Genomic DNA, 111,345 nt, shown 5'->3' on the forward strand with positions numbered 1-111,345 from the left:
CCATCCGCTGAACGCCAGCGCCGCGGTGCCGCGCAGTTCCGCCGAACCGGACCTGGCCCAGTCCCGGGCTATGGCGAGGGCGGCGGTGTCGAGGCCCAGGCCGCTGTGGCACATGTCCCACAGCACGTAGACGGCCATGGCCTGGCCCCGCCGGCCGGCCTGGCCCGTGGCCCACGGCACCAGGTAGTTGCGCACGACCTCCTCGAAGTCGGTGACGGCCAGCATGGCGAGCCCGGCGGCCATCGAGACCTCGAACTCGTCGCCGGAGACCGTGCCGGACGGACACGGCGCGTCCGGGTCGCTCAGTACGGTGGTCAGCCACTGCTGCACCGCGTCCCAGAACTCCATGCCGAAGCGCGCGCACAGCTCGGTGAAGACCCAGCGCCGGTGCGAAGGCGTACCGAAGACCACGACCTCGCGGGTGACGGAGCCCATCGGGATCCGCTTGGTGGTCAGCAGGTCGATGTCGAGCATGGCCCGCCGGTGGTCGAACAGGGACGCCTCCACGCCACCGGTTCGTTTCCCCGGGACGTTCTTGTCCTTGCTCGCCGTGACGGGAACGGCGGCCGACGCGGTGAGGGAGGAGGAGAGGGCGTTGCCCCTGCCCGGTGTGTTGGTTCCGCCCGCGTACGCGCGGCTCACATGGTGGTCGAGCGAGGCGAACAACTGCTCGCAGGACCTGATGCCGTTGCCGGCGGCGAAGGCCACGGTGGTCACCTGGAGGATCTCCCGCATGGTGCGGCCGGGGGCGTTGAACCAGCGCTGGACGGTCTCGTAGGTGTTGGTGTCGTACTCCTTCCAGACCTGCTCCGGCTCGCGTCCCTCACAGATGCTGTCGGCGATCTCGACCGCCTTGCTCACGGGGCAGTTGGGCCGGATCAGCTCGATCGCCTGGTGGATCGTGTCGTCGGAGCAGCCGCCCAGCTTGAGCCTCAGGCGCAGCAGATTCTCGGTGGCGGGGGCCTCCCAGCAGAAGTGGCGGACCGCGGTGGGGAGCGTGCGTTCCATGCGCGGGCGCGTGGTGACGACGAGGTGGGCCCTGCACTTGTGGACCCGTTCCTGCACGCGTCGCCAGGCGAAGTCCGCCTGCTCGATCCCGGTGACACCGTCGTCGACCCGGTCGAGGACGACGTAGCCGTTGCCGCTGTCGAAGACCCGCTCCGCGAGCTGTTCCAGGGTGATGTCCGGGGACAGCACGATCATGCGGCCCTCGCCGCGTATCGCGTTCTTGAGCAGGGCGACGGCTCCCGACCGCTTGCCCGTCCCGGGTTCGCCGATCAGGGTCACCACCTTGTCGGCCCGCAGCGCTTCGAGGGCCTGGGCGAACGCGTCGGGTTCCGCGTAGCGCCGCACCAAGAGGTCGATCTCCTCCTCCCGCACGGGGCCGGTCGCCGCGCCCTGGGGGAGAGGGGCGGCCCCGGCGACACCCGTGACTCCGCCCGGGCCCACGGGGCCGTACAGGTTCTGGTGGACCGTCGTGTACGTGGTGTGGACGGCGGACACCTGCTCGCTGGCCTCGGCGGCGCCGGGCTTCGTGTTCGCGCGGGGGGACGGATCCCTCGTGTCGGGCGGGGCTGTTTCCCCGTCGGGTGCATTTCCGCTCGCGGGTTGCGATGCCTTTCCCTTTTCCGGCTCGGGATCTCCCGGCTTCTCAGGTTCGGGTGTTTTCCGGTGCGGTTTCACCTCACCGGTCTCATGCGTCCCGGGAATTGCGTCCGCCGATTGTTGGTCCAGACCCGACTGCACCGGTTCCTGGTTTCCTTCCCCTGGGACGAGTGGGCCCGGAGGGTTTTGTGTGTTCTCGGGTGCCACCGCGTGCTGTGGGTTCTCGGGGTGTGACTTCTCGCCGTTCATAGGCGGTTGTTGTTCACGAATCCGATGACGGATCCGTGCACCGGGGCCTCGAACACCTGGAGGGAGTGCTGACCGGGCAGGCCGGCCGCCGCGGGGGCGGAGGGTGCGGGACCGGCCGGCGCGGGGCCGGAGGGCGGCGCCGGGGAGTCCTCGGGCGGCGGGGTGTCTCCCCCCAGGTCGCCCAGTCCGTGGATGTCGCCGCCCAGCACCCTGATCCAGACCGCGTCGTCGAACTCCTTCTCCCGGACCCGTATCTCACGGAACTCGCTGGTGCGCAGCGTCGTGTAGTCGCGGACCACGACGGTGTTGAACACCTCGCGGGACACCGCCACCGCCAGCCGCGCCCCTGCGCTGAGACGCAGGGCCTCCTTCAACTGCGTGCAGTTGAGGATCCTCGACACCTCCACCGGCCCGCTGTCGGAGAAGCCGCTGGCCGCGGGAACGGCCGGTCCGTGGTGCACCGCGGCGCGCAGCTTCAGCCAGGCGTCGGGCTCCCGGCCGTCGTTCACGGCCTGCAGCGCGTTGTCCAGATGGCGCATGAAGTCGTCCACGAGCAGGGGCTCCGACTCCTCGACGGGGAGTACGGACAGCGCGGAGTCCCCGGCGACCTGCGTCTGCCAGGCGCCTCTCACGAAGCCCACTTCTTCGGCCGCCTCGTCGAGGACGTGGGGCACCGACTGCTGGATCCAGTGCTGACGGCGTGGGCTGCTCCGCCCGTATCCCTGAGCGTCCACTGCCAGGAGCGGACGGCGGGAAAAACCTTTCATTCGATTCACGTTCTATTCCTTCGAAATCGTGGCCGAATCCCTGGTGTTGTGCACGGTGATCGAGGAGGGAAAAGCAGCATCACAGGCGGGAGGACCGCCGTGTGCCGCTGTTGCGAAAATGAGACAGGAAGGCCTCGGGCTCTTGACTTTCACACAGCGCGGGGGACTGTCGTATCAGACCCCGGCCGAGCGGAAACCCATGGAAATACGGGATTCACGCCTTTCCGGGAAACCGTAGAAGTAGGTGGTCGTCCGGCACCGGCGGAGCGTTACTGGGTGACATCCGGCCCGAGGGGCCGTCCCAGGTGGTGAAGGAGTCGGTATGGCACACGAGCCGGACGGCGGCGGATCTCCGCGGCCCGACCAGTCAGGTGACCCGGCCGCGATGCTGGCCTCGCTGCAAACGACCCATCAACTCGCCGACGGCAAGGCGGGTGTCCTCGCCGGCGTCCAGGCGGCGCTGGTCGTCTCCTTCGGGTCCTGGGTGCGTTCCGCGCGGGACACCTGGGCGCACGCGGCGTTCGGTGTGGTGCTGCTGGACACGCTGGTCGTCCTGTTCGCCGTGGCGTTCCTGTCGGGGGTGACCTGCCTGGCTCTGGTGCTCCGGCCGCGGCTGTGGCGTCCGGTGTCCTTCAACAGGTACAGCGTCCACGTGCTGTCCAGCGCCGCGAGTGCCGTCCCGCAGGGTGCGCCGGGCGAGGACCCCGCGGCGCGCGCACGGGCGGAGATGTGGGAGGCGTGCCGGTTCCTGGCCGCCGTCACGGTGACCAAGTGCCGCTACGCGACGGTCGCCGTCGTCTGCACCGCCGTGATGGCCGCGGCGGCGGGCCTGTGCCTGCTGCTGAGGGCGTTCCCCGGGTGAGGCCTCACCAGGTGTCCGGTGCGGGGAGCCGCGCCTCGACGCGCAGCCGGTCGAGGTCCCGGATCGTCGTGGTCCGGTATCCGGTGCCGATCAGCTTCGCGTCACGCAAGTCCTTGAGCGCCTTGTGCACGGTCGGCTCGGCGGCGCCCGTCAGGGCCGCCATCTCCGGCTGGGTCAGGCTGAATCCGAGCTCCACGCCCTCGCGCCCCTGCACGCCGTGGATCGACGCGAGGTCGACCAGGATCCTCGCGAGCCGCTCCTTGACGTTGTAGCCGCGGAACTCGAGCCGACGGTTGTTGGCCCAGCGCAGCCGCTCGGAGAGGATGCCCGTCATCACCACCGCCGCGTCCGGGCAGCGCAGCAGGAACGCGCGCAACGCCTCGTGGGACACGGCCCGGGTCCGCACCCTGCCGCACGCGGTGACGGTCGCCGTACGCGGCATGTCCGCGATCGCTGCCATCTCGCCGACGATGTCCCCGCCGAGCCGGATGGCCAGCAGGGACTCCCGGCCGTTCTCCACGGTGGCCGTGACCTTGGTGAAGCCGGACAGCAGCAGGAGCGCGTGGCGGTCGACGTCTCCTTGGCGGACCAGGACCTCCTTCGCCTCGAAGACCCGGGGGCGTCCCAGCGCCAACAGGTCCTGGAGCGCCGCGTCGGCCAGCCTGCCGAGGAAACTCCCTCTCGGCCACCCACCCCCACGTCCGGCGTTCCGCCGTGGTGCGTCCATCACGTTCCGACGATAGAGGCTCCGGACGGCGGCCCGCGCGGATTCCGGGTACGGCTCTTCGTCGTGAACCCGCGTGCTGTGCGCCGTCGTCATCGCCGTGGCCCCGCCGACGTCAGGAGCGTCAGGCGGAAGCCACCACCTCGCCGTTCATGACCTCGGGAGGGTTGGGAAGCAGTGGCGTGAGGTGGTCCCGCACGAAGTCCGCCGCCCTCAGGATCGATTCATCGGCACCGGCCTGGTCCTGGAAGACGCTGGTCGAGACCATCACTCCGTCCCCGGCGTCGATCCAGAAGTAGGCCACGAATCCGGAGACCTGGCGCATGAGCGGCACGAACCCCTCGTTCACGAGACGTGCCGCCTCGGCCGTATCGGTCACCCCTTCGTACCGCCGGACTGCTGCGTACATCCCCACGCTCCTCACGGCGTTCTGGGTCGTCGTCTGCTCGGACGTCTGCTTGGACGTCTGCTGAGACATCTGCTTGGTCTTGGACGTCTGCTGAGACGTCGTACCCCCGCGGCGGCTGTGTGGCTCACGGTGCGTCCGGCAATCACCTGAAGGGCCGCCCCGGGTGATCCGAACGGCAGTCGCCGCCGACCGGCTGCCCGACCGCCTTCCCGCCCGTCGGTCCGCGTGGCGTCAGCGGGGATCGATCGCCGCCTCCGCTGCCGCCTTGATGCGGGCGCCGAAGCCGGCGGCGTCCTTGCGGGCGGCGGCGAGTGCCAGGCCGACGAGGAGCTTGCCGAGCCCGTGGCCCTCCAGCACGTTGAAGATACGGACCCGGCTACGTCCGTCGGGCAGCGGCTCCACGTCGTAGCCGCCTTCGCGTGCCGTCACGCTGTTCTTCGACACCTCGGCCCAGCGGATCTTCGTCGGCGCTTCGAGGGTGGTGATCCGGAACTCCCTGGCGGTCTTCATCCCGGCGTCCTTGACCGTGCTCCGGAAGACCGTGCCCTCGGTGGTCGGGGCGTCGGGGACCCGCTCGATCCTGAGCACCCGGGGGCTGAACTGCGGATCGTTGCGTCCGTCGGCGAGGTAGGCGAACACCTCCTCGACGGGCCGGTCGACCTCGACCGTCGCTTCGAACTGTCCTGACATGGGCCCTCCTGAGGGTGCGAGCCACGACGCGCCCGCGCGCCACCCTCCGCGGGCGTCCGCCGGATCGCGAGGGGGAACCGCCTCGCGCCCGAGTGCGGGACGCCCGGGCCACGCCGCGTCGCCCGTCCTGCCGTAGTGACACCGCGACCCTACGTGACCATGGTGCTTGGCGCGCGGTGAACGTCGGGGGGGGGAGGGAGGGAGCGGCCTGGGCGGGTGCCCGCTGTCATACCATCCAGCCGTGAACGGGAGTGCGAAGGCGGACGAGATACCGGCGGGGCGGGCGGAGTCCCGCTCCACGACGTCGGACCGGGCCGTGGAATGGGCCATGCGTCCCGCGGAGTCGGCGGACCTCGAGGCGCTCGTGGAGATCCGGGCCGTCGTGATGCGTGCGGACCTGGAGCGGTTGGGCCGGTTCGACGAGCATCGGGTCCGGCAGCGCCTGCGGGACGCCTTCTCCCCGGAGCACACGTCGGTCGTCCTGGCGGGCGGCACGCCGGCCGGCTGCGTCGCGTTGCGGCCGGCCGAGGACGGGCACTGGCTGGAGCACTTCATGCTCGCCCCGCACGTCCAGGGCCGAGGGCTCGGCTCGGCCGTCCTGCGAACCCTGCTGGACCGGACCGACGCCGACGGCCTGACCGTCCGCCTGAACGTCCTCCAGGGCAGCGCCGCCCGGCGGCTGTACGAGCGCCACGGGTTCACCGTGGAAGCCCAGGACCCGGTCGACGTCTACATGGTGCGAGTGCCGGGCGCGGGCGCGGGCACGGCCACGCGCTGACCGCCCGTGACACTCCCCGCGTATAACGCTCCCCGCGCGTGGCACGTGATGCAGGAGCCCCGGACGCTCAGCCCTGGGACGGCACGGCGACGCCGGCGTCCGACTCGTCGGTCCCCGGATCCTGTGCGGGTTCGCTGAGTTGCTCGCGCACGTAGTTCCAGACCACCGCGATCAGCGCGGCGACCGGTACCGCGAGCAGGCTGCCCACGATGCCGGCCAGATTGCCGCCCAGCGTCACCGCCAGCAGGACCACCGCCGCGTGGAGACCGAGCCCACGGCTCTGGATCATGGGCTGGAACACGTTGCCCTCGAGCTGCTGCACCACGACGATGACGGCCAGCACGATCAGCGCGTCCGTCAGCCCGTTGGAGACCAGCGCGATGAGAACCGCGACGAAACCGGCGAACAGCGCACCGACGATCGGCACGAACGCGGAGACGAAGGTCAGCACCGCCAGCGGGAGCACCAGCGGTACCCCCACGATCCACAGACCCAGGCCGATCAGGACGGCGTCGAGCAGGCCGACCGCTGCCTGCGAGCGGACGAACGCTCCCAGGGTGTCCCAGCCGCGTGCCGCCACGGTCGGGACGTCGGTGGCGAGCCGCCCGGGCAGCTGACGGGCGAGCCACGGCAGGAACCGCGGGCCGTCCTTGAGGAAGAAGAACATCAGGAACAGGGCCAGAACGCCGGTGACCAGGCCGTTCACCACGGTGGTCACTCCCGTGACGACAGTGCCGACCATGCTGCCGAGACCGTCCTGCGCGCGGGAGACCGCCGTGTCGAAGGCCTTGTCGATCTGGGCGTCACCGATGTTCAACGGTGGCCCGGCCGCCCACTCGCGCACCCTCTGGATCCCTTCGGCCACGCCGTCGGTCAGCTGGCCGGACTGGGAGGCCACGGGTACCGCGATCAGTGCCACGACGCCCACGGTGACCAGGAGGAACAGCACCGTCACGACCGACGCGGCGAGAGCGGGTCTCCACCCGCGCCGACGCAGGAAACGGGTCGGTGGCCAGGTCAGGGTGGTCAGCAGCAGGCCGACCACCAGTGGCCAGACGACCGACCACATCCGTCCCAGGACCCACAAGGTCACCGCGAGCATCAGGATTATGAGCAGCGACTCGACGGAGACCCGCGCCGACGTACGGAGCGCGGCGCGGGCTCGCGTGGAACTCAAAGTGGCAGTCACGGATGCACCCTATGGGTACGCACATCACACCGGCACCGCTGCTCCCAGCTGCCCTGTCCCCCACGGGCCGGGGCGCTGTGGCAGCCCGGTCATCCGCGTAGGTGGGCGAGCAGCTCGTCTCCCGCCGGATAGGGGCGTTCCTCGGGCAGCAGTCGGGCGGCGGAGTCCAGGTCCCCCTTGCTGACGAGGGCGTGGATCTCGTGGGCGAGCGGGGTCACGTCGCGGATGGCGACCGTCCACTCGTCCGCGTACCGTCGTGGGGCCTCACCGGAGAGGCCGAGTTGCAGGGACCGGTACGGCAGGGGGCTCAGGCGCAGGTCCCGCTCCGGGTCCCACTGCACACGGGTGGGCGTGCGCTTCAACTGACGCTGCCAGGTGGCCCGGTCGGGGTGCACCCCGTGGACGTAGCTCGACAGACAGGCGTGGCGCAGCGCCCACTCGAAGCCGTCGCGGGTGATGTCGACCGCGAGAACGGTCTCCTGCCCCACCTTGGTGCCCCAGCCGCAGCGGTACATCATCCACAGGAACGACGGCTTGATCCATGTCATCCGGTCGCGCTTCCAGGCGGCGGGGAAACGGCCGTCGCGGACGGCGGGCAGGCCGATGTCCGGGGTGTACGCCTGGTAGACGGTGATCGTGGATTCCGAGTGCGCCGCACGGACCCTGCGTTGCGGTTCTTCCATGACGTACAGCGTGGGGTCGGCCGGTTCTGGCGGCCACTGATTTTCGAGGCTCCGCGGGTGGGGCCGCCGGCGCGGGTTGGGTGGGCGCGGAATCGCGTGGAGCCCTCGCGCGTTGAGGACAGTGGGCGTGGGATGCCGGTGGTGTGCGAGCCGAGCAGCCCGAATGACCGAGCTGACAGACATTGGAGGGTCGTGATGGCGGCGCAGACACAGAGGGCCGTGCTGGCCGGCGGATGCTTCTGGGGGATGGAGGAGCTGATCCGCCGACTCCCGGGCGTGACGGGGACCCGGGTCGGATACACCGGGGGTGACGTGCCGAACGCGACGTACCGGAACCACGGCACGCACGCGGAGGCCATCGAGATCCTTTTCGACCCCGCGCAGACAGATTTCCGTGCGCTTCTGGAGTTCTTCTTCCAGATCCACGACCCGAGCACCAAGAACCGCCAGGGCAACGACATCGGCCTCAGCTACCGCTCGGCGATCTACTACGTGGATGACGAGCAGAAGCGCGTCGCCGAGGACACCATCGCGGACGTGGACGCTTCCGGACTGTGGCCCGGCAAGGTCGTCACCGAGGTGGAGCCGGTCGGCCCCTTCTGGGAGGCCGAGCCCGAGCACCAGGACTACCTGCAGCGCTACCCGGACGGCTACACCTGCCACTTCCCCCGCCCGGGATGGCGGCTGCCCGCCCGCGCGGAGGGCTGACCACGCGGAGGGGCTGACCGCTTCGACCGCGCGGGTCTCGGCCGAGGGCGCCCTACCCGGCTCGGCGACAAGCTGAGCCGGGGACGGAACGTGCTGGGCCGGCCCCTCAGTGGGGCAGTGTCGCCGGGCTGCCGCCGTTCGCCTCGTAGCCCGCGACCGCCAGCGCCCGGTAGACCGCGAACTCCGCGGCCGGGTCGGCGGACAGGGTCCAGGGGAGGGCGCCGACGTGGCCGTCGATGTGTATGAGCTGGCTCATCGCCTCGGCCCAGCGTTCGGAGCGGACCAGGAAGAAGACCAGGAGATGGCGGACGTGCGCCAGCATCGGGTCGTCCGGGCGGGACGAGTGCACGGCGTGCAGCGCTCCGTGGACCGCCTTCGTGACGACCTCGCTCTGGTAGAAGCCGCTGACCAGGTTCACCTCGGGCAGGTGCTCGAAGACCGCGAAGAGCGGCATGGCGGCCAGCAGTGAGCCCCGGGGAGCACGGGCGGCCGCCGCTTCGGCGAAGCCGTACGCCTGCTCGCGCGAGCCGTGCCACTTCTCGCACCAGTAGTGCAGGGCCGCGAGATGCGCCCCCATGTGGTTCGGCGCGCGGTCCAGGATCTTCAGCCACAGCTGCTCGAACTCCGCCTGGGAATAGGCCAGTCCGCGCGCCACGGACAGTTCGATGATGTACGGGATCGGGTCACCGGGGGCGAGCAGCGCCGCGTCTCCGCACGCGGCCCTGGCCTCCTCCATGATGATCCGGAACTCGTCCGTGCCGGGTGTCGACGTCCGCCACGCCTGCTGCACCAGGAACTCCGCGTGCACCGCCGCGCCGCCCGGGTCCTTGGGTGCCTGCGTCCGCCACACCCGCAGCCACTGCCCGCCCGGCGTCTCACTGACCCCGCCGGGCCGCTGCCGCAGCTCCAGGGACGCGGCGCCCGCGAAGGCCTGCACACGCTGCCAGCGCAGTTCGCCCTCGGTCTCGGTGCCGGCCAGGAGCTGGGCGGCCGCGGGGTGGTCCTGGCTGCGCTGCACCACCTCCAGGACGTCCACCAGGTCCTGGTCGGGGCCGGGCATCCGGATGTCGAGCTCCTCCTGCTGCGCGAACCCGTAGTTCGCGGGGTCCGCGGCGTCGGGGTGACCCGGGTGGACCTGCTCGATCGCGCCGCCGCGCCTGCGCCGCAGGAAGGGAAGCAGCACGAAGCCGAACATGACCAGTGCCATCAGGACCCAGAGAATTTCCATGCCTCAAGGGTTCCAGACGCCTCGGACAATTGGCCACCGCGGTCGGCGGCCTGTGGAAAACCTCCGTCGGCCGACCGTGGCGGGGTCCTCCGCCGTCCCGCGGTCGGTCATCGGCTCCGCGGCGCATTACCCTCGGTGCCCATGAGCGACAGCCACACCAGTCAGCACTTCGAGACCCTCGCGATCCACGCGGGCAACACCGCGGATCCCCTCACCGGCGCGGTCGTCCCGCCGATCTACCAGGTCTCGACCTACAAGCAGGACGGCGTCGGCGGTCTGCGCGGCGGCTACGAGTACAGCCGCAGCGCCAACCCGACGCGCACCGCCCTGGAGGAGAACCTCGCCGCCCTGGAGGGCGGGCGCCGAGGCCTCGCGTTCGCGTCCGGGCTGGCGGCCGAGGACTGCCTGCTGCGTACGCTCCTCGAGCCCGGCGATCACGTGGTCATCCCCAACGACGCGTACGGCGGCACGTTCCGCCTGTTCGCGAAGGTCGTCTCCCGGTGGGGCGTGGAGTGGTCCGTCGCCGACTCCGCCGATCCGGCCTCCGTACGGGCCGCGATCACCCCGAAGACGAAGGCCGTGTGGGTGGAGACCCCCTCCAACCCGCTGCTCGGCATCACCGACATCGCCGCCGTCGCGCAGGTCGCGCACGACGCCGGCGCCCGGCTGGTCGTCGACAACACCTTCGCCACGCCGTACCTTCAGCAGCCGCTGTCGCTCGGCGCGGACGTCGTCGTGCACTCCCTGACCAAGTACATGGGCGGCCACTCGGACGTCGTCGGCGGCGCCCTGATCGTCAGTGACCCGGAACTGGGGGAGGAACTGGCGTACCACCAGAACGCGATGGGCGCGGTCGCCGGGCCCTTCGACTCCTGGCTGGTGCTGCGCGGCACGAAGACGCTGTCGGTACGGATGGACCGGCACAGCGAGAACGCCACGAAGGTCGCCGACATGCTGACCCGGCACCCGCGCGTGTCGAAGGTTCTCTACCCGGGCCTTCCGGAGCACCCCGGCCACGAGGTCGCCGCCAAGCAGATGCGTGCGTTCGGCGGCATGGTCTCCTTCCAGGTCGAGGGCGGCGAGGAGGCGGCCGTCCAGGTCTGCAACCGCGCCAAGGTGTTCACGCTCGGCGAGTCCCTGGGTGGCGTCGAGTCGCTGATCGAGCACCCCGGACGCATGACGCACGCCTCCGTGGTCGGCTCGGCCCTTGAGGTGCCCGCCGATCTCGTACGCCTGTCCGTCGGCATCGAGAACGTCGAGGACCTCCTGGAGGACCTGCGTCAGGCGCTCGGCTAGAAAGTCGCGTGCCGTGAGCCGTGTGCCGTGCGCCGCGTGCGGTGCGTCGCGGTTGCTCACCAGCCCGTGAGGGGTGGGGTCGTCTCGGAGGGCGGCTCCACCCAGGGCTGGACCGTGAGCGCCCACACGACGAACGCCACGGTCCCGGCGAGCAGCAGCAGCCACAGCAGACGGCGGATGGCCCGCCTGCGGCGCAGCATCCGCCCGCCGCGCCGCAGGACGTCCGCGTACAGCTCCGGTGACACCTGCGCCGTCGGCGCTTCCAGCATCTGCCGCACGGCCGACTCCCGCCCCCGCTGGTTCATGACGGGACCACCTTCGCGCCGACCGTCCTGGCGGCCGGGACCCGGGGCGGGTGGAGGAGGGTCGTGATCGCGCGGTCGCAGATCGCGCGGACGCGTTCTGGGGAGAGCCCGAGCAGCGCCGCCACCTGTTCCTCGGCGACCCCCTCGTACAGGCGCAGGACCAGGATCAGGCGTTCCTGCGGGCTGAGCCGGGCCAGTGCGCCGGGGCGGCGCGGGCGGGACCGGCGGAGGGCGCCGTGGTGGTGCCATGCCCCGTGGGCGAACCGGGCGGCCAGGTACTGGCGTGCGTGGTCGTAGGGGTCGTCGCCGCGTGTGTTGTCCCAGCACGCGTACGTGTGGGCGAGGGCCGATGTCAGAAGGCGCCGAGCGTGCGGGTTGTCGCGCGGGTCTTCTGCCGTGAGGAGCGTGGCGGCGTGCAGCAGCCGCCCGGCCGCGCCCGCGACGAACGCTTCGAACTCCCGGGCCCGGCGGGCGTCCTGAGCCGCATGCCGTTCTCGCACCGCACCTCCCGCGCCTGGGGGGAGAATCCTGTCGAGGTCCGGGACTCGGTCGCGTACGGACATCGCGTGGGCACATGTGTGCGGACCACGCGACCGCGTACGACTGAGGTCCCCGTCTCATCTGAGGGCAGACCCGGCCATCCGGTCAAGAGCCGCGCACCGCCCAGCACGCCCGAGGCCCGGGAACGGAGCTGGGGAACGGAGCCCGGAACCGAGTCGGTACCGAACCCCGCGAACGCCCGTCAGGCGTCCGTGAGGGTCGTTCAGGAGGCCGACGGCGGCTCCGCGCCCGGTACGCCCGGTACCCCCTGGGCGGCCATCCGGGAGGACAGCGCGCTGTTGAAGCGCGTCAGGAGCGTGCAGAACGCCTCGCGCTCCTCCGGCGCCCAGTCGTGTGTCAGCTCGGCCATCAACTGACGCCTCGACGAGCGCACTTCGTCCAGACGCGATTGGCCGCGCGGCGACAACTGGAGCACCACCGCACGCCCGTCCTCGGGGTGCGAGGTTCGCTTGACGAGGCCCGTGTCGACGAGCGGCGCCACCTGCCGGGTGACCGTCGACGAGTCGATCCCCATGCTCGCGGCGAGCGCCTTGACGCCCATCGGGCCTTCCTTGTCGAGCCGGTTGAGCAGCAGGTACGCGGCCCGGTCCATGGAGTTGCGGACCTGCCCCACCCCGCCGAGCCGGGTCTGTTCGGCACGGCGGGCGAACACCGCCACCTCGTGCTGCAGCGTGTCGAGGAGACCGGTGTCACCGAGTGTCGTCATGTCCATCGACATTTCAGGTGTTGTGGGCATGGCCGGAGGCTCACTTCATGAAAGGGGTGCTGGGTTGGGGGACAGGGTACGCGGCCGGAAGGCGGGCCGTACCGACGGTGTGGAAACCGGTCTCGGAGGTTGGTCACAGCGGCTGCTTCCAAGTGTGAACTGCGAGACTGGGGTCTATGAACTACCGCGAGACCCAGTCCGTGTCGCCGGTCACGCTCGATGACGTGCGCGGAGCCCGGAAGATGCTCTCGGGCGTGTCGCGGGTGACCGCGATGGAGGGCAGCCGGCACCTGACCCAGCTGGTGGGGGCGCCGGTCCTCTTCAAGTGCGAGAACCTCCAGCGGACGGGCTCCTTCAAGCTGCGCGGCGCCTACGTCCGGATCGCCGGTCTGCTGCCCGAGGAGCGGGCGGCCGGTGTGGTCGCGGCCAGCGCCGGCAACCACGCGCAGGGCGTGGCCCTCGCGTCCTCGCTGCTCGGCGTGGGTTCCACGGTGTTCATGCCGAAGGGCGCCCCGCTGCCGAAGATCAGCGCCACGAAGGAGTACGGCGCTGAGGTGCGGCTGCACGGCCAGGTGGTCGACGAGACGCTGGCCGCCGCGCGGGAGTACGCGCACGAGACGGGCGCCGTGTTCATCCACCCCTTCGACCATCCCGACATCATCGCCGGTCAGGGCACGGTCGGCCTGGAGATCCTGGAGCAGTGCCCGGAGGTGCGCACGATCGTCGTCGGCATCGGCGGCGGCGGTCTCGCGGCCGGTGTGGCGATCGCGGTGAAGGCACTGAGGCCGGACGTGCGGATCGTGGGCGTGCAGGCGGCGGGCGCGGCCGCGTACCCGCCCTCGCTGGCGGCCGGGCGCCCGGTCTCCATCGAGAACCCCGCGACGATGGCCGACGGCATGAAGGTCGGGCGGCCGGGCGACGTGCCGTTCGGCATCATCGGCGAGCTGGTCGACGAGGTCCGCACGGTGACGGAGGACGAGCTGTCCGCCGCTGTGCTGCTGTGCCTGGAGCGGGCCAAGCTGGTGGTCGAGCCGGCCGGCGCGAGCCCGGTCGCGGCGCTGCTGAGCGACCCCGGTTCCTTCGAGGGACCGGTGGTGGCGCTGCTGTCCGGCGGCAACGTCGACCCGCTGCTGCTCCAGCGCATCCTGCGGCACGGCATGTCCGCGCAGGGCCGCTACCTGGCCGTACGTCTCAGGCTGACGGACCGGCCCGGCGCCCTCGCGACACTTCTGGGTGTGTTGTCAGTGGTGGACGCTAATGTCCTCGATGTGAGCCACGTACGGACCGACCCACGGCTCGGGCTCACGGAGGCGGAGGTCGAGCTGCACCTGGAGACGAAGGGGCCGGCGCACTGCGTGGAAGTCGGCAGGGCCCTCCGCGACGCGGGCTACACGGTCATCGACTGAGGCCTCTCGCGCCGCAGAACCCCAGCTCAGGACCCTTTGTCACCCGAACGGGCAAATTCCCTGGAGAGACGCGATACATCGCGTTATGGTGTGTGTCGTGGTACCGCTCACTCGCCCATGGGGCGGAAGAAACAGGCATGAATCACAGCTTTCCCAAGAATTCCCGAAGACGTGGAGACTCATATGCCAGGCGCCATCTATGCCGAAGGTCTGGTCAAGACCTTCGGTGACGTAAAGGCTCTGGACGGCGTCGACCTCGATGTCCCCGAGGGCACGGTCCTCGGCCTGCTCGGACCGAACGGCGCGGGCAAGACGACCGCGGTCCGCTGCCTGACGACCCTGCTGCGCCCCGACAGCGGAAGGGCCGTCGTCGCCGGCCTCGACGTGCTCAAGCAACCGAACGAGGTACGGCGCTCGATCGGCCTGTCCGGCCAGTTCGCCGCCGTCGACGAATACCTGACCGGCCGCGAGAACCTCCAGATGGTCGGCCAGCTGTACCAGATGAAGGCCAGGGCCGCGAAGGTCCGGGCCGGTGAGCTGCTCGACCAGTTCCACCTCGCGGACGCCGCCGACCGGCCCGCGAAGACCTACTCCGGCGGTATGCGCCGCCGGCTCGACCTGGCCGCCGCCCTGGTCGTCTCACCGCCCGTGATGTTCATGGACGAACCGACGACCGGTCTCGACCCGCGCAACCGGCAGCAGCTGTGGGAGGTCATCAAACAGCTGGTCTCCGGCGGTACGACGCTGCTGCTGACCACCCAGTACCTGGAGGAGGCCGATCACCTCGCGCACGACATCGCCGTGGTCGACCAAGGCCACGTCATCGCGCGCGGCACCTCCGACCAGCTCAAGGCCCGCACCGGCGGCGAGCGGGTCGAGCTGGTGGTGCACGAACGCGAGCACATCGCGATCGCCCGGGAGGTGCTGGTCGGCTTCGGCAAGGGCGAGGCCACCGTCGAGGACCACATGCGCAGGATCACCGTGCCGGTCTCCGGCGGTGCGAAGCTCCTCGCCGAGGTCATCCGGGAACTCGACGTCCGAGGCATCGAGATAGACGACATCGGCCTGCGCCGCCCCACCCTGGACGACGTCTTCCTGTCCCTGACCGGCCATGTGGCCGAGGCCGGGGCCGAGGACAGCGGCGCGACGGCGGACGCCAAGCAGCAGAAGGAGGCCTCCGAGTGAGTGCCGTGACCGATGCCGCACGGACCGCGGCACCCACCAACCCCTTCGGCCAGTCGGTGCGCGACTCCCTGGTCGTGGCCAAGCGCAACCTGATCCGGATGTCCCGGATCCCGGAGATGGTGATCTTCGGACTCATCCAGCCGATCATGTTCGTGGTGCTGTTCAGCTACGTGTTCGGCGGCTCCATGCAGGTCGGCGGCAGCACCAGCCCAGCCGACTACAAGAACTTCCTGATGGCGGGCATCTTCGCGCAGACCGTCACCTTCGCCACCGCGGGCGCGGGCGCCGGGATCGCCGACGACATGCACAAGGGCCTCATCGACCGCTTCCGCTCGCTGCCCATGGCGCGCGGCGCGGTTCTGACCGGGCGCACCCTCGCGGACCTGGTGCAGACGGCGCTCACACTGCTGGTCCTCGCCGTGGTCGCCCTCCTGGTCGGCTGGCGGGTGGGATCGTTCGGCGACACCAACGCCGGCAAGGTCCTCGGCGCCTTCGGACTGCTGCTCCTGCTCGGCTATGCCTTCACCTGGATCGGGGCCCTGATCGGCCTGTCCGTGCGGACACCCGAGGCGGCCACGTCCGGCGGGCTGATCTGGCTCTTCCCGGTGACGTTCATCTCGAGCGCGTTCGTGGACACGTCCAACATGACGCCCTGGCTGCGTCACATCGCCGAGTGGAACCCCTTCAGCGCCACGGTCCAGGCCTGCCGTGTCCTGTTCGCCAACCCGGGGCAGTCGCAGTCCGACGCCTGGCCCATGCAGCACCCGGTCTGGGCCTCGTTGATCTACTCGGTCCTGATCATCCTGGTGTTCAGGACCCTGGCGGTCCGCAAGTACAGATCCGCGACCGCGTGACAATGCCCCCGGCGTCAGCGAGACGCCGGGGGTGGGTCCACACCGGGGCGGTCGTGCTCAGCCGTTGTACGGCTCGGCCTTCAGGATCTTCACCGAGGCCTTCTTGCCGTTGGGCAGTTCGTAGTTCGCGTCCTCGCCGACCTTGTGGCCGATCACGCCGGAGCCCAGCGGGGACTGCGGCGAGTAGGTCTCGATGTCGGAACTGGCGTACTCACGCGAGGCGAGCAGGAAGGTGAGCGTGTCGTCCTCGTCGCCGTCGAACGCGATCGTCACCACCATGCCGGGCGCCACCGCGCCGTCGGTGGACGTAGGTGCCTCGCCGACCTTGGCGTTCTCCAGGAGCTGGGTCAGCTGGCGCACACGGAGCTCCTGCTTGCCCTGCTCCTCCTTGGCAGCGTGGTACCCGCCGTTCTCGCGCAGGTCGCCCTCCTCGCGCGCGGCGGCGATCTTGGCGGCGATCTCCGTGCGCGCGGGACCAGACAGGTGCTCCAGCTCGGCCCTGAGCTGGTTGTACGCCTCCTGGGTAAGCCAGGTGACGTTCTCGCTGGTCTGGGTCACAGGTGCTCCTCGTAGGTACTGGGAATACAAAGCATCGCCCTACCCAGAAGAATGTTCCTTCATGGAAGGGCGAAACCACGAGCCTAACAATTCAAGGGCGCCAGGGGGAGGACATAAGCCATCAGAATCACATCGGGGCAGGTCATCGCCCACGTATTGGCGGGGCCGTCAGTCGGCCTGACAGCCCAGGAGCTCGGCCGTGGTGCCCGGAGACGTCGTGCGCAGCGTGACCACCTTGTCGATGCGGGTGGCGTCCCCGGTGAAGCGGAAGTCGGCGCGGCCCACCACGGCACCGTCCGCCGCCTGGGAACGCACGGTGCAGTAGCCGCTCGCGCCGGCGTCCTTGCGGACCTCCAGATGGACCTGGACGGCGTTCTTGCCGGGCTCGAACGTGATCACCTCGGCGCTGATCTTGTTCTGGGCGACGTAGTGGTACGCGAAGTAGCCGATGACGGCGAGCAGCAGGGTCGCGAGGACGGCTGCGGCGATCTTGAGTTTGTGGTCGGCGCGCTCGTCCGAGGAGTGGCCGTAGCGGCCCTCGGGCAGTCGCGTGCTCGCCGTACTCATGATCATCCTCTCGGCAAGGCCGGGCCCCGGAATTATTGGTCCCCGGATTCGGTCACTATAGAAGCCTCCCGCCCGCCGCCCGACTGCACCCCTCAACGACGTTCCTGCGGGACGGCACCTATCGAATTGCACCCGTTCACACCGGGCGCCGACTTACGAGGATTGAGTCTTGACTGATCAGTTGCGACTGATGGCCGTACACGCCCACCCCGACGACGAGTCGAGCAAGGGCGCGGCCACCATGGCGAAGTACGTGTCCGAGGGGGTGGACGTGCTGGTCGTGACCTGCACGGGCGGGGAGCGCGGGTCCATCCTCAACCCGAAGCTGCAGGGTGACGCGTACATCGAGGAGCACATCCACGAGGTACGCAAGAAGGAGATGGACGAGGCCCGCGAGATCCTGGGCGTCAAGCAGGAGTGGCTCGGCTTCGTCGACTCCGGCCTGCCCGAGGGCGACCCGCTGCCGCCCCTGCCGGAGGGCTGCTTCGCCCTGGAGGACGTCGACGTCGCGGCCGGGGAGCTGGTGCGGAAGATCCGCTCGTTCCGCCCGCAGGTGATCACCACCTACGACGAGAACGGCGGCTACCCGCACCCCGACCACATCATGACCCACAAGATCTCGATGGTGGCGTTCGAGGGCGCGGCGGACACCGAGAAGTACCCGGAGGCGGAGTTCGGACCGGCGTACCAGCCGCGGAAGCTCTACTACAACCAGGGCTTCAACCGCCCCCGTACCGAGGCGCTGCACAAGGCGCTGCTCGACCGCGGGCTGGAGTCGCCGTACGGGGAATGGCTGGAGCGCTGGAAGGAGATCCAGCGTGCCGAGCGCACGCTCACCACGCATGTCCCGTGCGCCGACTTCTTCGAGATCCGCGACAAGGCGCTGATCGCGCACGCCACCCAGATCGATCCCGACGGCGGCTGGTTCCGCGTCCCGATGGAGATCCAGAAGGAGGTCTGGCCGACCGAGGAGTACGAGCTGGCGAAGTCCCTCGTCGACAGCTCCCTCCCCGAGGACGACCTCTTTGCGGGCATCCGCGACAATGCTTGACATGAGCGCAAGCGCAAGCCTGGCAATGACGCACCTCGCCACCCTCGCCAAGGAGGTGGACGAGGACAAGGTGACCCCCGGCGTCCTCGGCTTCATCGTCTTCGCGGTGATGGCCCTGGCGGTGTGGGGCCTGATGAGGTCGATGAGCCGCCACATGAACAAGGTCGACTTCAAGGAGTCCCCGGACGCGGAGGCACAGCCCGAGGACGCCCCGGCGGGACCGAGGGCCAAGCAGGGCTGACCCGCTGCCCCTCTCCGTGAACCGCCCGTCGCGGCTTCGTCATCGCCCGGATCGGCGAGGGGAAGCGGCGGGGGGCGGTGCGGAGCGCGGGTGAGCGGGGTGAGCGCGGGTGTGGACGCGGGCAGCGGCACCCGGCCGCCCGCGGAGACCGGCGGCGGCGTGGTACCTACCGCGCCGCGGCCACCGTCACCCCCATGACCTCCCGCGCGTGCCGTCCCGGCACCATGCCGAGCTGCCAGGCCTGCCAGCCTGCCTCCAGGTTGATGCCACGCTCCAGGAGCAGCTGGTACGCCTGGACGTAGTCGTCCAGTTTCTCGTCGCGGGCCGGGTGGGAGGCCCGGGACAGCTGGGTGAGTTCCTCCTGCGCGACCGCCGTGCCGATCTCCACGCCGCCCGGGGCGGCGTACGGGAGCAGGGTGCAGCGCAGGAAGCGGGCCCAGTCCTCGCCGCGGCGGTCGCCGTAGGAGGTGAACAGGCCCACGGCCTCGTCGCACAGGGCCAGGGCCTGCTGGGTGCGTGCGTTGCCCGCGTCCACCACCACCAGTTCCAGGCACGTCCACGCCTCGCCGTGCGCGACGCCGATCCGCTGGAAGTCGGCCCGGGCGTCGACCAGCAGTTGGCGGGCGAAGCCCGAGTTGCGCAGCGACCCCGTCTGCGCGGCGCGCTGGTCGCGGGTGGCCCGGGCCGAGTGGTGGCGGGCGCAGGCCAGGCCGTAGACGTCGCGCATACGGGAGAACATCGTGCGGGAGCGTTCCAGTTCGCGGACCGCCTGGTCGAGGTCGCCCGTCTCCTCCAGGGCCTGGCCCAGGTAGTACACCGTCCAGGCCTCGCCCCGCGCGTCCTCGTTGTCGCGGTGCCGGGCGGCGGCCTGGCGCAGGGCGTCCAGCGCGGTCGTGGAATCGCCGTCGACCAGCCGGGCCCGCGCCAGCTGGGTCAGGGCCCACGCCTCGCCACGGGCGTCGCGGGTGCGGCCGTACAGATCGAGGGCGGTGCGCAGTTCCCGTTCCGCGCGCGGCACGTCGCCCATCCTGAGGCCCAGCTGGCCGAGCTGGAAGTGGGCCCAGGCCTCGCCGTGCACGGACTCGCCGGCCCGGTGCAGGACCAGGGACTCGGTGAGCAGGTCCAGGGCCTCCGCGAGCCGAGCCCGGTCCCGTTCGACCGCCGCCAGCGCGTGCATCGTCCAGGCGCGGTCGGTGGCCAGTTCGGGGGCGGCCTGGAGGTCCATGGCCTCACGCAGCCGCGCCGCTGCCTCGGTCAGGTTGCCCTGGTGGTGGAGTGTGATGCCGAGCGAGCACAGGGCCCGGGCGGCGCCCGCGTCGTGGTTGGCCTCCATGTACAGGTCCACCACCGACGTCAGGGTGGTGCGCGCCTTGTCCAGCTCGCCGAGCTGCCGCGCCGCGATACCCGTGCGCCACTGCACCGAGCGGACCAGCAGCCCCTGGTCCACCGCCTGCGCCAGCTCGCTGATCTCACCCAGGCGGTAGAGGTCGCCGCGCAGCAGGCAGTAGTCGCACAGGGCGCCCAGGAGATTGAGCACGGCCGCCTGGTTCACGCCCTCCGCGTGCCGCAGCGCCGCCGTGATGAAGCTCGACTCGTCGTCCAGCCAGCGCAGCGCCTCGTCCAGGGAGTGGAAACCGTGCGGGCTGAAGCGGTCCGAGCGGGTCGACATGTTGCCGTCGACCAGGCGCAGCACCGAGTCCGCGAGGTCGGCGTAGTTCACGATCAGCCGTTCCTGCGCCGCCGTACGTTCGGCGGGTTCCTCCTCGTCGAGGAGGCGGGCCTGCGCGAAGGTCCGTACCACGTCGTGCAGGCGGTAGCGGCTGCCGCGGACATGGTCGATCAGGCCTGCCCGGGCCAGTGCCTCCAGATGCCTGTTCGCCTCCGTCTCGTCCGTGGCCAGCAGCGAGGCGGCCGCGGCGGCGCCGAGCGAGGCGCGGCCCGCCAGGGCGAGCCGGCGCAGCAGCCGGCGTGCCGTGTCGGACTGGTCGGTGTAGCGCAGCCACAGCACCCGCTCGGCGGGTTCGACCGGGCCGTACGCGCCGAGGTCGGCGGCGAGTTGGCGGGGTGAGCGCGGCCCCAGTGACGAGCCCGCGACGCGCAGCGCCAACGGCAGACCACCGCAGAGTTCTCTGATCCGGTCGGCGGACTCGGCGTCGTAGGGCCCGGTGTCGTCCTGGGCGGCCGCAGTCAGCAGCTCCTCCGCGCCGGGCCCGTCCAGGGTCTGGACGGGCAGCCGGTGCACCCGGGCGGCGAGGTCGGCGGGCAGATCGAGGGGTTCGCGGGCGGTGACCAGGACCAGGCTGTCGGAGCGCTCGGGCACCAGCGTGCGGACCTGCTCGGGGTCACAGGCGTCGTCCAGGACGATGGTGACCGGCAGCCCGCTCAGATGCTGGTGGTACAGCTCACTCAGCCGTCTGACCTGCTGGTCGGCGGAGGAACGCTCTCTGAACAGCAGCTGCTCGCGAGGTGCGCCGAGCCGGTTCAGCAGGTGCAGCAGCGCGTCCCGGGTGGACAGCGGCTGCTCCTGCGGGCTGCCGCCGCGCAGGTCCACCACGCAGGCGCCGCGGAAGTAGTCCTTCAGGTCGTGGGCGGCGCGCACCGCGAGCGTCGTACGGCCGCTGCCGGGAGTCCCGTGCAGCACCACCACCGTCGGCAGCGTCTCGGTGCTCGCCCGGGAGGCCTGCACCCACTGCCGGATCCGTGCCATCTCCTGACGCCGTCCCGCGAACGGGCCGGCCGGCTCCGGGAGCTGACCGAACGACTGCTGCAGCACGCTGCGCCCGCGGGCCGCCGCGCTCTTGTCCGTGCCCTTCAGCCGCGGGCCCACCTTCTTCGGCCCGGTGGACGCGCTCAGCACCCGCTGCTGGTCCAGGAACGGGCGGATGCCGCGTACCTCCAACGCCGTCAGCCACTGCAACCTCAGCTGTTCGGGGCCGCCGGGCTGCCCCATGGCGCCCGCGCGGTGATGCGCCGCGGGCAGATGGGACCCGGCCACCTTCACCACCGTCGTCGCCGCGCCCAGCACCCCCACCGTGGCCCCGACACCCAGCGCCGTGCCCGCGCCGGTCCCCAGGGCCAGGTCGGCGACGGTGGCCGTGACCGCCGCGACGCCCGCGACCAGCAACGGAGTTGTGCCGCCCTCGCGTGCGTAGCGCTGTCCGAAGGTGAGCTGACCGGCCTCCGACTCCTCCAGGGCGCGGGTGTAGGCCTCGTACTCCTCGGCGGCCGTCTGGGCCATGGCGTCCAGCGAGCCACGCGCCCGTGACAGCAGTACGCCGCCGTCGGTACGTCCGCCGGAGCGCCGCACCTCCTCCTCCACGGCCCGCGCCAACAGCCGTTCGGCCTCAGCGCGATGACTGTCCCGCATGTCACGTCCCCCTCCGGCGGCAACGCTTTCCGGTCGTTTCTTGGTCAAGTGTGCTGCGGACGGCGCGTCGTTGCGAGGGGGCGGTCGACCTCCGACCGCCTTGCGGCACACCGGCGTTGGTGCAAGGGGATGTCCTGCCCAACCCCCTGATCACGGAAACGGAAGGGGACGCGGCGGTTGCGTCGACGCACGCCCCTCCAAGACTCCGGCCCCGTCCGGGACACGCCTGCCGACTGACGGGCGGGGTCCTGCGGCAGGATGGACCCATGCCGAACCGACTGGCCCATGAGACGTCCCCCTACCTCCTCCAGCACGCCGACAACCCCGTCGACTGGTGGCCCTGGTCGGACGGCGCCTTCGAGGAGGCCCGGAACCGGAACGTTCCGGTCCTGCTGAGCGTCGGCTACAGCAGCTGTCACTGGTGTCACGTCATGGCCCACGAGTCCTTCGAGGACCAGGAGACCGCCGACTACCTCAACGCGCACTTCGTCAGCGTCAAGGTCGACCGCGAGGAGCGTCCCGACGTCGACGCCGTCTACATGGAGGCCGTGCAGGCGGCCACCGGCCAGGGCGGCTGGCCCATGACCGTATTCCTCACCCCGGACGCCGAGCCCTTCTACTTCGGCACCTACTTCCCGCCCGCCCCGCGCCAGGGCATGCCCTCCTTCCGCCAGGTCCTCCAGGGGGTCCAGCAGGCCTGGTCCGAGCGCCGGGACGAGGTCACCGAGGTGGCCGGGAAGATCGTGCGGGACCTGGCCGGACGGGAGATCTCCTACGGCGACAGCCAGGCACCCGGCGAGGAGGAGCTCGCCCAGGCACTGCTCGGGCTGACCCGGGACTACGACCCGCAGCGCGGCGGATTCGGCGGGGCGCCCAAGTTCCCGCCGTCCATGGTCATCGAGTTCCTGCTGCGCCACCACGCCCGGACCGGGGCCGAGGGCGCGCTCCAGATGGCCCGGGACACCTGTGAGCGGATGGCCCGCGGCGGGATCTACGACCAGCTCGGCGGCGGCTTCGCCCGCTACTCCGTCGACCGCGACTGGACCGTGCCGCACTTCGAGAAGATGCTCTACGACAACGCCCTGCTGTGCCGGGCCTACGCCCACCTGTGGCGGTCCACCGCCCACGACCAGGCCGCCGACGAACACCGCGAGCTCGCCCGCCGGGTCGCCCTGGAGACCGCCGACTTCATGGTGCGGGAACTGCGCACCGCCGAGGGCGGGTTCGCGTCGGCGCTCGACGCCGACAGTGACGACGGGACCGGCAAGCACGTCGAGGGCGCCTACTACGTGTGGACGCCCGAGCAGCTCGACGAGGTGCTGGGCGCGGACGCCGAGCTAGCCGCGCACTACTTCGGCGTCACCGCGGAGGGCACCTTCGAGGCGGGGGCGTCCGTCCTCCAACTCCCGCGACAGGACGTCGAGTTCGACGCCGAACGCGTCGACTCCGTGAAGCGGAGGCTGCTGGAAGCCCGGTCCCGGCGGCCCGCTCCCGGCCGTGACGACAAGGTCGTCGCCGCCTGGAACGGCCTCGCGATCGCCGCGCTCGCCGAGACGGGCGCCTACTTCGACCGTCCCGACCTGGTCGAGGCCGCGATCGGCGCCGCCGACCTCCTGGTCCGGCTGCACCTCGACGACCACGCCCGCCTCGCCCGCACCAGCAAGGACGGCCAGGTCGGCGCCAACGCGGGGGTGCTGGAGGACTACGCGGACGTGGCCGAGGGCTTCCTCGCGCTCGCGTCCGTGACCGGCGAGGGGGTCTGGCTGGAGTTCGCCGGTTTCCTCCTGGACCACGTCCTGGACCAGTTCACCGACGCGTCCGGCAGCCTCTACGACACCGCCGCCGACGCCGAGAAGCTGATCCGCCGACCGCAGGACCCCACCGACAACGCCACCCCGTCCGGCTGGAGCGCCGCGGCGGGCGCCCTGCTGAGTTACGCCGCCCACACCGGCTCGGAGCCGCACCGCACCGCCGCCGAGAAGGCGCTCGGCGTCGTCAAGGCCCTCGGCCCGCGCGTCCCCCGCTTCGTGGGCTGGGGGCTCGCCGTCGGTGAGGCTCTGCTGGACGGGCCGCGCGAGGTCGCGGTCGTCGGTCCGGATCTCGACGACGACGCCACAAAGGCCTTGCACCACACGGCACTTCTGGGTACCGCGCCGGGTGCGGTCGTCGCGCTCGGTAGCGAGGGAAGTGGCGAGTTCCCGTTGCTCGCGGACCGGCCGCTGCGCGACGGTGAGCCGACGGCGTACGTCTGCCGCAACTTCACCTGTGACGCCCCGACAACCGATCCGGACCGTCTGAGCACGCAACTGAGCGGCTGACGGCCGCGCGGGACGGTGTTCTGAGCGGAGAACATCCGGAACGGAGGAGTTCGTTCAGGCTACCCAAATGGGCCAGGTATGCGTATACCTCCCAGTAGCCGATACTCCGTTCGGATACACACTCTTTATCGGAACACCTCCCGCACGTCATGGTTCCCCCCTAATCTCGGCACAGTGACGCGCGGCTGTGGCACATCGAGGTGACCGGCCGTAGCGGCAGGGGGATTTGGGGATCTGGGGGGATCTTTTGCTTACGTCTGTCCTTATCGCTGCCGTTTCGCTTGCCTTATTCTGGATGGCGGCCTTCACCCTGTGGTGGCAGATGCACGCGTGGCGTACGCCCGAAGTGCTCGCCTCCACCCGCTTCAACAGTCCGGACGGGGGTGAACACCTGTCCTTCTCGCTGCTGCTTCCGGCCCGCCACGAGCAGGCCGTGCTGGACCACACCATCCAGCGGCTGCTGGAGTCGAGCCACGCCGACTTCGAGATCATCGTGATCGTCGGGCACGACGACCCGGAGACCACGGCGGTCGCCTGCGACGCCGCGGAGCGCGACCGGCGGGTGCGGGTCGTCGTCGACACGCACCCGAAGAAGAACAAGCCGAAGGCCATGAACACGGCGCTGCCGCACTGCCGCGGTGATGTCGTCGGAGTCTTCGACGCGGAGGACCAGGTCCATCCGGAGCTTCTCGCCCACGTCGACCACGCCTTCCGCTCCACCGGCGCCGACGTCGTCCAGGGCGGGGTGCAGCTCATCAACTTCCACTCCAGCTGGTACAGCCTGCGCAACTGCCTGGAGTACTTCTTCTGGTTCCGGTCCCGACTGCATCTGCACGCGCAGAAAGGGTTCATCCCGCTCGGCGGCAACACCGTCTTCGTTCGCACGGACGTCCTGCGGGAAGCCGGCGGCTGGGACCCCGAGTGCCTCGCCGAGGACTGTGACCTGGGCGTGCGGCTGTCCAGCGTCGGCAGGAAGGTCGTCGTCGCCTACGACTCCGACATGGTGACCAAGGAGGAGACCCCCGGTTCGCTGATGTCGCTGCTGAAGCAGCGCACCCGCTGGAACCAGGGCTTCCTCCAGGTGTACCGGAAGAAGGACTGGCAGCAACTGCCGGGACTCGGACAGCGGTTGCTCGCCCGCTACACCCTCATGACGCCGTTCATGCAGGCCTTCACCGGTGTCGTCATCCCGCTGAACGTGGCGATCGCGCTCTTCCTCGACGTGCCCGTGGGCATCGCCTTCGTCACCTTCCTGCCGCTCGTCACCGCCATGGTGACCTTCGTCTTCGAGCTCGTCGGGCTGCACGACTTCGGCAGGCAGTACGGCCTTCGGGTCCGCCTCGGCCACTACCTCAAGCTCGTCGTGGGCGGCCCCTTCTACCAGGTGCTCCTCGCCGGCGCCGCCATCCGCGCCGTGTGGCGTGAGCAACGCGGCCGCACCGACTGGGAGTTGACCTCACACGTAGGCGCGCACCTCACACCCTCCGAAGTGATCCGAGAGGACGTCCCCGCGTGACTTCCACTCTTCCCGCGGCGACCACCACGGTCCCCGCGCAGGGCACACCGCTGCCCGCGTCCGCCGAGGCCGGCCCGACCGCCCCGCCGAGCCGACTGCGTTCCTCCCGCTCCGACCTGCTGTTATGCGGCCTGCTGCTGGTGGCGATCCTGGTCGTACAGGGCTGGAACATCGCCGACTACCCGACGCTCAGCGACGACGAGGGCACCTACCTCGCCCAGGCCTGGGCGGTCCAGGAGGGCAAGGGCCTCGCCCACTACACCTACTGGTACGACCACCCGCCGTTCGGCTGGATCCAGATCGCCCTGCTGACCTGGATCCCCTCGATGATCAGCCCCGACTCGATGACCGTCGGCTCGATGCGGGTGATGATGCTGGTCGTCAGCGCCATCAGCGCGATCCTGGTCTACGTCCTGGGCCGTCGCCTCTCCCTGCCCCGCTGGGCCGCCGGGTTCGGCATGCTCCTGTTCGGGCTCTCGCCGCTGTCCGTGGTCCTCCAGCGGGAGATCTTCCTCGACAACCTCGCGGTGATGTGGATGCTGCTCGCGTTCACCCTCGCGGCCTCCCCGAGCCGCCACCTGTGGCACCACTTCGGGGCGGGTATCGCCGCCGCCACCGCCGTCCTGACCAAGGAGACGATCCTCATCGTCCTGCCCGCGGTCCTGGTGACGATGTGGCGGCACAGCCACCGCGACACCCGGAAGTTCGCGGTCACCGGCGCAGTCACGGCCTGCCTGCTGATCGGCATGTCGTACCCGCTGTTCGCCCTTCTGAAGGGCGAGTTGCTGCCCGGCGGCGGCCATGTGTCCCTTTGGGACGGCGTCAAGTACCAGATGACCAGGCCCGGTTCGGGATTCATCCTCGACGCGGGCTCCGGTTCCCACGGCGTCCTCGAGTCCTGGCTGTACTACGACCGGATCCTGCCGCTCGGCGGCCTCGCGGGCGCGCTGCTGCTGCTGGTCACCTGGCGCTGGTCGGTCACCGCCCGCGCCCTGGCCGGACCGGCGTTGACGGTGGCGGTCCTCGCCGCCCTGGCCCTGCGGCCCGGCGGCTACCTGCCCGCGATGTACGTCATCCAGGCGCTGCCGTACCTCGCCCTGGTGCTCGCCGGAGGCACCGCCTCGGTGGTGCACGGCGTGCTGCGCAGATGGCGGAGCGAAGGGGAGAAACGGTTGCTCACCGGCGGGCGTTACGCCCTCGCGGCCGTCCTCGCCGTCGCCGCCGGCGCCTATGTCGTACCGCGCTGGTACGAGGGTGACCGCACCGCCGTCACCCTCGACGCCAACGCCCCCTACAAGGCCGCCTCCAAGTGGCTGAGCAGCGAGGTGGAGGAGCCACGTTCCACCCGGGTGCTCGTCGACGACGCGCTCTGGCTGGATCTGGTGCACGCCGGATACCGGCCGGGACTCGGCGTGATCTGGTTCTACAAGGCCGACCTCGACCCCGCGGTGACGAAGACGATGCCGCGCGGCTGGAAGGACATCGACTACGTGGTCGCCTCACCGACGGTGCGGCGGGACGCGGTCGACCTGCCCAACGTCAAGGCGGCCATCCAGCACTCGACCCCGGTCGCCACCTTCGGCACCGGTGCGGACCGGATCGAGATCCGGCAGGTCCAGACAACCGGCACTGCCGCGGGAGGCGCCCGATGAGCCAGGAATCCATAGTCCCCTCGGAACTCGGCGACCCCGCCGTACAGGCGGCGGAGGTGGCCGAGCCCGGTGCCGTCACCATCGTCGTCCCGACCTTCAACGAGTCCGCCAACGTCCGCGAGCTGCTGCACCTGATCACCGAATCGGTGCCCGCCCGGCTGCCCTGCGAGGTGGTCTTCGTGGACGACTCCACCGACGACACCCCCGAGGTCATCCACGAGGCGGCCCAGGACTGCCCCTTCCCGGTGACCGTCCTGCACCGGGACGAGCCCGTGGGCGGACTCGGCGGCGCGGTCGTCGAGGGCATCCGGGCGGCGTCCTCCGACTGGATCGTCGTGATGGACGGCGACTGCCAGCACCCGCCGTCCCTGGTACCGGAGTTGGTGGCCACCGGGGAGCGGGCCAACGCCGGTCTGGTCGTGGCCTCCCGCTACATCAAGGGCGGCAGCCGGGCCGGACTCGCGGGCAGCTACCGGGTCGCCGTCTCGCGCGGCGCGACCTGGCTGACCAAGTCGCTCTTCCCGCGCAAGCTGCGCGGCATCAGCGACCCGATGAGCGGCTTCTTCGCGATCCGCCGCAGCGCGGTCACCGCCGACGTGCTCCAGCCCCTCGGCTACAAGATTCTGCTGGAGCTCGCCGTACGCAACCGCCCCCGGCAGGTCACCGAGGTCCCGTTCGTCTTCCAGGACCGGTTCGCGGGCGAGTCCAAGTCCAGCGCGCAGGAGGGCTTACGGTTCCTGCGCCACCTGGCGGGTCTGCGTGCCGCGTCACCGGTGGCCCGCATGGTCGGCTTCGGCCTGATCGGCGCGACCGGCTTCGTGCCGAACCTGCTCGGGCTGTGGGCGCTGACCCTGGCCGGCATGCACTACGTCCCGGCCGAGATCCTCGCCAACCAGTTCGGCGTGGCCTGGAACTTCGTCCTCATCGAGCATCTGCTGTTCCGCGACCGGCGGCGGCACCGGCGCTGGTGGGACCGCGCCGGACGGTTCGCGCTGCTCGCCAACGCCGACCTGGTGCTGCGCATCCCGCTGATCGCGCTGTTCGTCCACCGGTTCGGGATGGGAGCGCTGTCCGCGACCGCGCTCGCCCTGGTGACGACCTTCGTCCTGCGCTTCGCGGGGACCGAGGCGTTGGTGTATCTGCCGCGCAGGGGCCGCGGGGGTCCCGAGGGCGGCCGTACCGCGAGGAGTGCCCATGAGAAGACGCCGTAGGAGTTCCGCGCTGCTGGCCGTGGCCGGCCTCACCGGGGGCCTGCTGCTGGCCTCACCTCAGCCCGCGTCCGCCGCCAACCTCGTCAGGAACCCCGGCTTCGAGACCGCCGGCACCGGTGACATGCCGTCCTGCTGGGAGAAGTCCGGCTGGGGCGACAACGACTTCACCTTCTCGACCGTGAACGACGCGCACAGCGGTGCCAAGGCCATGAAGGTGTCGCTCACCCGCCGGGTCGACGGTGATCGCAAGGCGCTGATCACCGAGTCCACCGCCTGCGCGCCGGTCGTGACCGTGGGCAGGCAGTACGACCTCGGTCTCTGGTACAAGTCGACCACCCCGGACACCTCGCTCACCCTCTTCCGGCACGACGCCACCGCGGGGTGGCAGTACTGGACCGACCTGAAGACGCTGGAGATGTCCGCGGCGTGGTCCCGGGCGACTGTCCGCACCCCCGCGGTCCCGGCCGGCACCGACCGCATCACCTGGGGCGTCTCGGTGTACGGCACGGGCTCGGCGACCACCGACGACTACTCCATGGAACAGGTCGCCGACCCGGTGCCCGACCCGGTGTGCACGGGGACCGCCGAGCAGTGCGCCAACGGCAGATGGGACGTGCTGCCCACGCAGAACCCGGTGCGTTCCATGCACTCCGTCGTCCTCAACAACGGCAAGGTGCTGCTCATCGCGGGGTCCGGGAACAGCGAGGAGCAGTTCGAGGCGGGCACCTTCACCTCCGCGGTGTACGACCCGGTGAAGGGCACCTACAAGGTCATCCCCACACCGAAGGACATGTTCTGCTCCGGGCACGTCCAGCTCCAGGACGGCCGGGTGCTGGTGATGAGCGGCAACAAGGCGTACCCGGTGGCGGGCGGACACGGCTACGAGGGGTACAAGGACTCGTACGTCTTCGACCCGAGGACCGAGACGTACAGCAAGACCAACGACATGAACGACGGCCACTGGTACCCGTCGGCGACCGCCCTCGGCAACGGTGACGTGATCTCCTTCGGCGGCCTGCGCGAGGACTCCACCGGGTCGGTGACCACCGAGTACTGGTCGGACGCCGAGCAGCAGTGGCAGCCGCTGTGGAAGGTCAACCAGACCTGGTCGTACTGGGGTCTGTACCCGTCGATGATCCTGATGCAGGACGGCCGCCTCTTCTACTCGGGCAGCCATGTCTTCGGCAACAACATCCCCGGCACCGGATCGGCGATCTACGACTACGACGCCAACACGGTCACGCAGATCCCGGGCCTGCGGAAGAAGGACGAGCGCGACCAGTCGGCGAGCGTGCTGCTGCCCCCGGCGCAGGACCAGCGGGTCCTCACCCTCGGCGGCGGCAACATCGACTCCAACCCGGACGCGGGCCGGCTGACCGACGTCATCGACCTCAAGGCCGCGAACCCGGGGTACGTCGCCGGTCCGCCGCTGCCGCAGGGCACGGTCGACCTCGGCAACGGCAAGGTGCCCGAGACCGGCGACCAGGGCAAGATGTACGTCTCCGCCGTACTGCTGCCCGACGGCAAGGTGCTGGAGACCGGCGGCGCGCTGCACAACCGGGCCGACCCGGTCTTCGAGTCGTCGGTCTACGATCCGGCGTCGAACACCTTCGACCCGGTGGCCGCCGACCCGCAGGCACGCGGCTACCACTCGTCGTCGTTCCTGCTGCCCGACGGCCGGGTGATGTCGACCGGCGACAACCCGGGCAACGGCTCGTGGAACCACAACGTGTCGATCTACACCCCGCCGTATCTGCTCAAGGGCCCGCGCCCGTCGATCACTTCGGTGATCGACACCGAGTGGACCTACGGCGACACCCAGCGGATCACCGTCGACCGGCCCATCGCCAAGGCCGAGCTGATCCGACCGGCCGCCGTCACCCACTCATCGGACCCGAACCAGCGGTTCGTGGACCTGCCGCTGTCGGTGGACGGCGGCAACGTCGACCTGAACGTGACCAGCAACCCCAACCTGGCCCCGCCCGGCTGGTACATGCTCTTCGCGGTCGACGCGAACGGGGTGCCGTCGGTGGCCACGTGGGTCCATCTGCAGGGCCCGTCGGCGCTGAGCGCCACCGACGCGTCGGCGCACGTCCACTCCTTCGCCGACTCGCTGGAGGGCACGGTCAGCAGGCCCGCGAAGAAGAAGACCTTGCAGAAGGTGAGCCCTACGGTGTCCGGCTGCGACCGGCACTACGGCTCGATCAACGTCTGCGTGCCGACCGTTTTCCCCGACGAGGTGAACAGGACGACGGCCGCCCGCTGCACCTGGCTGAAGGCGCACGACTACGGCCGCCTGAAGACCAACGGCAAGGACGACCCGCTGGGGCTCGACCGGAACAAGGACGGCACCGCCTGCGGGAAGGGTGACGTCGCACGCCGCTGAGGATCATGGCGCCCGGCGTGAGCTGGGCGCCATGAGCGCGGCAGGGACTACGCGTGCTGGTACGCGACCAGCGAGATCCCGACGTAGTGCGTGATGAACGCCGCCAGCGTGAGGGAGTGGAACACCTCGTGGAAGCCGAACCAGCGTGGTGACGGGTTCGGGCGCTTTATGCCGTAGATCACTCCGCCCGCGCTGTAGAGCACGCCGCCCACGATCACCAGTACCAGCACGGCGATGCCGCCGGTGCGCATGAAGTCGGGCAGGAAGAAGACGGCCGCCCAGCCCATCGCGATGTAGCAGGGCGTGTAGAGCCAGCGTGGGGCGCCGACCCAGAAGACGCGGAAGGCGATGCCCGCCGCGGCCGCCGCCCAGATGCTCCACAGCAGCCACTGCCCCTTGGAGCCCGGCAGGAGCAGCAGGGTCAGCGGGGTGTAGGTGCCGGCGATGATCAGGAAGATGTTGGCGTGATCCAGCCGTCGCAGGATCCCGTCCATGCGGGGGCTCCAGTCGCCCCGGTGGTAGAGCGCGCTGACGCCGAACAGCAGGCAGGCGGTCAGGGCGAAGATTCCGCAGGCCAGACGGGCTCTGGCGGTGTCGGCGAGGGCGGTGAGCACCAGGCCCGCGATGAGTACGACCGGAAACATTCCGAGATGCAACCAGCCGCGGAGTTTGGGCTTGACCGGATGCGGCAGGGAGAGCGCGACGGGACCGCGGCCGGCGGCGGCCGGGTCGTCCGTGGGCGCGTCGGGGACGGACGCAGTCATACGCGGCATCGTACCGACGGAACCGTAAGTAACGGATCGGTGTGACCCGTTGGGCGACGAAGAGTGGCCAGCGTCTCACCGGGCCGCGCGGGGTCCTTCGGGCGTCTCGCCAAGGAACCTCCATCTGAACCCCATGTGGACGCAAAGCGGGCGTTCTACACGTGGCGATCCTCACTCTGCTCACCTGGGCGCTCCTATGGACAGATGGGCGCACTCGTCGGATGATCAAATGAGTGCGGTCGGCACCGGATGAGCGCCAGAGGGAATCGACGTTGCGAAGCATCCGGGTCGAGGCCCCCACGGGGCAGCAAGGACAAAATCCCTCATTTTAGGAGCGATCGTGGCGCGTGACATCGCGGCTCTCCCCGTCATCCCCACCACCCACAAAGAACTGATCTCGTGGGTGAACGAGATCGCAGAACTGACGCAGCCGGACAGCGTGGTCTGGTGTGACGGATCAGAGGCCGAGTACGAGCGACTGTGCGAGGAGCTCGTGGCCAAGGGCACATTCAAACGGCTCGATCCGATCAAGCGCCCCAACTCCTACTACGCGGCCTCCGACCCGACCGACGTCGCCCGGGTCGAGGACCGCACCTTCATCTGTGCGGAGAAGGAAGAGGACGCGGGCCCGACCAACCACTGGAAGGCTCCCGCGGAGATGCGCGAGATCTTCCAGGGCGAGAACGGCGAGGGCGGTGTCTTCCGCGGCTCGATGAAGGGCCGGACGATGTACGTCGTCCCGTTCTGCATGGGCCCGCTCGGCTCCGACCTCTCCGCGATCGGCGTCGAGATCACCGACTCCGCCTACGTCGCCGTGTCCATGCGCACCATGACCCGCATGGGGCAGCCCGTCCTGGACGAGCTCGGCTCCGACGGCTTCTTCGTGAAGGCCGTCCACACCCTCGGCGCCCCGCTCGCGGAGGGCGAGGACGACGTTCCGTGGCCGTGCAACAGCACCAAGTACATCTCGCACTTCCCGGAGTCCCGCGAGATCTGGTCCTACGGCTCCGGGTACGGCGGCAACGCCCTGCTCGGCAAGAAGTGCTACGCCCTGCGCATCGCGTCGGTGATGGCCCGCGACGAGGGCTGGCTGGCCGAGCACATGCTCATCCTCAAGCTGACCCCGCCGCAGGGTGAGTCCAAGTACGTCGCGGCGGCCTTCCCGAGCGCCTGCGGCAAGACGAACCTCGCCATGCTGGAGCCCACCATCTCGGGCTGGACGGTCGAGACGATCGGCGACGACATCGCCTGGATGCGCTTCGGTGCGGACGGCCGCCTCTACGCCATCAACCCCGAGGCCGGCTTCTTCGGCGTCGCGCCCGGCACCGGTGAGCACACCAACGCCAACGCGATGAAGACGCTGTGGGGCAACTCCGTCTTCACCAACGTCGCGCTCACCGACGACAACGACATCTGGTGGGAGGGCATGACGGAGGAGACTCCGGCCCACCTCACGGACTGGAAGGGCAACGACTGGACTCCGTCCTCGGAGACTCCCGCCGCCCACCCCAACGCCCGCTTCACCACCCCCGCCGCGCAGTGCCCGATCATCGCGCCCGAGTGGGAGGACCCCAGGGGCGTGCCGATCTCGGCGATCCTCTTCGGCGGGCGCCGCGCCAGCGCCGTTCCGCTGGTCACGGAGTCCTTCGACTGGAACCACGGCGTCTTCCTCGGCGCCAACGTGGCCTCCGAGAAGACCGCCGCCGCCGAGGGCAAGGTCGGCGAGCTGCGCCGCGACCCGTTCGCCATGCTGCCGTTCTGCGGCTACAACATGGGCGACTACATGGGCCACTGGGTCGATGTCGCCAACGGCAGGGACCAGGCGAAGCTCCCCAAGATCTACTACGTCAACTGGTTCCGCAAGAACGACGAGGGCAAGTTCGTCTGGCCCGGCTTCGGCGAGAACTCCCGGGTCCTCAAGTGGATAGTGGAGCGCCTGGAGGGCAAGGCCGAGGGCGTCGAGACCCCGATCGGCATTCTGCCGACCAAGGAGGCCCTCGACACCAACGGTCTCGAGCTGGACGAGAAGGACCTCGATTTCCTCCTCACCGTCGACAAGGAGATCTGGCGCGAGGAGGCCGCCCTGGTCCCCGATCACCTCAACACCTTCGGCGACCACACGCCCAAGGAGCTGTGGGACGAATACCACGCGCTGGTGAAGCGCCTGGGCTGACCGCCCCCATAGACGCCGCGGCCGGCTCCGATCGTGCCCTGACCAGCTACATCGTCACGGCCGGCCGCGGTGACAGCACCGCACGGCACCGCAGACCGGCTAGGTTCCGCACGGCTGTGTGAGCCCTGGGCCCGTCGTCACGTCCCCGTCCGCCCCGACGGGAGGTGACGGCGGGCCTTCGCCCGTTCAGGCCTGCGCGAACACCCACCGCCGCAGCAGCGTGAAGCGAAGGACCGTCGCGGCGCCGTTGGCCACGATCAGTGCGCCGATCTCCACGTACGGCGCGTCCGGCAGGGTCCGGTGCACCAGGGCGAGGGCGCCACTGCTGAGCGCGAGTCCGGCGAGGAAGGCCGCCAGCCCCTGGAGCTGATGCCGGGCGGCCCCCTCCGCGCCGCGCACCCCGAAGGTGAACCGGCGGTTGGCGGCGGTGTTCGCCACCGCGGTGACCAGCAGTGCGACCAGGTTGGCGAGCTGGGCGTCGAGCGCCGACCGGAGCACCGCGAAAAGGCCGAGATGGGCGGCGGTGGACAGCACACCGATGACCGCGAAGACCGGGAGCTGCCGTGCGACCCCTGCGGTGCGGGGTGCGTGTGTCTGGACGCGCTGAGCCATTCCCGCACTGTACGATAAGTGAGCAAATGCTACTGATAGTGAGCAAATCGGGCGCGTCTCGCTGCTCCCGCCCGCTCCAGAGGATGCACAGGGATCGCCGAATGATCGAGTCGTCGGTTGAGCTGTCGGTCGTGATTCCGATGTTCAACGAGGAAGAGGCCCTGCCGGCGCTGGCGAAGCGGCTGCGGCCGGTGCTGGACGGGACCGGGGAGGCGTACGAGGTCGTCGCGGTGGACGACGGCTCCACGGACGGGACAGCTGGACAACTCGCGCACCTGCGGGCCGGCTGGCCGCAGCTGCGGGTGGTGAGACTGCGACGCAACAGCGGACACCAGGCCGCGTTGACCGCCGGTCTGCACCACGCCCGCGGTTACTACGCCACGAGCCTCGACGCCGACCTCCAGGACCCCCCGGAGAAGATCCTCGAGATGCTCGCCTTGGCCCGCTCCCGGCGCCTGGACATCGTCTACGGCGTACGCGCCAACCGCTCCAGCGACACCAGCTTCAAGCGACGCACCGCCGCCGCGTACTACTGGCTCATGCGCCGTATGGTCGGCGCCCATGTCTGCGCCCAGGCCGGCGACTTCCGCCTGCTGTCCCGCAACGCCCTCGAAGCCCTCAAGGCCCTGCCCGACCAGCCGCAGGTGTACCGACTCCTTGTGCCCTGGTTCGGCTTCCCCAGCGGAGAGGTGACCTACCGCCGCGACCCGCGCGTCGCCGGTGAGACCAAGTACCCCCTGCGCAAGATGGTGCTGCTGGCGGTCGACAGCATCATCAGTTTCTCCGTCGCCCCGCTGCGGCTGGCCATCTGGCTCGGCGCCCTTGCCTTCTGCGTCTGCCTCGCCATGTTCGTGTACACGCTGTCCGTGTACGCGGCGGGCGACACCACTCCCGGCTGGGCCTCCCTGATCATCGCCGTACTCTTCATCGGCGCAGTCCAGCTGATCTGCCTGGGAGTGGTCGGCGAGTACATCGGGCGCATCTACACCGCCGTCCAGCAACGCCCGACCTACTACGTCGCTGACGACGCCTACGACACCGGTGACGCCGACGACGACACCGGCGACGCCGGCGACCTGGTCCCTTCGGCGGCGGGGGCACGTCCGTAGGACGCCGACCGCGGGCCGCGGAGAAGCTCGTGGCCGGTCGTCCGGACCAGGGCCACCAGCGCCAGCAGCATCAGCGCACTGTGCGCGGGCATCGACAGATACGGAGCCAGGTCGGCGGAGTTGCACTTCAGGTAGCTGCCGAACGAGGCGATCTGCACCAGTACCGGCACGTACCAGAGCTGCCTGGGCAGTGCGAACGCGGCCAGTACGGTGAGCACGTCCGCGACGTAGAAGTACCGCTCGTGCATCGAGGGCAGCAGGAACGGCACCACGATCGAGGAGCAAGCGGCCAGCAGCACGATCCGGGTGTCCGTGAGTCCCGGTACGCCGGGGCCGGAGTCCGGCACGTCGCGCCGGCCGCGCCGCAGGGACCACACGGTCAGTCCGGTCAGCAGTGACACGAGCGTCCCCGCGATCACCACACCCACGCCGCGCACGACGCTCGTGTCGCCCGGCGCCGACACGAACTCGTAGACGGACGGCGCGTTGACGGACAGCAGGCGGTACGTGTCCGTCTGCCGGGCGTAGACCGTCAGCAGCCGCCACGGGTCGGCGCCGAGCATGAGGGCCGGGACGTCGAGGACGAGGTACGCCGCGGGAACGGCGAGCAGACTCCGCCACGGCACCCGTCCCACCAGCACCAGGACGAGCAGGAAGGGGAAGAGGAAAACAGCCTGGAACTTGAACGCCAGCGCGATCCCGAAGAACGTGCACGCCCACCATGGCCGGTGGCTCAGCACGTAGTGGATCCCGCCGACCAGGAAGGCCGTGTAGAGGACGTCGCACTGTCCCCACCAGCCGCTGTTGGTGACGACGGTGGGCAGGAAGAGCACCACCGCGGCCGCGCCGAAGGCGGCCCAGGGCTGGGTGGGCCGGAGCCGGGACACGATCCGGAAGACGTAGTACGCCAGCGCCAGGTCGAACAGGATCGAGATCCACTTGATGCCCGCCAGCGCCGGCAGAGGCAGATAGGTCAGAGCGCTCAGCAGGTAGAGGTAGGGAACGTTGTAGTCCGAGAAGCCGGGGTCGGCGAGGGCGTGGAATCCGCCGTGGCTCGCGATGTGCCGGTACCAGGGACCGAGAAAGGTGAGGTAGTCCAGCGACTCTCCGGGCATCAGAAAGGCGCGGACCGAGAGGGCCGTCATCACCGCGGTGTAGGCGGTCAGCGCCAGCACCGTCGGATCGACCGTGCGCCGGCGGGGGTCCTCGGCGGCTGTGTCGGGCATTGCGGGCTCCGTTCAGGTCGCGCTCCATCGCGCCACCGGGCGGCGCGCCGAACAGTATGTCTGAAATGCCCGAATGTTATGGCGAATGCCGCGAGCCCTGGTGAATTGAGTCGCCGAACTGGGCCCAGGCGGTGTCCAGCGAGGAGGACCGGGCCCTGTCCAGGTCTCGGTACACCGTGCCCGGCAGGCGAAGTGCGTCACCTGCGGCAGCGGTGAGGTACTCGAGGCGGTGGTCGATATCCGCGTCGGCTTCCGGGGACTTGGGAGGCGGTTCAGAGTTGCCCCGGAGAGGGTCGGCCCTTCGGTCAATGTCACTCTTTTGGCGGTGTGGCGAATGGGCGCCGAAGAGAGCGACGCCGCCCGGGTGATCCTTGTCCACAAAGCGGGTTAATAGATAATCATTCTTTCACGAAGAGGGAATGTCTGCCTCGTCTGTGTCCGTAGGGGATGAGGCACGCAAGCGAAATGAAGCGCATGACATGCGTATGTGCTGTCTGATCCCTCTTCCGTGAGGAAGGTTCTCTTGAACCGTAGAACGATTCGAATCTCGCGCCTGAGGTCAGCAACGATGGTGTCGGTCGGCGCGGTCGCCGTTGCGCTCAGCGTCGTCCCGAGTGCGATGGCGACCGCCGACGCGATGCACGCGGGCTCCGACCGCTCCATGTCGCACCTGCGTGCGAACAACGCCCCCACCGGGGCCATCGCCGACGCGATCCGCCGGGCTGGCTCCGATGGGCACGCGATGGTGCGTGCGGGTGGGGCCGACCGGGAGTATGGCCAGGACAACCACGACCACGACCGCGGCCAGAAGGGTCACGACCGCGGTCCCCAGGGCCCTCGCGGCCCGCAGGGCAAGCCGGGCAAGCAGGGGCCGCAGGGTGCCCAGGGTGCCCAGGGAGCCCAGGGTGCTCAGGGTGCTCAGGGTGCTCAGGGAGCCCAGGGTGCTCAGGGTGCTCAGGGTGCTCAGGGTGCTCAGGGTGCCCAGGGAGCTCAGGGAGCTCAGGGTGCTCAAGGCGCGCAGGGTGCTCAGGGAGCTCAGGGTGCTCAAGGCGCGCAGGGTGCTCAGGGTGCCCAGGGAGCTCAGGGTGCTCAAGGCGCGCAGGGTGCCCAGGGAGCGCAGGGTGCCCAGGGCACGATCGGCAGTTCCTACGTCATCACCAGCACCTCTGGGGGACTCGCGACGGCCAACTGCAACGCCGGCGACGTCGCCACCGGCGGTGGAGCTCTGGCCGTGGGCCTTACCGGGAGCTTCCCGATCGGTGGTTCCGCGGTGACGCCTCCCACTGGGTGGCAGGGCACCGCCCTCCTTCCGGTCACCCCCGTCACCGCCTACGTGGTCTGTGCAACCGTGGCCCCGTAACCCACTTTGAGCGGTGCCCCTCGTGCCGAAACCACGGCACGGGGGCACCGCTCGCGTGGTGGCACGTCGAACCGACCCGCTGCTGGTCGCCACCCCTGGACCAGCAGCGGGCTCCCGCTAGACCAGCAGCGGCCCCCCGCACCGCTCCGCCCCGTCCTTCATCGCGATGAGGTTGGCGATCACGTACGAGATGTTCTTCTCGGAGTGCCACTCGGACGGGAAACAGGTGGCCAGCCGCGAACTCTGGAACCGGGCCTCGAGGTCGGGTACGAAGGCGCGGTACTGGTCGTCCGTGTAGTACCAGAACGAGTTCTCGTTGTAGTACGCGACGTGATTCGGGTCCTGGTGCGCGCCCCGGCCGTCGGAGCTGGGGGTCATCGTGAGGAGCATGCCGCCCGGTGCCAGCAGCCGGTACAGCTCGTTGATCAGCGGCACCTTCGCGGGCACGTGCTCGAGGAAGTTCACGGCCCGCATCAGGCCCACGGAGTCGTCGGGCAGATCCACCTTGCCGGGCAGGGTCGCGACGATGTCGACGCCCTCCGCCGGGTACTTGTCCACGCCCACGTAGCCCGGCGGCTTGCGGCGGGCCGCGCCGAGGTCCAGCGCGACGAGTCCCCTCCGGTAGGTCCAGGCGAGGGCGTTGGCCTCGATGTACTTGTCGTACAGGGCGACCGTCTCGCGCTGGATGTGCGCGTTGATCTCCGGGTCGCGCTGGGTGTTCTCGGGATGCATCCGCTGGAGGTACAGACAGCGGGGGATGTGGTGGAAGTCGCCGACGTGGTACAGGCGGCACATCAGGTCCTGGTCGTCCAGGACCGTGCGGGTGTCGTCGTACCCCCCGGCCTTGTCGTAGGCGATCTTGCGGAACGCCCGCACGTGGTTGGGCGCGTACCAGATGTAGGCGACGTTGTGCGGAGTCGGAGCCATGGACCTGACCTGGAGCAGCTTGCGTCCGTCGACGCGCACGTTCTCGTAGTGCCAGCCGTGCGTCTCGTTGAAACGGCTGTCGTCCCGCTTGCCGTCCGCGGTGATCTGCGCGGTGTTGCTGTAGACGAAAACGGCGTCGGGGTTGTCGTCGAAGGCCTTGCCGAGTTCCGCCAGGCACGCCTTCGCCAGCAGGTCGTCGTGGTCGAGTTCCACCAGGATCTCGCCGCGCGCCAGCTCACAGGCCCTGCGTTTCGCCGCTCCGACACCGACTGCGTCGTCGGCGATCTGCAACCGGACCCTGTCGTCGGGATGCTCCGGCCGCCATCGGGCGCCGTTGTTGAGCAGGACGATCCACTCCCAGTCCGGACAGGTCTGGGCCTGCAGGGTCGCCAGGCACTCGTCGAGGAAACGGGGCCGGTGGCTGGGGGTGAAGACGGAGAACCTGGGTGTCGGGGTCGACGTCATCTCGTGCTCCCTGCGGTGCTCGATCGGGGTGAGAGGCTCACGGAATCCCGGAAGGATTCCGGCACTTGGGAACGGAGCGAGGGATCGGCTGCGACCGCACTGCGGAACTCATCCGCGGCTACCTGGTCGCGGTTCTTCATCGCCCAGATTTCCCCGAGGTGGAGATGCACCGAGGCTGCCTGAGGATCGACGCCAAGGGCGCGTTCGAGAAGTCCCATGGCGCGGTCGGGGTCGCTCGACTTCAGCAGAATCCCCTCGTTGAAGAGGGCCGACATAAACGCTGGATCGATCTTCAGGGACTTTTCGTAGGCCTCGCGGGCATCGTCCGTCCGGCCGTCATTGTGGGCGATGACGCCCAGGTTGTACCAGGCGAACTTGTTCTGCGGATCCAGCCTCAGTACGCGCTGGTAGGTGCGGGCGGCCCCTTTCAGGTCGTGGTTCTCTTGTTGTAGAATTCCGGCCTGCAAAATGGAATCGGCATCCTGGAGCGGCCGGTTCACCGCCGGCTGGGTGGCCTCGGATTCCGGAGTCATTGCAGAATTCAATGCCCAAGACATCATTCCGGTGGAAAGTGCGGCCGCACCGGTGAGCACCACCAACAATCGCCTACGTTTCACTGTGTCACATCTCGTGGAAGAGTGAGGTGTCGATGGTGTACGGGATTCCGAACCACCGTAATTTCCACCGACGTTACGAGGCTGTTTGGTTGGCACCGCCGTTTGGCGGGAACTTGAGGTGCGCAATTCACCCGAATGTACGCAGGCGCGGAAGAAATGGCAGCCGGTCCGCGCGCCGCTCAGGGTGCACGCGGACCGACGCCGCAGGGGGAGCCCTCCCGGGGCTCAGGCGGACGCCACCTCGCGCGGCTCCAGGGCCGCCGTGTGCGCGTCCATCCGCTCGGCGGCGAGGATCGCCGCCGCCGTGTCGGCACGTGAGGCCGCCACCACCAGGGCCCGGCCCGCGAGCGCGTGCGCCCGCCGGTGCAGGGCCGCAAGGCGCGGGGTCCGGTCACCGGACACCGACGCGCGGGCCGGCGTACGGCCGGCGCGGAGCCGGGCCACCTGTCCGGCGAGACGGTCGGCGGCCAGGTCCAGGTCGGCGGAGGGCGCCGCCGCGCGCAGCTCGTCCGTGGCGGCGAGAAGCGCGGCGAGATGCCCCGCGAGCTGGATGTCCAGCTCCTCCTCACGGGAACGGTGAGGGAAGTTGGAGGCGCTGCCGGCCATCGTGCTGTGGACCGACTTGGTGCGGATCGGTTCGTACATGGGATGGCCTCCTGAAACTGTCAGGAAGCCATCCTAGCTTAGATTTCGTCTAAAGTTGAAAACCTTGTAGCAATCGGCCCCTCCATCGGAGGGTCCGGGTCATGTCAGGGCTGGCTGTACCCGTCGAGGAAGGTGCCGATCCGGGTGATTGCCGAGCGCAGGTCGCCGACCGAGGGCAGGGTCACCACCCGGAAGTGGTCCGGTTCGGGCCAGTTGAAGCCGCTGCCCTGGACGACCATGATCTTCTCCTGCCGGAGCAGGTCCAGGACCATCCGCCGGTCGTCCTTGATCTTGAAGACGTTGGGGTCGAGACGCGGGAAGAGATACAGCGCCCCCTTCGGCTTCACACAGCTCACCCCCGGGATCTGGGTCAGCAGCTCGTACGCCACGTCCCGCTGTTCCCGCAGTCGCCCGCCCGGCAGCACCAGGTCGTTGATGGTCTGGCGCCCGCTGAGCGCGGCGACCACGCCGTGCTGACCGGGCATGTTCGCGCACAGCCGCATGTTCGCCAGGATCGTCAGACCCTCGATGTAGGACGCGGCGTGCGCGCGCGGTCCGGAGATCGACATCCAGCCGACCCGGTAACCGGCCACCCGGTACGCCTTGGACATCCCGTTGAAGGTGAGGGTCAGCAGGTCGGGGGCGACCGAGGCGGTCGGCGTGTGGGTGGCGTCGTCGTAGAGGATCTTGTCGTAGATCTCGTCCGAGCAGACCAGCAGGTTGTGCCGGCGGGCGATGTCGGTCAGCCCGCGCAGCATCGCCTCGTCGTACACCGCGCCCGTGGGGTTGTTCGGGTTGATGATGACGAGCGCCTTGGTGCGGTCGGTGACCTTCCGCTCGATGTCGGCGAGGTCGGGCATCCAGTCGGCCTGCTCGTCGCACCGGTAGTGCACGGCCGTACCGCCGGAGAGGGACACGGCGGCGGTCCACAGGGGATAGTCGGGCGCCGGGACGAGGACCTCGTCGCCGTCGTCCAGCAGTCCCTGCATCGCCATCACGATCAGCTCGGAGACCCCGTTGCCGATGTAGACGTGCTCGACGTCGGTCTCGATGCCGAGGGTCTGGTTGTGCATGACGACCGCGCGGCGCGCGGCCAGCAGGCCCTTCGCGTCGCCGTAGCCGTGCGCCGAGGAGACGTTGCGGAGGATGTCCTCCAGGATCTCGGGCGGGCACTCGAAGCCGAACGCGGCCGGGTTGCCGGTGTTCAGTTTGAGGATGCGGTGCCCTGCCGCTTCCAGGCGCATCGCCTCCTCGAGAACCGGGCCCCGGATCTCGTAACAGACGTTGGCGAGCTTGGTCGACTGGATCACCTGCATGTCTGGGAGCTTACGGCCCGGTAACGCTCGGTGGGTCGTGTTTTCCGCCACGCGAGACGCGTCGGTTTGAGTCGGTATCGCCGGTGAGGGTCTGATCTGCCGTTCCCGGCGTCTTCGGTTCCTGTCCGAAAACAGCTCCTTGCCCCCGCGCGCCCCTCCATTAACAATGCGCATGACAAAACTGTGGGTGGCCGGAAGATCTCCGGTCACCTTCGTCATACGGAGGGGACCCCCCGCATGAGAAAGCCTCTCGCCGCCGCGCTCTTCGCCCTGGTGATCGCCGGGGCCGGCGCGGCACCGGCGATCGCGGCGCCCACGCCCACGCTCACGCCCACGTCAGCGTCCGCGTCCGTGTCCGCCCCCGTCGAGAAGTCGGCGCCGACCATCCAGGCCGTCGACTTCGCCGGCACCGTCGCGCTCAGCAACTGCTCCGGCTCCGTCGTCCGCCTCCCGAAGTCCGCGGACACCGACCCGGCGCTCGTCATGACCAACGGCCACTGCCTGGAGACCGGTTTCCCGGAGCCCGGCGAGGTCATCGTCGACCAGGCCTCCAGCCGTACGTTCGGTCTGCTCAACTCCTCCGCCACCCGGGTCGGGACCCTGCGCGCGAGCAAGGTCGCGTACTCGACGATGACGGACACCGACGTCACCCTCTACCAGCTCACCACCACGTACGCGCAGATCAAGAACTCGTACGGGATCAGCCCGCTGACGCTCGCCGACACCCACCCGGTCGCCGGCACCGCCATCACGGTCGTCTCCGGCTACTGGAAGCGGACCTACGCCTGCAACGTCGACGGCTTCGCGTACCGCCTCAAGGAGGGCGACTGGACCTGGAAAGACGCGGTCCGCTACACCTCCGCCTGCCAGACCATCGGCGGCACCTCGGGCTCGCCGGTCGTCGACAACGCCACCGGCAAGGTCGTCGCCGTCAACAACACCGGCAACGAGGACGGCGAGCGCTGCACCGAGAACAACCCGTGCGAGGTCGACGCGAGCGGCACCGTGACCGTCCGCAAGGGCATCAACTACGCCGAGGAGACGTACAACATCCCGGCGTGCTTCACCACGGGCAACAAGCTCAACCTGAGCGCGAGCGGCTGCACCCTGCCCAAGCCGTAGGCCTCAAGCCGTAGACCTCAGGGACGGGCGGTCCGCCGCACCGCCCGCCCCGCCAGTACGTCCGTCCGGCGGCCGTCCTCGATCACGAAACGGCCGTCGATCAGGACGTACGGGATGCCCGTCGGCAGCACCCGCGGGTTCTCGAAGCTCGACCCCGCCGCCACCGTGGCCGGGTCGAACAGCACCAGGTCCGCCCGGTAGCCCTCGCGGACCAGCCCGCGGTCCGGCAGTCGCAGCCGGGCCGCCGGGCGTGCGGTGAGACGGGCGACGCACTCCTCCAGGGTCAGCACCCCCAACTCCCGTACGTACCGGCCGAGATAGCGGGGGAAGGTGCCGTAGGCGCGCGGATGCGGCTTGGCGCCCTGGAGGATGCCGTCCGAGCCGCCGGTGTGGACGGGGTGGCGCATGATCGCCCGCACGTTCTCCTCGTGGCCGACGTGCTGGAGGATCGTCGAGCCGAGCCGGTCGTCGATCAGCAGCCGGCGGGCGGTCACCCAGGGGGCCTCGCCGCGCAGGTCGGCCGACTCCTGGACGGTGCGGCCGACGAAGTCCGCCAGCCCGGGGTCCCGCACGCCCGAGATCTCGATGGTGTCCCACTCGACGGGCACCCCGTGACAGCCGTCCGCGCCGACCACCTCCAGATCGTGCCGGACGCGTGCGGCCGTCCCCTCGTCCGCCAGCCGCCGCAGGACCTCCTCGGGGCCGCCCTCGCTCGCCCAGCTCGGCAGCAGCGCCGCGAGAGTGGTCGAGCCCGGCGTGTAGGGGTACGTGTCGAGGCTGATGTCCGCTCCGGCGGCGAGCGCGTCGTCCAGCAGGGACAGCAGCTCGGGCGCGCGGCCCTTGTTGACGCCGAAGTTCATGGTGGCGTGGGCGAGATGGAGCGCGCAGCCCGCCTCGCGGGTGAGGGCCACCATCTCCTCGTACGCCTCCAGCGCCCCGGCGCCGTAGGAACGGTGGTGGGGGCAGTAGTAGCCGCCGTACGACGCCACCACCCGGCACAGCTCGGTCAGTTCGGCGTCCTCGGCGTACATGCCGGGGGTGTAGGTGAGGCCCGACGACAGGCCGACCGCGCCCTGCTCCAGGCCCTCGGCGACCAGGTGCCGCATCCGGTCCAGTTCCCCGGGCGTGGCCTCGCGGTCCTCCCAGCCGACGGCGAGCGCGCGGACCGTGCCCTGCGGGACGAGATAGGCGGCGTTGACCGCGATGCCCTGCCCGTCGAAGCCGGAGTCGAGCCGGTCGAGGTACTCGCCGACCGACCGCCAGTCGAAGTCGATGTCGTCCCCGTCGCCGTTCCAGCCGGTGATCGCGCGGCGGACGTCGGCGAGCGTACGGTCGTCGACCGGGGCGTACGACAGCCCGTCCTGGCCGAGGACTTCGAGCGTGACGCCCTGCGCGGCCTTGGCGCTGTGGTCGGGGTCGCGCAGCAGCGCCAGGTCGCTGTGGGCGTGCATGTCGATGAAGCCGGGGGACAGGACGAGGCCCTCCGCGTCCAGTTCCCGGCGGGCCTCGGGACGCTGGCAGCCCGCCGCGGCGGCCTCCTGGACGATCGACACGATCCGGCCGCCGTCGATCACCACATCGGCGCGGTACGAGGCGCCGCCCGAGCCGTCGACCACGTCCGCGTCCCGGATGACCAGCTCTTCCACGTCGGGCCTCCTAGAAGAACGTACGGATGTAGTCGACGACCGTGCCGTCCGCCTCCGCGAGGGGGATCAGCTGCCACTTGTCGAAGGACGTGCACGGGTGGGACAGGCCCAGGCCCACCCAGTCCCCGACGGCGAGGTCCGCCTCGGGCGCCGTGCGCAGCCAGGCGTGCTGGTCGGACAGGGCGGTCACCTCGATCCCGGTGGCCGGGCGCTCGACGCCGTCCCGGCGGACCACCTGGGCGAAGGGCAGGTCGAGGTCGTAGGCCGCGTCCCGCTTGCCCGCGTTCAGGAACGCCTGTTCGGCGGACGGCCGGGACACCACCTGCGTCCAGAGCCGGAACGCGGGCTCCAGGGCGCCCTCCTCCGGGACCCGGTTGAAGGGTGTGATCTTGCGGTAGTGGCCGTCGTCGTGCGAGACGTAGGCGCCGGAGCGCAGCAGCTTCAGGGCGGGCGCGGACAGTTCGGGGATCTCGGCGAAGACGTCGGCCACCGCGTCGAACCAGGCGCTGCCGCCCGCGCTGACCACGATCTCCTCCGCGTCGGCGAACCGCCCCGCCTTGTCGAAGTCGACGGCGAGCGCCACCAGCCGCCGAAGCCACGCGTGCACCCGCTCCGGAGTGGCCCCCGGCACCTCGCCCTCGTAGCCCGCGACACCGACCAGCCGCAGCGTCCCGGTCCCGGCCACCGCGTCCGCGACCGCCGCGCACTCCGCCTCGGTACGCACGCCGGTGCGGGCGCCCTCGCCTGCGGCGAGTTCGACGACGACGTCCAGCGGGCGGCGGGCGCCGCGCAGGGCCGCGTCCATCAGCTCGACCCCGCGCACCGAGTCGACGTAGCAGACCAGGTGGAAGTCGTCGTCGGCGTCGAGCCGGCCGGAGATCCAGCGCAGGGCGGCCGGGTCGACCAGTTCGTTGGCGAGGAAGATCCGCCGGGTCCCGAAGGCGTGGGCCACCCGGACCTGGTGCGGTACCGCGAGGGTGACGCCCCACGCCCCGTGCTCGATCTGCCGCTGGAAGAGCTGGGGCGCCATGGAGGTCTTGCCGTGCGGGGCGAAGGCGAGGCCGTGCCGGGCCGCGTACGTCTCCATGAGCCGCAGGTTGTGCTCCAGGCGCTCGGCGGAGAGGGCCAGCACGGGAGTGGCGAAGCCGTCGGTGAAGAGGTTGCGGCGCTGGGCGGCGAGCTCGCCGACGGTCAGGCCGTCGGCGTCCGGGGGGAGGCCCTTGAAGCGGTGATCCACCCGTTCCGCCGCCAGGCCGGTGAGCGCTTCGATGGCCATGGAGCCTCCCTGATCAGCTTGATTGCCAGCTTGATTGCCAGCTCAATTGCATCATGTGCAACGATCGTTGCGTATATCGCTTACCGCTGTCTAACATCTCGGCGACGCGGGGTCAACGGAGCCACCGCCATCCGCAACCGGCCGAGGAGCTACGACGATCGTGACCACCAGCGGACCCTGCAACGCCCCCGACGTCGTGGACGTCGTCGCGCTCGGCGAGTCCATGGTGACCTTCCTGCCCTCCCGGCCGGGCCGTCTCGCCGATGTTCCCTCCTTCGACCGGGGGATCGGGGGCGCGGAGTCGAACCTGGCGTGCGTGCTGGCCGCCGCCGGACACGCGGTGAGGTGGGTCAGCCGGGTCGGGGCCGACGGGTTCGGCGACCACCTGGTCGAGACGATCGGGGGGTACGGCGTCGACGTCTCCTCGGTGGGGCGTGATCCGGTGCGGCCCACCGGCGTGTACTTCCGTACGGCCGGGGACCGGGCGACGGACGCGCACGAGGTGGCGTACTACCGGGCCGGGTCGGCCGCTTCGGCGATGGCGGTGGAGAACACCGACCTGGCAGCCGTGCGGGCGGCGCGCGTCCTGCACCTTTCGGGGATCACCGCGGCCCTGTCCGAGGACTGCCTCGACCTCCTGTGGGAGCTGACCGCCGCCCGCCCCGGCCGGCCGCTCGTCGCCTTCGACATCAACTTCCGCCCGGGACTGTGGCGGGACAGCGTCAGCCCGCTCATCCTGCTCGACCTGGCCCGGCGCGCCGACATCGTCTTCGTCGGGACCGACGAGGCGGAGGCGGCCTGGGCCGCCACGGGCGGGCCGCGGGCGATCCGGGAGCTGCTGCCGGAGCCGTCCGTGCTGGTGGTGAAGGAGGGAGCGCGCGGAGCGACGGCGTTCGCGAGGGAGCAACCGCACGACACGACCGGCCCCTCTCCGGTGCCGCCTGACGCCGGAGACTCCACCACGTTCGTCCCGGCCCCCCACGTCGACGTCGCCGCCGCGATCGGCGCGGGCGACGCCTTCGCCGCCGGCTTCCTCTCCGGCACCCTCCGCGGCCTCCCCCTGCGAGACCGCCTCCGGCACGGCCACCTCTGGGCCGCCGCCGCCCTCACCGCCCCCGGTGACCTCGCCCCGCCCCCCGCCCGCGACCACGCCGACCGACTGGTCGCCCTGGACGACGACGCGTGGGGGACACTTCGACTCGGCCCCGGCTGGACACAGGCCGCACAGCGGGCCGAGGAGGAGGTACGTACGCCATGAGCCAGACCGTCGACCGCGCGCTGAGCATCCTGCCGCTGCTCGCCGAGGGCCCCGCCGACCTGGGCCAGGTCGCCGAGCGTCTCGGCGTGCACAAGTCCACCGCGCTGCGTCTCCTGCGCACCCTGCACGAGCACGGCATGGTCTACCGCCAGTCCGACCAGCGCTACCGTCTCGGCGCCCGCCTCATCGCCCTCGCCCAGGAGGCGATGGAGAACCTCGACATCCGCGAGATCGCCCACCCCCACCTCGCGGGCCTCAACGAACAGTGCGGACACACCGTCCACCTGGCCGTCTACGAGGAGGACGAGGTCCTCTACATCGACAAGGTGGAGAGCCGCTACCCGGTGCGCATGTACTCGCGGATCGGCAAACCCGTCGCCATCACCGTCGCGGCCGTGGCGAAACTGCTCCTCGCCGACCTCCCGGAAACCGAGCGCCGCGCCATCGCGGAGAAGCTCGACTACCCCCTCTACACGTCCCGTTCGACACCCAACGCGGCCGCGTTCGTACGCGAGTTGGAGAAGGTGCGCGAACAGGGCTGGGCCACCGACCTCGGCGGCCACGAGGAGTCCATCAACTGCGTCGCGGCCCCCATCCGGGGCGCCGACGGCCGCGTGGTCGCCGCGATGTCGGTCTCCGCGCCGAACGTCGTCGTCACCGCCGACGAACTCCTCACCCTGCTCCCACTGGTGCGCCGTACCGCGGACGCCATCAGCGGCGAGTACTCCGGCAGGACCCCCGTCAAGGAAGTCACCTCATGACCGAGAAGAAGGCCGAGAAGGTCTCGCTCACCCCGAAGACCCACACCACCCCGCCCGCGAAGTTCTCCCACGGCGTGCGGAAGGGCAACATCCTCCAGGTCGCCGGTCAGGTCGGCTTCCTCCCCGCCGAGGAGGGCAAGCCGCCCACGCCGGCCGGCCCGACCCTGCGCGAGCAGACCCTGCAGACCCTCGCCAACGTCAAGGCGATCCTGGAGGAGGGCGGCGCGAGCTGGGACGACGTGATGATGATCCGCGTCTACCTGACGGACGTCGACCACTTCGCCGAGATGAACGGCATCTACAACACCTACTTCGAGGAGCAGGGCCTCACCGCGCCCCCGGCCGCCCGTACGACGGTCTACGTCGGCCTCCCCGCCGGGCTCCTCATCGAGATCGACGCGCTCGCCGTCCTGGGCTGAACCCGGCTGACGGCCACTCAACTCCCGCACCACGTACACGGCACGGCACCTCTCGGGGTGCCGTGCCGCGATCCCCCCTGCCCGAAAGCTCCGTGTACTCAACCAGAGGACCCCCATGTCCCTCCCGTTCGCGGCCGCCGCCCCCGAGGCCCCACCCCACACCGGCGGTCTGCTCCTCCTCCTCGACGGCACGGCCGGTCTCCTGACCGTCGCCGCCATCGGCATCGCGCTCCTGCTGTTCCTCATCATCAAGGCGAGACTCCAGCCGTTCGTCGCGCTGCTCGCGGTCTCCATAGCCGTCGGCCTGCTGGCCGGACTGTCGGTCACCGAACTCTTCGGCACCGTCCAGCGATCGGACGCGGTGTCCACCATCGAGTCCGGCATGGGCGGCATCCTCGGCCATGTCGCGATCATCATCGGCCTGGGCACCATGCTCGGCGCGATCCTCGAAGTCAGCGGCGGCGCCGAGGTGTTGGCGTCCCGGCTGCTGAACCTGTTCGGGGAGAAGCGCGCCCCGCTCGCGATGGGCATGACCGGCCTCATCTTCGGAATCCCGGTCTTCTTCGACGTCGGCATCTTCGTCCTCGCGCCGATCGTGTACGCCGCCGCCAAGCGCTCCGGCAAATCGATCCTGCTGTACTGCCTGCCGCTGCTCGCGGGTCTGTCGATGACCCACGCGTTCCTGCCGCCGCACCCCGGCCCGGTCGCGGCGGCCGGTCTGCTGCACGTGGACCTCGGCTGGGTCATCCTGATGGGCGTCATCTGTGGCATCCCGGCCGTGCTGGCCGCCTGGGCCTTCTCGGCGTGGATCGGCCGCCGCATCTTCGTCGCCGTACCGCAGGACATGGTGGAGGCGGCGGAGGAGGCCAAGCAGGCGGTGATCGACGAGCAGCGCGAGCAGGGCGTCGCACCGCGCGAGGAGCCGGTGCCGCTGGGCACGGTCCTCGGCATCATCGGCACGCCGCTGATCCTGATCCTCGCGGCCACCTTCTCCTCCATAGCCCTGGACCCCTCCACGGGCCGCTCGGTGATCGAGTTCTTCGGCCATCCCTTCGTCGCGCTGACGATCGCCCTGCTCCTCGCGTACTACCTGCTGGGCATCCGCCGCGGCTGGTCCCGCAAGTCCCTGGAGACCGTGTCCACGGCCTCGTTGAAGCCGGTCGGCAACATCCTGCTGGTGGTCGGCGCGGGCGGGATCTTCGGCGCGGTCCTCAAGGCCAGCGGCGTCGCCCAGGCGCTCTCCGACACCTTCAACGACGTCGGGCTGCCGGTGCTGGTGCTGGCGTACCTGATCTCGGTCGTCCTGCGGGTCGCGCAGGGCTCGGCGACGGTCGCGATCGTCACGACGGCGGGCATCGTGGCGCCGCTGCTGGCCGAGGGCCACCACTCCCAGGCCTTCGTCGCCCTCGTCATCATGGCCATCTCGGCCGGTTCCATCTTCGCCTCGCACGTCAACGACGGCGGCTTCTGGATGGTGGCGAAGTACTTCGGCATCAGCGAGCGGGACACGCTCAAGACGTGGACCGTGCTGGAGTCGGTGCTGTCGGTGGCCGGCTTCGTGGTGGCGGCGGTGCTCAGCGTGTTCGTGTAGGTGCCCGACAGCGAAGTGTTCGTGCAGGCGTCCGACAACGACGGGTTCGTGTAGGCGTCTGATAACGAAATCGGGGGCTGGCTGTGTCCGACACAGGATCGTCGACCATACTGCCCGCTGTGGAGCAGCGCATAGGTTCGAGCAGCCAGCCCCTGGAAGGCGCCGGATTCGACCCGGCTTTCATCCCCGGGCTCACCTCACCCGTGTCCGGCGAACCGGCGGACGCCAAGTCCAAGGAGCCGGAGGAGACGGCTTCGGACGAGGCCGGTTCCGAGTCCGAGGAGGTCGCGTCCAACGCCTCTGATCGCTCGGGTGCTCCGGAAGCCTCGGACGCCGCCGGTGACTCCGTGACGGAGCCCGACGCCGACGAGGTGCCCGACGGGCCGGTCTTCGAGGCGTCCGACCGCCGCGCGAAGATTGTCGCCGACCACAAGGGCGTACGACTCGCCCTGGACGACCAGCAGTGCGAGTTCCGCTGGGACGAGATCGGCGCCGTGGAGACGGAGTCCCCCCGCTTCGGCAAGCGGTTCACCATCACCGTGCACACCCCCGACCGCCGCTGGTACCCGATCGAGATCGAGGCCACGTCCAGGAGCCGTTTCACGGAGTGGGACGAGCAGTTGGACGCGGTTCTCGACGCGTACTTCGAGGACGGCGAGGAGGAGAGCGCGACCGAGGACGAGGCCGCCGGGAGCGCTGAGGCCACCGGGGCCACCGAGGTCGCCGACGCCACCGAGGTCGCCGAAGAAGAGGACGGCGGGCCGGAGGAGAAGGCCGAGGCCGGGAAGTCCAAGGCGGCGAAGCCCGAGGCGTGACGGCACCGGGGCCGGTCCCGACCTGGACCGACCCCGACTCCGCCCCCGTGTCTGTGTGCCAGTGCCACGGCACTAGCCGCAGTACTGCGCCTCCTTGCCGATGGACCGGTACATGCAGTCCGCGTTCTCCAACAGCTGCAGCACCGCGTCCCGGTTGCGCGCGGTCTCCCGCTCGATGACCTCGTCGGGCGGGTAGAAGCCGCCGCTGGAGCTGGACGACGGGTACATCTCGAAGGTGTAGCTGAAGATCTTGTGCGTCCCCCAGAGGTAGTCGTCGATCGACCCGTCCGTGATGTACAGGTCGCTCGACTGCTCCGGGGTGTAGCCGTTGCTCGCGGCCATCTTCCGGCCGATCGTGGCGAAGGCGTTCCGGTCGTCCGCCGTCATGCCGGTGGTCGTGTCCGCGGTGGTGTACCCGAAGGGCCACAGCACCAACTCGCTGTACGTGTGGAAGTCGATGCCCGCCGTGATCTGCTGCTTCCCGCCGACGACCCGGCTGCGCACGAAGTCGGCGACGACCTTGACCTCCGGCGCCGACTCGGCCGCCGAACCCCGGTACGTCTCGGACGAGGTCGACCCCGAGGAGCCGCCGCAGCAGCCCCAGCGGTAGTTCCAGTTGCGGTTGAGGTCCGTACCGACGTTCGAGGAACCGCTGTTGGGCTGCCGGTTCTTGCGCCATGAACGGTAGGAGCCGGTCGCGATGTCGTACTCGCCGCCGTCCGGGTTGAGGTCGGGCACGATCCAGATCTCACGGTTGTTCACCATGCTGGTGATCCGGGAGTCGGAGCCGTAACCGGCGCCCAGCTCACGGATCAGGTACAGCGCCATCTCCACCGTCAGGTGCTCACGGGCGTGCTGATGGTGCGTGAACAGCACCTCGGGTTCGGCCTCGTCCGTCCCCACGTTGTCGCTGATCTTGATGGCGACGATGTCCCGGCCCTGGTACGACTTCCCGATCACCCGCTTGCTCATGATGTTCGGATACGCCGCCAGCCGCGCGTCGATCTCCGTGTTCGTCTCGGCGTAGTTGTGGTAGCGCGAGTCGGCGGAGGGGAAGTCGAAGAGCCGTACGTCGTCCTCGCCGTTCGAACGGTCCGGAGCCGCGCCCGTCAGCGTGACGTCGTAGCCGAGTTGCCTCAACTTCTTGACCTGGTCCGCGCGGCCGGAGACGAACACCGAGTGGCCGTCGGCGTCGTCCACCGTGACCCCGGCCCGCTGGATCGCCGTGCGGGACGCGGAGTCGGAGCGCGTGTGCACCTCGTACTGGCGGATGTCGTCGGCGGTCGGGGCCGCCTTCTGGGCGCTGTCGGCGTTCGCGGTGAGCGGGGCGGCGAGGGCGAGCGCCGCGACGCACGCGAGGGCGGCGACGGCGGCGCGTCGTCCGCCGGTGCTTCGTCTGCCGGCGCGGGCGCCTGAGCCGCGTGTGCGAAGTCGCATGAAGTCTCCTAGTTTCTCCGGGAGTTCCGGGATCTCCGGAAGCGGGGAGTGGAGCGGGGGGTGGTTCAGCGACGTGCGGGTGGGTGCGGGTGCGGATGTGCCGCTCATCGTCTGCTTCTGGCATGAGCAGGTCAAGAGCGCGTGAAGCCGCGATGACGTGAACCGTGTGGCTGACCTACGGTTCCCTCACCGCACGCCCCCTTGTGTCCTCGTCCGCTTTACGCTTTCTTGATCCGCATGGCGGACATCACGGAGAACTCAGCGACAGGGACGGCGCCCACTTCAGCACCCCGGAAGTCCAGTTGGAAGTACATCGGCCCCGGCATCGTCGTCGCGGCGACCGGCGTCGGCGCCGGCGACCTCGTCGCCACGCTCATCGCGGGCAGCAACTTCGGCTACACCCTCCTGTGGGCGGCCGTCATCGGCTGCCTGGTCAAGATCTCCCTGGCCGAGGCGGCGGGCCGCTGGCACCTGTCCACCGGCCGCACCCTCTTCGACGGATGGGCGAGCCTGGGCCGTTGGACCACCTGGTTCTTCGTCGTCTACGTCGTGATCTGGGGCTTCGTCTACGGCGCGGCCGCGATGTCATCGAGCGCGCTGCCCCTGCAGGCCCTGTTCCCCGACGTGATGGGCCTCAAGTGGTGGGCCATCGCGAGCGGTCTGGTCGGCCTGGTCTTCGTCTGGTTCAACAAGTACGAGGTCTTCGAGAAGGTCATGACGGTCCTGGTGGGCGTCATGTTCGTCGTCACGGTCTACCTGGCGATCCGGGTCACCCCGAATCTGGGCGACGCCTTCGCCGGCCTGCTCCCGGTCCTCCCCGACGAGAAGGACTCGATCCTCAACACCCTCGGCCTGATCGGCGGCGTCGGCGGCACGATCACCCTCGCCGCGTACGGCTACTGGGTCAACGCGAAGGGCTGGACCGACACCGGCTGGATGAAGGTCATGCGCCTCGACAACCGGGTCGCGTACGCCACCACCGGCATCTTCGTCGTGGCGATGCTGTTCGTGGGCGCGGAACTGCTGCACTCCGCGAACGTGGCGATCGCCAGCGGCGACAAGGGCCTGATCCAGCTGAGCGACATCCTGGAGGACAAGTACGGCACGGCCACGGCCAAGTTCTTCCTGATCGGCTTCTTCGCCACGTCCTTCACCTCCCTGATCGGCGTCTGGCACGGCGTCAGCCTGATGTTCGCGGACTTCGTGGGGCGCTACCGGACGGGCGGGGCGGGCGACGCCGCCCAGGCCCCGTCGGGCGACGAGGTCGCGTCGGGCAAGGCGATCGCGTCGGGCGGCCGGGAGAAGTCCTGGCCCTTCCGCGCGTACCTGCTCTGGCTGACCTTCCCCCCGATCATCCTGCTCTTCCAGGGCCAGCCGTTCCGCCTGATCATCCTCTACGGCGTCCTGGGCGCGGCCTTCCTCCCCTTCCTGGCCGGCACGCTGATGTGGCTCCTGAACACCTCCCGCACGCCCCGCGAATGGCGCAACGGCCTGCTCAGCAACGCCATGCTGACGATCGCGGGCCTGCTGTTCCTGATCCTGTGCGTGAAGCAGATCTGGGACCAGCCGTGGGGGGAGTTCTTCTAGGGCCCCGCCAGGCATGACAGTGCCAATATCGAGATATCGTGGTGTATCGAACTACGAACTATCGGGCTATGGGACTGTCTGGGAGAAGGTGACGCGTGGCCACGTCGGCGGGATGGGACTCGGCTGATCTGATCGAGGTTTTCAAGGCCCTCGGCAACCCCGCCCGTTTGCAGATCATGCGGTGGCTGAAGGACCCCGACGCGTACTTCGGCGAGTACGAGCCGATCGCGGACCGTCGGTCGGTCGGCGTGTGCGTCACGCACATCCAGGCGAAGGCGGGACTCGCCCAGTCGACGGTCTCCAGCTACATGAGCACGCTCGAACGGGCGGGGCTGGTGCGCCCCACCCGGGTGGGCAAGTGGACCCACTACCGGCGCGACGAGGAGCGGCTGGCGCAGCTGGCACAAGTGATCGACACCACTCTTTAATTGACGTATCGCAATACGTCGATACGATCTCTTCATGTCGACCTTCGATGCAGCGCCCACCGCCCTGATCGTTCACGCTCACCCCGAGCCCCACTCCTTCAGCACCGCCCAGATGACCACCGCGGCGCAGGCCCTGCGTGAGGCCGGGTACCGAGTCGACGTCGTCGACCTCTACGCCGACGGATGGGCCCCGATCCTCGCCCGCGACGAATTCGCCCCGGTGGACGGCCCGTTCAAACCGCAGGCCGAACAGATGCGCGCGGTCAAGGACGGCACGCTCGACACGGCCGTCAGGAACCATCTCGACCGGCTGCTCGCCGCTGATCTGCTCGTCCTCTCGTTCCCGATGTGGTGGTTCTCGCTGCCCGCCGTCCTCAAGGGATGGGTGGACCGGGTCTTCGTGATGGGAGGCGTCTTCGGCGGGGACCACGGGCTCTTCGACGACGCGGCGCTCGCCGGGAAGCGAGCGATGCTGCTGTTCACGACCGGCGGACCGAGCGAGTCGTTCCAACCCGGCGGCGCCTTCGGACCGATGGACGACTTCCTCTTCCACATCCACCGCGGGATGCTGGAGTTCGTCGGCTTCCAGGTCCTCGACCCGGTGGTCACCTATGGACCGGCCCGCATGACCGACCAGGAACGAACAGCGGCGCTGGACGCGGTCGGAGAGTCCGTAGCGCGCATCACGGCGGAGATACTGGAAGCGACCGCCTGACGCCCGTCCGTCAAGCCCGTCCGTCAAGCCCGTGTGTCATGGCGACGCGGCGACCAGCGGAACGCCCCGTCGGAGCCGTCCCCCATGAGTACGCTGCGTCTCATGACGCCGGACGACCTGGGACGGATGCACGCCGCAATACAGCCGATCGCCGCGGCCAAGTTCAAGACCCAGGGAGCGTGGCAACGGATCGAGACCTGGTTTCGCCGGTACGCCCCGACCTCCGCCGCGCTGCTGCGCTCGCCCGCCACGGCCGACCAGATCACCGCCGTCGAAGACGCGATCGGGTACCCGTTCCCCCCTGCTCTGCTCGCGTGGTACCGCCTTCACGACGGCTCCGCCGGCGTCGACCCCGCGGACCCCGTGGGAAGTTACGGACACGTCGACTGGCTGCCTGCCGGCAAGGGCTGGCTGCCCCTCCAGTCCGTCCAGGCCCAGTACGAGCAGATGACTCAGCACTGGGAGCGCGAGCCGGGGCTGATCCCCTTCGCCTACACCGCGGGCGACGGCTGGCACGGCTACTACCTCGACGCGCGCAAGGACGAGCCGACCTACGGCCACGTCGGCACCTGGGCTGTCGACCAGGCGAGCGAACCCACCGGCTGGCCCCTCCCCGACTGGCTCGAGGAGATCGCGTCCGCCCTGGAGGAGCGACGCTGCCTGCGCCGCACGGACGGCACCGAGAACGAGTTCAGCCAGCCGGTCATCCACGAAGCCGGCCTGACGTGGATCGACCCACGGGACGGCTTCAAGGACGGCATGACGTATCTCCGGGACCTGTAGTCGACGCCGATGTGAGTGTCGGCCAGTTTGGCCGGACTCGAGGTCGAGAACGGCAGGCCGTGCTCGGCTGGCTTGGACTTGGCGATCTTCCTGATCTCCCGGCGTTCGGGGAGGGCGAAGGTCTTGGGCCGGTCGCCCTTGCACTTGGGGTAGAGCGAGTCGAAGTCGTCCGCGTTGGAGTTGTGGAGCACGTGCCCTTCTCAGCGGTGGCGCGGGCGAGGCAGCAAGGCGAACGCGCTCTCCGCAATCGAGGTCAGGCGGGCGGGACTGTGGCCGTACGCGCCGACGACATCGCTCCCGCGGATGATGGTCAGCAGAAGGTAGGCAAGGTCGTCGGGATCCGCGTCGGGGTCGATGTCGCCGTTGCGCTGCGCCGCTCGCACACAGTCGGCCACCGCCGTCGCGACCACGGAGAAGCAGTCGCTGGCCAGGCGTTTCACCTCGGCGTCGGAGGCGCCGATCTCCAGGGCCATCTTGGCGGCGAAGCAGGCCGCCCCCGCCCGGTCAGAGGCGGGCGGTACGTCGGCGGCGAGTGGCACCCCGTGGACGGCGCGGAGCAAGTACGCGTGCAGTCGTTCCAGGGCGCCCTCGTCCGGTCCGGCGAGCATCTTCCGCGGACCCTGCCCCAGCCGGGCGAAGTACACGCCCATCGCCTCCAGCAGCACGCCGTGCTTGCCGTCGAACGCGGCATAGAGGCTGCCGCGGCCCAGGCCGGTGGCGGCGCTGATGTCGTCGACGCTCGTGCCGTTGTAGCCCGAGGCGCGGAACTGCCGCTCGGCGGCATGGAGGACGTGGTCGCGGTCGAAGCTTCGTGGTCTCGCCATACACAGAAGGTAAAGCCGACCCGCCCTTCTTGACAACTCAGTACAGAACTATCTAGGTTTCGGACTGTTCAGTAAACAACCCTCCTGAGCTCACCGGACAGGGTGCGTGCACGCCTGGCGCGATGGAGAGCAACCCATGCCTTCGCACTCCTCCCTGGCGACGGCGAGCTTCATCGCCGGACTGGATCTGTACATCACGAACGTCGGGCTGTCCTCGACGCGGGGCACTTCCTGCACCTCGAACAGCCCAAGACGGTCGCCGACCACATCCCGGGCTTCCTGAACAGCTGCCCCCCTCCAACCACCCAGAACTCGAAAGGTCGACCGAACCATGACTGACAAGGAAAGGCAGGAGGCCAGGGCTGTGACGACTCCTCCTTACGCGAGCGACGCACTGGCCGAGGGGACCGTCGACGCGGTGGTGATCGGCGGGGGCGCCGCGGGGCTGAACGGCGCACTGATCCTCGCCCGCTCCCGCCGCTCGGTCGTCGTGATCGACAGCGGCTCCCCGCGCAACGCGCCCGCGGAGGCCGTGCACGGCCTCCTCGCCCTGGACGGCACCCCGCCGCCCGAGATCCTTCGACGGGGCCGGGAGCAGGTGCGCCAGTACGGCGGACGCGTCGTGTCCGGCGAGGTGGTCTCGGCCGAGTCCGCCGCCCCGTCGGCGGACGGGGACCTTCGGTTCACCGTCACCCTTGCCGACGGCCGCCGCATCACCGCCCGCCGCGTCCTGGTGGCCACCGGCCTCACGGATGTGCTGCCACAGGTGCCCGGGCTCGCCGAGCACTGGGGACACAGTGTGGTGCACTGCCCGTACTGCCACGGCTGGGAGGTGCGCGATGAGCCCATCGGCATCCTCGCCACCGGCCCGGCCTCCATCGGCCACGCGTATCTGTTCCGTCAACTGACCGAGGACCTGACCTACTTCACCCACGGCACCGACCTGGACGAGGACAGCCGCGCCCGCTTCGCCGCCCGCGGCATCCGCGTCATCGACACCCCGGTCACCGAGATCGTCAACGGCGAGGACGGTGCCCTCGCCGGGGTGCGCCTGGCCGACGGCCAGGTCGTGGCCCGCCGCGTCCTCGCGGTCGCCCCGCAGATGCAGGCCCGCACCCAGGGCCTGGAAGGTCTGGGCCTGCCGGTGCGGGACCTGCCGAACATGGGCCGCGGTTTCGCCTCCGGCATGGGCGGCACCACCGAGGTGCCGGGTGTGTGGGTGGCCGGCAACGTCACCGATCCGGTCGCCCAGGTCGGGGCCTCCGCAGCGGCCGGCGCACTGGCCGGCGCCGACATCAACAAAATGCTGGCCATCGCGGACACCGACGCGGCCCTCCAGGGGATCGCCGAGGCAAGCCCCAAAGCGGCCACCCGATGATCTCGAAGCCCTGAGATCTCAGCCCGTCACCCGGCGCGCCGTCGCCCGCTCGCCTCACGGGCAATCGAGTGATTCCGCTCGTCCGCCCCGTCCCCCTCAGGAGCTACTGATGCCCTTCCTTGCGAACACCCCCGTGGAGAAAATGACCGGGCCTTACGCGCGGCGCTGGTGGGCGCTGCTCGTGCTGTGTCTGAGCCTGCTGATCACGGTGATGGCGAACACGTCGCTGATCGTCGCCGCCCCCGACATGACCACCGAGCTGGGCCTGAGCAGCAGTGATCTGCAGTGGGTCGTCGACGGCTACACCGTTCCGTACGCGGCGCTGATGCTGGTGCTGGGCTCGATCGGCGACAAGTACAGTCGCCGCGGCGCGCTGGTGCTGGGTCTGCTGATCTTCGCCGGCGGTTCGGTGATGGGGAGCATGGTCGACGAGACCTCGCTGGTCATCGTGGCCCGCGCGATCATGGGTTTCGGTGCCGCGGTCGTGATGCCGGCCACGCTGTCCCTGCTGGTCGCGACCTTCCCCCGGAGCGAGCGGGGCAAGGCCATCACCGCCTGGGCCGCGACCTCCGGGGTGGCGGTGGCCGTCGGCCCGCTGGTCTCCGGCTGGCTGCTTGAGGACCACGCCTGGGGCTCGACCTTCCTGATCAACGTGCCGATCGCCGTCGTCGCCGTGTTCGCCGCGCTCGCCCTGGTACCGCCGTCCAAGGCGGAGGGCATGGGCCGGATCGACTACGTCGGTGGTCTGCTGTCGATCGTCTCCGTCGGCTCCCTGATCTACGCCGCCATCGAGGGCCCGCACTTCGGCTGGGGCGCCGGCCCCGTCACCGCCGCCGTGGTCGCCGGTGCCGGTCTGGTCGCCTTCGTCGCCTGGGAACTGCGGCACCCGCACCCGATGCTGAACGTCCGAAAGTTCGCGCTGCGGCCCTTCACCGGCTCGATGCTCGCGGTGCTGTTCTTCTTCTTCGGTATGTTCGCCGTGCTCTACTACTCGACGCAGTTCCTGCAGTTCGTCCTCGGCTACGACGCCCTGGACACGGGCCTACGGCTGCTGCCGCTGGGCGGTGCGGTGTTCCTCGGGTCCGCGGTGACCGGGGCGCTCACCCCGAAGCTGGGGGTGAAGGCGATGGTCGTGACCGGCATGACCGTCGGCACGGCGGGCATGTTCCTGCTCACCCAGATCGACAAGGGGTCGACGTACGGGGACTTCCTGGCGCCGCTGATGATGCTGGGCCTCGCGCTCGGACTGAGCATCTCCCCGGCGACCGACACGATCATGGGCTCCTTCCCCGAGTCCGAGCTGGGCGTCGGCGGCGGTGTCAACGACACCGCGCTCGAGCTGGGCGGGGCGCTGGGCATCGCGGTGCTGGGCTCGCTGCTTGGCACGGCCTACCGGGACGAGCTGACCGACCTGGTGGGCAACCGGCTCCCGGCGGAGGCGATGGAGACCGCCAAGGACTCGGTCGGCGCCGGCCTGGCCGTCGCGGAGCGGGTCGCGCAGGATCCCTCCGCCGGGCCCCAGCAGGCTCAGGCCGCCGTGGACGCCGTCCACCAGGCCTTCGCCCACGGCGTCGCCCAGGCCAGCCTCATCGGCGGGATCATCATGGCCGCCGGAACACTGATCGTCCTCGCGGTCATGCCGGGCCGGCGCGGGTTCGCGAGGAAGAGCGCCGAGCCGGGGGCCGGGACGGCGGCGAGCGAGGCGACGACTGTGGGGGAGCACACCGGGTCCACAGGTGGGTGAAGAACGACCGGCTCAACGCAGTCGGCTACCTCTGGGCCTTCGCCTCCATCACCGCCTCCCCCGGCGCCAAGGCCCACTACCGGCGACGCCGCGACGACCACGGAGACTGGCACGCCGCCGCCCAGCGCAACCTGCGCCGGTTCCTGCCCGGAGCCTGCGGGTGGTCAGCCCAGTGTGTGGCGTGTGTGGCGTGCGGGCCGCCCGGCTGTGGCGTACCAGACCAGGGCCGCACATGTGAAGGCCGTCGCCGCGGAGACCAGTGACCTGGTGAGGGTGTCGTTGCGTGCGCCGGAAACGAGGGCGACGGCCAGTGCCAGCGTCAGGGTGATGACGGGCAGCGCACGGGGGCTCCGCGTGGCGCCTGGCGCGGCGGATGCCGGCAGCAGCCAGGTGGCGAGGCCGTAACAGGCACAGGCCAACAGTGTGGCTCCCAGCACTTCGCTGGGCCGGTGGCCGCCCATGGTCGCGCTGGCGGCGGCGATGCAGGCGAGCCACAGCACACCGACCGTGGCGACGTAGGGGCGGATGCGGGGGGAGACCACGAGGACGGCGGCGAGGGTCAGCGCGGCGGGGATGGCGGTGTGCCCGCTGGGGAAACCCTGGTCGAGAAGATTCTCGGGGGCGCCCACCAGATCGGGGCGGGGCAGGGTCGATTTGAGCAGGTCGTTGCCTCCGGTCGCGAGGATGACGACGCCGAGCGCCGCGCACCCCGGCCACCAGCACCGCCGGACCAGGGTGAGGAGCACGATGACGGCCAGGCCGACCATCAGGGTGGGCTTGGCACTCAATTCCAGCGGCGGCAGGGGCGTCGAGCCGTAGGCCTTTCCTGACAGGGGGTAGAGCCATGCTTCTTCGCCGCCCTGTTTACCGAGAGAGAACCAGGTGTTCTCGGCTCGTTGCCCCCACGGGGTGCAGATGGCGAGCAGGTAGACCGTCAGAAACCCCAGGGTGTACAGCAGGGCCGGCATCCACGGCCGTGTCGTACGCGACGGGCTGGGGTCGTCGGAGGCCTCGGGGGCCTGCCTTGAGACTCCCGGACGGTGCGCGGGCAGGGACGGAGAATCGTGCTGAGTCATCGCTCTGTTTCTTCCGTTGGGAGGAGTTCGGTCACGCACGTCTTGCGGCACGACGCGGGCCGCCGGGCTCGGTCGGCCCACCGGAGGTCCGCTCCTAGTCGGCGAGTGCCTGCCCCTGTCGGCGCTGGGCGGTGATCGCCAGGACCGGGAGGGGGGCGATCAGGAGGATGAGGACGACCAGGTCCGGCAGGGACTGCATGAACCCCTGCGGCTTGATCACGATCGCCTGCGTGCGGATGAATGCGACCGCCGCGACGGGGATCAGCCACCGGTAGTCCCCGGTGGAGGTCGTCGCCACCCACGCGGCGAACAGCGCGGCGACTTCGAGGGCGAACAGACCGCGTTGGAAGGTCGGACTGACGGAGATGATGTGCAGGCCCCCGGCCACGTACATGGCGAACACGACGGGGACCAGCCAGCGGTACGAGCGGCGCCGCAGTCGGCTGGGACGGCAGGCCGTCAGCACGGCGCACGCGGCGCACAGTGTCCCCGAGAGCACCAGGTCACGGGCCGTTATCGGGGCGCCAAGACCGTAGTAGCTCAGGCCCGCCTTGCCCTCGTTGCCGAAGAGGGTGCGGCCGTGGGACGTGGCGCCGGCCCAGATCATGGCTGCCGCGGCCGGCAGTGCGATCCACGGTCTGCCACGCAGCAGAGCGATCAGGCAGCCCAGCGGGAGCAGCCCGTAGGGCAGCAGCCGTATCCGCGTGGGACCTTCGGCCCACGGGTACCAGCCGGAGAAGTGGAAGGCGATGGCGTGCTGTCCGGGGTCGATGCGCAGTGCCCAGTGCCACACGTCCTGCAGGTACGGAACCAGCGCCAGCGCGGCGAGGGCCAGAGCGGCCAGATGGATGCCGTCCAGCCACCACGGCCGGGCCGTGTCGTCGACGACGGCACGGGCACGGGCCTGCACCCCGGCACGCGCCAGAGCGGCAACTTCCCGCGGCGGGGGCCAGGAGCGGCCGGGATACGCCTCGGCCAGGCAGGCCAGTAACTCCTCTCCATACCGGGAACGGTGGGGCTCGGGATAGGCCGCAAGCAGCAGACGGTTCATGCCGGGGCCGCTCCGGCATCCCGTGAGCGTCCGATGACGACGGCCGCCGCCTGCTGCATCCGCAGGGCCTCCCGGCTGAGCATCGCGGTGCCGTCCTCGGTGAGCTTGTAGTAGCGCCGCGCCCGCCCGTCCACGATCTCCTCATGGTCGGCGGCCACCAGTCCGGCCCGCTCCATCCGCTCCAGCGCGCCGTAGAGGGTGCCGACAGCGATCCGGAGCCGCCCGTCGGTGGCCTGCTCGGCCGCCTTGATGATGCCGTAACCGTGCAACGGCCCGTCCATGAGCGCGGCAAGGATGAAGTATTGCGGTTCCGTCAAGGACGGGTTCTGTCTTGTCACGCGTCGACTATATATCGAGCGACGAAATATATCCGTCAACTCTGGGCAGTCACCGGCGGCGCCTCCACGCCCGAGGCGAGAGTCACCCTCTCCTGGCCGGCGGGCGGGCGGGTGGTCTCCTCGAAGCACCTGCGTGGCGTCGGCGGATGCCCACCGCGACCTGTCCAGGGCCGAGCGGAATGTCATTCCCACCGTGTCCGCCGGACCCGTCTCGCCTCCGTTGAATCTTCCGCGGACCAGACCCTGTTCCCCCGGCCTGACTGGGAGATCAAGAAGATCGCCAGTCCAAGCCAGCCGTGCACGGCCTGGCGCTCTCGCCCTGGAGCCCAGCCAAGCCGGCCGACTTCCCGGTAGCCGAGGGGGCGGTCGACGACATCAGCCACGAGGGCCTTCGCGCCCTGGTCCGCCAGGAGGGCGTCTCGTTATCAAGGCGGGCAAGGTCGATCACCTGCTCTGATCGGCTCCGGCCTCGGCCCCGGCCCCACAGCCTGATAGGGCGCGTCTCGGGCCTATGGGGCGGGAGGAAATTCCCAAGTCTCTCCTGCCGGCTTGGGTGCGACCTTACGGTGATGGGGGGACACGTCCACGCCGTGGGAGGCCAACGTAGTGATCACGGGTTGCGTCATCGGAGAGAGTCTGCGGTCGGGTGCAGTGCTTGAGTTGACGGGACTGCGGGTGTGCCGAGTCACGCGGATGGACCTCTCTGACTCAGCGCGCGGGAGTCAGCCTCCTGTGTGGACGGTCCTGGAGTTCGAGAGCGACGCACAGGATGACGCCCCGCTGGCCCAGGCGTTGGCAGAAGGTCTGTCCCCTGAAGGCGGCTGGTACGCCGACTACCAGGCGGGGAAGGAACGAGTGGTCGTGTTCGCCGGCCGAGTCTTCCGCTATGCGGGAGCCAACGACCCTAGTCGCGCGGAAGCGGTCGCCTACGGGGTCAGCGTGGGCGTGCCGGAGCATCAGCTCGACTGGAAGGACTAGGTCTGTTCGGCGGATCACGCTCGAAGCCGTGGGCGGATCGCTGCGTTACGGCTCTTGTAGATCTCCCTGCCGAAGCCGGCAGGCGACTGCCCCTTGCTGCCCCGGCTCCGCCGGTAGTTCGGATCCAGGATGGTGTGCTTGATATGGCCAGGGTCGAGGTGACCCTTCAGGATCACCAAGAGCTCGACGTGACCGTTGTCGCCGTTGCCCCGGTGGGAGCGAAGGTCGAAGTCGACGGCGGCGGGGACGGATTCGTCGACCAGGTGAAACACCCGTCCTGGTGGGACGAGAACGCAGCCCCGCCTCAGAGAGGCGACCGGCTGCATGTCGTTGTGCTTGACGCCTGTCGGGAACCGCCTCGGCTCAGCGCGCTGCAGGGGGACATCGACGTAGCGCGGCGGCTGCGGAGCGATGACGTATGAGTTCGCCGTGAGTTGTGGGGGTGGCGCCGAAATGAGATGGCCCCCCCCGCAGCTCCGCATACGTCCGCGACGGCTTGAAGGACCCGCACCCCGTCCCCTTCGTCAGGCAGTCCAGTGCGTTGTTCACCACGGACGGTGATACGTACCCGCTGCCCGCGCCGCTGGGTGAGGCCGGCAGGCCCAGGCTTACCTGGGACGGGGAGAGGCCGCCCTCCAGTTGGATGCAGGCGAGGGCCGTGAGGAAGTCGACCGAGCCCTGGCTGTACGCCTTCTTCTCCTGAACCCGTCCGCTCCGGCGCGGGTCAGAGCAGGTGATCGGCCTCGCCCGCCTTGATCCCGAGGATGAGCGAGCGCAGCGCTTCACGGCTGTGGGTGAGGTAGGCGTGCTTCGTACCGCGTCATACGTCCGATGAGGTGCTGCACACCCTTGATCCGGGCCTCGGTATCCGCTGTGGGCAGGGGCTCGGTCCTCGTGACACCGTCCGCAGTGATGACGGTTTCGCCGGCCGCACGATCACGCAGAACGTGGGCGACAGCGTCCCGCCAGTACGCGGTGTCGACATGGCCGCCGAAATCGCGGGCGATGGTACGGCGCAGGCTGAGCGCGAACTCCCAGACCGGGTTGGCCCCGTCGAGGGCGAGCAGGGCACGCTGCTGGCCTTGCCACGCGGCGCGGCTGGTGACGCCCCACCACTCGCGCAGGGCCTTGCGCTCGTGGGGGTAGCCCTCGCCGTGATACGCCATGGCGTTCCAGGGAAGGCCACTGTTGACGAAGAGAAGGGCACCGCAGGCGAGTCCGTGGGCCACAGGTCCGTGCAGCGGGCCACCCACGCGCAGTGTCCGCAGCGTCGTCCGGAACGAGGGCGAACCCGCTCGCTCGGAGTGCTGAGCCCAGGCGGATCACACCTCGCATGTGAACTCTCGGTGCCGGTGAGGTCGAACCTTGAGAGGAACTACACCCAAAGGCGCTCGGCTCCGAGAATGCCGCTAGTGCGTCAGGATCCTGCGAACGTGTCGGCGCCGAGCACGGTCAGCAGGGCAAGCTTGTCGTAGCTCTCCGTGCCAGGTGTGGCGGTGAAGATGAGCAGGGACTGCCCTTGGTCGGGGTCGAGCAGTGTCTGGCAGTACAGGTCGATGCGTCCGACCTCGGGGTGGACGAAGCGTTTGGCGTTGCTCCACCGCAGTCCCACTTCGTGGCGGTTCCACAGCTCGGCGAATTCCTCGTTGTGTTGCAGGTCGGCCACGAGCGAGGCGGCCGGCGACCCGGGCCCCTGCGCGGTGGCACTGGCGCGCAGGATGGCGACGTAGACGCGGCTGTGCAGGTGGTGGTCGTCGGGCAGGTACCGATGGCGGGCGGTGGGGTCGGTGAACCACCGGTAGAGGGTGCTGCGCGCCGGGCCGGTGTGACGCGTCTCGTCGCCGAGCAGCGCCACGGCGGGCGGCGTCTGTTGCAGCGTTTCACCGACCGTGCCCACGATCTGCGCGGGTGTGTCCTGAAGCCGGTCCATGACGCGCAGCAGGCCGGGACTGATGTGCGCTCCGCGTAGACGCGTTGTCTGGAGGCGGTACCCGCACAGCAGGAACAGGTGGTCACGTTCGTCGGGGGTCAGGCGCAGTCCCCGGGCGATGGCCGCCGCCATCTGCTGCGACGGCTGGGAACCACTACCGCGTTCCAGCCGGGCCAGATAGTCGGCCGACATGTCGCACAGCTCGGCGACCTCCTCCCGGCGCAGCCCGGTCGTGCGCCGTCGTGCGCCGCGGCGCAACCCGACGTCCTCAGGTTGCAGGGACTCCCGGCGTCCGCGCAGGAAATCGGCCAGACCCTCGCCATCCAATGCCGTGACCACCATCGGGCTCCCCGCTTCGCATGTCGTATACCTCCGCCTCATTGTCCGGCAGGTCGACACGGGTAGCCACGCCCTGCGATTCAGTGGTTGGGCAGGTCCTTCATCCGCCGGCACGGGCCCCGTTCACTGGACGGCGTCAGGAATCAGGTAAAAGAGCCTCCGAAGGATTTCACTATGGCCAAATGGACCGCGGACCGGCTGCCGAGCATGGCCGGCGTGACGGTGGTGATCACCGGTGCCGGCGGGGGGATCGGGCTGGTGACCGCTCGCGAACTCGCACGGGTCGGCGCCCACGTGGTGCTGGCCGTGCGCAACGTCGACAAGGCGCGCCAGGCAGTGACCGGTATGCATGGAAATTTCGATGTCCGGCGACTCGATGTCGCCGACCTAGACTCAGTACGTGCGTTTGCGACGTCGTATACCGGCGACATCGATGTTCTGATCAACAACGCCGGGGTGATGGACATCCCGGCGGCGCGGACCGCGCAGGGCCTAGACGTACAGACCGCGACGAACTATTTCGGGCCGTTCGTGCTCACCAACCTGCTGCTGCCCCGGCTGACCGACCGCGTGGTGACGGTCTCCAGCCAACTGCACCGATTCGGCAGGCTGGACCTCGACGACCTCAATTGGCGCACCCGCAAGTACAACGGGCTGGCCGTCTACGAGTCGTCCAAGCTCGCCGTTGTGCTGTTCTCGCTGGAATTGCAGCGCCGTTTGACCGCCTCGGGCAGCCGTGTCCGCTCGGTCATCGCTCACCCTGGCGTCGCGCGGACCGGACTGGTCACGCACTCGCCGCTGGGATTCGTCAACCGGCTCCCGTTCCTGGTCCAGGACGTCGAACACGGAGCGCTGCCACTCATATACGCAGCCACGCAGGACGTCCCCGGCAACGCCTACGTCGGTCCGGACGGGTTGTTCAGTTTCACGGGCTACCCACTGATCCGCAGGCCCAGCCGGGCCGGCCTGGACCCGGCCGTCGCCAAGAGGCTCTGGCAGGCAACCGCCACTCTCACCGGAACTGGCCTCTGAAAAAACCAGGCACGTTTCCCACTTGCGACTCCGGGTGTATCGAGTACGGCCACTTGATCCGCTCGGCGATCACCGGCGCCGGCATCGTCGGCCACTCGTTCAACAAGCCCCGGATCTGCGGCTCGAAGGCGTCCGCTACCCGTCCGCGCGGGGGCCCGTTCGTACTTCGGCGGCCGGTCCGAGTTCAACGCGGCCCGCACCGTGTTCCGGGCCACCCCCAGCCGCCGTGAGATCTCCTTGATGGGCACGCTCTCTGCTCGATGCAGTCGACGTATCTCCGCCCAGTCCTCCACCTTCAGCACCCTCTTGTATCGAGCAGCCTCCGTGACACCGAGTGCGGCCACCTGCCCCGTCGCAGGTCGCCGACTCGATGGGGCGGCCACGGCTTCAGGATCGAACTGCCGCAGTCAGCTCCGGGAAGGTGACGCCGGTCAGCTCTTCGGAGACGGTCCACAGACGGCGGGCTGTGACCGGGTCACTGGCCGCTGCCGAACGGCCAGCCAGGGAAGGGGCGCCGCGCATCTCGAACATGCCGTCGGGGCCGACGTAACTCGCGCCGGGAAGGTCCTGGACGGCGGCGTAGAGGGTGGGGAGTGCGCCGGCCTCGCCGTCCTGGGCGATCAGCCTGTTGACGAGACGGTAGAAGAGGGTTCGCAGGAGGCTGGCGTCGTGGCTCTGGAGGTTGGTGGCGGCCAAGCCGGGGTGCGCGGCGAGGGCGCGGACGGGCGAGCCGGCGGCGCTGAGTCGTCGCTGGAGTTCCAGGGTGAAGAGCAGGTTGGCGAGCTTGGACTGGCTGTAGGCGGTCAGCGGGTTGTACTCGCCGGTCAGGTCGAGGTTGTCGAAGTGGATGCGGGGACTGCCCGGGGCCTTGTGCGCCCCCGACGACAGGGACACCACGCGGTCGGTGACGTGCGGCAGCAACACGTTGGTCAGCGCGAAGTGGCCCAGGTGGTTGGTGCCGAACTGGGTCTCGAAGCCGTCCTTGGTGCGGCCCTCGGGGACGTTCATGACGCCGGCATTGTTGATGAGCATGTCCAGGTCACCGTGCCAGTCGGCGGCGAACTCGCGCACGGAGGCAAGGTCGGCCAGGTCGAGCCGACGGACCTCCACGCTGCCGTTCACCGTCGCGGCTGCGGCTTCACCGCGCTCGGTGTCCCGTACGGCGAGGACGACGTGGGCGCCCGCGACGGCCAGTGCCGTGGCGGTGGCGAGTCCGAGGCCGCTGTTGGCGCCGGTCACGACGGCGGTGCGGCCGGTCTGGTCGGGGATGTCGGTGGTGTTCCAGGGCTGGGTGTGCGTGTTCTTTGCCATGACTCCAATGTATGCACCGATCACAATGTAGGCAACATTAACAATGTGTGCGTCGCCTACACCCGGCTAGGCTGAGGGCATGACGAACCGCCCCTACCACCACGGAGACCTCCCCGCCGCGCTGCTCGAGCGAGCCGAGAAGACACTGCGCGAGAGGGGGGCGTCCGCGCTGTCCCTGCGCGAACTAGCCCGCGAGATCGGGGTGAGCCCCGCCGCGCCGAGTCGCCACTTCAAGTCCAAGCAGGCACTGCTGGACGCCCTGGCGCTGACCGGGTTCGAGCGGCTCGCCGAGGCCATCACAGCCTCGCAGGAAGGCGCTCGTGAGGCGTTCGCCGACCGGCTGGATGCCGCGGCCCGCGCCTATGTGGGCTTCGCCGTGGCCAACGCCGCACTGCTCGACCTGATGTTCTCGGTCAAGCACAGCCCGGAGGCGTCGGAGGCGCTGGGGGCGACCGCCCACCGGTGGTCCGATCAACTCCTGGAGCTGATCGGCGACGGGCAGCGCCGGGGCGAAGTACGCGAGGGGCCACTCGAACGGATTGCCTTGCCGATCGTCGCGGCGCTGCACGGCTACGCCAGCCTGACGGTAAGCGGCGTGCTACCGCCGGAGGCGGCTGAGCACGGCTTGGACGACATGATCGCGGTCATCCTGCGCGGCAGCGCGCCGCAGTAGAGCCCCGCAGGATGACCAGAGGGGGCAACATTCAAGAACTGGCTGAGGGTCACTTTTCAGAGACTGGCGACAACGGCTGCATGTCGTTGTGCTTGACGCAGGACGAGAACCGCCTCGGCTCAGCGCGCTGCAGAGGGACATCGACGTAGCGCGGCGGCTGCGGAGCGATGACGTATGAGTTCGCCGTAAGTCGTGGGCGTGGCGCCGAAATGAGATGGCGCCACGCCAGATGACCCCTATGGGCGAGTGCTACGGCAGCCCGTGTACGTGCGGCCCCAACGTCCCGGACCACGACTTCCCCGCCCGCGCGTCTCAGTTGGTCGACCAGGTCATGGCCCCCTGCAGATCCGGATAGGTCCGGGAGGGCCTGAACGAACCGCAGGTCGTTCCCTTCGTCAGGCAGTCCAGTGCCCACCTGGGACGGGAGAGGCCGCCCTCCAGTTGGATGCAGGCGAGGGCCGTGAGGAAGTCGACCGAGCCCTGGCTGTTCGCCGTCTTCTCCTGACCCCGTCCGGTCCGGGGCGGGTCAGAGGAGGTGATCGGCCTCGCCCGCCTTGATCCCGAGGATGAGCGAGCGCAGCGCTTCACGGCTGTCGGTGAGGTAGGCGTCCTCGGCACCGGCTATGGCGATGTAGGCGTTGCCGGTGGGGTCGGTGCCGAGGCGGAAGCAGTTGTTGCCTTCGCCGCAGAACGGTTCTTCCCAGGTGATGCTGTCGGTCACGGCGTCTCCTGCACTGTGAGAATCTTTTCGGAATCCCGCACCAGGGCCGTGCCGTGGGGGGCATCAATTCCATCGGTATGGCAGAGAAATTCTCGCAGAGAGATGGGGGTCCGCTGCCCGAATTTGCTTTCAATGCCAGCTAGAGAGTCATCAGTTGCCTGATCATGTAGCTCGACGTCAGGAAATTCTGTGACCAATTCACGCCACATGCTTTTCCTCCTCCGGCCGGGGGCCTGAATGCCGATGTGCGGGCGCGGGACGAACAGCTTCGACCGCTTCCGTCCTCTTGAGTCCCGCACGTCGGCAACAGGCGCTCCGTGCAGAGGGAAACTCGGGGAGTCCGCGCCGATCTGACAGTCAGATCCCGCCACGGCCGGTGATCCGCGTTGCGTTCGACAATATACGGATGTGATGATCCCAGGCATGGCTGAAGGAGGGGGCGAGGACCCGGAGATACCCAGGTCACGGCTGTACGACTACCTGGAGACGGACCACCAGGACGACACGGTCAGGCAGACACCGCAGGACGGCGATGAACCGCCTTTGCCTGGCACTCCGTTGGGCGCTGCCCTGCCGCCGCCCGCCGCAGCCCCCACTCCAGGCACCGCGGACGACATCGCACGCGCCCGCCGTGAATTCGCCGCGCTGCTAGGCGAGTTCCGCCGTACGCCCGTACTCGTCCCCCTCGACGGCAACGAAGACCCCTTGGTCGGTGACTACCGCGGCGTGCGCTGGGTCTACGCCTTCTCGGACGAGTCGGCGCTCGCCAGGTTCGCGATCGCGAGGGGTGAAGGTTCGAGGGAGTGGGCGTATCAGCGGGTGTTGGGAGCCCGGTTGCTGGATGCCGCGGTCCCGGCGGCGGGTGTCCCGTGCGGGGTGGCGCTGGATGTGGGGAGCGAGGACGACGGCGGTGTGCTGTTCCCGCCGGTCGTGGGGATCGTGCCGGATGCGGTGGCCTTGGACGTGGAGACGGTGAACGGGGAGGAACCGCGGTGAGCGGTGCCGGTACGGGCGACGGGAGCGGCGGCAAAGACATCAAGGCGGCGGGCCTGGACGCCATCGCCAAGGGGATCAACCTTACGCTGGACGAGTTGAAGGAACTCGGCACCGACAGCTTCGCCGGGCAGGGCCGAGGCTTCGCGGAACTGTCGCTGTCCGGACTGGACTTGGGGCATGAGGACCTGAAGTCAGCGTTGTCGTCGTTCTGTGAGCGCTGGGAGTGGGGCGTGCGCGCGCTCGTGGAGGAGGGCAACCTCTTCGCGCACCACGTGGGTCTCGCGGCCGGGACGCTGTACGAGACGGACCAGTACGTCGGGGGCACCCTGAAGATCGCCGCGAACTCCGTGGCCGGCAACCCGTATCTCTCCGAGGACGAGGCCGCGAAGCAGGAGTGGAGCGACATCGCCACCAGCGGCCTCGACTCCATGAAGAATCCGGACTACAGCAAGGAGTCCTTCGAGCAGGCGTGGGACAACAGCAAGCAGGGCTGGAACGACGCGGGCCGGGACCTGATGACCTCGCAGATGATGACCGGACCGATCCCCAGCCCGCTGAGTGCCCAGCAGACCATGGGCGCGAGCGATGAGCAGTACGAGGCGGTGCTGGACGCGGCCTTCGGGCCCTCCGCCGAGGAGCGGACCCAGGCGGCACCGCAGCAGTCGCCGTCGCAGCAGGGCGGGGAGAACGACTGATGGGCTTCGGCGATCTGGTCAACTCCGGCATAGGCAAACTCGAAGACGTCGGAAACGCCGCCACGAAACTCGTCGGTGAGGGCGTCGACAAGGGCTCGGACGTCCTCGCGGACGGTCTGGAGTACGTCGGAGCCGACGGCGCCGCCAAGGTGGTCGAGTACGTCGGCGACCAACTCGCCTCCGACCTCGGTGCCACACCCGGCGAGAAACAGCTCGGCGAGACCGACCTGGCCGTCCAGCTGGTCCACGGCAGCGTTTCGGCCATCCGAGCCTCCGCCTCCCACCTCAAGGACTTCCGCAAGTCTTTCGACACGGTCGGCGAGGGAATGCGGAATCTGGACTCCTCGCACTGGAAGGGCGAGGCCGCCGACACCTTCCGCGAGAAATTCGCCATGCATCCCCCCCAAGTGGCTGCACGCGGCGGACGCCTGCGACAAGGCGGGCAAGGCCCTGGACGACTTCGCGGACACAGTCGCCTGGGCGCAGGAGCAGGCTCGCGACGCCATCAACCTGTACGAGAAGGGCAAGAAGGCCTCCGAACAGGCGGTGGAGGCGTACAACAAGCGCGTCGACGCCTACAACGCCGAGATCAAGGCGGACAAGGACCCCGGCCCACGCCCGGAACCCTTCTCCGATCCCGGCACGGCAGACATCAAGCGGGCCCAGGAACTCCTCTCCGAGGCCCGCCGCCAGCGAAACGACGCCGGCCGCACCGCCGCCGCTTCGATCCGCGCCGCCCTCGCCCACGCCCCCGCCGAACCGCCGCTGCTCGACCAGATCGGGTCGAACCTCACGGACGGCTACCTGGCGGTCAACACGGAGCTCACCCATGTCGTGGGCGGCGCGGTCAAGGGCGTGGCCGGCACGGTGAACTTCGTCCGCGGCCTCAACCCGGTCGACGGCTACAACCTCACCCACCCCGCCCAGTACCTCCAGAACGTCAGCATGACGCTCACCGGCCTCATCTCCACCGGCACGCACCCCGAACGCGTACTGAAGTCGGCGTGGGAGGGCTTCAAGAAGGACCCGGCCGAGGGCATCGGCCGCCTGATCCCCGAACTGGTCGGGGGGAAGGGGCTGGGGCTGGCTCGGGGTGGGGTGAAGGCAGGGGTGAAGGCGGGAGCGGAGGAGACCGCAGAATCGGCTGCCCAACGTGCAGCGCGTCAGGGCACGAGGGAGAATCCGGAAGGCACCAGTCGGCGTCCTCACGAAAAGGTCTGCAAAGAGGATCCCGTCGATGTCGCCACCGGAACCATGGTGCTTCCTCAGACCGACGTCTCCTTCTCCGGCTCACCCTCACTCGTCTTCAAGCGCTCTTTCGAGTCGTCCTACAGAGCCGGGTGTTGGTTCGGGCCCACCTGGTCGTCCACCATCGACCAACGGCTGGAGATCGACTCCGAGGGCGTCCTCTTCGTAGCCGAGGACGGACTGCTGCTGTCCTACCCGCACCCTGCACCCGGCGTCCCGGTGCTGCCCTCCCACGGCCCGTGCTGGCCACTGGACCGTGAGGATGGCGGCTACACGATCACCGATCCGGAAACGCGCCGGACCTGGCACTTCACCGACCGCTCCGACGATCTCTCCGTCCTCGAACAGATTGATGACCACAACGGCAACTGGCTCGCGTTCGATTACGACGCCGGTGGCACTCCCCTCGGTATCCGTCACAGCAGCGGACGCCACCTGAAATTCACCACCCTGGACGACCGGATAACCGGCCTGTACCTGGCGGGGGCGGCGCGCGACGGCTCGGAACAGGAGATAGTTCGCTACGGGTACGCCGACGGCCACCTCACTGAGGTGACCAACTCGTCGGGGCGCCCCCTGCGATTCGGCTGCGACGAACAGGGCCGCATCACCTCGTGGACCGACACCAACGGCAGCCGCTTCGAGTACGTCTACGACGACCGGGACCGTTGCACCTACCAGGAGGGGGTGGCCGGCCACCAGCGCTCCACCTTCACCTACGACACGACCGACCCGGAAACGGGACACCGGGTCACCACCATCACCGACTCGCTCGGACACACGGCCCGGTATCTGATCAACGACCGCATGCAGGTGACGGCCGAGATCGACGAGACGGGCGCGGTCACCCGATTCCGACGGGACCGACGCAACCGGCTCCTGTCCCGCACCGATCCTCTCGGCCACACGACGTCGTTCCGCTACGACGAGGCGGGCAACCTGCTGTCAGTCGTACGGCCCGACGGCCGCCAGGCGAAGGCCGAGTACAACGCACTCGGCCTCCCAGTGAAGGTGGTGAATCCGGACGGCACCGTCATCCGCCAGACATACGACGAGCGCGGCAACCGCACCTCGCTGACCGACCCGGATGGCCAGACCACCCTGTTCACCCATGACGAGGCAGGCCACCTGGCCACGGTGACCAATCCCCTGGGCCACACGACAACAGTGCGCTGCGATCGAGTGGGGCTCCCCGTGGAGATCACAGATCCTCTGGGCGCAGTGACGAGATACGAGCGGGACCCTTTCGGCCAGCCCGTCACCATCACGGACCCGGTAGGCGCGGTAACTCACCTGGAGTGGACGGTCGAAGGTCTCTTGGCTCGACGGGTCGCCGCAGACGGTGCATCTGAGTCCTGGACATACGACGGTGAGGGCAACTGCGTCAGCCACACAGACCCGTTGGGTGGAGCCACCCGCTTCGAGTACACACACTTCGACCTGCTTACCTCGCGCACAGGGCCCGACGGGGTGCGCTACGAGTTCGAGCACGACACGGAACTGCGCCTGACGAAGGTCACCAACCCACAGGGTCTGACGTGGACTTACCAGTATGACCCCGCTGGGCGGCTCGTCACAGAGACAGACTTCGACGACCGCTCCCTCACATACGAGTACGACGAGGCTGGCCGCATGGTCTCACGCTGCAATGCAGTCGGTGAGGTCGTGGCTTTCGAACGCAATGAGCTCGGCAAGGTGGTCCGCAAGAACTCGGCCGGCCGGGTCACGACGTACGCATACGACATGACCGACGAACTTGCCCAGGCCACGGGCCCGGATGGCACGACCCTGACCCTGCTGCGGGACCGGTTCGGCCGGTTGCGCTCGGAGACGGTCGACGGTCGCGAACTGACGTACACCTACGACGAGTGGGGCCGTCTGACGGGCCGCAGAACGCCGATGGGCGCGACGACGACATGGTCGTACGACGCCGCAGGACGCCGCATAGGCATGACGGCCTCCGGCCGACCCATCGACTTCACCTACGACGTGGCGGGGCGCGAACTGGCTCGCCACATCGGCCAGACGGTCACCCTGGAGCACGGCTTCGACGACCTCGGCCGCCTGACCACCCAGTCAGTCACCGGCGTGGAAGGCCGCACGGTCCAGTCCCGCGCGTACACCTACCGAGCCGACGGCAACCTGACCGGCATCGACGACCAGCTGTCCGGCTTCCGCCGCTTCGACCTGGATGCTGCGGGCCGGGTCACGGCCGTGCACGCGGCGAACTGGACGGAGACGTACGCCTACGACGCGGCGGGCAACCAGAGGCAGGCGTCCTGGCCGTCGGACCATCCCGGCGAGGAAGCGACCGGCGCCCGTGAGTACGACGGAACCCGCATCACCCGCGCAGGCCGGGTCCGCTACGAACACGACGCCCTCGGCCGCATCACCCTGCGCCAGAAGACCCGCTTGTCCCGCAAACCGGACAGCTGGCGCTACGAATGGGACGCCGAGGACCGCCTCACGCAGGTGATCACGCCGGACGGAACCCGCTGGCGCTACACCTACGACCCCTTGGGCCGCCGCACGGCCAAACTCCGCTTGGCGGAGGACGGCGAATCGATCGTCGAGCAGGTGGTGTTCACCTGGGACGGCACGACCCTGTGCGAACAGACGACAAGGTCCCATTCACTTCCGAACCCGGTCACCCTCACCTGGGACCACCAGGGCGTACGCCCGATCGCCCAGACAGAACGCATCAAGGCAGCGGACGCCCCGCGGGAGGAGATCGACTCCCGCTTCTTCGCCATCGTCACCGACCTTGTCGGCACCCCTAGCGAGCTCGTCGACGAACAGGGTGAGATCGCCTGGCACACCCGCAGCACTCTGTGGGGAACGACGGCGTGGGCGGCGAACAGCACTACCTACACACCTCTACGCTTCCCAGGCCAGTACTACGACCCGGAAACAGGCCTCCACTACAACTACTTCCGCCACTACGACCCCGAAACCGCCCGATACCTCACCCCCGACCCACTGGGACTCGCGCCGGCACCCAACCCGGACACTTACGTCCACAACCCTCACATCTGGTCGGATCTACTCGGTCTCGCGCCCCAGGGTTGCCGTGAGCTGGGGTTGAGTCCCGCTGCACAGCGAGCCATCGAAAAATTGGAGAATATAAAGAAGGATCCTCTTGGAGATGTCAACTCTCAACCAAATCACAACCATTACGATGCGGCTAGGCGAGAGGCAGACGGGCAAGTTGTCGCGCGAAAGGCGAACGGCACACCCTTTGATCACATCGCCGAGTTGACGCAGGCGCGAGACGGACTGGACCGGATTCGGAGGGTGTTGGAGCGAGAGTTGGAAAGCCCTCCTGCCTCGATGACCGATCGGGGCTTGGAAGTTCTTCTCGCGAAACGTAAAGAGGTGATTACCGAACTGGATCGCCTGAATGGTTTCCTGCACTCGATCGGGCACCGCTAATAGAGCAATTGTAGGTGGATTCATTTATGCTATCGAATCTCATTGACAAGGAAAAGTCGATCGAAGACTTGGAGGGAGATCGATGGCCGGAGCCACCGGCCGACAGTACGAACTTGGTGCGGAGTGTTTACGAACTACGGCGGCGCCCTATCAAGAATCTCTCAGTGGAGGATATGCGCCGGTTGATCGGTCAGGATGTGGGCCTTAAATGGCTTTTGCCTGTCGCTCTGGACTTTCTGCGTGACACCGCGCCGGATGAAGCTGTCACGGGTTGGTACGACGACGATCTACTATCGGCGGTTTTGACGAGAAAAGACTCGCTGTGGAGATCTGTGCCAGATCTGGCGCGTCACCTTAATGAGACGGTAGACATGCTTACTGGCGTGTCGGATTACATCCAGCGTCATGTAGATAATTTTCGCGCATCTCTATCTGACTTGTTGTGAAGCGCTGATTCCAATCCCCTTTCAAGGGAGTCGGTGCGCCGACGGAGGTGGTGTGTGGCGCGGCCATTGCTCGCCCACGTGATCCGACGCGGCGGCCCGGAACGACTCCATCAGTGCGCACCCCGGATACGTCCCGAACTCTGCGTACTTCCAGCGGTAGTAGCACGACCAGTAGCTCACCACGCGTCGCTCCGTCCGTGCGAAGAAGGCCGGATTCTGCGCGATGAACTCCCCATAGAGCCTGGACTGGGCTGAGCCCGGGACCGCCAGGTCGGCAAGCCCCTGCCCGATCACGTCAAGGATCTCCAGCACGTACTCGCCGGCCAACTGCACCACGAACGGGGCGACCCACGGTTCCCCGGACGCCACGATCTGTTCGAGGTGGCGCTGGCGGACCCGACCATCGCTGTGCCGGGAGTACAGGCAATGGAAAATCGCCTGCTGGTCTCCGGTTAGGAGCCGCTCCGTGTCGGCCCCCGGCTTCTCGTTGTAGAGGCGCGAGGGGATGGTGACGGTCTCGCCCCGCACCTCAACCTCGAATGGATCCACCGACGAGATCCTGGCGTCCGGCATGACCGCCAGGACGCTCTGCACGTCACCGGCAAGACGGGTGGGGAACGCTGCCATCAGGACATGGGCGACGTTCGACGGATCCCGGGGCAGTTGCACGGCATGAGGATAGGCGACGAGCCTCTTGCTTGGTGCAGGCCGGGAACCGCCTCGGCACAGTGCGCCGCCGGGGGGACATCGACGTAGCGCGGCGGCTGCGGAGCGATGACGTATGAGTTCGCCGTGAGTTGTGGGCGTGGCGCCGGAAAGAGCTGGCGCCACGCCAGTGAGCTCAATGGGCGAGTGCTACGGCGCCGCTCGGTGAGGCCGGCAGGCACAGGCCCACCTGGGACGGGTAGAGGCCGCCCTCCAGTTGGATGCAGGCGAGGGCCGTGAGGAAGTCGACCGAGCCCTGGCTATCCACCTTCTTCTCCTTGACCCGTCCCGTCCGGGGCCGATCAGAGCAGGTGATCGGCCTCGCCCGCCTTGATGCCGAGGATGAGCGAGCGGAGCGCCTCACGGCTGTCGGTGAGGTACGTGTCCTCGGCACCGGCTATGGCGATGTAGGCGTTGCCGGTGGGGTCGGTGCCGAGGCGGAAGCAGCTTGCTCCCTCTCCGCAGAAGGGCTCTTCCCATGTGATCTCGTCCATCGGACTGCTCCTCACAAGCTGTTGGCGATGCGCCGGATGAAATCGCGTGAGTCCTCAGGGGACAGAGCGATGCGTTCCATCCAGTCCAGGTGGGCCCGGTACTTGGCCAACTGTGCTTGCTCACCCAGGAATTCCGGCCCGTGGGAAGTGTCGACCTGTGCGGTGTCGAGCTGGGGCGTCGGCCCTTCGAGGTAGTTGACGGTCTGTCCGGCCCCTGGGAACGTACCGGCGGCGAACGGGACGACCAGCAGAGCCACCGCAGGTCGCTCGGACACGGACAGCAGGTGTTCCAGTTGCGCGCGAGCCACTTTTGGCCCGCCGAACTGCATGCGCAGCGCGGCTTCGTGCACGACGCCGACGTATGCGGGCGGGTTCTCTCCCTCCAGCACTTGCTGACGCTCCGCACGGAACGCCAGCCGCAGTCCGACCTCGCGTTCGGGCAAGGGCGGCAGCACAGCCCTGAAGAGTTCGAGTGCGTGATCGCTGGTCTGGAACAGACCCGGGATGTGAGCGGTGTGGGCCGTCCGCATGCGCACGGCATGTGCTTCCAACTCTGCGATGTCCAGGAGTCCGGGGGCGAGGGCTCCGCGATAACGCTCCCACCAGCCCCGCCCGTTGGTGCGGGCCAGGCTCACCAAAGCCTCCACGTACGCCTGGTCGGAGCACTCGCAGTTGCAGGCGAGGGTACGAAGCCGCTCCTCGCTGATGGTGCGGATGCCCGTCTCGATGTTGGAGATCTTTGCCCGGTCGAGGCCGAGGAGCCCGGCGGCCTGGTCCGCCGTTATGCCCGCCGCCATCCGCATCTTGCGCAGCTCGCTGCCCAGACGCTTCTGCCGCTCGGTTGGTGTCGTCCTCGGTGGCATGCCCTTCCTTCCCGATAGGTCGTCAGCAGTCTGCCGTGAAGTCGCACTGACCTACCACGTGCGGGTCAATTTCACTGACGAGGTGGCAATGTAACCATCCACTTCTCTACATTTGGTAGCGCATCAGTTACCCATTGCTACTGAAGTGCATCGCGCGAGCCTGCCCGCGCTCTCCCCCGGGAGGAGTCGGGCCCCGTCAGCGAGACGGGCACCAGCCGCCACCACAAGACAGCCCCCCAGAGGAGTCACCCCGTGCCCATCTCCCGCTGCCCCCTGTCCCCTCCCCACACGGCCGACCCCACCGCCCCCACCCCCGAAACCCTGTCCTACAGCCTCACGCTCCCCGCGGCCCTGGCCAGCCCCTCACTCGCCCGAGCCGCCACCCGAGAGGTCCTGAAGACCCACAACCTGCACGACATGCTGGACCCGGCCCTACAGGCAGTCAGCGAACTCACCGCAACAGCGGCCCAGTTCACGGAGTCCGCGACCTTCTACCTCTCCCTCCGCTACCGCGCCTCCACCCTCCGCCTGATCGCCTACGACAGCCACCCCCGCCACACCCAGCCCCACCTCGCGACCGCCTGCGACACCCGCCGCCGAGCAGCCCTCCGCCTCCTCGCCTGCGTCTGCCGCGCCTGCGACGGCACCTGGGGCTTCGGCGAGTCCCGCGAACCGGGCGGCGGAACGCGCATGTGGGCGACACTGCCGAGGGCGAGCGCGGCGACGTACGGCAGGCCTGCCGGAAGGGGATGTTGAGCCAGGGGCTACCTGGGTCGGACATCAAAGTTCGCTGGGCTTCGCGTACGTCGGTGTACCAATCCCCGAATTCCTCGTCGTCGAACTGCGACCTGCTGACGGCCCGGATCGGCCCGGACGGGGTGCGCTACGAGTTCGACCACGACAAGGAACTGCGGCTGACAAAGGTCACCAACCCGCAGGGTCTGACGTGGCCGACGGCCGCGAACTGACGTACACCTACGACGAGTGGGGCCGCCGAACGGGCCGTACGACTCCGACCGGGGCGACGACGACATGGTCGTACGACGCGGCCGGTCGCCGCACCGGGATGGTGGCCTCGGGTCGGCCCATCGACTTCACGTACGACGTGGCAGGCCGCGAGCTGGCGCGCCACATCGGCGAGACGGTCACCCTGCAGCATGACTTCGACGCGCTGGGCCGCCTGACCACCCAGTCGGTGACGGGAGCGGATGACCGCGCGATCCAGTCCCGCGCGTACAGCTACCGCGCCGACGGCAACCTGATCGGAATCGACGACCAGCTGTCCGGCTCCCGCCGCTTCGACCTGGACGCGGTGGGCCGGGTCACGGCGGTGCACGCGGCGAACTGGACGGAGACGTACGCCTACGACGCGGCGGGCAACCAGACGCAGGCGTACTGGCCGTCGGCCCACCCCGGCGGTGAGGCGACCGGCGCGCGCGAGTACGAGGGCACCTGCATCACCCGCGCGGGCCGGGTCCGCTACGAACATGACGCCCTGGGCCGCATCACCTTGCGCCAGAAGACCCGCCTGTCCCGCAAGCCGGACACCTGGCGCTACGAGTGGGACGCTGAGGACCGCCTCACACAGGTCACCACGCCGGACGGCACCCGCTGGCGCTACACCTACGACCCTCTGGGTCGCCGCACGGCGAAACTCCGCCTGGCCGAGCACGGCGAAACCGCCGTCGAACAGGTGCTGTTCACCTGGGACGGCACCACCCTGTGCGAACAGACGACAACTTCCTCGGACCTGCCCAACCCCGTCACCGTCACCTGGGACCACCAGGGCCTACGGCCCATCGCCCAGACCGAACGCATCACCGCCGCCGCCGACGACGCCCCGCAGGAAGAGATCGACTCCCGCTTCTTCGCCATAGTCACCGACCTCGTTGGCACCCCCAGCGAACTCATCGACGAGCACGGCGACATCGCCTGGCGAACACGAAGCACTCTGTGGGGCACCACTGCATGGGCCGCCGACAGCACCGCCTACACCCCCCTTCGCTTCCCCGGCCAGTACTACGACCCGGAAACCAACCTCCACTACAACTACTTCCGCCATTACGATCCCGAAACCGCCCGCTATCTGACTCCGGATCCTCTTGGACTCACTCCAGCGCCCAACCCCACTACTTACGTGGGCAACCCGCATACATGGGGCGATCCACTCGGTCTTTCACCGAACTACAAAGTGGGTCAGGTTTTGGGAAATACGTCCAAGTTGCAGGGCTGGATTCCTTCCAGTGTTCCGCCTGAATCCTGGGCGGTTATCCAAGACATCCGAAAATTTGGGGTTGAAGCGCAAGGCAGCGGTCCTCAGTTGATGGGGCCATCCCTTCCGAGGCCGTTTGAGAACAGTGGCAAGGGGGGTGGTTACAAGCTCCCTGAATTCGACAGTCATGGCGAGTCGATCCGTTACACGGAGTGGGGGACCGTTCAGTCTGCGCAAAATCCGAATTGGGGTGGTGAGCGTATAGTGACAGGGTCTGATGGTTCTGCGTACTACACTCCCACTCATTATCAGACCTACATCGTGATGGAGGCGGGCCGGTGATCGAAATGTCGTGGTGGGGTGAGCCTACGTCATTCTTGCAGGTCGTCCCAGACGTGGTAGAGACGCCTGCGACTCAGGTGCTGCCGCCGACTGGACTATTTTATTCCGCCAGGATGGCAGGGCGAGAAATGGTCGATGCCGACGGGGTTTTCACGCAGTTCTATGAACATATGCGGTTGCCGGACTATTTCGGCTGGAATTGGGATGCGTTGCGAGACTGTTTGTATGATCTGAGTTGGCTTACGGCGACACATTTTCTATTGACCATCGACGATGCCGAGTTCGTGCTCTCCGGAAGTAGTGAAGAGCGTGACACTCTCTATAGGACGCTTGTGAGTGCAGCCGGTCATTGGGCAGCGAAGCCTGAACTGCCCGGCCAGGAAAAGATTTCCTTCCGGACCGTCCTCCTGTGTTCGCCGGGGGCAGCATCCGGACTGAGTGCCGAATTGCAACTGTGAGGCGGCGGTGGGATGGGCTTGAGTGATCTGGGGGCACGGCACCGCGCTCCTGCCGGCGCCGCACCCCGTCTCACCTCCCGTCGCGTTACGGCAACCCGTGCACGTGCGGCCCCACCACCCCCGACCACGCGTTCCCCGCCCGCGCATCCCAGTTGGTCGACCAGGTCATGGCCCCCCGCAGCTCCGGATACGTCCGCGACGGCCTGAACGACCCGCACCCGGTCCCCTTCGTCAGGCAGTCCAGTGCGTTGTTCACCACGGACGGTGACACGTACCCGCTGCCCGCGCCGCTGGGTGAGGCCGGAAATCCCAGGCCCACCTGGGACGGGGAGAGGCCGCCCTCCAGTTGGATGCAGGCGAGGGCCGTGAGGAAGTCGACCGAGCCCTGGCTGTAGACCTTGCCGTCGCAGCCGAGCATGGAACCGCTGTTGTAGTACTGCATGTTGACGACCGTGAGGATGTCCTTCAGGTTCAGCGCGGTCTGGAAGTAGGCGTTGGACGTCGACTGCATGTCGATCGTCTGCGGGGCCATGGTCAGGACCAGGGACGGGCCCGCCTTCGCCGACAGGGAGCGCAACGCCTGTGTCATATAAGTCGCGTTGAGGCCGTTCTCCAGGTCGATGTCGACGCCGTCGAAGCCGTACGTCTGCATCAGGGTGTAGACCGAGTTCGCGAAGTTGGTCGCGGAGGTCGAGTCGTTCACCGATACGGCGCCGCGCTCGCCGCCGACCGAGACGATGACCTTCTTGCCCGCCGCCTGCTTCGCCTTCACGTCCGACTTGAACTGGTCGACGGTGTAGCCGCCGAGGCCGGCCGAGTCGAGGTTGAAGGTGACGGCGCCCGGTGTCGTGGTGGCGTCCGCGAAGGCCACCGCGATGATGTCGTACTGGGACTGGACGTCCGAGAGTTTCTGGACCGTCGCGCCGTTGTTGAAGTTCTGCCAGTAACCGGTCACGGCGTGCTTGGGCACCGTGCCGCCACCGCCCGAGGAAGCCGTGGTGCGGCCTGTCACCGTCGCCGACTTGGCCGACTCGCCCGCCGCGTTCGTCGCCGTGACCTGGAAGGAGTACGACGTGGAGGCCGCGAGGCCGGTCACCGTCGCCGAGGTTCCGGTCACCGCCGTGGCCCTGGTGCCGTTCCGGTAGACGGTGTAGCCGGTGGCGCCGGAGACCGTGTTCCAGGACAGGGAGATGGACGAGGAGGCCGCCCCGGTCACGGTGACTCCGGTCGGCTTCGCCGGGATCGTCGGGTCGGGGTCGCCGCCACCGCCGCCGTCCGGGCCGTACAGCGACACGTCGTCCGCGTAGTACGCCGCCTGTCCGTACCAGCCGTGGGTGTACACCGTCACCGAGGTCGTCGAGGAGCCCGTGGTGAAGGTGGTCGACAGCTGCTTCCAGGAGGAGGAGTCCGGGGTCCAGGTCGACACGTCCGTCGTGCCCGTGCCGGTGGCACCCAGGTAGGCGTACCCGCCCCGCACCCAGGCGCTCAGGGTGTACGTCGAGTTGGGCTTGACCGCGGCCGTCTGGGCGCACCGTGCGTTGTCCTGGCCGGCCGGCGTCGCCTGCAGCGCGGCCGAGCCGCCGTGTACCGGGGAGCTGACGGTCGTACCGCTGCCCGCGGAGCAGGCCCAGTTGGCCAGTCCCGACTCGAAGCCGGCGTTCTTCGCGTTGTTGACGTCCGCGGCGGACGCCTGGCCCGCGACGGCGACCGTGAGTCCGAGGGCGAGGGTGACAGCGAAAGCAAGGGTCGCGGTGAGAGAGCGGGTGAGGGGTCGCCGTATCCGTCTGGGTTCGTGGCGGTGTCCGGGCATGCCTGTTTCGCGGCGCACTGGTGCCTCCGGTGGGGGAGAAGGGCATGGGACGACGGTGGCCACCGCTGTGCCTATAAGTTGGTCCAGACCAATTCGCGTGTCAAGGGTTCCGGCGGTCTGGCGGTCGCAGCGCCACATCCAACTTGGTGATCTCGGTGGTTTCGTTGCGCGGGCGAGGTCAACTCGCCCGACGTGCACCAGGGTCGTGGCAAGTGCGCCCCATCTGCACGGAAATAAGCCCCTTTTGGGTCCTCAAGGGGACCGAGAAGTCACGGAAACGCTGTTCTCCGGCCACACATGCGTGGATAAAGTGCTCAGGAAGTCACGCAGTGAAGTCGACCGGGCGGGCCGGAGTGACGCCGGGCGGGCTCATGGGCATGGGATTCGGGGAGCTGCGCGTGCCAACTGTCATTGCCGTGACCAGCGCCGACATGGCGCTGCCGCCGCAGGACGATCGAACGATGCCTGCCGCCGTGCTGCCGGACCTGGACCGTCAGCCACTCGACCAGTCGCTGGCCGCTCTGCAGACGCTCATCGAACAGCACGGGCATGTGATCGTCGTGTGCTCGCAGGCCGTGCCCCGGGAGGTCGAGCGGCGACTGCTCACCGTCCGCTCGCTCCTGGAAACCGACCGGATTGCTCTTTTCCGGCCTGATCTGCCGCCCCTCGGACTCGCCGTCCTGGCCCGCCAGTTGCGGCAGCTCGCCTCCTGCGATCTGAGCCCCGGTGTGCTCGCCTCGGCCGCCCGGCTGCTCACCCACTACCTGCACGCGGGGGCGCTGCTCGGCTCCGTCGCCAAGCTCGACCGCGTTCCGGTGGGCCTGAAGTCGCACGCCAAGTCCTGGATGCCGGGCAGTCAGTTCGGTGTGCTCGCCCATCCGCAGCCGCAGCTCGTCCGCATCGGACCCGGCGCGACCCTCGCGGGACCGGAGTTCACCACCTCGATGCTGGTCGCCCGGGGGCAGCTGCAGTCCGACTGGGTCAGCGCGACCCTGGCCAAGTCCTGGAGCGTCCGGGGGCTGCGCGAGGCACCGCTGCCCGCCGAGTCCGCGCTGTGGTGGGGAACCGGCAGGATCATCGAGTTCTGCACCTTCCTGCCGGACCTGTCGGTGCTCTACCAACTGGTCACCTCGGTACGGCAGAACACCTGCCACTGGTGCGGCATCGAGGTCATCGGCGATCGCTGCGTCTTCTGCTCCGCGACGGCGCCAGCACCGGCACCAGCACCGTCAGCGGTAGCGGTGGCGCATGCGTCGCCCGCATCACCCGTATCACCCGTATCGCCCACGTCATCCGGATCGGCGGGACCCTCCGGACCCTCCGGACCCCCCGGACCCGCGGGACACTCCCGATCGATGGGACCGTCCGGCCCGTCGGGACCATCCGTCTCCCAAGGATCACCCATGTACGGGAACCAACTCCCTGCCGGGTGATCCGGCCCGGCCGACCCTGACCCGGTTGACCCGGACCCGGCCGACCAGGACCCGTGCCGCCCGCCCCGCCAGCCCAGCCCCCTCCGCCAGACCCAACCCCCCGACGAGGTCGTACGGTTCATGAACTCCCGTCAGCGCCGCGGCGTGATACTCCTGCTTCTGTCGGTCCTGTGCGCGCTCGGCGCCTTCGCCGGCGTGTGGTCCGTCATCAACGACGTGAAGTCCAAGGTCGGGCCCGAGGTCACCGCGTACCGGCTGAAGTCCGACGTGAAGCCCTACACCAGCCTCAGCGCGGCCCAGTTCGAGAAGACCAAGATGCCCGAGCGCTGGCTGCCGGACACCGCGGTCACCGACCTCTCCCGGATCCGCGGCAAGATCGCCGTGACCACGCTGCGGGAAGGCTCCCTGCTGCAGAGCGACATGATCGTCGACCAGCCCGCCCTGCGGCCGGGGCAGCAGGAGGTCGCCATCATGATCGACGCGGCGACCGGTGTGGCGGGAAAGATCACGGCGGGTTCGGCGGTCAACGTGTACGCCACCTTCGAGGGGAAGCGGGAGGTCGACCCCGACCAGTCCAAGATCATCGTGGCCAATGCCCGGGTCATCGACGTCGGTGAGCTGACCGCCCTCAAGCCCGACGCGGACGACCGCACCCGGCAGGAGACCGACGCCGTCCCGATCACCTTCGCGCTCTCCACGCTGGACGCCCAGCGCATCACGTACGCCGAGTCGTTCGCCAAGGAGGTCCGGCTCGCGCTCGTCGCACCCGGCACCGACACCACCGTCCCTGAGCAGGACCGCAGCTACGAACTCGCCAAGGACAAGTGAGAGGTCGCCATGCCCACGAGGATCCTCCCGGCAGTCGGCGACGCGGACGCGGCCCGGTCCATCACCACGTTGCTCAGCCAGCTCCCGGACGCCGAACCGCTTTCTCCGGTGGTCGACTCCACCCAGCTCATCGACACCCTCGCCCGCCTCGCCACCGAGTCGATCGACGAACTGCCCGAAGTGGTGGTCGTCCACGAACGCATCGGCCCGGTCCCGGCCCTGGAACTCATCCGCGAGGTCGCCCTCCGCTTCCCCGCCGTCGGGGTCATCCTCGTCACCTCCGACGCCAGCCCCGGCCTCTTCCAGGCCGCCATGGACTACGGCGCCCGTGGCCTGATCGCCCTGCCGCTGGGCTACGAGGAACTGGCCAGCCGTGTCCAGGCGGTCGCCCAGTGGTCGGTGGGCGTACGGCGTCATCTGGGCGCGGGCGGCGACGTGTTCACCGGCGTCGGCGGGACCGTCGTCACGGTCAGCGGGGCGAAGGGAGGCGTGGGGTCGACCCTCACCGCCATCCACCTCGCCCTCGCCGCCCAGGCGTCGGGACGCAGCACGGCCCTGCTCGACATGGACCTGCAGACCGGGGACATCGCGTCCTACCTGGACGTCCAGTTCCGCCGCTCGGTCGTCGACCTCGCCGCCATCACCGACATCTCGCCCCGCGTCCTCGCCGACGCCGTCTTCCCCCACGACACCGGCGTCGCGCTGCTGCTCGCCCCCGGTGAGGGTGAACGCGGCGAGGAGGTCACCGACCGCGCCGCCCGCCAGATCGTCAGCGCCCTGCGGTCCCGCTACGAGGTCGTCGTCGTCGACTGCGGCGCCCAGCTCGGCGGCGCGGGCGCCGCCGCCGTGGAGATGGCGGACACCGCTCTGCTGGTCACCACGCCCGACGTGGTCGCCGTCCGCGGTGCCAAGCGGACCGTGCGGATGTGGGACCGGCTGCAGATCCGCAAGGCCGAGGAGACGACCGTCGTCGTCAACCGGCACACCCGCGGTACGGAGATCCAGCCCCCGCTGATCCAGAAGATCACCGGCACGGCCGTCGCGGGCATCGCCATCCCCGCCAACTTCAAGGAACTCCAGAGCGCGGTGGACGCCGGCCGTGTCCACGAACTCGACGGCAAGAGCACCGTGAAGCAGGCCCTGTGGGCCCTCGCGGCCGAACTCGGCCTGGTCAAGGGCCCGGACAGCCCCGGTCACCGGGCCGGCCGGCTGCGCGGCGGCGACCGGGCCGCGGTCGGCTTCCGGCGACGCCGCGAGCTGGGGAACTAGCGATGCGCCGGCCGGGGTGGAAGGGCGCCGTGTGGCGGAGGGACGACGGCCAGGTCACCGTCGAGTTCCTCGGCATGACCCCGCTGATCCTCCTCACCCTGGTGCTGATGTGGCAGTTCGTGCTGCTGGGATACACATTCACGCTGGCGGGGAACGCTGCGGACGAGGCGGTACGGGCGGGGACGGCGGTCCCGGAGGGGGAGCGGCAGGGAGCGTGCCAGGCAGCGGGTCTGGACAAGTTGCCGGACGCGTGGAGCGGTGAGGTGGTGTGCGCCACCTCCGGCGGCTATGTCACGGCCGACGTCACCCTCCACGTCCCCGTCCTCTTCCCGGGCTCGATCGGCTTCCCCTTCGACGTGAAGGGCCATGCCGGCGCCGTCGAGGAGGTGAAGGACTGAGATGTCGTACGAGGGGAAACGCCACGGCGGACGCGGGGTTCGCCGCGACCGCGGGCAGGTCGCCCTGGAGTACCTCGGGTTCATCCCGATCCTGGTCCTCGTGGCGATGGCGGGCGTACAGATCGGGCTGATCGCCTACACCGCCCAGCAGGCCGGCACGGCGGCCCGGGCGGGTGCGCGGGCGGCCTCGATCCAGGAGAGCGCCCAGGAGGGGTGCGCGAACGCGATCAGCGACTGGCTGAGCGTCGCGTGCTCCGCCGCGGAGGGCGGTGACACGGTCACCGTGACCGCCACCGTCCAGATTCCGTCGATCGTCCCCGGCTGGGACTTCGACCCCGCCCAGAAGACCGCCACCATGCCGCTCGACCACCCGCTCGACCCCTGAGGAAACACCCATGAGCCTGCGGTCACGCATCAACTCCCCCGAAGACAACGGCAGCCGGGGCGAGGACGGCCACCTGGTCGCCTCCTACCGGTCCAAGCTGCTGGAGGAGATCGACCTCGCGGAGATGAGCACGCTGGCGGCGGCCGAGCGCAGGGCCCGCCTCGAGCGGGTGCTCGGGCACATCATCAGCCGGGAGGGCCCCGTCCTGTCGACGGTGGAGCGCTCGCAGCTGATCCGCAGGGTGGTCGACGAGGCACTCGGGCTCGGCATCCTCGAACCGCTGCTGGAGGACGCGTCGATCACCGAGATCATGGTGAACGGCCCGGACGCGATCTTCGTGGAGCGCGGCGGCAGGGTGGAACAACTGCCGCTCCGCTTCCCCTCACACGACCAGCTGATGCAGACCATCGAGCGGATCGTGTCCACGGTCAACCGGCGGGTGGACGAGTCGAACCCGATGGTCGACGCCCGGCTCCCGTCCGGCGAGCGCGTCAACGTCATCATCCCGCCGCTGTCGCTGACCGGCGCCATCCTCACCATCCGCCGCTTCCCGCGCTCCTTCACGCTCAGCGAACTGGTCGGCTTCGGCTCGCTCGACGAGCACATGCTGTATCTGCTGGCCGGCCTGGTGCAGGCACGGTTCAACATCATCGTGTCGGGTGCGACGGGCACCGGGAAGACCACGCTGCTGAACGCCCTGTCGGGTCTCATCCCCGACGGCGACCGCATCATCACCATCGAGGACTCCGCCGAACTCCAGCTCCAGCAACGGCACGTGGTCCGGCTGGAGTCCCGCCCCGCGAACGTCGAGGGCAAGGGCCGTATCACCATCCGCGACCTGGTCCGCAACTCGCTGCGTATGCGCCCCGACCGGATCGTGGTCGGTGAGGTCCGCGGCGGCGAGTCGCTCGACATGCTCCAGGCGATGTCGACGGGCCACGACGGCTCACTGGCGACCGTGCACGCCAACAACGCGGAGGACGCGCTGATGCGGCTGAAGACCCTGGCGTCCATGTCCGAGGTGGAGATCCCCTTCGAGGCGCTGCACGACCAGATCAACAGCGCCGTCGACGTCATCATCCAGCTCACCCGGTTCGCCGACGGTGTCCGCCGGATCACCGAGATCGCGGTGCTCGACAGCCACGGCAGCGAACCGTACCGGCTGGCCAGCGTCGCCCGCTTCGACGCCCGGCCGATGGCCGCCGACGGCCGGATATACGGGGCCTACCAGCACTTCCCGCTCCCGCGCCGTACCGCCGACCGCCTCTACATGGCGAGCCAGCCCACGCCGCAGGCCTTCGGCGTGGCCCAGTCCGCAGATCAGCTAGCCATCCGAGAAGCCAGGTAGGACCGCCCCCATGGATCTTGAGACCCTCGTCCCGCTCACCCTCGGCGTCACCCTGCTGACCTGCGTACTCACCGTCATCGGTGTGCACACCTACGCCAAGGGCAAGGCACAGCGGGCCGCGCTGGTGGAGCGGCTGACGTCCGCCGGGCAGATATCCGCCACCGGCAGGCGGCGCCGCTTCCCCAACCTGGACCGCCGGCTGCGGCGGACCCGGACGGGCCGGAAGCTGGAACTGCGGCTGGCGGCGACCGGCATGGACATCACGCCCGGCGAGTTCTTCGCCGCGATGCTGGCCGCGGTGGCCGGCCTGTGGCTGGTCGGGCAGGCGGCCCTGGCCCCCTTCTTCGGGCCGATCGCCGGACTGCTGGGCATCTGGGCGGCCATGCAGTTCCTCGCCTGGCAACGGCAGAAACGCATCGAGAAGTTCATCAACCAACTCCCGGAGATGGCCCGCATCCTGGCCAACGCCACCCAGGCGGGCCTCGCCCTGCGCACCGCGATCGGCATGGCCGCCGAGGAACTGGAGGCACCGGCCGGCGAGGAACTCGCCAAGGTCGACAACCAGTTGGCGATGGGCGCCACCATGGACGACGCGCTCGGCGAGATGGCCGAACGTCTCCCGTCCCGTGAACTGGTCGTCCTGGTCACGACGTTGGTCCTGTCCAACCGGGCGGGCGGCCAGGTGGTGAGCGCGCTGCGGAACCTGACGGAGACGCTGGAGGAACGCAAGGAGACCCGGCGCGAGGTCCGCACCCAGCTGTCCCAGGTGAACATGACGTCGTACGCGGTGCCGGTGCTCGGCATCGGCTCGCTGTTCCTGATGAACGGGGTGAAGGACGGCGCCCTGGACCGGATGACCGGCTCACCGCTCGGCCAGGCGGCGGTGATCGTCGCGTTCGGCCTGTACACCGTCGGCTTCGTCCTCATCCGCCGCCTGTCGCGGATCGACGTCTGAACGGCTGGAAGGGACTGGATCGATGGCACTCCTGCTGGCCCTGCTGATGGGCCTCGCCGTCTGGGGCGTCTTCACCGGCATCCGCATGTACCGGGCGGAGGTGAAACTCCCCAGCGATCTGGTGCTGGCCCTGGAGGTCGGCGCCACCCGCACCGGCGCGGTCGACTCGCTGATCGACCGCCTCGGCATGCGCTACGCCCCCGCCGTGCTCCGGCTGATGGGCCCCAAGCAGGTCGCGAAGTACCGCCGCAAGATCGACCTCGCGGGCAACCCCGGCGGCCTCACCATCGACCGCTACGCGGCGCGCCGCGCGGTCTACGGCTTCCTCGGCGGCGTCGGCTTCCTGGTGTTCCTGCTCCGCGGGCAGTACCTGGTGGCGCTGTTGCTGCTGGCGTTCGGCGCGTTCTGGACGGAGGTCGGCATCTGGTCGGCGATCCGGATCCGCAAGGACGTGATCGAGCGGACCCTGCCGGACTTCCTTGACGTCCTCGCGGTCGTGGTGAGCGCGGGCCTCGGCTTCCGCCAGGCCCTGGACCGGGTCGCCTCGAAGTACGAGGGCCCCTGGGCGGACGAACTGCGCATCACCCTGCGCCAGATGGACCTCGGGGTGAGCCGCCGCGAGGCCTTCGCGGAGCTGCGCCGCAGGAACGACTCCGAGCAGGTCGCGATGTTCGTGACGGCGCTCCAGCAGGGGGAGGAACTGGGGGCGCCGATCGTCGACACGCTCGTCTCCCTGGCGAAGGACATGCGCCGCACCGACGCCCAGAACGCCCGCCGCAAGGCCGCCCGAGCGGTCCCCAAGGCCACCATGATGATCACGACGTTCATGGTCCCGGCCACGATGATCCTGCTGGGCGCGGGCTTGCTGCTGGGGTCCGGGACGGACTTCGGGTCGATCACCGGGAAGTAAGGGGTGGGGGAGAGGTGACGGGCGAGAGGCGAGGGGGCGAGAGGTGAGGGTGAGCGGGCGGAGGGGCGCGAGGGTCCGGGCGAGGACGGGGGCCGGACGCAGGGGCCGCACGGTCGGGTGGGCGCACGGGTACGGGTACGGGCATAGGCATAGGCGTGGGCGCGGGCTCGGGCAGGTGCATGGGCGCGGGCGCGGGCCGGAATTCGATCAGGTTCTCACGGCGCGGGGAGGGTTCGCGGTGGCAGCAGCGGACGGCCGCGGGACCGCCGACGGCGATCAGCCCTCGCGGTGGGCTGCCACGCCCGACGGTTCACAACCGCCCCACCCCGCTACGGCGGTTGACAGCGGTCAGCCCCCGCAGGGGACACCGGCAGTCGAACCCGAGCCGCCCATCCCGCTCCAGGTGAACGCCCTCCAGGCCATGTGCCGCCAGGTCTTCGGCTTCCGCCTCGCGATGATCGCGCTGGCGGCCCCCGCCGCCCTCCTCAACGCCAGCCCCGGGCTGGGCGTCCGCCTGGTCGGCGCCGCCGTGGTCGTCACCTTCATGGGCTCGTACGTCCTCTTCAGGGACTGGGAACGCTTCGGCCCGCTGCTCCTGCGCCACCCCACCCTCCTGGCCGTGGACACCCTCTTCGGTTCCCTGCTCCTGATCTCGGCGGGCCCGGACAGCACCCTCGCCTACGTCAGCGTCTGCACCCCTCTCCTCGCGGGCATCGTCTACGGCTGGCGAGGCGCGGCCGTCTTCGCCTCCCTCCAGTCACTGATCCTGCTGCTCGTGCAGGCCACCCTGAAGGACGCCCGCGCCGAACTCGCGGAAGCCCTGCTGCTGCCCGGCCTCTGCGTCATCACGGGAGCCGTCGGCTCCACCCTGCGCAACCTGATGCTCCGCTTCGGCACCGCCACCCAGGCCCTGACCGCCGTCCAGGCCCGTCTGGCCGCGGCGGAGGCGGTGAGCGCCGAACGGGCCCGCCTCGCCCGGGAGATGCACGATTCCGTGGCCAAGACCCTGCACGGCGTGGCCCTGGCCGCGGACGGCCTGGCGAACTCGGCGGACGCCACCCGCATCGACCCCGCCCTCATCAAGCAGCAGGCCGAACTCGTCGCCCGCTCGGCCCGCCGGGCGGCTGCCGAGTCCCGCGAACTCCTGGCCGACCTGCGCCGCGAGTCGGACCTCGGCCACACCAGCGACGTCCTCGCGGAACTGGCCGCCCGCACCCACGACTTCGGCGCCCGGACCGGGCTGCGGACCACCTACCACCCGACCGGCGATCGGACGGAGCAGCCGCCTCCGGTGCCGCCCGCCGTGGCCCGCCAGCTCCTCACCATCGCCACCGAGGCCATGGAGAACGCCCACCGCCACGCCGCCGCGACCCGGCTCGACGTCAGCGCGGGAGTGCACGGTGACGTCCTCAGCATCAGCGTGTACGACGACGGCCGCGGCCTCCCTGCGGACACGACCCTCGAAGAGCTCCGCCGCTCGGGCCACTTCGGCCTGGTCGGCATGGTCGAGCGAGCGGCATCGGTGGGCGCCGGCATCCATATCGGCCAGGGCACGCACCCCAAGGGCACGGAGGTCCGCCTGGAACTCCCCTTGGCGACACCGCCCCCGGAAACTGGAACCCTGTGACTCGGGAAGCCCGACCGCTCGGGAAGCCCTGCGACGAGGACGACGAGACCGCGACAACGAGACCGCGACAACGAGGATATAGAGGACATCGATGAGTGCGACGACGACGCATTCGAGGACCCCATCGCCCCCGACCCCTGACTTACGGGTCGTCGTGGCCGACGACAACCCCGTGGTCCGAGCCGGTCTGACCGCCCTGCTCTCCGGCCGCGCGGACATCACGGTCGTCGCCGAGGCGGCCGACGGCCACGAGGCTTGCGAGGCGGCCCGGCGCCACCGTCCCGACATCGTTCTCCTGGACGTCCGCATGCCCGGCCTTGACGGCATCTCGGCACTCCCGTACCTGGTGGGGATCGCCCCGGTGATGATGCTGACGTACAGCGGGGAACCGGAGATCGTGGAGGAAGCGCTGCGCCGCGGAGCGGACGGCTACCTCGTCCACGGCGAGTTCACCGCCGACCAACTGGTCACCGCCGTACGGGACATCAGGGACGGCCGCCCGCACTTCACCCCCACGGCGGCGGGGGCGATGCTTCGCCGACTTCGTGCGTCGGGTGCGAACGCATACGAAGTCCAACCTTCCACTTATTCCCGCGAGCAAAGCATTCCGCTGCCCCTGTCGCGTGACTCTTCCCTCCCGTGGATGCCGTCTCCACCCAATTCTCCGGAAACTGCTTCACGAGTGCAATCAAATGTGGGACAGTCGTCGAGGTTGCGGTTCCAGCTCAGTACGAGGGAGGCGGAGATCATGGACCTCATCGCGTCGGGGATGAACAACCAGCAGATCGCCGCCACTTGCTTCATCAGCGAGAAGACGGTCAAGAACCACATCAACCGCATCTTCGCCAAGCTCACCAGCACCAGCCGCTCCGAGGCCGCCGCGAAGTGGCTGGGCACAGCGGTGGGTTCACCCCGAGGGCTGGGGTGAACCGCGGTGACACGAGGGGGGAGTGGTGGGGTGGGGCGTTGGGCCCAGAAATGGGTCCTGGGGCCCTCGGCAGGACGGGGTGTTCCGTCGTACGTTGGGGCGATCGCTCGCCGATCGGCCGCCATCGGAGGGGAACACCATGAGCAACTGGATCAACACCACCGCCACGTACCTGCGGAACCGCGCCGCCCGCGACGACCGGGGGCAGACCGCGGTGGAGTATCTGGGGATCATCGCGGTGGTGGTGGCGATTGTGTTGGCTATCACGGGGACGGATATCGGGCAGACGATCTACAACGCGATCACGGACAAGATCACCGAGGTCGTCGGCGCCTGACCTGGCCCTCGACGGGCAGTGACACAGGGCAGGCCTTCCCCATCTACATCATGGTGGTGGCGGGTCTGCTGTTTCTCGCGTTCGCGTACCTCGCGGTCGGCCAGGCTGCGGCGAATCGGAACGGTGCCCAGACGGCCGCCGACGCGGCGGCACTCGCGGGGGCGCAGGACATCCGGGACCAGCTCGCGGGCATGTGGGTGAAAGATCTTCTCGACCCCGCTAAGTGGCCGGACATCTTCGACGGAGACGTGCAGGGAGTCATGGACCCCTGTTGGCGCGCGCAGGAGCTGGCCGCGCAGAACGACGCTGGCAACGTTCAGTGCGATTGGCCGGAGCCCATGAGCTACGGGGTCACCCTCCGGACGAACAAGTACGTGGGAGACTCCATCGTTCCCGGTACGGAGGACAAGCGTTCAACAGCCTCCGCCACCGCCGTGATCAAGCGACTCTGTGAGTTCGAGCTTCCTGGGGAGGACGCGGGGGACGGCGTTCTTCCGCAGCTCAAATGCGGGGACCAGACCTGGGATCCGGATCCGGACGACCTGACCACGCTTCCGGAACCCGAGGACCTCTTCGACGTCCATCTGGCCGACTGACAAGCGAATGACGAGTGAAGGAAGCAGAACGATGAGCATTCGGTTCACTGCGAAGGCCCGAGGGGGGATGGTCGCCCTGACCGCTGCGGCCGCACTGGCCGTCAGCGTGGCCGGCTGCGGGGGCGGCGGCGAGGACAAGAAGCCGGAGACGCCGGCGTCGTCCTCCAAGGACGATGGCTCCAAGCCGAGTACGCAAGAAGGCCAGTCGGATACGCCCGTGGCGGAGTCGAAAGGCCCGGAGGGGCTTCTGCTTCAGATCGCCTCGGCCAACCGGGACTCCGGGGGCTTCGTCACGGTGAGCGGCAACCTGAAGAACGACAGCGCCAAGTCACTCACCATCCCAGCCCAATTGAGTGGCAGCGAGACCGAGATCATCCGGAACGGCCGTTCCTTCGGCGGAGCCACGTTGGTGGACTCGAAGGGTAAGAAGCGCTACTACGTGCTGCGTGACACCGACGGCCGCCCGCTCACCACCACAGGTGTCTCGACGATCAAGTCCGGCGAAACCGTCCCGGTGTTCATGCAGTTCCCCGCACCACCCGCTGAGACGTCTGAGGTGTCTTTCCAACTGCCCATGTTCGCTCCTGCCGACATCACGATCTCTGGGTGAGGCCGATCATGACCCGCGCCCTGGCCACTGCCACCCTCCTGGCCGCCACCACCCTCGTCACCGCCCCCACCGCTTACGCAGACACACACCCCAGCGTCCCCCCAGGCACCGAACCCACCGCCTCCGCCCCCGTCAACGTCGACGCCAACGACCCCGACCTGAAGCTCCCCGAAGGCGGGACGCTCGCTGAGCCCAAGGTGTTGGACATCAAACAGGTCGTCGAGGACCAGAGCGGTGACGAGCGCCGGGAGGACACCAACGCGGACGTGAAGTTCGCGCTTCAGGCCGAGGTGCTGTTCGGTAAGGACAGCGCGAAGCTGGGCGGGGAGGCGAAGGCCCGTATCTCCTCGATCGCGGAGGAGATCAAGACCCAGAACGCTACCCGGGTACGGGTGTTCGGCTTCACGGACGACCTCGGCACCGCCGCCCACGGCGACGTCCTGTCCAAGAACCGCGCCAACGCCGTACAGGACGTCCTGGACCAGGAACTCAACGACCCGAACGTCACCTTCGAGGTGCGTGGCTACGGCGAGCAGTACCCGATCTCCTCCAACGCGACCGAGTCCGGCCGCAAGAAGAACCGCCGGGTCGAGGTGTCCTTCCCCCGGACGGACAACTGAACGGACGTATGAACGGACGGATGAACGGACAGCGGAACTCCGACTAGATTCCCTTCCCGCCCACCGTGTCCCTCTCCACCGTGACGCGCGCGCCCGCCCGGACGCCCCACCCCGCCATCGCCCCGGCCGCCGCCTCCAGCACATGCCGGGACCGCAGTCGGGGCAGCCCCAGACGGCCCGGCTTCATGGTGCGCACCGCGAGGACCTTGAGGCCGCGATCGAGGTAGGCGACGTCGATGGGGACACGCATCCGGAAGGTGTGCACGCTGCCGGCGGGGGACAACAGCATCGCCCCGTCGACGGAGTCCCGCCCGAGCAGCCCCTTCGTACGGGCCCGGTAGGAGGTCGCGATCTCCAGCGGAACGCTGACCCGTTCCGCCCCCTCCGCGCCGTGCACCACCAGCCTGCCCCGTCCGTCGAGCCAGCGCCCCACGCGACGTCACCTCCCTGTGCCGCTTGCCAATACCGACCGAACGTATCCGAGTCTGGGACCGTGGTGACGACTCGTCGTCCCCGACCGAACGAGGTGACCGAGACGTGCGAAAGATCGTCTTGATGATGTCGATCTCCTTGGACGGCTATATCGAGGGCCCCGGCCGGGACATCTCCTGGCACCGCGTCGACGAGGAAGTGCACCAGCACGCCAACGACACGGTCGCGAGGATGGGCGGGCTGCTGCACGGCCGGGTCATGTACGAGCTCATGGCCGCGTACTGGCCCACGGCCGACGCCGACCCCAAGGCCGCCCCGATCACGACCGAGTTCGCCGGTATCTGGCGGGACATCCCGAAGGTCGTCTACTCACGGACGCTGCGGCACGCCGACTGGAACAGCACGATCGCGCGGGAGGTCGTACCGGAGGAGGTGCGGGCGCTCAAGGAACAGCCGGGCGGCGACCTCGGGCTCGGCGGGGCCGACATCGCCGCCGCGTTCCTGCGCCACGACCTCGTCGACGCGTTCCACATCTACGTCCACCCCGTCCTCCTCGGCGACGGCAAACCCCTCTTCCACCCGACCGCCCCCCGCACGACATCCCTCCGGTTCACCGAGTCCCGCACCTTCGGCAACGGTGTCGTACTGCTGCGCCACGAGCGGCCGCAGACCGAAGCGTCAGCGGACGTGCCCGGCGCGTCCGGAGCGGGTAGGTAAGCCGTCATGACCACTCTCGGAGCAGTGTTCCGCCCTCAGTTGCCGCCCGAGGATCTGCGATCCGTCGCCCGGCTCGCGGACGACGTCGGACTGGAGGAGCTGTGGCTGTGGGAGGACTGCTTCCGCGAGGGCGGGATCTCCACGGCCGCCGCCGCGCTCGCCTGGACCGAGCGGGTACGGATCGGGGTCGGGCTGCTGCCGGTGCCGTTGCGCAACGTCGCCGTCACCGCGATGGAGGCGGCCACCCTGCATCGGATGTTCCCCGACCGCGCCATCCTCACCGTGGGGCATGGGGTGCAGGACTGGATGGGGCAGGTCGGGGCGCGGGCCGAGTCCCCCCTGACCTTGCTGCGGGAACATCTCGTCGCGCTGCGCGCCCTGTTGCACGGAGAGCGGGTCACCACCGACGGGCGGTACGTCATGCTGGACGACGTCGCCCTCGACTGGCCGCCGGCCCGTGACGGCGCCATCCAGGTGCTCGCCGGCGCCACCGGCCCGCGCACGCTGCGCCTGGCGGGCGAGGTCGCGGACGGCACCCTCCTCACCGCGTCCACCCCGCCCGACGGGGTACGACGGGCACGCGCGCTCATCGACGAGGGGCGGGCCGCGGCCGGAGGGAGTGACCCGCACAAGCTCGTCGTCTACCTCCTCGCCGCCACCGGACCGGACGCCGCCGCCCGGCTGCGTGCCGAGCTGACCGACGAGGGGCTGGCCTCGGTCCCGGACCTGGGAGTCGCCGGGGACGCCGGCGCCGTCGCCAAGGCCGTCCAGCGACTCGTCGAGGCGGGCGCCGACACGGTGGTGCTCCAGCCGACGGGCGACGAGCCGGACCCGGCGGGCTTCGTACGGTTCACCGCGGAGGAGGTCCGGCCCCTGGTGCCGTGAGTCCCGGAGGAGTCGAGCCGGCCGGCCTTTGACGGTCGGCTCTGCCGCGCTCAGCGATCCCGAGGCTCCCCCCCCCCGAGGCTCCTGAGCCCCCCGGAAAATCGGTAGTGTCCCTGACAAGGCACTGCGACGATCACTCCATGGATCAGCCCATGGATCAGGCACCCACACGCCCGGAGCCCCGCACCTTCGAAGACCTCGTCGCCGAAGGTGCCGCCGTGCCCACCGACGGGTGGGACTTCTCCTGGTTCGAGGGGCGGGCCACCGAGGCACGGCCCTCGTGGGGATACGCGCGGTCGATGGCGGGGCGGCTGGCCGGCGCGTCCGCCGCGCTCGACATCCACACCGGCGGAGGTGAGGTCCTCGACTTCGCCCTGGCAGCCGCCCCGAAGGCGCCCGTGCTGACCGCCGCCACGGAGGTCTGGCCGCCGAACGTGGCCAAGGCCACCGCGCTGCTCCGGCCGCGCGGCGTAGCCGTCGTCGCGACCTCGGACGGCGCGCCGTTGCCCTTCGCGGACGCGACCTTCGACCTCGTCGTCAGCCGTCATCCGCTCCGCGCCGACTGGCCGGAGATCCTGCGCGTCCTGCGCCCCGGGGGCACGTACTTCGCCCAGCACGTCGGACCCGCCAGCGTCTTCGAACTCGTCGAGTACTTCCTCGGCCCGCAGCCGGACGCGTCCCTGAGCGACCGTCACCCCGACCGGGAGCGCGCCGAGGCGGAGGCGGCCGGGCTGGAGATCGTCGACCTGCGCGCCGAACGGCTCCGCGTGGAGTTCTACGACATCGCGGCCGTCGTCCACTTCCTGCGGAAGGTGGTCTGGATGGTGCCCGGCTTCACCGTCGAGGCGTACGAGCCCCGACTTCGCTCGTTGCACGAGCAGATCGAGTCCGAGGGTCCCTTCGTCGCCCACAGCACCCGCCACCTCTTCGAGGCCCGCAGACCAGGCGAGTGAGGCTGCCTGCTCCTGCTCCTGCTCCCAGGTGAATCCCACGGCGAAGGCCACGCGTGTCGGCGGTGCCGGTGGTCCCGGCGGTGTCGGCGGTGTCGGCGTCAAAGAGACGCGCACACCGGCGTCACCCACCCGGGGGAACCCTTCCCGCTGGCTCCCGCCCCGAGAAGCAGCCGGTTCCTCCCGGGAAAACCGCAACTGTCCAGCCGTGCACCAGCCACGACACGGCCCGCGAGCCACCACCGCCGCGTCGCCGCGCGACTGCGGAGAGTAGTTGTGGCATGCCGATGCGCGCAGCATCACTTACGAAGGGTTATGGTGGAAACCCCCCCTCGGGCCGGTCCGTTTCCCCCCCACGGACCGGCCCGTTTTTTCTGCCCTGAACGGGCACCCGTTCAGGAGGGACCGCACCCGACTCGCTCACGGGCGCGGACCCCACACGGCACGCCCACTGCACGCACCGGTACCCTTCGGCTCGCGGGGACCGCATCCGCACGGAGGGGCTGACAATCACGTGAACCTGCGCGACACACTGCGCGGCCTGCTGGTCAGGCTGTACGCACGCCGGGTGGAAGGCCACCTGGACCACGCCCAGGTACCCAAGCACATCGGCGTCGTCATGGACGGCAACCGGCGCTGGGCGAAGGCCGCGGGCTCCACCACCGCACAGGGTCACCGGGCCGGTGCCGACAAGATCGAGGAGTTCCTCGGCTGGTGCACCGAGACGGACGTCGAGGTCGTCACCCTCTGGCTGTTCTCCACGGACAACTTCGACCGGCCGCAGGAAGAGCTGGTCCCGCTCTTCGGGATCATCGAGGACGTGGTCCGCTCCCTCGCCGCCGACGGCCGCTGGCGGGTGCACCACGTCGGGGCGCTCGACCTGCTGCCGCAGGGGATGCGGGACACCATCAAGGAGGCCGAGGAGACCACGGCGTCCAGAGACGGGATACTGGTCAACGTCGCCATCGGCTACGGCGGCCGCCAGGAGATCGCCGACGCGGTCCGCTCGATGATCCTCGACGCCGCCGACAAGAACACCTCGATGGAGGAACTCGCCGAGTCCGTCGACGTCGAGACGATCGGCCGCCACCTCTACACCGGCGACCAGCCCGACCCGGACCTGGTGATCCGTACCAGTGGTGAGCAGCGCCTGTCCGGATTCATGCTGTGGCAGACGGCCCATTCGGAGTACTACTTCTGTGAGGTCTTCTGGCCGGCCTTCCGCAAGGTCGACTTCCTGCGCGCCCTGCGTGACTACGCGGCGCGCCACCGCCGTTACGGCGGCTGACGGTCGTCACCCGGAAGGAGTAGCGGCTACCCCCTTTGGGGTGGAAGTAACGCGGAGTTCACCGGCACGCCGTCATATGTGCTGGCATGGCGCGGCAGGTTCGAGGGCATAAGGCAAGCAGGTCGACGCCCGATCCCCGGGTGTCGGATCTCAGCGGGCGGCACGGGGCCGTCCGCCCGGGAGGCCCTTTGCACCAGCCCGACCGTGCGGTCTCAGCGCGGACGAAGCAGTGGAGGGCCGGTCACCGGCCCGTGCATCGCGGCCGACGACCGGTCCAGCTCCACTCCGTCGCTCCCCGACCTCATCCGAGGGGGTACGTCCTTCCGTGGTGACCAGCACAAAGCGCCGTATGCCAGACCGGCGCACCTATGTTCTCGACACCAGCGTCCTGCTGGCCGACCCGAACGCCCTGAGCCGCTTCGACGAGCACGAGGTAGTGCTTCCCATCGTCGTGGTGACGGAATTGGAGGCCAAGCGGCACCATCCCGAACTCGGCTACTTCGCCCGACAGGCCCTGCGTCTGCTGGACGAGTTCCGGGTCAGGTTCGGCCGCCTCGACGCCCCCCTCCCGATCGGGGATCTCGGCGGGACCGTCCGTGTCGAGCTCAACCACTCGGACCCCAGCGTGCTGCCCAGCGGCTACCGCCTGGGGGACAACGACTCCCGCATCCTCGCGGTCGCCCGCAACCTGCAGGCCGAGGGGTTCGACGTCACAGTCGTGTCGAAGGACCTCCCGCTCAGGATCAAGGCGTCCTCGGTCGGTCTCCTCGCCGAGGAGTACCGCGCCGAGCTCGCCATCACGGACGCCTCCGGCTGGACCGGGATGTCCGAACTGACCCTGCCGGGTGAACAGGTGGACATCCTCTTCGAGGAGGGGCACGTCCACGTCCCCGAGGCCGCCGACCTGCCCGTGCACACCGGCCTGACCATCCAGTCGGAGCGCGGCAAGGCACTCGGCCGGATCTCGCCGGAGGGCGGCATCCGGCTGGTGCGCGGGGAACGCGAGGCGTTCGGCATCAAGGGCCGGAGCGCGGAGCAGCGCATCGCGCTGGACCTGCTCCTCGACCCGGACGTCGGGATCGTGTCCATGGGTGGCCGGGCCGGCACCGGCAAGTCGGCGCTCGCGCTGTGCGCGGGCCTGGAGGCGGTCCTGGAGCGCCGCCAGCACCAGAAGGTGATGGTCTTCCGTCCGCTGTACGCGGTGGGCGGCCAGGAGCTGGGTTATCTGCCCGGCTCCGAGGCCGAGAAGATGAGCCCCTGGGCGCAGGCGGTCTTCGACACGCTGTCCGCGGTCACCAGCCGCGAGGTCATCGAGGAGGTCACCGCGCGCGGGATGCTGGAAGTCCTCCCGCTCACCCACATCCGGGGCCGCTCCCTCCACGACGCGTTCGTGATCGTGGACGAGGCGCAGTCACTGGAACGGAACGTCCTGCTGACCGTTCTGTCCCGGATCGGCGCGAATTCGCGGGTGGTTCTCACCCATGACGTGGCACAGCGGGACAACCTGAGAGTCGGCCGGTATGACGGTGTGGTCGCCGTGGTCGAGAAACTGAAGGGTCATCCGCTCTTCGCGCACGTCACGCTGACGCGGTCCGAGAGGTCGCAGATCGCGGCGCTTGTGACCGAAATGCTGGAGGAGGGGCACATCTGACCCAAGTGCTCACCTTGCGGTAGTCACTTGTTCGATGGCGCCGTCCGGTAAAAGGCAGTGAGCCTAGCCGGGCGGCGCCTTCGCGCGTGGAGCTTTCTCAGAATCACCGGGGTCAAACGACATGTGAGCTTTCACACGGCACACAGAATTGCCTTGCGGTGTCGGGTTACGGCAGAGTCTCACTCCTGTCAGGCCCCGCATACGACACATCTGTGCCCCCAGCGGTACGGCACCACAGGAACCACACCCAACTCCATACAGTCGTCGTATGCCGCCCGAGTTTCACGCGGCACTCCCGCAGGGGAGTTGTCCATCGGGCCCGCGCCTCCCGTGACCCCGCAGTTGGGAGGCCAGTGCCAGGGGCACGATTGCGTCCGCCAGGGTCACCGAAGCGGGCGATGCTGGAAGGAAACCGTGTGAGCCCGATTTCGGTCAGGGGATTCGCAGTGGCCTCGGCCACCGCGGTCACCGCTGTCGGAAGCGTCGTCGGAGTTGCCTCGGGCAGCACCGCGCAGCCGATCGACGCGGAGGCGACGGCAGCCGACTCGACGCTCCTCGCTGACATCCCCGCGGGTCAGCTTGCTCAGGTGCAGACCGCGTCCCTCACGCAGCAGGCCGACACCCAGGCCATCGCCGCGGACGTGAGCGCCAAGAAGATCGCGGAGGAGTCGGCTCGCAAGGAAGCCGCCAAGACCGCGCAGGAGAAGAAGGACGCCGCCGAGAAGGCGGAGCAGGCGGCCAAGGAGCGTGAGGCGGCCCAGGCCAAGATCAAGGCGGCCAAGGCGTCGGCTCCCACCACCTTCTCGGTGCAGAGCTCCTACAGCATCGCGCAGATCCAGGCCATGGCGCGTTCGGTGGTGGGAAGCGACCAGTTCCAGTGCTTCAGCAACATCGTGGACCACGAGTCCAGCTGGAACTACAAGGCCGTGAACGCCTCCTCCGGTGCCTACGGTCTCTTCCAGGCACTGCCGGGTTCCAAGATGTCGTCGGTCGGTTCCGACTGGCAGACCAACCCGGCCACCCAGATCAAGTGGGGCCTCAACTACATGGACAGCCGCTACGGCAGCCCCTGTGAGGCCTGGTCGTTCTGGCAGGCCAACAACTGGTACTGAGGCCTCCGTGGCCCCGGCCACGCACTCAACCTCGCGCAGCCCCTCCCCGTCCTAGGGGGAGGGGCTGTTGCCATGTACGGTCGGACCGGACGACTCCGGGGGAGTGGTGGGGAGAGACGGGGGAAGAGAGCGCATCATGTCGAGAGTGCCAGGGTGGCTCGGCCGGATCGGCGCCGGACTCACCGACATGGGTGACCGGTTGAACGAGCGCCGCGAACGGGCGGAGCGGGAGGACGCGGAGCCCGAAGCGGTTCCGTTCGCGACCGACGGCATTCCGCAGACCGACCACGCCCCACCGTCCGAGGACCACCTGCCGGTGGCCGTCGTCACCCGCCCGGACCCCGCACACGCCGTGCCGTGGGGGATGCGGGTCGCGGCCGAGGCCGGCTGGCGACTGCTGGTGCTGGCCGGCACCGTCTGGGTCCTCATGAAGGTCATCAGCGCCGTGCAACTGGTGGTGCTGGCGTTCGTGGCGGCGCTGCTCATCACGGCGATCCTGCAGCCGACGGTGGCACGGCTCAGGCGGCTCGGCTTTCCGCGGGGTCTGGCCACCGCGCTGACCGCGGTCCTCGGGTTCGTCGTCATGGGTCTGATCGGCTGGTTCGTGACCTGGCAGGTCATGGAGAACATCGACAACCTCTCCGACCAAGTCCAGGACGGCATCGACGAGTTGCGCAAGTGGCTGTTGAACAGCCCCTTCCACGTCACGGACAAGCAGATCAACGACATCGCGGAGAACCTGCGGACGGCGGTCGGCGCCAACACCGACCAGATCACGTCGGCAGGCCTGGAGGGCGTCACGGTCGTCGTCGAGGCGCTCACCGGCATCCTGCTGGCGGCCTTCTCGACCCTGTTCCTCCTCTACGACGGCCGGCGCATCTGGGAGTGGACGCTGAAGCTGGTCCCGGCGGCCGCCCGGCCGGCCATGGCGGGCGCGGGCCCGCGGGCCTGGCGGACCCTGACCGCCTACGTCCGCGGCACGGTCATCGTGGCCCTCATCGACGCCATCTTCATCGGCCTGGGCATCTTCTTCCTGGACGTCCCGATGGCGGTCCCGCTCGCCGTGTTCATCTTCCTGTTCGCCTTCATCCCGCTGGTCGGCGCGGTGGTCTCCGGCGCGCTGGCGGTCGTGGTCGCGCTGGTGACCCAGGGCGTCTTCACGGCGGTCCTGGTGCTGGCGGTGGTGCTGGCGGTGCAGCAGATCGAGGGCCACATCCTGCAGCCGTTCATCCTGGGCCGGGCCGTCCGGGTGCACCCGCTGGCCGTTGTGCTGTCGGTCGCGGCCGGCGGGATGGTCGCGGGGATCGGCGGCGCGGTGGTGGCGGTGCCGTTGGTGGCGGTGACCAACACGGTGGTCGGGTATCTGCGGTCGTACTCCCACGAGACCGCGCTGAAGCAGTCGCCGCGGCCGAGGGGCGCCACCGCGCTGGGGGCGGCTCCGGTGGACACCCCCCCGCGGCAGTCTCCGGTGGACACACCCCCGAAGCATTGACGCCCTCACCTGCGTAAACGCAGGTGATTCCGGTCAGCATCGCTACGCGGTGCTCCCTCGGGTTCCTGCTTCACGGGCCCCTGCCACTTGAGGGTGGTCTTACAAGGCCTCCACAGGCCTGACTTCCCGCCCGTCCGGCGGTAGGTCTGACAACTACGTTGTCGGACAAAGCGACCTTAGCAGTTGAGCTGCGCCCCTACGGGCCGCCAGGCGAGGATGCCCTACACCTCCACCCTGAAGGGTGGTGCACTGGGCAAGTGTCCGGCAGCTCACGCGTCGGGCCCCGCCCACCAGGCAAATGGACGGGGCCCGTTGACGCGGCCGGGGGTTACTCGGCGAGGACCGCTTCCGCGTCCAGCGTCACGCCGGTCGCCTGGATCACGGACGCGATCTTGAACGCCTCCTGGATGACCTCACGGTCGAGACCGGCCTTGCGGAGCACCTGCTCGTGCGAGTCGAGGCACATCCCGCAGCCGTTGATCGCGGACACCGCGAACGACCACAGCTCGAAGTCGACCTTGTCGACGCCGGGGTTGCCGATGACGTTCATCCGCAGACCGGCGCGCAGGTTGCCGTACTCGTGGTCGGACAGCAGGTGGCGGGTGCGGTAGAAGACGTTGTTCATCGCCATGACCGCCGCGGCTGCCTTGGCCGCCGTGTACGCCTCCGGCGACAGGTTCTCCCGCGCCACCGGCTCCAGCTCGCGCAGCACGATCGGCGAGCGCGAGGCGATGGCCGTCGCCAGCACCGTGCCCCACAGCTGCTGCGCGGGCAGGTCGGAGTTGCCGATGACCGAGCCCAGGTTGAGCTTCAGGTCCTTGGCGTAGTCCGGCAGCGCGGACTTCAGATCACTGAGGGACATCCCGGATCACTCCCCGGCCAGCAGCTTGACCGGGTCCAGCGTCTCGTCGCCCTGGCTCCAGTTGCAGGGGCAGAGCTCGTCCGTCTGGAGCGCGTCCAGGACCCGCAGGACCTCCTTGGGGTTACGGCCGACGGAGCCGGCGGTCACCATGGAGAACTGGATCTCGTTGTTCTGGTCCACGATGAAGACAGCGCGCTTGGCGAAGCCGTCCTCGCCCTCGATACCGAGGTCCCGCATCAGCTCGTGCCGGGAGTCGGCCATCATCGGGAAGGGCAGGTCGCGCAGGTCGTCGTGGTCCTTGCGCCAGGCGTGGTGGACGAACTCGGAGTCGCCGGAGAAACCGAGGACCTGGGCGTCACGATCGGCGAACTCGTCGTTCAGCTTGCCGAAGGCGGCGATCTCGGTGGGGCACACGAAGGTGAAGTCCTTGGGCCAGGCGAAGATGACCTTCCACTGACCCTCGTAGGTCTTGTGGTTGATCTGCTGGAACTCCTTGCCCTTCTCCAGCGAGACACAGGCGGTCAGATCGAACTCGGGGAACTTGTCACCGACAGTGAGCACATGCTCTCCTTGCAGCGCGGAAACACCCGAATTGCGTGGGCGCTTCCTTGGGTTGGTCGTTTTCGATCGTGGCACAGGGTGCATTGATTATGGAAATAGCTATACTCGGTCGATCTGATCGGAGGGGGCTATCAGTGACCGTGAGTAAGAAGAGGCAGCCGAGTCTCGCCCAGTTGCGGGCCTTCGCCGCTGTCGCCGACCATCTCCACTTCCGGGACGCGGCCGCCGCGATCGGCATGAGTCAGCCCGCGCTCTCGGGCGCCGTCTCCGCGCTGGAGGAGACACTCGGAGTCACGCTGCTGGAGCGCACCACGCGCAAGGTGCTGCTCTCACCGGCCGGTGAGCGTCTCGCCGTACGCGCGAAGGCGGTGCTGGCGGAAGTCGGGGCGCTGCTGGAGGAGGCGGAAGCGGTACGGGCGCCCTTCACCGGTGCGTTGCGCCTCGGCGTCATCCCCACCGTCGCCCCCTATCTGCTGCCCACGGTCCTGCGGCTCGTCCACGACCGCTATCCCGACCTCGACCTCCAGGTGCACGAGGAGCAGACGGCCAACCTCATCGAGGGGCTCGCCGGCGGACGCCTCGACCTGCTGCTGCTCGCGGTGCCCCTCGGCGTCCCCGGTGTCGTCGAACTCCCCCTGTTCGACGAGGACTTCGTGCTCGTCACCCCCCTCGACCACCGGCTCGGCGGACGCCGTGGCATACCGCGCGACGCCCTCAAGGAGCTCAACCTGCTCCTCCTGGACGAGGGGCACTGTCTGCGCGACCAGGCCCTGGACATCTGCCGGGAGGCCGGTCGCGAGGACGCTCCTGTCACGACCACGGCGGCGGGACTGTCCACCCTGGTGCAGCTGGTGGCCGGAGGTCTCGGGGTCACGCTGCTGCCGCGTACCGCCCTCAAGGTCGAGACCACCCGCAGCGACCAGCTCCGCACCGGCCGCTTCGCCGAACCCGCCCCCACCCGCCGTATCGCCCTCGCCATGCGCGTCGGCGCGGCCCGCGGCGCGGAGTACGAGGAACTGGCGGTCGCCCTGCGCGAGGCGCTGCGGCCGCTGCCGGTACGGGTGTGGGGCTCGGAGGGCGCGGGAGAGCCGGGGGACCCGGCAGAGACGGCCGATCGGAAATCGTTCAAATGAGCGCCGAGTGACGTCAGAATCCGGGCTGGACAACGTCAGTTGAAGGGCGTGCGACTTCACATTCCGTCAGCTGACGACAGCTCGGAATACTCCCGTCGGAATATGTCCCCGGCCTGATACACATTCCTCCCTCAGTGCTACGCGTCAGGCGTATGTGCGACATGCCGGGGAGAGTGATGTCGGGCTACGGACTGCTCGCGCCGGCCCTGGCCGGGTGCGGGCGTGAGCGCTTCACGGGGGAGTTGCGGATCAGCGGATCCCCCGGCGGCACCGTCCACTTCCGGGACGGGCTCGTGGTCGCCGCGGAGTCCCCCGGCGCACCCGGTCCCGAGGCTCTGCTGCTGCGCTCCGGCCGGGTCAGCGGCGAGCAGTGGGCGGAGCTGGTGCGGGAGTCCGGCGGCTCCCGCTGGCCGGCCGCCGCTCTGGTCGCCCACGGGTACGCGGGCGCCGCCCAGCTCAAGGTCGTCTGTGTGATGGCGCTGCACGACGCGGTGTTCGCTATCGCCGCGGGCCGGGTGGACGACTGCGAACGCGCCCCGGCCGTTGAGCCGTTCGCCCAGGTCGCGGTGGGGGAGCCGCCCTCCCGGCTGCTGCGGGAGGCGACGCGCCGACTGGCCGCGCTCGCGGCGCTGCCCCGCCCCGTGCACCCCGACCGCGAACGCCCACGGCCGGCGAACGGCGGTGCGGCGGGCCCGCACGGCGCCCTGCGCGGCGAACTGCTCGCTCATGCCGACGGCCGGCGGACGAGTCGGGACCTGGCCTTCCGCACCGGTCGCGGCGTCTACACCGCCACCGTCGAGGTCGCCCGGATGCTCGCCGAGGGAGTCCTGGAGTGCCCCGCGGAACCTCCTTCGATCCCGGTGCTGCGCACCCCGCCCGACGGGCGGGGCGTGCGCCCCCGCACGCCGGAGCGGCCCGCCGAAACCCTCCCGTCCCCGCCACCTCCGGTGCCCGGCGCTCTGCCCCGCCGTAAACCGGGCGGATTCTTCCGCCTACGGAACGGAATACCGAAATGACAAACAGTCCGATCAGATGCGAACAGAAACAGGGGAGTTGAGCCCATGGATCACAAAGCTCTCGCACTGGAAATGCGCGGTCTGCGCGAACAGGTCACCGGAATCACCGACACCGCCGTGGCCGCCGCGGACGGACTGCTGATCGCCGCCGACACCGCCGACTCCATCGACCCGGAGGGCCTCGCCGCCCTCGCCGCGGCCGGCCTCGGCCTCGCCCGCCGTACCGCGCAGGCGACCGCCCGCGGCACCCTGCGCCGCACGGTCACCTACGGCAGCCACGGCTGCGCCGCCTTCTACGCCGTCGGCGACACCGCGCTGATGGTCGTCCTGGGAGACGAGGGCCTGGACGTCGACGACCTGCACCGGGTGACTCAGCCCACCCTGCGCCGGATCGACTCGATCCTCACCGAGAAAGCAGCCGAAGGAGTCTGAAGGGATGGCGACGAAGCGTATGGCCTCCGGTTTCTCCGACCAGGTGATGGGCCTGGTCAAGTCCCTCCGTGCGGACGCCCCCGACTGCGTCGCCGCGGGCCTGGTCGACATGTCGACCGGCATGCTGCTGTCGTACGAGACGGTCGAGACCCATCCGCCCGAGGTCCTGGACCTTTTGGCGGGCGCGACCCTCGACCTGTTCCAGGGCCGCACCGTCGTGATGATCGAGGACGTCTTCAAGGAGCGCCGGGGGATCACCAGTGACCAGCACTTCTTCCAGGAGATCCTGGTCAACAGCGAGAACCTCACGCACCTGTTCGTGCGGATGAACGAGCAGCAGGACGTCGTCGCGGTGGTGGTCTGCCGCAAGTCCGTCAACGTGGGCATGCTGTTCGCCCAGGTCCGGCGGGTGATCAAGGAGTACAGCCTCTGAGAACGACGCGGGCCCCTCCGGACAGGCGATCGGAGGGGCCCACGGCGCGTCGGTGTCCTACTCGGTGCGCAGCCCGTCCGGCCGCATCAGCCTCAGCAGCGGCGGCAGGCTGAACAGGGTCACCACCAGGACGACCGCCGCGCCCACCCCGGTCATGGACAGCACGCTCGGCCAGTCCACCCGCACGGTGGTGTTTGTCATCCGCAGCAGCACCGCGCCCAGCGTCACCCCCACCGTCGACGCCAGCAGCAGACCGAGCGCGATCGGGATCGCCGTCTGCCACAGCACCGACAGGCTCAGCGTGCGCCGCCGGGTGCCGAAGGCGACCAGCGCCGACAACAGCTTCTTGCGCTCCCGCAGTTGCTCCAGCTGCGACACCAGCAGGCTCGCTCCGATCAGCGCCAGCACACAGGCGGCGCCGGCGAACAGGCCGGTGCGGATGGCCGTGTACTTGTCGGACCGTTCGACCGACTGCCAGACCAGGGGGTCGGTCAGGGGGGCGACGACCGCCGTGGTGTTGCGCACCAGGTCGTACACGTCCGGCACGGACTCGTCGAGCTTCAGGTACAGCTGGCCGCCCAGGCCCGAGGCGTTCGCGGCCGGCAGCGCCTTCGGGGTGAACAGGAAACCGCCGCGTGCCGACCAGGTCGGGTCGTCGTTGCGGCTCCGCGCCTCCTTCAATCCCGAGGGCACCACCCAGGGGCTCTCCGTGCCCTTCTCGACGCCCTTGTAGGACGGGTCGAAGTACAGCGTCCGGCCCGCCTTCGCCAGCTTCGGGGTGCTGGTGTCGTACTCGGCGTCGCGGGCGACGAACACGTCGCCGTCCCGGCACGAGGGCAGGACCGCGACCTCCCGGAGCGCCGCACAGTCGCCGACGGTCACCTGGGTACTGAGCTCCGGATCCGCGCGCCGCTCGCCGACCTCCCCCTCGGCGTACGCGTAGACGTGGCGCACACCCTCGGTCCGGCGGAACTTCTCGGTGGCCTGCCCGAGCGGAACCTCCTTCGGGATCGGCACCTGCATCTGGGCGCGTGAGACGTCGTGCCCGGTGTCCTTCGTGTAGTCGTTCTCCACGCCGGCGAACAGCATCTGGAGCGCGATCGCCCCGGCCACCGCCACCGCGATGCCGTTGACCATGCGGGCGGCCGTACCGCTGCTCAACTGGAGCCTGCGTACGGCCAGTTGCCAGGCCACGCCGCCGCCACCGAGCCGTCCGACGACGACCTCGACGATCCACGGCAGCAGCGCGGTCACCCCGATGAGCAGGAGCATGACACCCCCGACCACCAGGTACTGGTTGAAGTCGCCGTCGCCCCGGCCCTGCCCGACCATCGGATAGAGCAACGCGAGCCCGCCCAGCGGCAGCAGCAGCCGCCACCACAGCCGACGCCGGGACGGCTTGGCCGCGCGCACCACGCCGAGCGGCTCGATGACGACGCTGCGCAGCGCGAACAGGGTCACCAGGACGGCCGCCGCCGGCACGGCGAGGCCGACCAGCAGGGCGAGGGCGGGGGAGGGGTTGAGGTAGCTCGGGAACACGCTGAGGTCGAACACCTCGACCGAACCCGCCACCTGACGGCCCATCATGAAGAAGCCCGCGCCGAGCACCAGCCCGAGCACCGCGCCCGCGAGGGCCTCACCGGCGGCGATCCGCCGGGTCGAGCGGCTGTCGGAGCCGACCAGCCTGAGCGCCGCGAGCCGCCGGTCGCGCCGCTCGCCGCCGAAGCGTACGGCCGCGGCGATGAACACGGCGACCGGCATCAGCAGCACCACGAACACGACAAGGATCAGCAGGATCAGGACCGGGTCCGTCTGCTCGGGGGACAGGTTCACCTCTCCGAAGCGGTCGATCCGGGCGACCCGGACGCCGTGGATGCCGTTGGCCGCGAGACCCTGGGCGCCCCGGTAGTAGGCGAGGTCGGCGGAGCCGATCAGCCCGCTCTCGCCGATGGTGGCGACGATCGGGCCCGACAGCCGCTCCCGGAGCAGCTTTCCGCTGTCCGACTCCAGCAGCTCCTTCAGCGCCGGCGAGACGACCAGTTCGCCCACTCCGGGGAACTTCGCCAATCCGGGTGGCAGCGGCGCCCGCGGCCCCTCGGGCTCCAGCTCCCGGCCCCGGATGTCCTTGTCACGGAAGGTCGTGCCCGTGTCGGCGACCAGCAGGGTGTCGTTCGCCTTCGGCATGACCCCCGAGCTGTTGGTGTAGTCGCTGCGGGCGCCCTCCCGTTCGTGCCGTACCGCCAGCGCGTTCGGGATCGCGGTCGTCAGCAGCAGCAACGCCACCCCGAGCCCGACCCCGACGGCCGTCAGCAGCGCCCGGACCCATCCCTCGCGCCCGCCGGCGAAGGCGAACCTGACCCCCATGGCGAGGTCCCGCCACCACTGCCGCACGTTCATACGGCCCGCTCCATGTCCCGCGACTTCCCGTCCCGTACGACGATCTCGCGGTCGGAGTAGGCGGCCACCCGGGCCTCGTGCGTGACCAGCACGACGGCGGCGTTGGTGGACCGGGCCGCCTCGGTGAGCAGCTCCATCACACGCTCGCCGTTGAACGAGTCGAGCGCGCCGGTCGGTTCGTCGGCGAACAGCACCCGCGGACCGGTGACCAGCGACCGGGCCACGGCGACCCGCTGCCCCTGCCCGCCTGACACCTCGCCGGGCCGCTTCTTGCGCAGGTCGTCGACCTCCAGCCGCTCCATCCAGGACAGCGCGGCCCGCTCGGCCTCCTTGCGGGAGGTCCCGTTCAGCCGCAGCGGCAGGGCGACGTTCTCCACGCAGGTCAACTCGGGGACGAGCTGCCCGAACTGGAACACGAACCCGAACTCGCTGCGCCTGAGCGCACTGCGCTGGGCGTCGTTCATGGTGGCCATCTCGTGCCCGTTGTACGTGATCGACCCCGAGTCGGGTGTGACGATCC

106 protein-coding genes and 9 pseudogenes (2 of these 115 cut by a window edge) are annotated in these 111,345 nt (G+C 69.3%); 67 read left to right on the forward strand and 48 right to left on the reverse strand.

Annotated features, from left to right (window positions below; genetic code table 11):
- Together ACFYRY_RS15930 and ACFYRY_RS15935 are read right to left on the reverse strand one after the other, a co-directional pair.
- Window positions 1-1,503 carry the 5' portion of a hypothetical protein gene (locus tag ACFYRY_RS15930; RefSeq protein WP_389144911.1) on the reverse strand. 564 nt of this gene lie to the left of the window's left edge, so only the first 1,503 of its 2,067 coding nucleotides appear in the window; the start codon lies at window positions 1,501-1,503; its stop codon lies beyond the left edge, outside the window.
- Between the two features lie 347 nt (window positions 1,504-1,850).
- Window positions 1,851-2,621 carry a hypothetical protein gene (locus tag ACFYRY_RS15935; protein ID WP_389144914.1) on the reverse strand — a complete coding sequence of 257 codons (771 nt, stop codon included), beginning with the start codon at window positions 2,619-2,621 and terminating at the stop codon, window positions 1,851-1,853.
- A 322-nt stretch (window positions 2,622-2,943) separates the two neighbouring features.
- Here ACFYRY_RS15935 and ACFYRY_RS15940 point away from each other — a divergent pair, with 322 nt between their 5' ends.
- The gene (locus ACFYRY_RS15940; protein WP_389144917.1) at window positions 2,944-3,483 is read left to right on the forward strand and encodes a hypothetical protein; all 540 of its coding nucleotides are present in this window, start codon (window positions 2,944-2,946) and stop codon (window positions 3,481-3,483) included.
- Between the two features lie 4 nt (window positions 3,484-3,487).
- Here the strand turns inward: ACFYRY_RS15940 and ACFYRY_RS15945 are convergent, their stop codons facing one another.
- The 3 genes from ACFYRY_RS15945 to ACFYRY_RS15955 all read right to left on the reverse strand — a co-directional run bounded on the left by ACFYRY_RS15945 (window position 3,488) and on the right by ACFYRY_RS15955 (window position 5,306).
- Window positions 3,488-4,210 carry a Crp/Fnr family transcriptional regulator gene (locus ACFYRY_RS15945; RefSeq protein WP_389146252.1) on the reverse strand — a complete coding sequence of 241 codons (723 nt, stop codon included), beginning with the start codon at window positions 4,208-4,210 and terminating at the stop codon, window positions 3,488-3,490.
- Between the two features lie 121 nt (window positions 4,211-4,331).
- Window positions 4,332-4,616: a hypothetical protein gene (locus ACFYRY_RS15950; RefSeq protein WP_389144920.1), complete on the reverse strand. Its 285-nt coding sequence runs from the start codon at window positions 4,614-4,616 to the stop codon at window positions 4,332-4,334.
- 231 nt (window positions 4,617-4,847) lie between these two features.
- The gene (locus ACFYRY_RS15955; protein ID WP_389144923.1) at window positions 4,848-5,306 is read right to left on the reverse strand and encodes an SRPBCC family protein; all 459 of its coding nucleotides are present in this window, start codon (window positions 5,304-5,306) and stop codon (window positions 4,848-4,850) included.
- Between the two features lie 328 nt (window positions 5,307-5,634).
- Between ACFYRY_RS15955 and ACFYRY_RS15960 the strand changes: the two genes are divergently transcribed.
- A complete protein-coding gene (locus ACFYRY_RS15960) occupies window positions 5,635-6,084 on the forward strand; it encodes a GNAT family N-acetyltransferase (protein ID WP_389146255.1) in 450 nt (149 codons plus the stop codon).
- A gap of 67 nt (window positions 6,085-6,151) precedes the next feature.
- Here ACFYRY_RS15960 and ACFYRY_RS15965 read toward each other — a convergent pair whose 3' ends face one another.
- Window positions 6,152-7,273, reverse strand: coding sequence for an AI-2E family transporter (locus ACFYRY_RS15965; RefSeq protein WP_389144926.1), 1,122 nt, complete (start codon window positions 7,271-7,273; stop codon window positions 6,152-6,154).
- Between the two features lie 89 nt (window positions 7,274-7,362).
- Complete coding sequence (locus ACFYRY_RS15970) at window positions 7,363-7,956, reverse strand: DUF4291 domain-containing protein (protein WP_389144929.1); 594 nt, start codon at window positions 7,954-7,956, stop codon at window positions 7,363-7,365.
- Between the two features lie 195 nt (window positions 7,957-8,151).
- Here ACFYRY_RS15970 and msrA point away from each other — a divergent pair, with 195 nt between their 5' ends.
- Window positions 8,152-8,664: a peptide-methionine (S)-S-oxide reductase MsrA gene (gene msrA, locus ACFYRY_RS15975; protein WP_389144932.1), complete on the forward strand. Its 513-nt coding sequence runs from the start codon at window positions 8,152-8,154 to the stop codon at window positions 8,662-8,664.
- 106 nt (window positions 8,665-8,770) lie between these two features.
- On the opposite strand, the gene ACFYRY_RS15980 is transcribed toward msrA, so the two are convergent.
- Window positions 8,771-9,892, reverse strand: a complete 1,122-nt coding sequence (locus tag ACFYRY_RS15980; protein ID WP_389144935.1) for a hypothetical protein — start codon at window positions 9,890-9,892, stop codon at window positions 8,771-8,773.
- Window positions 9,893-10,033: 141 nt separating this feature from the next.
- Between ACFYRY_RS15980 and ACFYRY_RS15985 the strand changes: the two genes are divergently transcribed.
- Window positions 10,034-11,188, forward strand: a complete 1,155-nt coding sequence (locus ACFYRY_RS15985) for a cystathionine gamma-synthase (protein ID WP_389144938.1) — start codon at window positions 10,034-10,036, stop codon at window positions 11,186-11,188.
- A 56-nt stretch (window positions 11,189-11,244) separates the two neighbouring features.
- Here ACFYRY_RS15985 and ACFYRY_RS15990 read toward each other — a convergent pair whose 3' ends face one another.
- The 3 genes from ACFYRY_RS15990 to ACFYRY_RS16000 all read right to left on the reverse strand — a co-directional run bounded on the left by ACFYRY_RS15990 (window position 11,245) and on the right by ACFYRY_RS16000 (window position 12,772).
- Window positions 11,245-11,493 (reverse strand): hypothetical protein, encoded by a 249-nt coding sequence (locus ACFYRY_RS15990; protein WP_389144940.1) that lies wholly within the window; start codon window positions 11,491-11,493, stop codon window positions 11,245-11,247.
- On the reverse strand, window positions 11,490-11,993 hold the full coding sequence (locus tag ACFYRY_RS15995) for a sigma factor-like helix-turn-helix DNA-binding protein (RefSeq protein WP_389144943.1): 504 nt from the start codon (window positions 11,991-11,993) through the stop codon (window positions 11,490-11,492). Before ACFYRY_RS15995 ends, ACFYRY_RS15990 begins: the two co-directional genes overlap by 4 nt.
- A gap of 263 nt (window positions 11,994-12,256) precedes the next feature.
- The gene (locus ACFYRY_RS16000; RefSeq protein ID WP_389146257.1) at window positions 12,257-12,772 is read right to left on the reverse strand and encodes a MarR family winged helix-turn-helix transcriptional regulator; all 516 of its coding nucleotides are present in this window, start codon (window positions 12,770-12,772) and stop codon (window positions 12,257-12,259) included.
- 164 nt (window positions 12,773-12,936) lie between these two features.
- On the opposite strand from ACFYRY_RS16000, the gene ilvA reads away from it, so the two are divergent.
- From ilvA to ACFYRY_RS16015, 3 genes are all read left to right on the forward strand, one after another.
- Entirely contained in the window at window positions 12,937-14,166 is a 1,230-nt protein-coding gene (gene ilvA / locus ACFYRY_RS16005) for a threonine ammonia-lyase (RefSeq protein ID WP_389144945.1), read from the forward strand.
- A gap of 183 nt (window positions 14,167-14,349) precedes the next feature.
- Complete coding sequence (locus ACFYRY_RS16010) at window positions 14,350-15,351, forward strand: ATP-binding cassette domain-containing protein (protein ID WP_389144948.1); 1,002 nt, start codon at window positions 14,350-14,352, stop codon at window positions 15,349-15,351.
- Window positions 15,348-16,205: an ABC transporter permease gene (locus ACFYRY_RS16015; protein WP_389144951.1), complete on the forward strand. Its 858-nt coding sequence runs from the start codon at window positions 15,348-15,350 to the stop codon at window positions 16,203-16,205. Before ACFYRY_RS16010 ends, ACFYRY_RS16015 begins: the two co-directional genes overlap by 4 nt.
- 57 nt (window positions 16,206-16,262) lie before the next feature.
- Here ACFYRY_RS16015 and greA read toward each other — a convergent pair whose 3' ends face one another.
- A complete protein-coding gene (gene greA / locus ACFYRY_RS16020) occupies window positions 16,263-16,763 on the reverse strand; it encodes a transcription elongation factor GreA (RefSeq protein WP_389144954.1) in 501 nt (166 codons plus the stop codon).
- A gap of 168 nt (window positions 16,764-16,931) precedes the next feature.
- Window positions 16,932-17,330, reverse strand: coding sequence for a DUF4307 domain-containing protein (locus tag ACFYRY_RS16025; protein WP_389144957.1), 399 nt, complete (start codon window positions 17,328-17,330; stop codon window positions 16,932-16,934).
- A gap of 169 nt (window positions 17,331-17,499) precedes the next feature.
- Here ACFYRY_RS16025 and mca point away from each other — a divergent pair, with 169 nt between their 5' ends.
- Both mca and ACFYRY_RS16035 read left to right on the forward strand, forming a co-directional pair.
- Entirely contained in the window at window positions 17,500-18,381 is an 882-nt protein-coding gene (gene mca / locus ACFYRY_RS16030) for a mycothiol conjugate amidase Mca (protein WP_389144960.1), read from the forward strand.
- Window positions 18,374-18,622, forward strand: a complete 249-nt coding sequence (locus ACFYRY_RS16035; protein WP_389144963.1) for a hypothetical protein — start codon at window positions 18,374-18,376, stop codon at window positions 18,620-18,622. The genes mca and ACFYRY_RS16035 overlap by 8 nt, the downstream gene beginning before the upstream one ends.
- Window positions 18,623-18,788: 166 nt before the next feature.
- On the opposite strand, the gene ACFYRY_RS16040 is transcribed toward ACFYRY_RS16035, so the two are convergent.
- Window positions 18,789-21,989 carry a tetratricopeptide repeat protein gene (locus ACFYRY_RS16040; protein ID WP_389144965.1) on the reverse strand — a complete coding sequence of 1,067 codons (3,201 nt, stop codon included), beginning with the start codon at window positions 21,987-21,989 and terminating at the stop codon, window positions 18,789-18,791.
- Between the two features lie 266 nt (window positions 21,990-22,255).
- On the opposite strand from ACFYRY_RS16040, the gene ACFYRY_RS16045 reads away from it, so the two are divergent.
- The 5 genes from ACFYRY_RS16045 to ACFYRY_RS16065 all read left to right on the forward strand — a co-directional run bounded on the left by ACFYRY_RS16045 (window position 22,256) and on the right by ACFYRY_RS16065 (window position 31,072).
- A complete protein-coding gene (locus ACFYRY_RS16045) occupies window positions 22,256-24,307 on the forward strand; it encodes a thioredoxin domain-containing protein (protein WP_389144968.1) in 2,052 nt (683 codons plus the stop codon).
- A gap of 247 nt (window positions 24,308-24,554) precedes the next feature.
- Window positions 24,555-25,823: a glycosyltransferase gene (locus ACFYRY_RS16050; protein ID WP_389144971.1), complete on the forward strand. Its 1,269-nt coding sequence runs from the start codon at window positions 24,555-24,557 to the stop codon at window positions 25,821-25,823.
- Window positions 25,820-27,475, forward strand: coding sequence for an ArnT family glycosyltransferase (locus ACFYRY_RS16055; RefSeq protein ID WP_389144974.1), 1,656 nt, complete (start codon window positions 25,820-25,822; stop codon window positions 27,473-27,475). The genes ACFYRY_RS16050 and ACFYRY_RS16055 overlap by 4 nt, the downstream gene beginning before the upstream one ends.
- A complete protein-coding gene (locus tag ACFYRY_RS16060; protein WP_389144977.1) occupies window positions 27,472-28,686 on the forward strand; it encodes a glycosyltransferase in 1,215 nt (404 codons plus the stop codon). Before ACFYRY_RS16055 ends, ACFYRY_RS16060 begins: the two co-directional genes overlap by 4 nt.
- Window positions 28,670-31,072 carry a galactose oxidase-like domain-containing protein gene (locus ACFYRY_RS16065; RefSeq protein ID WP_389144980.1) on the forward strand — a complete coding sequence of 801 codons (2,403 nt, stop codon included), beginning with the start codon at window positions 28,670-28,672 and terminating at the stop codon, window positions 31,070-31,072. Before ACFYRY_RS16060 ends, ACFYRY_RS16065 begins: the two co-directional genes overlap by 17 nt.
- Window positions 31,073-31,119: 47 nt before the next feature.
- On the opposite strand, the gene ACFYRY_RS16070 is transcribed toward ACFYRY_RS16065, so the two are convergent.
- Window positions 31,120-31,836 (reverse strand): hemolysin III family protein, encoded by a 717-nt coding sequence (locus ACFYRY_RS16070; RefSeq protein WP_389144982.1) that lies wholly within the window; start codon window positions 31,834-31,836, stop codon window positions 31,120-31,122.
- Window positions 31,837-32,176: 340 nt separating this feature from the next.
- Here ACFYRY_RS16070 and ACFYRY_RS16075 point away from each other — a divergent pair, with 340 nt between their 5' ends.
- Window positions 32,177-34,009: a phosphoenolpyruvate carboxykinase (GTP) gene (locus ACFYRY_RS16075; protein WP_389144985.1), complete on the forward strand. Its 1,833-nt coding sequence runs from the start codon at window positions 32,177-32,179 to the stop codon at window positions 34,007-34,009.
- 186 nt (window positions 34,010-34,195) lie between these two features.
- On the opposite strand, the gene ACFYRY_RS16080 is transcribed toward ACFYRY_RS16075, so the two are convergent.
- Window positions 34,196-34,621 carry a GtrA family protein gene (locus ACFYRY_RS16080; RefSeq protein WP_389144988.1) on the reverse strand — a complete coding sequence of 142 codons (426 nt, stop codon included), beginning with the start codon at window positions 34,619-34,621 and terminating at the stop codon, window positions 34,196-34,198.
- 101 nt (window positions 34,622-34,722) lie between these two features.
- Between ACFYRY_RS16080 and ACFYRY_RS16085 the strand changes: the two genes are divergently transcribed.
- The gene (locus tag ACFYRY_RS16085) at window positions 34,723-35,730 is read left to right on the forward strand and encodes a glycosyltransferase family 2 protein (protein WP_389144991.1); all 1,008 of its coding nucleotides are present in this window, start codon (window positions 34,723-34,725) and stop codon (window positions 35,728-35,730) included.
- Here the strand turns inward: ACFYRY_RS16085 and ACFYRY_RS16090 are convergent.
- The 6 genes from ACFYRY_RS16090 to ACFYRY_RS16115 all read right to left on the reverse strand — a co-directional run bounded on the left by ACFYRY_RS16090 (window position 35,652) and on the right by ACFYRY_RS16115 (window position 42,286).
- Window positions 35,652-36,956 (reverse strand): glycosyltransferase 87 family protein, encoded by a 1,305-nt coding sequence (locus ACFYRY_RS16090; protein WP_389144994.1) that lies wholly within the window; start codon window positions 36,954-36,956, stop codon window positions 35,652-35,654. The two genes, ACFYRY_RS16085 and ACFYRY_RS16090, sit on opposite strands and share 79 nt — an antisense overlap.
- Before the next feature lie 559 nt (window positions 36,957-37,515).
- Window positions 37,516-38,049, reverse strand: a complete 534-nt coding sequence (locus tag ACFYRY_RS16095) for a hypothetical protein (RefSeq protein WP_389144996.1) — start codon at window positions 38,047-38,049, stop codon at window positions 37,516-37,518.
- A gap of 384 nt (window positions 38,050-38,433) precedes the next feature.
- Window positions 38,434-39,708, reverse strand: a complete 1,275-nt coding sequence (locus ACFYRY_RS16100; protein ID WP_389144999.1) for a glycosyltransferase — start codon at window positions 39,706-39,708, stop codon at window positions 38,434-38,436.
- On the reverse strand, window positions 39,705-40,304 hold the full coding sequence (locus ACFYRY_RS16105; protein ID WP_389145002.1) for a tetratricopeptide repeat protein: 600 nt from the start codon (window positions 40,302-40,304) through the stop codon (window positions 39,705-39,707). The genes ACFYRY_RS16100 and ACFYRY_RS16105 overlap by 4 nt, the downstream gene beginning before the upstream one ends.
- Before the next feature lie 246 nt (window positions 40,305-40,550).
- Window positions 40,551-40,970, reverse strand: coding sequence for a hypothetical protein (locus ACFYRY_RS16110; RefSeq protein ID WP_389145005.1), 420 nt, complete (start codon window positions 40,968-40,970; stop codon window positions 40,551-40,553).
- Window positions 40,971-41,074: 104 nt separating this feature from the next.
- A complete protein-coding gene (locus ACFYRY_RS16115; protein ID WP_389145008.1) occupies window positions 41,075-42,286 on the reverse strand; it encodes a pyridoxal phosphate-dependent aminotransferase in 1,212 nt (403 codons plus the stop codon).
- Window positions 42,287-42,523: 237 nt separating this feature from the next.
- Here ACFYRY_RS16115 and ACFYRY_RS16120 point away from each other — a divergent pair, with 237 nt between their 5' ends.
- On the forward strand, window positions 42,524-43,408 hold the full coding sequence (locus ACFYRY_RS16120) for a serine protease (RefSeq protein ID WP_389145011.1): 885 nt from the start codon (window positions 42,524-42,526) through the stop codon (window positions 43,406-43,408).
- A gap of 17 nt (window positions 43,409-43,425) precedes the next feature.
- Here ACFYRY_RS16120 and ACFYRY_RS16125 read toward each other — a convergent pair whose 3' ends face one another.
- Together ACFYRY_RS16125 and ACFYRY_RS16130 are read right to left on the reverse strand one after the other, a co-directional pair.
- The gene (locus tag ACFYRY_RS16125) at window positions 43,426-45,054 is read right to left on the reverse strand and encodes an amidohydrolase family protein (RefSeq protein WP_389145014.1); all 1,629 of its coding nucleotides are present in this window, start codon (window positions 45,052-45,054) and stop codon (window positions 43,426-43,428) included.
- Between the two features lie 10 nt (window positions 45,055-45,064).
- On the reverse strand, window positions 45,065-46,330 hold the full coding sequence (locus ACFYRY_RS16130) for an amino acid deaminase (RefSeq protein WP_389145017.1): 1,266 nt from the start codon (window positions 46,328-46,330) through the stop codon (window positions 45,065-45,067).
- A gap of 160 nt (window positions 46,331-46,490) precedes the next feature.
- On the opposite strand from ACFYRY_RS16130, the gene ACFYRY_RS16135 reads away from it, so the two are divergent.
- From ACFYRY_RS16135 to ACFYRY_RS16155, 5 genes are all read left to right on the forward strand, one after another.
- Entirely contained in the window at window positions 46,491-47,588 is a 1,098-nt protein-coding gene (locus ACFYRY_RS16135) for a sugar kinase (protein WP_389145020.1), read from the forward strand.
- Window positions 47,585-48,349 (forward strand): IclR family transcriptional regulator, encoded by a 765-nt coding sequence (locus tag ACFYRY_RS16140; RefSeq protein ID WP_389145023.1) that lies wholly within the window; start codon window positions 47,585-47,587, stop codon window positions 48,347-48,349. Before ACFYRY_RS16135 ends, ACFYRY_RS16140 begins: the two co-directional genes overlap by 4 nt.
- Window positions 48,346-48,768, forward strand: a complete 423-nt coding sequence (locus ACFYRY_RS16145) for a RidA family protein (protein WP_389145025.1) — start codon at window positions 48,346-48,348, stop codon at window positions 48,766-48,768. The genes ACFYRY_RS16140 and ACFYRY_RS16145 overlap by 4 nt, the downstream gene beginning before the upstream one ends.
- 115 nt (window positions 48,769-48,883) lie before the next feature.
- Window positions 48,884-50,359 carry a GntP family permease gene (locus tag ACFYRY_RS16150; protein ID WP_389145027.1) on the forward strand — a complete coding sequence of 492 codons (1,476 nt, stop codon included), beginning with the start codon at window positions 48,884-48,886 and terminating at the stop codon, window positions 50,357-50,359.
- Between the two features lie 119 nt (window positions 50,360-50,478).
- Window positions 50,479-51,174 carry a hypothetical protein gene (locus ACFYRY_RS16155; protein ID WP_389145030.1) on the forward strand — a complete coding sequence of 232 codons (696 nt, stop codon included), beginning with the start codon at window positions 50,479-50,481 and terminating at the stop codon, window positions 51,172-51,174.
- A gap of 72 nt (window positions 51,175-51,246) precedes the next feature.
- Here ACFYRY_RS16155 and ACFYRY_RS16160 read toward each other — a convergent pair whose 3' ends face one another.
- Entirely contained in the window at window positions 51,247-52,611 is a 1,365-nt protein-coding gene (locus ACFYRY_RS16160; protein ID WP_389145033.1) for a M14 family metallopeptidase, read from the reverse strand.
- 237 nt (window positions 52,612-52,848) lie between these two features.
- Between ACFYRY_RS16160 and ACFYRY_RS16165 the strand changes: the two genes are divergently transcribed.
- From ACFYRY_RS16165 to ACFYRY_RS16180, 4 genes are all read left to right on the forward strand, one after another.
- Window positions 52,849-54,198, forward strand: a complete 1,350-nt coding sequence (locus ACFYRY_RS16165; protein ID WP_389145036.1) for an Nramp family divalent metal transporter — start codon at window positions 52,849-52,851, stop codon at window positions 54,196-54,198.
- A 95-nt stretch (window positions 54,199-54,293) separates the two neighbouring features.
- On the forward strand, window positions 54,294-54,626 hold the full coding sequence (locus ACFYRY_RS16170; RefSeq protein WP_389145039.1) for an ArsR/SmtB family transcription factor: 333 nt from the start codon (window positions 54,294-54,296) through the stop codon (window positions 54,624-54,626).
- Between the two features lie 34 nt (window positions 54,627-54,660).
- Complete coding sequence (locus tag ACFYRY_RS16175) at window positions 54,661-55,341, forward strand: NAD(P)H-dependent oxidoreductase (RefSeq protein ID WP_389145042.1); 681 nt, start codon at window positions 54,661-54,663, stop codon at window positions 55,339-55,341.
- 84 nt (window positions 55,342-55,425) lie between these two features.
- The gene (locus tag ACFYRY_RS16180) at window positions 55,426-56,124 is read left to right on the forward strand and encodes an SMI1/KNR4 family protein (protein WP_389145045.1); all 699 of its coding nucleotides are present in this window, start codon (window positions 55,426-55,428) and stop codon (window positions 56,122-56,124) included.
- Between the two features lie 17 nt (window positions 56,125-56,141).
- Here the strand turns inward: ACFYRY_RS16180 and ACFYRY_RS16185 are convergent.
- Window positions 56,142-56,315, reverse strand: a pseudogene (locus ACFYRY_RS16185) (IS630 family transposase); the annotation flags it as partial.
- Between the two features lie 9 nt (window positions 56,316-56,324).
- Window positions 56,325-56,948 (reverse strand): TetR/AcrR family transcriptional regulator, encoded by a 624-nt coding sequence (locus ACFYRY_RS16190; protein WP_389145048.1) that lies wholly within the window; start codon window positions 56,946-56,948, stop codon window positions 56,325-56,327.
- 331 nt (window positions 56,949-57,279) lie between these two features.
- Between ACFYRY_RS16190 and ACFYRY_RS16195 the strand changes: the two genes are divergently transcribed.
- The 3 genes and pseudogenes from ACFYRY_RS16195 to ACFYRY_RS16205 all read left to right on the forward strand — a co-directional run.
- Window positions 57,280-58,326 (forward strand): NAD(P)/FAD-dependent oxidoreductase, encoded by a 1,047-nt coding sequence (locus ACFYRY_RS16195; RefSeq protein ID WP_389145050.1) that lies wholly within the window; start codon window positions 57,280-57,282, stop codon window positions 58,324-58,326.
- Between the two features lie 109 nt (window positions 58,327-58,435).
- The gene (locus ACFYRY_RS16200; RefSeq protein ID WP_389145053.1) at window positions 58,436-60,070 is read left to right on the forward strand and encodes an MFS transporter; all 1,635 of its coding nucleotides are present in this window, start codon (window positions 58,436-58,438) and stop codon (window positions 60,068-60,070) included.
- A pseudogene (locus ACFYRY_RS16205) lies at window positions 60,061-60,333 on the forward strand (hypothetical protein); the annotation flags it as partial. The gene ACFYRY_RS16200 and the pseudogene ACFYRY_RS16205, both read left to right, overlap by 10 nt.
- Here ACFYRY_RS16205 and ACFYRY_RS16210 read toward each other — a convergent pair.
- The 3 genes from ACFYRY_RS16210 to ACFYRY_RS16220 all read right to left on the reverse strand — a co-directional run bounded on the left by ACFYRY_RS16210 (window position 60,235) and on the right by ACFYRY_RS16220 (window position 62,535).
- Window positions 60,235-61,146: a phosphatase PAP2 family protein gene (locus ACFYRY_RS16210; RefSeq protein WP_389145056.1), complete on the reverse strand. Its 912-nt coding sequence runs from the start codon at window positions 61,144-61,146 to the stop codon at window positions 60,235-60,237. The pseudogene ACFYRY_RS16205 and the gene ACFYRY_RS16210 overlap by 99 nt on opposite strands.
- A 94-nt stretch (window positions 61,147-61,240) precedes the next feature.
- A complete protein-coding gene (locus ACFYRY_RS16215; protein ID WP_389145059.1) occupies window positions 61,241-62,197 on the reverse strand; it encodes a hypothetical protein in 957 nt (318 codons plus the stop codon).
- Window positions 62,194-62,535, reverse strand: coding sequence for a PadR family transcriptional regulator (locus ACFYRY_RS16220; protein ID WP_137966835.1), 342 nt, complete (start codon window positions 62,533-62,535; stop codon window positions 62,194-62,196). Before ACFYRY_RS16220 ends, ACFYRY_RS16215 begins: the two co-directional genes overlap by 4 nt.
- Before the next feature lie 693 nt (window positions 62,536-63,228).
- Between ACFYRY_RS16220 and ACFYRY_RS16225 the strand changes: the two genes are divergently transcribed.
- Window positions 63,229-63,513 carry a hypothetical protein gene (locus ACFYRY_RS16225; protein WP_389145062.1) on the forward strand — a complete coding sequence of 95 codons (285 nt, stop codon included), beginning with the start codon at window positions 63,229-63,231 and terminating at the stop codon, window positions 63,511-63,513.
- Window positions 63,514-63,656: 143 nt separating this feature from the next.
- Window positions 63,657-63,935, forward strand: a complete 279-nt coding sequence (locus ACFYRY_RS16230; protein WP_389145064.1) for a hypothetical protein — start codon at window positions 63,657-63,659, stop codon at window positions 63,933-63,935.
- A gap of 43 nt (window positions 63,936-63,978) precedes the next feature.
- Here the strand turns inward: ACFYRY_RS16230 and ACFYRY_RS16235 are convergent.
- The 3 genes and pseudogenes from ACFYRY_RS16235 to ACFYRY_RS16245 form a co-directional block, all read right to left on the reverse strand.
- A pseudogene (locus ACFYRY_RS16235) lies at window positions 63,979-64,206 on the reverse strand (chitinase); the annotation flags it as partial.
- An 89-nt stretch (window positions 64,207-64,295) separates the two neighbouring features.
- Complete coding sequence (locus ACFYRY_RS16240; RefSeq protein ID WP_389145067.1) at window positions 64,296-64,679, reverse strand: hypothetical protein; 384 nt, start codon at window positions 64,677-64,679, stop codon at window positions 64,296-64,298.
- A 251-nt stretch (window positions 64,680-64,930) separates the two neighbouring features.
- The gene (locus tag ACFYRY_RS16245; RefSeq protein WP_389145070.1) at window positions 64,931-65,785 is read right to left on the reverse strand and encodes a helix-turn-helix transcriptional regulator; all 855 of its coding nucleotides are present in this window, start codon (window positions 65,783-65,785) and stop codon (window positions 64,931-64,933) included.
- A 171-nt stretch (window positions 65,786-65,956) separates the two neighbouring features.
- Between ACFYRY_RS16245 and ACFYRY_RS16250 the strand changes: the two genes are divergently transcribed.
- Window positions 65,957-66,814: an SDR family NAD(P)-dependent oxidoreductase gene (locus tag ACFYRY_RS16250; RefSeq protein WP_389145073.1), complete on the forward strand. Its 858-nt coding sequence runs from the start codon at window positions 65,957-65,959 to the stop codon at window positions 66,812-66,814.
- Between the two features lie 37 nt (window positions 66,815-66,851).
- Here ACFYRY_RS16250 and ACFYRY_RS16255 read toward each other — a convergent pair.
- Window positions 66,852-67,116: pseudogene (locus ACFYRY_RS16255) on the reverse strand (IS21 family transposase); the annotation flags it as partial.
- A gap of 85 nt (window positions 67,117-67,201) precedes the next feature.
- Window positions 67,202-68,125, reverse strand: a complete 924-nt coding sequence (locus ACFYRY_RS16260) for an oxidoreductase (protein WP_389145075.1) — start codon at window positions 68,123-68,125, stop codon at window positions 67,202-67,204.
- 79 nt (window positions 68,126-68,204) lie between these two features.
- On the opposite strand from ACFYRY_RS16260, the gene ACFYRY_RS16265 reads away from it, so the two are divergent.
- Complete coding sequence (locus ACFYRY_RS16265; protein WP_389145078.1) at window positions 68,205-68,798, forward strand: TetR/AcrR family transcriptional regulator; 594 nt, start codon at window positions 68,205-68,207, stop codon at window positions 68,796-68,798.
- A 249-nt stretch (window positions 68,799-69,047) separates the two neighbouring features.
- On the opposite strand, the pseudogene ACFYRY_RS16270 reads toward ACFYRY_RS16265, so the two are convergent.
- The 3 genes and pseudogenes from ACFYRY_RS16270 to ACFYRY_RS16280 all read right to left on the reverse strand — a co-directional run.
- Window positions 69,048-69,284 (reverse strand): annotated as a pseudogene (locus tag ACFYRY_RS16270) (chitinase); the annotation flags it as partial.
- A gap of 40 nt (window positions 69,285-69,324) precedes the next feature.
- Entirely contained in the window at window positions 69,325-69,519 is a 195-nt protein-coding gene (locus ACFYRY_RS16275; RefSeq protein ID WP_389145081.1) for a hypothetical protein, read from the reverse strand.
- Window positions 69,516-69,728 carry a hypothetical protein gene (locus ACFYRY_RS16280; RefSeq protein WP_389145083.1) on the reverse strand — a complete coding sequence of 71 codons (213 nt, stop codon included), beginning with the start codon at window positions 69,726-69,728 and terminating at the stop codon, window positions 69,516-69,518. The genes ACFYRY_RS16275 and ACFYRY_RS16280 overlap by 4 nt, the downstream gene beginning before the upstream one ends.
- A gap of 214 nt (window positions 69,729-69,942) precedes the next feature.
- On the opposite strand from ACFYRY_RS16280, the gene ACFYRY_RS16285 reads away from it, so the two are divergent.
- From ACFYRY_RS16285 to ACFYRY_RS16310, 6 genes and pseudogenes are all read left to right on the forward strand, one after another.
- Window positions 69,943-70,515 carry a hypothetical protein gene (locus ACFYRY_RS16285; protein WP_389145086.1) on the forward strand — a complete coding sequence of 191 codons (573 nt, stop codon included), beginning with the start codon at window positions 69,943-69,945 and terminating at the stop codon, window positions 70,513-70,515.
- The gene (locus tag ACFYRY_RS16290; protein ID WP_389145089.1) at window positions 70,512-71,210 is read left to right on the forward strand and encodes a hypothetical protein; all 699 of its coding nucleotides are present in this window, start codon (window positions 70,512-70,514) and stop codon (window positions 71,208-71,210) included. The genes ACFYRY_RS16285 and ACFYRY_RS16290 overlap by 4 nt, the downstream gene beginning before the upstream one ends.
- Window positions 71,210-71,548: pseudogene (locus ACFYRY_RS16295) on the forward strand (putative T7SS-secreted protein); the annotation flags it as partial. The gene ACFYRY_RS16290 and the pseudogene ACFYRY_RS16295, both read left to right, overlap by 1 nt.
- 112 nt (window positions 71,549-71,660) lie before the next feature.
- Window positions 71,661-71,912, forward strand: a pseudogene (locus ACFYRY_RS16300) (putative T7SS-secreted protein); the annotation flags it as partial.
- Window positions 71,913-72,044: 132 nt separating this feature from the next.
- On the forward strand, window positions 72,045-75,890 hold the full coding sequence (locus ACFYRY_RS16305; RefSeq protein WP_389146260.1) for a polymorphic toxin type 28 domain-containing protein: 3,846 nt from the start codon (window positions 72,045-72,047) through the stop codon (window positions 75,888-75,890).
- Between the two features lie 26 nt (window positions 75,891-75,916).
- Window positions 75,917-76,336: a contact-dependent growth inhibition system immunity protein gene (locus tag ACFYRY_RS16310; protein ID WP_389146263.1), complete on the forward strand. Its 420-nt coding sequence runs from the start codon at window positions 75,917-75,919 to the stop codon at window positions 76,334-76,336.
- Between the two features lie 21 nt (window positions 76,337-76,357).
- Here the strand turns inward: ACFYRY_RS16310 and ACFYRY_RS16315 are convergent, their stop codons facing one another.
- From ACFYRY_RS16315 to ACFYRY_RS16330, 4 genes and pseudogenes are all read right to left on the reverse strand, one after another.
- Window positions 76,358-76,963, reverse strand: a complete 606-nt coding sequence (locus tag ACFYRY_RS16315; RefSeq protein WP_389145092.1) for a hypothetical protein — start codon at window positions 76,961-76,963, stop codon at window positions 76,358-76,360.
- 232 nt (window positions 76,964-77,195) lie between these two features.
- Window positions 77,196-77,312, reverse strand: a pseudogene (locus ACFYRY_RS16320) (chitinase); the annotation flags it as partial.
- 31 nt (window positions 77,313-77,343) lie between these two features.
- Complete coding sequence (locus ACFYRY_RS16325; RefSeq protein ID WP_389145095.1) at window positions 77,344-77,535, reverse strand: hypothetical protein; 192 nt, start codon at window positions 77,533-77,535, stop codon at window positions 77,344-77,346.
- 11 nt (window positions 77,536-77,546) lie between these two features.
- Window positions 77,547-78,398, reverse strand: coding sequence for a helix-turn-helix domain-containing protein (locus ACFYRY_RS16330; RefSeq protein ID WP_389145098.1), 852 nt, complete (start codon window positions 78,396-78,398; stop codon window positions 77,547-77,549).
- Window positions 78,399-78,650: 252 nt separating this feature from the next.
- On the opposite strand from ACFYRY_RS16330, the gene ACFYRY_RS16335 reads away from it, so the two are divergent.
- From ACFYRY_RS16335 to ACFYRY_RS16345, 3 genes and pseudogenes are all read left to right on the forward strand, one after another.
- Window positions 78,651-79,154 carry an ATP-binding protein gene (locus ACFYRY_RS16335; RefSeq protein WP_389145100.1) on the forward strand — a complete coding sequence of 168 codons (504 nt, stop codon included), beginning with the start codon at window positions 78,651-78,653 and terminating at the stop codon, window positions 79,152-79,154.
- Window positions 79,155-79,243: 89 nt separating this feature from the next.
- Window positions 79,244-80,952 (forward strand): annotated as a pseudogene (locus tag ACFYRY_RS16340) (RHS repeat-associated core domain-containing protein); the annotation flags it as partial.
- Between the two features lie 5 nt (window positions 80,953-80,957).
- Window positions 80,958-81,410, forward strand: a complete 453-nt coding sequence (locus ACFYRY_RS16345) for a barstar family protein (protein ID WP_389146266.1) — start codon at window positions 80,958-80,960, stop codon at window positions 81,408-81,410.
- Between the two features lie 85 nt (window positions 81,411-81,495).
- On the opposite strand, the gene ACFYRY_RS16350 is transcribed toward ACFYRY_RS16345, so the two are convergent.
- A complete protein-coding gene (locus tag ACFYRY_RS16350) occupies window positions 81,496-83,220 on the reverse strand; it encodes a chitinase (RefSeq protein ID WP_389145102.1) in 1,725 nt (574 codons plus the stop codon).
- 377 nt (window positions 83,221-83,597) lie between these two features.
- Between ACFYRY_RS16350 and ACFYRY_RS16355 the strand changes: the two genes are divergently transcribed.
- The 14 genes from ACFYRY_RS16355 (at window position 83,598) to ACFYRY_RS16420 (ending at window position 95,464) form a co-directional block, all read left to right on the forward strand.
- Complete coding sequence (locus ACFYRY_RS16355) at window positions 83,598-84,653, forward strand: hypothetical protein (RefSeq protein WP_389146269.1); 1,056 nt, start codon at window positions 83,598-83,600, stop codon at window positions 84,651-84,653.
- 120 nt (window positions 84,654-84,773) lie between these two features.
- Window positions 84,774-85,481: a Flp pilus assembly protein CpaB gene (gene cpaB, locus ACFYRY_RS16360; protein ID WP_389145105.1), complete on the forward strand. Its 708-nt coding sequence runs from the start codon at window positions 84,774-84,776 to the stop codon at window positions 85,479-85,481.
- A gap of 9 nt (window positions 85,482-85,490) precedes the next feature.
- Window positions 85,491-86,750, forward strand: coding sequence for a CpaE family protein (locus ACFYRY_RS16365; RefSeq protein ID WP_389145108.1), 1,260 nt, complete (start codon window positions 85,491-85,493; stop codon window positions 86,748-86,750).
- 2 nt (window positions 86,751-86,752) lie between these two features.
- Window positions 86,753-87,148: a TadE/TadG family type IV pilus assembly protein gene (locus ACFYRY_RS16370; protein WP_389145111.1), complete on the forward strand. Its 396-nt coding sequence runs from the start codon at window positions 86,753-86,755 to the stop codon at window positions 87,146-87,148.
- Between the two features lies 1 nt (window position 87,149).
- Entirely contained in the window at window positions 87,150-87,533 is a 384-nt protein-coding gene (locus ACFYRY_RS16375; protein ID WP_389145114.1) for a TadE/TadG family type IV pilus assembly protein, read from the forward strand.
- Between the two features lie 10 nt (window positions 87,534-87,543).
- Window positions 87,544-88,881: a CpaF family protein gene (locus tag ACFYRY_RS16380; RefSeq protein WP_389145116.1), complete on the forward strand. Its 1,338-nt coding sequence runs from the start codon at window positions 87,544-87,546 to the stop codon at window positions 88,879-88,881.
- Between the two features lie 10 nt (window positions 88,882-88,891).
- A complete protein-coding gene (locus ACFYRY_RS16385) occupies window positions 88,892-89,836 on the forward strand; it encodes a type II secretion system F family protein (RefSeq protein WP_389145119.1) in 945 nt (314 codons plus the stop codon).
- Between the two features lie 22 nt (window positions 89,837-89,858).
- The gene (locus ACFYRY_RS16390) at window positions 89,859-90,746 is read left to right on the forward strand and encodes a DUF5936 domain-containing protein (RefSeq protein WP_389145122.1); all 888 of its coding nucleotides are present in this window, start codon (window positions 89,859-89,861) and stop codon (window positions 90,744-90,746) included.
- A gap of 421 nt (window positions 90,747-91,167) precedes the next feature.
- Window positions 91,168-92,373 (forward strand): sensor histidine kinase, encoded by a 1,206-nt coding sequence (locus ACFYRY_RS16395; RefSeq protein ID WP_389146272.1) that lies wholly within the window; start codon window positions 91,168-91,170, stop codon window positions 92,371-92,373.
- A gap of 91 nt (window positions 92,374-92,464) precedes the next feature.
- Window positions 92,465-93,301, forward strand: a complete 837-nt coding sequence (locus ACFYRY_RS16400) for a response regulator (protein ID WP_389145125.1) — start codon at window positions 92,465-92,467, stop codon at window positions 93,299-93,301.
- Window positions 93,302-93,440: 139 nt separating this feature from the next.
- Window positions 93,441-93,638 carry a Flp family type IVb pilin gene (locus ACFYRY_RS16405; RefSeq protein WP_389145128.1) on the forward strand — a complete coding sequence of 66 codons (198 nt, stop codon included), beginning with the start codon at window positions 93,441-93,443 and terminating at the stop codon, window positions 93,636-93,638.
- Window positions 93,635-94,234: a pilus assembly protein TadG-related protein gene (locus tag ACFYRY_RS16410; RefSeq protein WP_389146274.1), complete on the forward strand. Its 600-nt coding sequence runs from the start codon at window positions 93,635-93,637 to the stop codon at window positions 94,232-94,234. Before ACFYRY_RS16405 ends, ACFYRY_RS16410 begins: the two co-directional genes overlap by 4 nt.
- A gap of 31 nt (window positions 94,235-94,265) precedes the next feature.
- Window positions 94,266-94,844 (forward strand): hypothetical protein, encoded by a 579-nt coding sequence (locus ACFYRY_RS16415; RefSeq protein ID WP_389145131.1) that lies wholly within the window; start codon window positions 94,266-94,268, stop codon window positions 94,842-94,844.
- An 8-nt stretch (window positions 94,845-94,852) separates the two neighbouring features.
- Window positions 94,853-95,464, forward strand: a complete 612-nt coding sequence (locus ACFYRY_RS16420; RefSeq protein ID WP_389146276.1) for an OmpA family protein — start codon at window positions 94,853-94,855, stop codon at window positions 95,462-95,464.
- Between the two features lie 43 nt (window positions 95,465-95,507).
- On the opposite strand, the gene ACFYRY_RS16425 is transcribed toward ACFYRY_RS16420, so the two are convergent.
- Entirely contained in the window at window positions 95,508-95,897 is a 390-nt protein-coding gene (locus ACFYRY_RS16425; protein WP_389145134.1) for a DUF192 domain-containing protein, read from the reverse strand.
- A gap of 104 nt (window positions 95,898-96,001) precedes the next feature.
- Between ACFYRY_RS16425 and ACFYRY_RS16430 the strand changes: the two genes are divergently transcribed.
- From ACFYRY_RS16430 to ACFYRY_RS16460, 7 genes are all read left to right on the forward strand, one after another.
- The gene (locus ACFYRY_RS16430; RefSeq protein WP_389145137.1) at window positions 96,002-96,613 is read left to right on the forward strand and encodes a dihydrofolate reductase family protein; all 612 of its coding nucleotides are present in this window, start codon (window positions 96,002-96,004) and stop codon (window positions 96,611-96,613) included.
- Window positions 96,614-96,619: 6 nt separating this feature from the next.
- Complete coding sequence (locus ACFYRY_RS16435) at window positions 96,620-97,498, forward strand: LLM class flavin-dependent oxidoreductase (RefSeq protein WP_389145140.1); 879 nt, start codon at window positions 96,620-96,622, stop codon at window positions 97,496-97,498.
- Window positions 97,499-97,650: 152 nt separating this feature from the next.
- Window positions 97,651-98,451, forward strand: a complete 801-nt coding sequence (locus tag ACFYRY_RS16440) for a class I SAM-dependent methyltransferase (RefSeq protein ID WP_389145142.1) — start codon at window positions 97,651-97,653, stop codon at window positions 98,449-98,451.
- A gap of 511 nt (window positions 98,452-98,962) precedes the next feature.
- The gene (locus ACFYRY_RS16445) at window positions 98,963-99,736 is read left to right on the forward strand and encodes an isoprenyl transferase (RefSeq protein WP_356770797.1); all 774 of its coding nucleotides are present in this window, start codon (window positions 98,963-98,965) and stop codon (window positions 99,734-99,736) included.
- 325 nt (window positions 99,737-100,061) lie between these two features.
- The gene (locus ACFYRY_RS16450; RefSeq protein WP_389145145.1) at window positions 100,062-101,387 is read left to right on the forward strand and encodes a PhoH family protein; all 1,326 of its coding nucleotides are present in this window, start codon (window positions 100,062-100,064) and stop codon (window positions 101,385-101,387) included.
- 398 nt (window positions 101,388-101,785) lie between these two features.
- Window positions 101,786-102,499 (forward strand): transglycosylase SLT domain-containing protein, encoded by a 714-nt coding sequence (locus ACFYRY_RS16455; RefSeq protein WP_389145148.1) that lies wholly within the window; start codon window positions 101,786-101,788, stop codon window positions 102,497-102,499.
- 136 nt (window positions 102,500-102,635) lie between these two features.
- Window positions 102,636-103,991 carry an AI-2E family transporter gene (locus ACFYRY_RS16460; RefSeq protein ID WP_389145151.1) on the forward strand — a complete coding sequence of 452 codons (1,356 nt, stop codon included), beginning with the start codon at window positions 102,636-102,638 and terminating at the stop codon, window positions 103,989-103,991.
- A gap of 328 nt (window positions 103,992-104,319) precedes the next feature.
- On the opposite strand, the gene ACFYRY_RS16465 is transcribed toward ACFYRY_RS16460, so the two are convergent.
- Together ACFYRY_RS16465 and ACFYRY_RS16470 are read right to left on the reverse strand one after the other, a co-directional pair.
- Window positions 104,320-104,853: an alkyl hydroperoxide reductase gene (locus tag ACFYRY_RS16465; RefSeq protein WP_389145154.1), complete on the reverse strand. Its 534-nt coding sequence runs from the start codon at window positions 104,851-104,853 to the stop codon at window positions 104,320-104,322.
- Between the two features lie 6 nt (window positions 104,854-104,859).
- Complete coding sequence (locus ACFYRY_RS16470) at window positions 104,860-105,414, reverse strand: peroxiredoxin (RefSeq protein WP_389145156.1); 555 nt, start codon at window positions 105,412-105,414, stop codon at window positions 104,860-104,862.
- 89 nt (window positions 105,415-105,503) lie between these two features.
- Between ACFYRY_RS16470 and ACFYRY_RS16475 the strand changes: the two genes are divergently transcribed.
- The 4 genes from ACFYRY_RS16475 (at window position 105,504) to ACFYRY_RS16490 (ending at window position 108,428) form a co-directional block, all read left to right on the forward strand.
- Window positions 105,504-106,547, forward strand: a complete 1,044-nt coding sequence (locus ACFYRY_RS16475; RefSeq protein WP_389145159.1) for a LysR substrate-binding domain-containing protein — start codon at window positions 105,504-105,506, stop codon at window positions 106,545-106,547.
- A 176-nt stretch (window positions 106,548-106,723) separates the two neighbouring features.
- The gene (locus tag ACFYRY_RS16480) at window positions 106,724-107,563 is read left to right on the forward strand and encodes a MarR family transcriptional regulator (RefSeq protein WP_389145162.1); all 840 of its coding nucleotides are present in this window, start codon (window positions 106,724-106,726) and stop codon (window positions 107,561-107,563) included.
- A 45-nt stretch (window positions 107,564-107,608) separates the two neighbouring features.
- Entirely contained in the window at window positions 107,609-107,995 is a 387-nt protein-coding gene (locus tag ACFYRY_RS16485; protein ID WP_389145164.1) for a roadblock/LC7 domain-containing protein, read from the forward strand.
- A gap of 4 nt (window positions 107,996-107,999) precedes the next feature.
- On the forward strand, window positions 108,000-108,428 hold the full coding sequence (locus tag ACFYRY_RS16490; RefSeq protein ID WP_389145167.1) for a hypothetical protein: 429 nt from the start codon (window positions 108,000-108,002) through the stop codon (window positions 108,426-108,428).
- A gap of 57 nt (window positions 108,429-108,485) precedes the next feature.
- On the opposite strand, the gene ACFYRY_RS16495 is transcribed toward ACFYRY_RS16490, so the two are convergent.
- Window positions 108,486-110,825 (reverse strand): ABC transporter permease, encoded by a 2,340-nt coding sequence (locus ACFYRY_RS16495; RefSeq protein WP_389145170.1) that lies wholly within the window; start codon window positions 110,823-110,825, stop codon window positions 108,486-108,488.
- Window positions 110,822-111,345: the 3' portion of an ABC transporter ATP-binding protein gene (locus ACFYRY_RS16500; protein WP_389145173.1), read on the reverse strand. The gene runs 166 nt beyond the window's last position; the window shows 524 of its 690 coding nt (coding positions 167-690); its start codon lies off the right edge, out of view — the gene reads right to left on this strand; its stop codon occupies window positions 110,822-110,824. The genes ACFYRY_RS16495 and ACFYRY_RS16500 overlap by 4 nt, the downstream gene beginning before the upstream one ends.

This window comes from Streptomyces sp. NPDC005263, from assembly GCF_042872365.1.
Taxonomy (GTDB): Bacteria; Actinomycetota; Actinomycetes; order Streptomycetales; family Streptomycetaceae; genus Streptomyces.

Bases quoted from the DNA above. Each gene is read 5' to 3' on its own strand.
- ACFYRY_RS15935 (WP_389144914.1), bottom strand. From the start codon at position 2,621: ATGAAAGGTTTTTCCCGCCGTCCGCTCCTGGCAGTGGACGCTCAGGGA.
- ACFYRY_RS15940 (WP_389144917.1), top strand. From the start codon at position 2,944: ATGGCACACGAGCCGGACGGCGGCGGATCTCCGCGGCCCGACCAGTCA.
- ACFYRY_RS15945 (WP_389146252.1), bottom strand. From the start codon at position 4,210: ATGGACGCACCACGGCGGAACGCCGGACGTGGGGGTGGGTGGCCGAGA.
- ACFYRY_RS15950 (WP_389144920.1), bottom strand. From the start codon at position 4,616: ATGTACGCAGCAGTCCGGCGGTACGAAGGGGTGACCGATACGGCCGAG.
- ACFYRY_RS15955 (WP_389144923.1), bottom strand. From the start codon at position 5,306: ATGTCAGGACAGTTCGAAGCGACGGTCGAGGTCGACCGGCCCGTCGAG.
- ACFYRY_RS15960 (WP_389146255.1), top strand. From the start codon at position 5,635: ATGCGTCCCGCGGAGTCGGCGGACCTCGAGGCGCTCGTGGAGATCCGG.
- ACFYRY_RS15970 (WP_389144929.1), bottom strand. From the start codon at position 7,956: ATGGAAGAACCGCAACGCAGGGTCCGTGCGGCGCACTCGGAATCCACG.
- msrA (WP_389144932.1), top strand. From the start codon at position 8,152: ATGGCGGCGCAGACACAGAGGGCCGTGCTGGCCGGCGGATGCTTCTGG.
- ACFYRY_RS15980 (WP_389144935.1), bottom strand. From the start codon at position 9,892: ATGGAAATTCTCTGGGTCCTGATGGCACTGGTCATGTTCGGCTTCGTG.
- ACFYRY_RS15985 (WP_389144938.1), top strand. From the start codon at position 10,034: ATGAGCGACAGCCACACCAGTCAGCACTTCGAGACCCTCGCGATCCAC.
- ACFYRY_RS15990 (WP_389144940.1), bottom strand. From the start codon at position 11,493: ATGAACCAGCGGGGGCGGGAGTCGGCCGTGCGGCAGATGCTGGAAGCG.
- ACFYRY_RS16000 (WP_389146257.1), bottom strand. From the start codon at position 12,772: ATGTCGATGGACATGACGACACTCGGTGACACCGGTCTCCTCGACACG.
- ilvA (WP_389144945.1), top strand. From the start codon at position 12,937: ATGAACTACCGCGAGACCCAGTCCGTGTCGCCGGTCACGCTCGATGAC.
- ACFYRY_RS16010 (WP_389144948.1), top strand. From the start codon at position 14,350: ATGCCAGGCGCCATCTATGCCGAAGGTCTGGTCAAGACCTTCGGTGAC.
- ACFYRY_RS16025 (WP_389144957.1), bottom strand. From the start codon at position 17,330: ATGAGTACGGCGAGCACGCGACTGCCCGAGGGCCGCTACGGCCACTCC.
- ACFYRY_RS16035 (WP_389144963.1), top strand. From the start codon at position 18,374: ATGCTTGACATGAGCGCAAGCGCAAGCCTGGCAATGACGCACCTCGCC.
- ACFYRY_RS16040 (WP_389144965.1), bottom strand. From the start codon at position 21,989: ATGCGGGACAGTCATCGCGCTGAGGCCGAACGGCTGTTGGCGCGGGCC.
- ACFYRY_RS16045 (WP_389144968.1), top strand. From the start codon at position 22,256: ATGCCGAACCGACTGGCCCATGAGACGTCCCCCTACCTCCTCCAGCAC.
- ACFYRY_RS16060 (WP_389144977.1), top strand. From the start codon at position 27,472: ATGAGCCAGGAATCCATAGTCCCCTCGGAACTCGGCGACCCCGCCGTA.
- ACFYRY_RS16065 (WP_389144980.1), top strand. From the start codon at position 28,670: ATGAGAAGACGCCGTAGGAGTTCCGCGCTGCTGGCCGTGGCCGGCCTC.
- ACFYRY_RS16070 (WP_389144982.1), bottom strand. From the start codon at position 31,836: ATGACTGCGTCCGTCCCCGACGCGCCCACGGACGACCCGGCCGCCGCC.
- ACFYRY_RS16080 (WP_389144988.1), bottom strand. From the start codon at position 34,621: ATGGCTCAGCGCGTCCAGACACACGCACCCCGCACCGCAGGGGTCGCA.
- ACFYRY_RS16085 (WP_389144991.1), top strand. From the start codon at position 34,723: ATGATCGAGTCGTCGGTTGAGCTGTCGGTCGTGATTCCGATGTTCAAC.
- ACFYRY_RS16090 (WP_389144994.1), bottom strand. From the start codon at position 36,956: ATGCCCGACACAGCCGCCGAGGACCCCCGCCGGCGCACGGTCGATCCG.
- ACFYRY_RS16100 (WP_389144999.1), bottom strand. From the start codon at position 39,708: ATGACGTCGACCCCGACACCCAGGTTCTCCGTCTTCACCCCCAGCCAC.
- ACFYRY_RS16110 (WP_389145005.1), bottom strand. From the start codon at position 40,970: ATGTACGAACCGATCCGCACCAAGTCGGTCCACAGCACGATGGCCGGC.
- ACFYRY_RS16115 (WP_389145008.1), bottom strand. From the start codon at position 42,286: ATGCAGGTGATCCAGTCGACCAAGCTCGCCAACGTCTGTTACGAGATC.
- ACFYRY_RS16120 (WP_389145011.1), top strand. From the start codon at position 42,524: ATGAGAAAGCCTCTCGCCGCCGCGCTCTTCGCCCTGGTGATCGCCGGG.
- ACFYRY_RS16130 (WP_389145017.1), bottom strand. From the start codon at position 46,330: ATGGCCATCGAAGCGCTCACCGGCCTGGCGGCGGAACGGGTGGATCAC.
- ACFYRY_RS16140 (WP_389145023.1), top strand. From the start codon at position 47,585: ATGAGCCAGACCGTCGACCGCGCGCTGAGCATCCTGCCGCTGCTCGCC.
- ACFYRY_RS16145 (WP_389145025.1), top strand. From the start codon at position 48,346: ATGACCGAGAAGAAGGCCGAGAAGGTCTCGCTCACCCCGAAGACCCAC.
- ACFYRY_RS16150 (WP_389145027.1), top strand. From the start codon at position 48,884: ATGTCCCTCCCGTTCGCGGCCGCCGCCCCCGAGGCCCCACCCCACACC.
- ACFYRY_RS16160 (WP_389145033.1), bottom strand. From the start codon at position 52,611: ATGCGACTTCGCACACGCGGCTCAGGCGCCCGCGCCGGCAGACGAAGC.
- ACFYRY_RS16165 (WP_389145036.1), top strand. From the start codon at position 52,849: ATGGCGGACATCACGGAGAACTCAGCGACAGGGACGGCGCCCACTTCA.
- ACFYRY_RS16175 (WP_389145042.1), top strand. From the start codon at position 54,661: ATGTCGACCTTCGATGCAGCGCCCACCGCCCTGATCGTTCACGCTCAC.
- ACFYRY_RS16180 (WP_389145045.1), top strand. From the start codon at position 55,426: ATGAGTACGCTGCGTCTCATGACGCCGGACGACCTGGGACGGATGCAC.
- ACFYRY_RS16190 (WP_389145048.1), bottom strand. From the start codon at position 56,948: ATGGCGAGACCACGAAGCTTCGACCGCGACCACGTCCTCCATGCCGCC.
- ACFYRY_RS16195 (WP_389145050.1), top strand. From the start codon at position 57,280: ATGACTGACAAGGAAAGGCAGGAGGCCAGGGCTGTGACGACTCCTCCT.
- ACFYRY_RS16200 (WP_389145053.1), top strand. From the start codon at position 58,436: ATGCCCTTCCTTGCGAACACCCCCGTGGAGAAAATGACCGGGCCTTAC.
- ACFYRY_RS16210 (WP_389145056.1), bottom strand. From the start codon at position 61,146: ATGACTCAGCACGATTCTCCGTCCCTGCCCGCGCACCGTCCGGGAGTC.
- ACFYRY_RS16215 (WP_389145059.1), bottom strand. From the start codon at position 62,197: ATGAACCGTCTGCTGCTTGCGGCCTATCCCGAGCCCCACCGTTCCCGG.
- ACFYRY_RS16225 (WP_389145062.1), top strand. From the start codon at position 63,229: ATGGACCTCTCTGACTCAGCGCGCGGGAGTCAGCCTCCTGTGTGGACG.
- ACFYRY_RS16230 (WP_389145064.1), top strand. From the start codon at position 63,657: ATGGCCAGGGTCGAGGTGACCCTTCAGGATCACCAAGAGCTCGACGTG.
- ACFYRY_RS16240 (WP_389145067.1), bottom strand. From the start codon at position 64,679: ATGGCGTATCACGGCGAGGGCTACCCCCACGAGCGCAAGGCCCTGCGC.
- ACFYRY_RS16245 (WP_389145070.1), bottom strand. From the start codon at position 65,785: ATGGTGGTCACGGCATTGGATGGCGAGGGTCTGGCCGATTTCCTGCGC.
- ACFYRY_RS16250 (WP_389145073.1), top strand. From the start codon at position 65,957: ATGGCCAAATGGACCGCGGACCGGCTGCCGAGCATGGCCGGCGTGACG.
- ACFYRY_RS16260 (WP_389145075.1), bottom strand. From the start codon at position 68,125: ATGGCAAAGAACACGCACACCCAGCCCTGGAACACCACCGACATCCCC.
- ACFYRY_RS16265 (WP_389145078.1), top strand. From the start codon at position 68,205: ATGACGAACCGCCCCTACCACCACGGAGACCTCCCCGCCGCGCTGCTC.
- ACFYRY_RS16280 (WP_389145083.1), bottom strand. From the start codon at position 69,728: ATGTGGCGTGAATTGGTCACAGAATTTCCTGACGTCGAGCTACATGAT.
- ACFYRY_RS16285 (WP_389145086.1), top strand. From the start codon at position 69,943: ATGGCTGAAGGAGGGGGCGAGGACCCGGAGATACCCAGGTCACGGCTG.
- ACFYRY_RS16310 (WP_389146263.1), top strand. From the start codon at position 75,917: ATGCTATCGAATCTCATTGACAAGGAAAAGTCGATCGAAGACTTGGAG.
- ACFYRY_RS16315 (WP_389145092.1), bottom strand. From the start codon at position 76,963: ATGGCAGCGTTCCCCACCCGTCTTGCCGGTGACGTGCAGAGCGTCCTG.
- ACFYRY_RS16325 (WP_389145095.1), bottom strand. From the start codon at position 77,535: ATGGACGAGATCACATGGGAAGAGCCCTTCTGCGGAGAGGGAGCAAGC.
- ACFYRY_RS16330 (WP_389145098.1), bottom strand. From the start codon at position 78,398: ATGCCACCGAGGACGACACCAACCGAGCGGCAGAAGCGTCTGGGCAGC.
- ACFYRY_RS16345 (WP_389146266.1), top strand. From the start codon at position 80,958: ATGTCGTGGTGGGGTGAGCCTACGTCATTCTTGCAGGTCGTCCCAGAC.
- ACFYRY_RS16350 (WP_389145102.1), bottom strand. From the start codon at position 83,220: ATGCCCGGACACCGCCACGAACCCAGACGGATACGGCGACCCCTCACC.
- ACFYRY_RS16355 (WP_389146269.1), top strand. From the start codon at position 83,598: ATGGGATTCGGGGAGCTGCGCGTGCCAACTGTCATTGCCGTGACCAGC.
- cpaB (WP_389145105.1), top strand. From the start codon at position 84,774: ATGAACTCCCGTCAGCGCCGCGGCGTGATACTCCTGCTTCTGTCGGTC.
- ACFYRY_RS16365 (WP_389145108.1), top strand. From the start codon at position 85,491: ATGCCCACGAGGATCCTCCCGGCAGTCGGCGACGCGGACGCGGCCCGG.
- ACFYRY_RS16370 (WP_389145111.1), top strand. From the start codon at position 86,753: ATGCGCCGGCCGGGGTGGAAGGGCGCCGTGTGGCGGAGGGACGACGGC.
- ACFYRY_RS16375 (WP_389145114.1), top strand. From the start codon at position 87,150: ATGTCGTACGAGGGGAAACGCCACGGCGGACGCGGGGTTCGCCGCGAC.
- ACFYRY_RS16380 (WP_389145116.1), top strand. From the start codon at position 87,544: ATGAGCCTGCGGTCACGCATCAACTCCCCCGAAGACAACGGCAGCCGG.
- ACFYRY_RS16385 (WP_389145119.1), top strand. From the start codon at position 88,892: ATGGATCTTGAGACCCTCGTCCCGCTCACCCTCGGCGTCACCCTGCTG.
- ACFYRY_RS16390 (WP_389145122.1), top strand. From the start codon at position 89,859: ATGGCACTCCTGCTGGCCCTGCTGATGGGCCTCGCCGTCTGGGGCGTC.
- ACFYRY_RS16395 (WP_389146272.1), top strand. From the start codon at position 91,168: ATGTGCCGCCAGGTCTTCGGCTTCCGCCTCGCGATGATCGCGCTGGCG.
- ACFYRY_RS16400 (WP_389145125.1), top strand. From the start codon at position 92,465: ATGAGTGCGACGACGACGCATTCGAGGACCCCATCGCCCCCGACCCCT.
- ACFYRY_RS16405 (WP_389145128.1), top strand. From the start codon at position 93,441: ATGAGCAACTGGATCAACACCACCGCCACGTACCTGCGGAACCGCGCC.
- ACFYRY_RS16415 (WP_389145131.1), top strand. From the start codon at position 94,266: ATGAGCATTCGGTTCACTGCGAAGGCCCGAGGGGGGATGGTCGCCCTG.
- ACFYRY_RS16420 (WP_389146276.1), top strand. From the start codon at position 94,853: ATGACCCGCGCCCTGGCCACTGCCACCCTCCTGGCCGCCACCACCCTC.
- ACFYRY_RS16435 (WP_389145140.1), top strand. From the start codon at position 96,620: ATGACCACTCTCGGAGCAGTGTTCCGCCCTCAGTTGCCGCCCGAGGAT.
- ACFYRY_RS16440 (WP_389145142.1), top strand. From the start codon at position 97,651: ATGGATCAGGCACCCACACGCCCGGAGCCCCGCACCTTCGAAGACCTC.
- ACFYRY_RS16455 (WP_389145148.1), top strand. From the start codon at position 101,786: ATGCTGGAAGGAAACCGTGTGAGCCCGATTTCGGTCAGGGGATTCGCA.
- ACFYRY_RS16460 (WP_389145151.1), top strand. From the start codon at position 102,636: ATGTCGAGAGTGCCAGGGTGGCTCGGCCGGATCGGCGCCGGACTCACC.
- ACFYRY_RS16465 (WP_389145154.1), bottom strand. From the start codon at position 104,853: ATGTCCCTCAGTGATCTGAAGTCCGCGCTGCCGGACTACGCCAAGGAC.
- ACFYRY_RS16475 (WP_389145159.1), top strand. From the start codon at position 105,504: ATGGAAATAGCTATACTCGGTCGATCTGATCGGAGGGGGCTATCAGTG.
- ACFYRY_RS16480 (WP_389145162.1), top strand. From the start codon at position 106,724: ATGTCGGGCTACGGACTGCTCGCGCCGGCCCTGGCCGGGTGCGGGCGT.
- ACFYRY_RS16485 (WP_389145164.1), top strand. From the start codon at position 107,609: ATGGATCACAAAGCTCTCGCACTGGAAATGCGCGGTCTGCGCGAACAG.
- ACFYRY_RS16490 (WP_389145167.1), top strand. From the start codon at position 108,000: ATGGCGACGAAGCGTATGGCCTCCGGTTTCTCCGACCAGGTGATGGGC.
- ACFYRY_RS16495 (WP_389145170.1), bottom strand. From the start codon at position 110,825: ATGAACGTGCGGCAGTGGTGGCGGGACCTCGCCATGGGGGTCAGGTTC.